The organism is Camelimonas lactis, from assembly GCF_004342915.1.
Classification (GTDB): Bacteria; Pseudomonadota; Alphaproteobacteria; order Rhizobiales; family Beijerinckiaceae; genus Camelimonas; species Camelimonas lactis.
Genome location: NZ_SLWL01000002.1, coordinates 1 through 113,929, shown reverse-complemented (window position 1 = coordinate 113,929; position 113,929 = coordinate 1). Strand labels below are relative to the sequence as shown.

Genomic DNA, 113,929 nt, shown 5'->3' with positions numbered 1-113,929 from the left:
CCTCATAGAAGGTCGGGTAGTAGAGCAGGCCGTTGTTCTGCTCGAACACCGGCAGCACCGCCTTGCGCGAGGCCGAGGTCCAGCAGCCCATCACCGCCGGAACCTTGTCGTTGACCAGAAGCTTGCGCGCCTTCTCGGCGAAGGTTGGCCAGTCGGAGGCGCCGTCCTCCTGAATGAACCGGATCTGCCGGCCGAGCACGCCGCCCTGGGCGTTGATCTGCTCGATGGCCAGCTTCTCGGCCTGCACCGAGCCGATCTCGGAAATGGCCATGGTGCCGGTCACCGAGTGCAGGATGCCGACGGTGACGTCCTTGTCGGTGACGTTGAGGCCCGTGGTGTTGACCTTTGCCGTCGGAAAGTCCTGGGCCCGCAGGTTCTTCGGCATGAACAGGGCGGCGCCAAGCGCGGCGCCGCCGAACATCATGGCGCGACGCGAAGGGCGGAAGGTTTCGTCGGTCATGGAGGCTCTCGCTGGCTCTGGCCCCGGTGGCGGCGTTGGCTGGCGCGGCGCGGGGGCGATTGTTGCGATCCGGAACGGTTGCTCTGGATTGACCTCATGCTGCCGGAGCTGATGGTGGCCGCGCATACGTGAAATTGCGTATCCGGCCGGCCGTAAGCTGCTGGAATCCATGAACCACGCAGCTTCATGCCCAAATGGCGGGCGCCGCCTTCAGCCGTTCGCGGGCATTTTCAGCGCCGGGCGGACAGGCGGTGAAACAGGCGCCACATTGCTGGCGCGGCTGCACAAATGTTCAGCACAGGCGGCGGCGGGGCGCGCCGGCGGGCCGGCTATGGTCACAGGCGCAAGCGGTCGCGCGCCCGCGCCCGTGAAATCTGCCGTGAGGCCCCATGCCGTGAGGCCCGTGAACCCCGCCGTGAGGCCCCTGGAAAAGCCGTACGCCATCGGAGCCTCCCGGCATGTGGCCGCGACGCGGGAGCGCCGGCGCTACAACCGCTGGGTCGCCGACGAGACCATGGAGGATTTCGCGCTTCGCTTCACCGCGCGGCGAGCCCGCCGCTGGCCGGCGGCCCGGGTCGCCGCCACGGCGCTCGGCTCCATCAGCTTTCTGGCGCTGGAGGCGATCGGCGCGGCGCTCACCCTCGCCTGGGGCGCCGGCGTCGCCGTCAGCGCCATCCTCACCGTCAGTTTCATCCTGTTCGTTCTCGGCCTGCCGATCTGCCGGGCGGCGGCCCGCGCTGGCGTTGACGTCGATCTGCTGACCCGCGGCGCCGGCTTTGGCTATCTTGGCTCAACCATGACCTCGCTGATCTATGCGGGGTTCACCTTCATTTTCTTCATGCTGGAATCGGCCATCCTGGCCGAGGCGCTGCGGCTGTTTCTCGGCGTGCCGGTCTGGGCCGGATTTCTCGCCGGCGCCCTGGTGGTGTTTCCGCTGGTGGCCGGCGGCATCAAACGCATTTCGGCTTTACAATCCGCCACGTGCTGGCCGTGGCTGATCCTGCACGTTATCCCTTTCGCCGCGTTGCTTTACGCTGGCGTGGCGCCGGACGCGCAAACCTGGCTGACTTGGCGACCGGAGGGCGCGCCCGTTTCGCCGGCCGTCGCCTTCGGCTCCGCCTGCGGCGTGCTGTTCGCGCTGGTCGGTCAGATCGGCGAACAGGTGGATTACCTGCGCTTTCTCCCCGAGGCGCGTGACGCCGCCGGGCGCCGGCGCTGGTGGGCGGCCCTGCTGCTCGGCGGGCCCGGCTGGATCATTCCAGGCGCCGTCAAGCTGCTGCTCGGCTCGTTCCTCGCCGTCATGGCGCTGAAGCTCACCGGCGTCGCCACGTCTGACCCTTCGGCGCTGTACCACACCGCCTTCGCCACGCTGAACCTGCCGGCCGGCGTCATCGTGCTGCTCACGGTGAGCTTCGTCGTGCTGTCGCAGATCAAGATCAACGTCACCAACGCCTGGGCCGGCTCCATCACCTGGTCGAACTTCTTCGCCCGCCTGACGCGCAGCCACCCTGGCCGCGTGGTCTGGCTGGCGTTCAACGTCGCCATCGCCTTCGTGCTGATGTGGGGCGGGGTGGTGGAAACCCTGGAGCGGGCCCTGCTGGTCTACGCCCATTTCGCCCTGGCCTGGATAGGCGCGGTGTTCGCCGATCTGGCCATTTCGCGGCCGCTGGGGCTGGCGCCGCCGGGCGTCGAATTCCGGCGCGGCTATCTCTACGACGTCAATCCGGTCGGCGTCGGCGCCATGGCCCTGGCCGGCGTCGCGGGGCTGGCCGCCGGCAGCGGCCTCGCCGGTGAAATCGCCCAGGCGTTCTCGTCATTCATCACCCTGGGGGTCGCCATCGCCGCCGCGCCGGCCATCGCCTGGGCGACGCGCGGCCGCTATTATCTCGCCCGTCAACCAGACGCGCTGGCCATTGGCGAATCGCGCTGCTGCATCTGCGACTATGGCTTCGATCAGGAAGACCTGTTGCGTTGCCCGTTCTACAGCGGCCCGGTCTGTAGCCTGTGTTGCTCGCTGGACGCCGCCTGCCATGACGCTTGCCGGCGTAGCGCCCGCATCGGCGCCCAGACCTACCGGGCCCTGCGCGCCGTGCTGCCGGCGGCGGCCCTCAATGGCGTGCGCTCGCTGGTGGGCCGTTTCATTATCTTCACGGCGTTGGCGGCGGCGGTGCTGGGCGGCATGATGATGGCGCTGGTCCGCGCCGGCGGCTCCGCCGATTTCGGTCGCGTCGTCGTGCTGGTCTATTGCCTGGCGCTGGTTTTCGCCGGCGTCGGCGTCTGGTTGCTGCTGCTCACCAACGACAATCGCATCAAGGCTTTTCGCGAGGTTCGCGATCGCACGGCGCGGCTGCTGCGCGAAATCCGCGCCCACCGCCGCACCGACGCCGCCCTGCGTGAGGCCACCGGGCGCGCCGAGGCCGCCAGCAACGCCAAATCCCGCTACATGGCCGGGCTGTCGCACGAACTGCGCACGCCGCTGAACGCCATCTACGGCTTTGCCCAGGTGCTGGAAAAGGCTGGCGACCTGCCATCCGAGCGGCGCGCCGCCGCCGGCGCCATCCGCGCCTCGTCGGAACATCTGGCCGGGCTGATCGAGGGCCTGCTCGATATTTCCAAGATCGAGGCCGGCCGGCTCGCCCTCAATGTCGATCTGGTCGACATCAACGCCTTTCTGGATCAGATTCGCCGCATCTTCGTCTCCAGCGCCGCCGAAAAAGGCCTGGTCTTCACCCTGCGGCTGGAAACCCCGCTGCCGGCCCTGGTGCGCATCGACGAAAAGCGCCTGCGCCAGATTCTCATCAACCTGTGCTCCAACGCCGTTTCCTACACGGCTACCGGCGAGGTGACCCTGGCGGTGCGTTACCGCAACGAGGTGGCGCGCTTCGAGGTCGCTGACACCGGCCCGGGCATTCCCCCGGAGGAGCAGGAGCGCATCTGGAGCCCGTTCCAGCGAGGCGCCGCTGCCCGCGCCGCCCATCACGCCGGCTCGGGCCTTGGCCTCACCATCACCCGCCTGCTGGTGGACGTGATGGGCGGCGAGATCGCCCTCGACAGCGCCCCCGGCAAGGGCTCCCGCTTCACCGTGCGCCTGATGTTGCCGGCCGAGCACGTTGCCCCACGCGAGGGAGCCCATGGGCCGGTGGTGCTGCATGAGCCGCCGGTGCTTCAGGCGCCGCCAGACGCCCGCGACATCATGGTGATCGACGACGACGCCGCGCAGCTACGCCTGGCGCAGATCCATCTGGAGCCGCTCGGCTTCATCGTCCACGCCGCCGCCAGCGCCGAGGCGGGGCTCGCCCTGCTGCGGAACGGGCAGGGCCTGCGCCCCCGGATGTTTCTGCTCGATGTCGATCTGCCGGGGATGAACGGCGTGGAAATGGCGCGCCAGCTCCGGCAGGACGGCTACGGTTCGGCGCCGGTGCTGTTCATCACCGGCCATGCCCGCGAGGCCGACGCCCTGGTGGGCGACGAGCACACCCCGGACAGCGTGCTGGTGAAGCCCTACCGGCTCGATGACCTGTCGGCGCGCATCGCCAGGCTGCTCGGCGACAGCGGCGGCGGCGCGGGGCAGTCCCGCCTGGACCGGCCGGCGATCGCCGCCGTGGACGCCGGCCCTTCCTCCGCCGCCGAATTGATCCGCCTGGCGGAGGAAGGGCGCGCCACCGCGCTGCGCAAGACCCTGGCCCACCCGCCGCCATGGCTCGATCGCAGCGCCCTCGACAGGATCCACGCCGCGCTCGACGTTTTCGATCTGCCCGCCATCGCCCGCACGCTAAGGGAACGCAACCATGAATCCCCAGGATCTGATCGTGCTGGTCGTCGATGACGATCCCACCGCGCTGAATGCGATTTGCATGGCGCTGGAGGAGGCAGGCTGCGTCGCCATTGTCGCCCGCGACGGGGCAGGCGCCCTCGACCTGGCGGCGCGCATGGCGCCGGATCTGGTGCTGCTCGACGCGGTGATGCCGGTTATGGACGGTTTCGAGACGTGCCGGCGGCTGAAGTCTGGCCCCCAGGCCGTGGACGCGCCGGTGATCTTCATGACCGGCCTTGGCGATCCCGCCGACGTGCTGCGGGGGCTGGAGGCGGGCGGCGTCGATTATGTGGTCAAGCCGATCAATCACGAGGTGCTGCTGGCGCGCATCACCGTTCACGCCCTCAACGCCCGGCGCATGCGCCTTGCCTCCGGCGCGCTCGACCAGGCGGGCCGCCCGGTGCTGGCGGTGGAGGCGGACGGGCGGGTGGTGTGGGCGACGCCCGGCGCCGTGCGCCTCCTGGCGAGGGACGGCGGCGCGGCCGGCGCGCTTTTGCCGGCGCCGGCCGGGCCGTGGATCAGCGCCGCGGCGACCCGGCCGGTTTCCGAGGTCCAGCCGCTGAATTGCGACGGCATGCGCCTGACCTGCCTGGGGCGCGGCCGGCGCGGCGAGATCATCATCCAGGCCCACGCCGGAGACGAGGGCGACGACATCGCCAGGTTACAGCAGCGCTTCGGGCTGACCGGCCGTGAGGCCGAGGCGCTGCTGTGGCTGACCGCCGGCAAGACCAACCAGGAAATCGCCGAGAATCTCGGCCTGTCGCGCCGCACCGTCGACAAGCATCTGGAACAGGTGCTGGAAAAGCTCGGCGTCGACAACCGCACCGCGGCGGCCATTGTCGCCGACCGGTTTCTGGAGCACGCCCGCCCTCCGGCCTGATCGCCGCCGCCCGTGCAATTGACACCGGCCGCGCCGCGTCCTAATCCGGCCGGCGACGGTTCCATTGAATGGATCAAAAGGGAACGCAGTGCGGCTGGTTTTTCAGTCAATTCTGCGGCTGCCCCCGCAACTGTAAGCGGCGAATCTTCCGCCATGACGCCACTGGAAACCTCGGTTCCGGGAAGGCGGCGGCAGGTAACGACCCGCGAGCCAGGAGACCTGCCGTCAGCCGTGGTCACACGCGAGCCCATGGAGCGGGGTGCTTCCGTGGCGGGTCGTTTCTGAAACCCGCGCTGGCGGGTGACGGGGAGCCCTGTTCGCGGTGACGCGCCACAGGCGTCCCGCCGGGGTTTCAGATGTTGCTTTTTTCTTCCACCAGTTTCCATCGCCATGCGCGCCGCCAGGTTCTGGCCGGCTGCTCCGTCGCCGCGCTGCTGGCCCTCGCGCCAGCTGTCGCCCAGGCCCAGAGCGATCAGGCCCGGAATGAGGCCGCCGCGCCCGCGCAGGCTGGCGCGGCGGGCGCCGCCAGCGCCCTGCCGGCGGACGTGATCCAGCTCGACACCATCAGCGTCACCGCCAACACCACCCCCACGGACCTGAGCAAGGTGGGCAGCGCCGTCACCGTGATCTCCGGCGAGGAGTTGCAGCGCCAGCAGATCCGCTTCGTGCCTGACGCCCTGCGTCAGGTTCCGGGTCTTGCGGTCAGTCGCTCCGGCCCGGTTGGCAAGCAGACCCAGGTGCGCATGCGCGGCTCGGAGGCCAACCAGACCCTGGTCATCATCGACGGCGTCGTGGTCAATGATCCGGCGGCAGGCTCGGAATACGACCTGACCAATCTCCTCACGGACGATGTGGACCGCATCGAGGTGCTGCGCGGCCCGCAGAGCGCCCTGTATGGCTCGGACGCCGTCGGCGGCGTCATCAATATCGTCACCAAAAAGGGCTCGGGCAAGCCGCGTTTCAGCACGCGCATCGAGGGCGGCTCGCGCCAGACCATCAACGGCGCCTCCAGCGTCAGCTATGGCGATGAGCGGTTCAATTTCGTCATTGGCGCCAATGGCTTCAGCACGGACGGCTTCTCGTCCGCCGATCGCCGCTACGGCAATTTCGAGAACGACGGCTACCGCAACGCCGGCGGCTATACGAAGTTCGGCTTCAGCCCCAGTGAATATCTCGAATTCAACGTCATGGGCCGCTACACGAAGTTCTTCAACAAGACTGACGGCTACGCCGGCGGCGTTGGCGCCTATGACGACAATTCCGATACGAAGGGCGAACAGGTTTTCGGTCGCGCCGAAGCGAAGCTGAAGCTGCTGGACGGCCGCTGGAACCACACCTTCGCCGCCACCCGCAGCGACCAGAACAACGAATATCGCCTGGACAGGCTGCCCCAGAGCGATTCACGCGGCACGGTTTCGCGCTACGAATACAAGACGGACCTGCGCTTCGACACGCCGTCGTTCCTCGACGCCACGCACATTGTCACCTTCGCCGCCCAGCACAAGGACGAGCGCTACCGCACCAACAGCGCCTGGTCGAACCTTGACCAGTCCATGGCGTCGACCGGCCTCGTCGGCCAGTATCAGGGCACCTTCCGCAATCTGACGCTGACCGCCAGCGTTCGCCACGACAACAACGACATCTTCAAGGATTCGACGACCTACCGTTTCACCGGCGCTTACCGCATCGACGAAACCGGGACCAAGCTGCGCGCCTCTTACGGCACGGGCGTCAAAAACCCGACGATGATGGAGCTGTATGGCTACACCAACACCTATCGCGGCAACCCCAACCTGACGCCCGAGAAGGCGCGGGGCTGGGATGTGGGCGTCGATCAGGAGCTCTGGGGCCAGCGCGTGGTGCTGAACGCCACCTACTTCAACCAGCGCATCACCGATCTGATCACCGGCGCCGGCTACACCTCGGTCAACATGCCGGGAACTTCGGCCATCCAGGGCGCGGAACTGGGGCTGACCGTGCGGCCCATCGACGGCCTGACCATCGCCGGCTCTTACACCTATAGCGATGGCAAGGATGCGACCGGGATAGAGCTGGTGCGGCGTCCGCGCAATATCGCCAGTCTTAATGTCAATTACGCCTTCCTGGAGGGCAAGGCCAATGTCAACCTGGGCGTGATCTACAACGGCAAACAGACCGACTGGGCCTATGACGTCTTTTACAACCGCGAGATCGTGACCCTGGGCGCGTATACGCTGGTCAATCTTGGCGGTTCTTACCGCATCAACGAAAACGCCGAACTGTACGTCAAGGTCGATAACCTTTTCGACAAGCGATACCAGGAGGTCTACACCTATGGCGTCGCGGGCCGCACGGCGACGCTCGGCGCGCGCATCACCTTCTGAGGGCGACATGCGCGGCGGACTGGCCAGGACCTGTATCCGGGGCGTCGGTCCGGGGCTGGCGGCTGTCGCCGCCGGCGTCGGCCTTGCGTCCGTCGCCGTTGCGGCGGCGGCGCCGCCGCAACGGCCGCAGCGCATCGTCTCGGTCAATCTCTGCACGGATGAACTGGCCCTGCGGCTGGCGCGGCCGGGAACGGTGGCCTCGGTGTCTTACCTGTCGCGCCGGCCCGACACGTCAAATGTCGTCGCCGAGGCGGCGGCGATCCCGGTCAACTATGGCCTGGTGGAGGATGTTGTCTCCTTCCGTCCCGATCTGGTGCTGGCCGGGCTTTATACAACCCGCAACACCGTGACGTTGCTGCGAGCGCTCGCCGTTCCGGTCGTGGAGATCGATACGCCGCCCAGCATCGACGGCGTGCGCCAGCAGATCCGCGATGTCGGCGCGCTGCTCGATGGGGCGGAGCGCGCCGAAGCCCAGATCAAGGCCTTCGACGCACGGCTGCCCAGGGTGGACCCGCATGCGCCGCGCCCCCGCGCCGTGGTGGTGCGGGCAAGCGGCTTCACCACCGGCCCCGGCACGCTGCTCAACGACATTCTGACCCGCGCCGGCATCGACAATCTCGCCGCCGCCGGCCCGCTGGCCGGGCAGGCCCAGCCGCCGCTGGAGGCGGTGATCCAGGCCAGGCCCGACATGCTGATTCTCACCGACGAAGAAGGCGAGGCGCCCGCCCTGGCCGGCGAAGTGCTGGTGCATCCCGCCCTGAAAGCGCTGGCGAAACATGCGCGCGTGGTGACCTTGCCGGCGCGTTTGTGGACCTGCTCCGGGCCCGGCGTCGCCGAGGCCGTGGCCAGGCTGGCCCTGGCTGCGGACGACTGGCGCGCAGCGCACAACGCTGGCGGCGCCAGCCAGGCGGGCCTCAGACCATGATCCGTCACCCATTGCCGATGCTGCCGTGGCCATGGCTGGTCGCCGTGCTGCTGGTCGCCACCGTCGCGCTCACCCTGGCCTCTGTCGCCATTGGCTATGCGCCGCTCAACCTGGGGGCGGCCATCGCCGGCGCCTGGAGCGGCCGCGACAGCATGGACGCGCTGGTGCTGGTGCAACTGCGCCTGCCGCGCGCCCTTCTGGGGGCGTTCATGGGCTTCAGCCTTGGCGTTTCGGGGGCGGCGTTGCAGGGGTTGCTGCGCAATCCGCTGGCCGAGCCCGGCGTTATTGGCGTTTCCGGCGCGGCGGCGTTCGGCGCCGTTTGCGTGTTTTATTTCGGCTTCGCCGGCGCCTTCGCCCTGGCGTTGCCGCTCGGCGGCATGGTGGGGGCGCTGGTCGCCACCTTGTTACTGTTTCGCATGGCCGGCGCCAGCCGCAGCCCCACCGGGCTGATCCTCGCCGGCGTCGCCATCAACGCGCTGGCCGGCGCCTTCACCGCGCTGGCGCTGAACCTGTCGCCCAATCCTTACGCCGCGCTGGAAATCGTCTTCTGGCTGATGGGCTCGCTGGCTGACCGCAGCATGGCCCAGTTCCTGCTGGCCGCGCCGCTGATGGTTCTGGGGTGGATCGCGCTGCTGGCTTCGGCCCGCAATCTGGAGGCGCTGGCCCTCGGCGAGGACACCGCCGCCAGCCTCGGCGTCAATCTGCAGCGGCTGCGGCTGCAACTGGTGCTGGGTTCGGCGCTGGCCGTGGGCAGCGCCGTTTCGGTCACCGGCGCCGTCGGCTTTGTCGGTCTGGTGGCGCCGCATCTGATGCGCCCGCTGGTCGGCCACCGTCCTGGCCGTCTGCTGCTGGTCAGCGGTTTTGCCGGCGCCATGATCGTGCTCTGCGCCGACATGGCGGTGCGGCTTTTACCGGTCCAGCCCGAACTGAAGCTCGGCGTGATGACCGCGCTGGTCGGCGCGCCGTTCCTGATCTCGATGTTGCAGGGCAGGAGGCGGTCATGACCGCGATTGACGCCATCGCCGCCAGCGGGCTGAAACTGGCGCATGGCGCGCAACTGGCCCTGGATGGCGTCGACTTCACCCTGCGCCCGGGCGAGATCGTCGGCCTGATCGGGCCGAACGGCGCCGGCAAGTCGACGCTGCTGCGCATTCTCGCGGGCGTCGCGCCGCCCGACGCCGGCCAGATTGCCTGGGGCGGACAGACGGCTGGCGAGATCGGCCGCCAGCAACTGGCGCGCTGCGTCGCCTGGTTGTCCCAGAGCGCCGATTCCCTCAGCGACGATAATGGCGCCATGCGCGCCAGCGATATCGTCGCCCTCGGCCGCCTGCCGCACCGGCGCGCCTTCGCCAGCCTCACCGCCGCCGATCACGCCGCCATCGACCGGGCCATGGACGAGGCCGATTGCCGCCAGTTCCGCGACCGGCCCCTCAATGGCCTTTCCGGCGGCGAGCGCGTGCGCGTGCTGCTGGCCCGGGCGCTGGCGGTGGAAGCGCCGTTCCTGCTGGCCGACGAGCCGGCGGCGGCGCTCGATCCGTTGCACCAGCTCCAGGTCATGCGCCTGTTGCGGGCTAAGGCGCGGGCTGGCTGCGGCGTGCTGGTCACCCTGCATGACCTGGCCCTTGCCTCGCGCTTCTGCGATCGCCTGGCCTTGCTGGTGGACGGGCGCAAGCTGGCGGACGGCCCGCCCCAGGCGGTGCTCGACGACGCCATCGTCGCCCGCGCTTTCCACGTCCGCCTGGCCCACGCCAGCCACCGGGGCGAGAACTACGTAACGCCCTGGGAGCCGGTCGATCCCTGGGCAAGCAACAGGACGGAGGATGGACATGACTGATGCGCAGGGCGTTTTTGACATGGTGCGGCGCCATGCGGAGGATTGCGCCAGCGCCTGGGCGCTGGGGACCTTCGGGGCCGTGGCCGAATTCCTGCGCGACGCCGATGAGCCTGCCCATGTGCGCCTCGACGCCGATGTGGTGGAGGCGGCGACCGGCCGCGGCGCCATGCGCCTCACGCCGCACCCGCAGCTGGCCGCCGTGGCTTTCGAGCGGCCGCTGTCGCAGGGGCGCAGCTGGAGCCAGAGCATCGCCCTGTGCCTGCCGCGCGACGCCTGCGCCATGAACCGGCGCGCGACGTTGACCGAACTGGGGCCGGATCGTGAGGCCGTGCGCCCGCAGGACCGCGAGGCCATCCTGTTCGACCTCGGGCTGGGCGCGCTGCAGGTTGACGCCTGCATAAGGACCAGCCATCCGGAACTGATCACCGTGCTGCGCGCGGCGGAAGGCGCTTCGGTGTTCGATCCGGAACGCTCGCCCATGGGCGCCATCCTGCGCCATGGTCCCAACCGGGTGTTCTGCGGCCAGATCGGCCGCATCGAGGTGTTCCAGCCGATTCCGCCGCCGGATGGCGTCAGCCCGGAAGGGCCGCACACCCATCTGCTGCCGAAAATGCTGCGCACCGGCCGCACCCACGCCGCCACCGAGCCGATCCCGGCGGGCCTGGTTCCTGTCGTTCACCTTGGCCCATCGCACCCAATGAAAACCACGCTGGGCAAACCGCGTCCGTTCGATCAGCAGGCCCATGCGGCGTTCCAGTCCCTGCTGGCCGCATACGGCGATCCGGCTCATCGGGCGGTGAAGCATGAAATCCTGGCCGCCATCGCCGACGGCGCCGGCCCTGACGGCTGGCGGGAGCCTGAAACCCGTCCGGCCCGCGCCGCCGCCCGCGTCGCCCTGGCCCAGGCCATGGCGCTGTACGGCGAAGCGCCTGTACTCAACGCATGGCGCGCTATTCTGGGCCACGAGGATGCGCCTGAAGAACCCGATGAACAGAGCCAGCACCGGTGACGCCGTTTCCTGATATGTCAGGTGATCCTCATTTAACATCCATATGATTTTTATGTGTTTTTTTTGTATAGATGTTTCCCGGCGCGACGTCTTCCCGGCGCGCCGGCTTGCCAGCTTGGCTGATCCCTGGTTTCGCGCGCGCCGCGCCCGCGCTCGCGCCAGTTGCGGGCGGTAACGCCTGTGGGTTCGCGATCCAGCCGTGACGCCTTGCGAGCCCGCCGCTTTCGTGGATGGCCGGGCCATGACAACCGGGAGGCATGAAGAAAAGGGGTCAGGCGCGCGGGGCTACCTGCGCGCGCGCCGCCGCTGCCCAGATGCGACGACAGCGCCCGCATGCTCCAGGCCGATAGCGTGATCGCAGGAAACCGATCGCTCCTGTGATCGATTCCTTCCGTAACCGGCCACTTCTGCGATTGATCGCGCCTTATTTGCCTGGTCGCGCCAGCCGGTCCAGGTTCATCCCTGCGATACGGGGGTCGGCGGCGAAATCCGCGTGCGAGAACTCCACCGCCTGGCGGGGAAACTCGCACAGGGCCTGCACGCCGCTGGCGCCGATGCGCATGCGCCAGCTCTGCCGCTCCACCGGCGCGGGCTGGGTGAAGATGCGGCAGGAGAACAGCGCCAGATTGGCGCCGCCGCGTGGATCGCGCACGGCGCTGTAGCGGATGATCTCCGCATCGGCGGCGCGGGCGGCGTCGGCAAAGGCCTGGCAGCCTTCATAAGCGACGGGATCGCGCCAGATGTCCGCATCCTGCGCCAGCGGCGCCTCTGTCAAATCGAGCATCCGCCCGCTGGCCACGGTGGCGGCGAAGGCGGTGTATTCGGAGGCGTCGGCGGGCCAGGGCGTGGCTGGCGACTCGGCGAAGAACAGCAGCCGGTAGAAGGCCATTTCCGCCACTGCCGTCGCTGGACGGTCGGCGGCGTAATAGACGCCCGGGGTCCGGCCCGCCCGGCGGAAGCGCGAGCCGGTGGGGTAAAGCGCCCCATAGCGAAACGGCGTCGCCAGCAGAAAGTCCAGATGGCGGCATTCGGGCGGGATCGCCGGCTTCGTCTCCTCGATCAGCTCTTCCAGCAGCGCCTGTTCCGCCAGATTGTCGCTCAGCTTCAGGGTGGAGACGTGGTGCTGTGCCTCCACCAGCCGCCAGCAGGTTCCGGCGTAGGGCCGGAACTCAGATGAGAGCGCGACGCGCGTCCAGATAGGCGATGACATCGACAAGTCCGCTGATGCTCTGCAATTTTTCGACGGGGCGCGCCGCCAGCATGGTGTTGGGCGCGTTCAGCCAGGCGGCCGCGACGCCATCGTCGCCGCCAACCAGCGCATCGAGCGAGCGGAACAGGCGGATGAACAGCACGGCCAGTTCGAATGGCTTGGATGCGGGCTCCAGGTTGAACGCGCCGCGCTTCATGCGCGACGCCGTCGCTTCGCTGACGCCAATGCAGGCGGCCAGCGTCCGGGCGTTGACGCCCAGTCGCCCGGCGGCGCGGACCACCGCTTTGGTGACGACCGGCCCCGCCGCCACCTGGGGCGTCTGCCGGGATTCATCGGTCAACATGGCGACATCCTTTCCATGGAAAAAATATATAGTATAATTTCCTCGGAAAATAAAGCTCTTCCCCCAGCGCCTTCATCAGACGGTTTTCAGGAAAGCCAGCAACCGGGCCTCGTCGGCGCGCAGGTCCGTCACGTCATGCGGGGTCGGGCGCGCAAGCCTGCTTGCGCGCTCCGCCGGCGTCATGTCCGCCAATGCCATGACACCCGGGTGGATATAGGATTTGCGGCAGATGGCCGGGGTATTGTTCAGCCGCCCGGCGGCAGCGGCGGTCAGCGCCTTCACGGTCGCCTTCTGGTCGGCCGGGGTCTGCCGCGCCGCCTCGAAGGCGGCCAGCGTGCCGCCCCAGGTGCGAAACGTCTTGGCGGTAATGCCGGGGCCGGCGACGCCGGCCAGCCAGGCGTTGACGTCCTGGGAGGCGAGGGCGCGCGTTTCGCCAGCCTCGTCGATATAGGTGAACAGGTTACGGCCCGGCAGGTCGCCAATCTCGTGCAATACTCGCGCCAGCCGGCGGTTCCGCAACGTATGTTGCACGCGCCTGCCGCCCTTGGCCCGAAAGCGCAGCCGCACCACGCCGTCCCCCAGGGTGAGATGCCGGGTCAGCAGCGTGCTCGCCCCGAACGTGCGGTTTTGCGCCGTGTAGCAGGCATTGCCGACGCGCAGGCTGGTCTGGTCGATCAGCATCACCAGCGCCGCCAGGCTGAAGGCCATGTCGCCGGCGTCGCCTTGCAGGTCGCGTCGCAACCGGCGCCGGATCATCGGCAAACTTTCTCCAAAACCAACGAGCTGGGCGAAGCGGGTTTCGGCCTGGGCGGCCTGCCACGCGGCGTGATAGCGATATTGCTTGCGCCCGCGCGCATCGCGGCCGGTAGCCTGCAGATGGCCGTTGGCCAGCGGGCAGATCCAGACGTCGCGGTAGGCCGGCGGCACGCCAAGGGTGCGCACCCGCGCCAGTTCGGCCGCATCGAGCGGCGAACCGTCGGGATGACGATAGCTGAATCCCCGGCCGTGGCGGCGACGCGCGATGCCCGGTTCGCTGTCCGATACATAAACGAGACCAGGCGGCGTCGGCGTCGCTTCGGCCGCGTCATAGTCATGGCGGATAAGGTTCATGCTCTGGTCTCCGTCCCTGTCAGGGCGGAACCCCCTGCTGGCGGCCGGGGTTCCGGCAGGGCGGCGTCCTCCGGCCGGAATGTCGTCGAGACGACGGTTTGCAGCGTATGACTGGTGCATGATCCGGAAAGCATGGCGAGGGAGACGGGGCGACAATGACGGCGATGGTCGATGAACTGCTGGCGGCATGGCGAAGCGGCGTTCCGCTGGATCTGGGCGGGAAGGCTGTCGCCGGGCCCACGACCCTTGATGAAGGCTATGTTATGCAGGCCGAGCATGCGGCCCGCCGCCTCGCCATTTCAGGCGGCGCGCAGACCGGATACAAGCTCGGCGCCACCAGCACGGCCACCATGCAGGCCCTGGGTTTCTCAGAACCGTTTCACGGCCCCGTCCTCTCCGCCTGGACCCACGCCAGCCCCGCGACCCTGCCGCGCGCGGATTTTTTCGTCTGCGCCATCGAACTGGAGGTCGGTTTCCGTCTCGGCGCCGATATTGCCGATCCACGGATCGACATGGCGACCCTGCGCGACGCCATCGCTGACGTTTTTCCCACCCTGGAGGTGGCGGACAGCCGTTTTCTCCAGAAGCCGCGCCCGGGACCGGCGGCCATCGTCGCTGACCTCGGCAACGCCGGGGCGCTGGTCGTGGGCCCGCCGGTCGCCAACTGGCGCGCGCTGGATCTGGAAGCCATGCCGGTGACGCTCAGGGCCAATGGCGAAACCGTCGCCAGCGGCTCTGGCTCCCTGGTCGTCGATGGTCCGCTGGGGCAATTGCTGCGCTTCGCCCGCAACCGCGCCGCCACGGGCGCGCCGCTGAAAGCCGGCGAGATTGTCAGCAGCGGCTCGTGCATTCCGCCCTGGCCTGCGCCCGCCGGCGCGACGCTCGTTGGCCGCCTTGAAGGGCTGGGCGAGGTTTCGCTCACCCTGACCTGACGTTCACCATCATGGGACTGTCGCCATGCGTATCGCTGTCTGCTCACCGGTGGCCCTCGACGAAATGCTGACCCTGCTGGCCGGCGTGCGAGGGATCGAGGCCTGGCCGTGCGCGGTCGCTGATCTGGCGGCGGCGACGCGCGAGGCGGACGCCATCGTTCTCGGCAGCTTTCACTACGGGCCACAGCTGGCGGCGGCGCTGGCGGCGCCTGAAGCGCGGACCCGCTGGCTGCAGTTGCTGACGGCGGGCTACGAAACCCTCGACCAGCACGGCCTGCCGGGCCGCTGCAAGGTCAGTAACGCCGGAGACGTCTGGTCCCCCAGCGTCGCCGAGCACGTATTCACCCTGATTCTCGGGCTGGCGCGCCGCGCCCGCCAGTGCGCCGCCGACCAGCAGGCCGGCCGCTGGAAAGCAACCGTGCGTCAGCAGGTGCGCTCGCTGGCAGGCGCCCGCATGCTGATCGTCGGCATGGGCAGCATCGGCCGCGAAACCGCCATGCGCGCCAGAGCTTTTGGCATGAGCGTCGCCGGGGTCAACCGCACCGGCCGCCCCGTGGCGGAGGCGGACGTCATCTATCCGGCGGGGCGTCTGGGCGAGGCGCTGGCGGAGGCCGACGTTATTGTCGTCGCCGCTCCGTCCACGCCCGGAACCAGGGGCATGATTGGCCGCGAACAGCTGGCCCTCTGCAAGCCGGAGGCCCTGCTCATCAATGTGGCGCGCGGCGACCTGGTGGACAGCGGGGCGTTGCTGGAGGCGTTGCGGGCAGGCCGGATCGGCGGCGCGGGCCTGGACGTCACCGACCCGGAGCCGCTGCCCCATGGTCACCCCTTGTGGGACGAACCGGACGTCATTATCACGCCGCACCTCGGCGGCGCCGCCTCACCGCGATACATGTCGCGGCTGGCGCGCCATGTGGCCGACAACGCGGCCAGGTTCGCAGCCGGCGAAACGCCGCGACATCTCGTGCAAATACAGGCCGGCGCATTTTCTGGTGAAGCGGAAGCCGCTTCGCGCCTGGCAGGCGCATGAAACCGCCTGACGTGACGCCGCTACGGTCCGTGCAGCGCTGATGCGCGGGCGGCCGGCGACAATGTCGCGCTTGTGACATTACTGCGCGTTGCTTGCGTGCACACTCATCAGGCGGCCGGCGCATCCGGGCAGGATCGCGCAAGAACGCCGGAAACCGCGTGGGCATGGCGCGTTCGCCATGGCTGCTATCGGGCAACAAAAATATCGGGAGGCGTCACAATGAAATGGGGTTTAACCGCCGTTGCGGCGATGTCCATGATCGCCAGCCTCGGTCCGGCCATGGCTGGAAAGAACTATGGTCCGGGCGTCACCGACTCGGAGATCAGAATCGGCCAGACATTCGCCTATAGCGGTCCGGCTTCCGCCTACAGCGTCATTCCGCGGGCGCAGATCGCCTATTTTAGAATGGTCAACGAGAAGGGCGGCATCAACGGCCGCAAGGTCAGCCTGATCTCGCTGGACGACGCCTACAGCCCGCCCAAGACCTTCGAGCAGACGCGCAAGCTGGTGGAGCAGGAGAATGTCTCCTTCATCTTCAGCCCGCTTGGCACCCCGACCGGCATGGTGGTGCGCAAATATCTGAACGACAGAAAAATTCCGCAACTGTTCGTCGGCGGCGGGGCCACCGCATGGGGCGATCCCAAGCATTTCCCCTGGAGCATGAGCTTCCAGCCGTCCTACCAGGCGGAAACGGCGGTCTACGCCGCTTATGTGCTGAAGCACAAGCCGGACGCGAAGATCGCGCTGCTCTACCAGAACGATGACGCCGGCAAGGACTACGCCTATGGCTTCAAGAAAGGCCTGGGACCGGACAACGTGAAGAAAATGGTTGTCTCCGAGGCGACCTACGAACCGACGGACCCGAGCATTGACAGCCAGATCCTGAAGCTGCGGGCCTCAGGCGCGGACGTGCTGTTCATGCACGCCATTCCCAAACAGGCGGCGCAGGGCATTCGCAAGATTCATGAAATTGGCTGGAAGCCGACCTTCTTCCTCGCCGCGACCTCGGCTTCCGTCTCGATGGTGCTGCAACCTGCCGGTCTTGAAGCGTCAAAGGACATCATCACGGCGCAATACGTGAAAGACCCGACGGACCCCCAGTGGAAGGATGATCCCGAGACAAAGGACTGGCTGGCCTTCATGGCCAAATACTATCCCGACGGCAATCTGCAGGATTCGGGCAATGTTTATGGTTATGTGGTCGCCGCCGCCACCGCCCGTCTGCTGGAGCAGGCCGGTGATGACCTGACGCGGGAAAACATCATGAAGCAGGCGGCGAATATGGATTTTCGCATCCCGATGCTGTTGCCCGGTATCAAACTGCACACCACGCCAACCGACTATTACCCGCTGAAAAGCCTGCAACTCCAACGCTTCAATGGCAAAACCTGGGTGCTGTTCGGCGAGATCATCACCCCATGATCCAGGCCCGTTCGCCAGCCGCGCCGCCAGTTCCGGCGGCGCTTCCCCAACAAACGTCCTGTGAAAAGCCCCCAGGTCAGGCGACCTGATGGTCCACCCGCCGGAAACCGGCGTCGCCATTGGCGGCGCTGGCCAGGGCTGCCCGGTCAACCACCGTCACCACGCCATAACCCAGCCGGATGATGTTGCGGGCCTGCCAGTCGCGCAACTGGCGGTTCACGGTCTGCCGGGAAGCGCCGACCATGCCAGCCAGCGTTTCCTGGGTCAGGCGCGGCGCCGCGGCTGCGCAGTCCGCCGCGACGGCCGACATGTCCAGCAATGTCGACGCCAGCCGGCTGCTGAGCGGACTGGTCAGGCTGTCGACCAGCATGGCGAGGATCAGCCGGACATCGCCGCACAGCAGCTGGGTGAAGTGCTGGTGCCAGGCCGGATTGTCGCGGAGCACGCGCCGGAAGGCGGAGGCGCTCAGACGCAGGGTTCTCGCGGGCCCGGCCGCCGCTGCGTCCTGGCAATGGGGCCTGGCGTCGAGCAGGGCCAGATAGCCGAACCATGCCCCCGGGCGATGCACCCCCTGGGTGATCTGGCGGCCGGCGCAGGTATTGCTCACCAGATTGATCTGGCCGGACAGCAGCGCGTACAGGCCATCCGGTTCATCGCCGGCGGCGAACAGCAACTCGCCGGCCTTGTGATCGCGCACGCAGCCGTGACGCACGATCACGTCCTTCAGCGCCGCGGGCAGGGCCGCGAACCAGCTGTCCTGGTCCAGGACCGCGAAAATCCTCTCCGGCGTCACCGGGTTCGTCGTTGCGCGCGTCATGGGTGGTCATCACTTCATGGCCAGATCTCGCCGGGGGGAGCTCACGCCCGCGCTGGCGTTGTTACGGCCCCGGTGGAAGCGGAGCTGACGTTGCGGGCGTATTTGTCGTAGACGCTGGTGCTCGCCGGCCGCCCGGGGGCGCGCCAGGCGGCCTGACGGCTGGCGAGCGTCTCGGGCGACACATTCAGATCGATGCGCCGGGCGTCGAGGTCCACCACGATCTCGTCGCCGTCGCGCACCAGGGCGATCGGCCCGCCGAACGCCGCCTCCGGGCTGACGTGACCAATGGCGAGGCCATGCGAAATGCCGGAGAAACGCCCGTCGGTGATCAGCGCCACGCTGTCCTTGAAGCCCTGGCCAACCAGGGCGGCGGTGACGCGCGCCGTCTCGCGCATGCCGGGCCCGCCGGCCGGGCCTTCGTTGCGGATCACCATCGTGTCGCCGGCGACGATTTGCCGGGCCATCACCGCCGCATAGGCCGCCGGCTCGTCCTCGAACACCCGGGCGCGGCCGACGTGACGGCGCAGCTCGGTTCCGGTCGCCTTCAACACCGCGCCTTCCGGCGCCAGGTCGCCGCGCAGGATCACCCATCCCCCATTGGGGTGCAGCGGCGCCTCGGGGGCGGCGATCACGTCCTGGCCGGTGGGGAAGCTTACCCCGGTGAGGCGCTCCGCCAACGTGCGCCCGTCGACGGTGAGGGCGTCGCCATCGAGCAGGCCCGTGCGATGCAGCGCCTGCATCACCACCGGCACGCCGCCAATCTGGTGCAGGTCCTGCATGTTGTATTTGCCGGAGGGCGTGAAATTGCCGAGGTGAGGGGTGCGGTCGCTGATCTGCTGGAATTCCTCCAGCTCCAGCCTGACGCCGGCCTCATGGGCGATGGCCAGCAGATGCAGCACGGCGTTGGTGGAGCCGCCCATCGCCGCCACCACGGCCATGGCGTTGTGCAGCGCCGCCCGGGTGATGATCTGGCGCGGCCGCACGTCGCGCGCGAGCACGTCGAGAATCAGCTGGCCGGTCTCGAAGGCAATGTCGCCGCGCCGCCCGCTCACCGCCGGGGCGCTTGTGCAATTGGCCGCCGTCAGCCCCATCACCTCGATGGCCGAGCCCATGGTGTTGGCGGTGAACATGCCGCCGCAGGCGCCAGGACCAGGCAGGGCGGTTTCCACCAGTTCGTCCATGTCGGCGCGGGTCACGGCGCCAGCGGCGAAGGCGCCGGACATTTCCGCCAGGGTCTGGATGGTGACGTCCTTGCCGCGATAGCGCCCCGGGGCGATGGCGCCGCCGTACAGATAGACTGCCGGAATGTTGAGCCGCGCCATGGCCATGATGCAGCCCGGGTTGGTCTTGTCGCAGCCGCCGATCGCCACCATGGCGTCGAAGGCGTAGGCGGTCGCCGCCAGTTCGATGGAATCGGCGATCATCTCGCGGCTGATCAGCGAAGCGCCGCCGACCGCCAGCACCGCGTCGCTCACCGCAACCGTGTTGATCTCCAGCGGCACGCCGCCGGCGGCGCGCACGCCGTCCGCCACCCGCGCCGCCAGATCGCGCAGATGGATGTTGCACGGCATGGCGCCGCTCCAGGTGTTGGCGATGCCGATAACCGGCTTGCCAAAGTCTTCCGCCTTCACGCCGGCGGCGCGCAGCATGGCGCGGGTGGCGAAGGCGTTGGGGCCGGTGAGGCCGGCGCTGCGCAATTTGCGGGCGGGGCGCTGGTCGGATGCGGTCATGTGGGTTCCCCGGATAATGCTGGCGGCGGCTTCAGGCGCAGCCGGCCTGGGCGGCCAGATCGGTGATGGATTCGGCGATGAAGTCCCGGTCGGCGGCAGGCTGGAGATCGGCGCGCTGCTCCGGCCCATATTCCGTGCCCCGGTAAATGAACGCCGTGCGCAGGCCGCAGGCGCGCGCCGCCTGCAGATCGTCGTTGTGCGCCGCCGTCATGCAGACTTCATGCGGTTGCAGCGACAGCAGTTCAGCGGTGCGCAGACAGCTGTGCGGCGTCGGCTTGCGATCAACCACCGTGCCAAAAACATCGAAGACGAACGCCCTGATTTGTCCCCGCATCGCGCGCCCTCCCGGATTCAGGCCGGGGCGCGCAGGCCATAAGGCTCCGCGCAGGCGAGGATTTGCGACCAGGTTGTGGGATCGATGGGGATGCCGTTGCGCCGCCGTTCGGCGCGCATCAGTGCTTCGGCTTCGCCGGGAACCTGCACCGGCGCCCCTGGATCAGCGGCTGGCGAGGCCTTCACGTAATCGACCAGCGTGGCCATGGCGGCGTCCAGCCATTGCGTCTCGATGAGACGGGCGGGATCGATGACAATCGACATGATGCCGTTGACCAGGCCGCGTTCGCCGGTGAACCCGTCGCCGGAGCGGGGGCCGCCGGTCATGACGCCGCCGAGCGCCTCCGCCATGAAGGCCAGCCCCCAGCCCTTGTGCAGGCCGAAGGCGGTCTGCGCCCCGCGCGGCTCCTCGAACATCACCGCCGGACTGGTCGTTGGCCGGCCCTGATGATCGATCAGGCTCCCCTCCGGCGCCGCGACGCCCTTGTTCCAGGCGACACGCACCTTGCCGAGGGCGATGGTCGCGGTGGCGAAATCCAGCAGCATCGGCGCCGCGCCGGGCAGGCCGATGCACACCGGGTTGGTCATGACCCGCGCGTCGCTGCCGCGATAGGGCGCGACGGTGGGCGTGTGATAGACGGCGTTGACGAAATGCAGCGACAGCAGGCCCTCTGCCTGCAACCGCTCGGCATAGGCGCCGACGCGGCCGATATGCTGAGCGTTGCACAGGGTCGTCACCGCGACGCCGTGGGCGCGGGCGATGGCGGCGGCTTCGTCCATCACCCGGTTGGCGGCCGGCTGGCCGTAGCCCATCTGGCCGTCGAAGCGGGCGAAGGCGCCGTCGCCGCCAATACGTTGCGGCGTCTGGTTGGGTTTGACGTGGCCGGCGCGCAAGTGAAGGAAATAGGCCGGGATCATGCCGACGCCGTGGCTGTCGTGCCCGGCCAGATTGGCCTCCACCAGATGATCGGCGATCTCCTGCGCTTCATGGCTGCTGGAGCCCGCGGCTTGAAAAAGCGCGGTGACAAAAGACTTCAGCCGTTCGCTGTCGGCGACCGTGGTCATGGGCGTTCCTCGCTAATTGCCGGCATCCGCAAGGCTTTTCACGCCGCAACGCGCGCGGGGACCCTGACGCGCTGCGGAGGCGTCGCTGTTGCGGTCCGTCTTTTCTGGAATGATGTTAGATAATGCCTGCTGTCTCCAAGTCGCTTTTGCGGACATTCGGGGACGGTTGGCGGACACGCCGCTGCGAAACCGGAACAAATCCGGGCGCGTGAACATGACGGGAGGAGCCATGCTGGACAGGCCGCAACCGGTTCCCGCCAGCCTGCCGATGTTGCGAACGCTGCCGGCGGCGCTTGATCCGGCCGTGCATCCCCTGCACAAGGCCCGCGCCCTGGTGACGCAGCTTGAGGCCGCAGGGGTGGAGCCGGCCCGCGCCCTGGCCGGCGTGGGGTTGCAGGCGCGGGACCTTGACAATGTGGCGGCGCGCATGTCGATCCGGCAGCTCATCGGCGTGTTCCGCAACGCCCACGCCCTGGTCGATGATCCCCTGTTCGCCCTGCGCGGCGGCCTGCAATGCCACCTGCCGATGCTCGGCTATTTTGGCCTGCTGCTTCTGACCTCTGCCAACTGGAAGCAGTTGATGACCTGTTTCGAGAAGCACCGTCAGCATTCGACGCCGGTGCTGGGCGTCAATGTTTCCGTGTCCGACGCCCATTGCGTCATGACCTATTTCGACGCTCACGATCTCGAACCGGAGCTGTTCAGTTTCATCCTGGATTTTCACCTGGGCATGGCGCTGACGTACCAGCGCGACCTTTATGGCGAGGGTTTCCAGCTCGCCGGCGTGCGCCTGTCGCGCGCCAGACCGCGCCATGCGGCGGAAATCGTGGAGCTTTACGGCGCTCCGGTCCGGTTCGGCGCGGCGCGGGATGAGATTCTCTGGGACCGGAGATGGGTTGGCGAACCCATGCGCATGGCCGATCCGCTGACGGCTCAGGCGCTGGAGGAAATTTGCGGCCAGCTTTGCGAGCAGATCGCCGCCGGCAGCGGCGTCGCCGGCGTCGTCACCCGCATGCTGGAAGAGGCGCGCCATGATTTTCCGGGCATCGATGAGGTGGCCGCCCGCATGCATGTAACTTCGCGCACCCTGCGGCGCTGGCTGCTGGCGGAGGGGGCGTCCTATGCCGGCATTCTCGATACGGTGCGCGCCCGCATGGCGATCCGCTATCTGCGCGCCACCCGCATGAAAACCGATGAAATTGCCCGTGTGCTTGGTTTTGGCGCAACAGCGAGCTTCCGCACGGCTTTTCGTCGCTGGACAGGCCGGCAGCCAAGCGACTTTCGCCCCCGCAGCCGGGGGCGGGGCGACGTGCCAAGGATCGGCCAGCCTGTCAGGGACGCGGCGGAGGCGATATCAGACCGGCTTCAGCTCGAAAACCAGCAGGGTTGAGGTGGCCGAGGCGCAGATCCGGCCGCGCGCGTCGGTGAGTTTCGCCTCGGCGAAGGCGACCCGGGCGCCCATCGACACCACCACGCCTTCAGCTTTCACCGGGCCGCTCGCCGGCGTCAGGGCGTGATGATACGCCACTTTCAACTCCAGCGTGGTGAAGCCCTGGTGGGCGCCCAACCGGGTGTGAACCGCCGCGCCGCAGGCGCTGTCGAGCAAGGTGGCGGCGTAGCCGCCGTGCACCGAACCGATCGGGTTCAGCGTTTCCGGTCCAGGTGAGCCTTCGAACACCACCTTGCCGGGTTCGACCGTCGTCGGGGCGAACGACAGCGTCCGCATCATCGGCGGCGGCTTTCCCGCCGCCATGAGCCCGCGCAACTGCTCCAGTCCGCCCAGTTGCGCCGGGTTGTTTCTCAGTACGTCCATGGCGTTGTTTCCTGTTGTTATCGGCGGGCGGCTATCCTTCCGCCGTGGCGATAGCGGGCGCCTTTCTGGCGGCGCGAGCCAGTTGCCCGAGCAGGGCGAGAGCGGCCAGCCCGCCGCAAAGCTGCATGGCGCCGAGCACAGTGGTTGTGGCGAACGGCAGGCTGGAGGCAAGCGCCGTGGTCGCGGCGGCGGCCGCCATCTGCAGGAAGCCGATCAGCGCCGAGGCCAGTCCAGCCCGCGCGCCAAAGGGCCGGAGCGCGATGGCGGTCCCCAGCGGATTGGCCATGCCCATGCCGAGCAGAAAGATGACGGTTGACGCGGTGTAGGCGACCAGGCTCGGCTGACGGTAGGTGAGCAGCAACAGCAGCCCGCCGGCGGCGGCGAGGAACGCTCCGGCGTGGGCCATGGTGAGCGCGCCAAACCGGGCGGCCAGTCGCGGCGCCGCCAGTCCGGCGCCAAACACCACGAACACCGTCGCCGCCGTGAACAATCCATACTGGATCGGCGTCATGCCGATCTCCGCCATCAGGATCACGGGCGCAGCGGCGAAGGTGGCGTACAGACCGCCGATAATCAGGCTGACGGCGAGCGCCGGGCAGATGAAGCGCACGTCCACGGCCAACGCCGCATAGGCGCCAATGACATTCGGCAGGGAAAGCGGCGCGCGGCGATCTGGCGGATGGGTTTCGCCAAGCCTGGACACATAGGCGACGAGCAGGATCACGGCGACGACGCTGACCAGCAGGAAAATCATGCGCCAGTCGAAGAAGGTGGCGATGAGGCCGCCGACCAGCGGCGAGAAGCCCGGCGCCGCCGCCATGGCCACCATGATCATCGACAGCGCCTTCGCCAGCATGTCCCCGTCGAAAAGATCGCGGGCGATGGCCCGCGCCAGCACCGAGGTGGCGCAGACGCCCATGGCCTGGATCACCCGACCGGCGACCAGAATCTCCAGGGAAGGGGCGAGGCCGCAAATGGCCGAGCCGAGCAGAAACAGCCCGAGTCCGCTGACAATCACCCTGCGGCGGCCAAACCGGTCCGAGATCGGACCAACGAAAACCTGGCCCAGGGCGAAGACGAGGAAAAAGCTGGAAAGCGTCACGCCAAGATCGCGCGGCGCCACATGCAGCGCCGTGGCGATGGCCGGAAAGGCCGGCAACATGATGTTGGTCGACAGCACGCCGACGGCGGCGAAGCCGGCCAGCAGCGCGATGAGGCCAGGGGAAAGGCTTCCTGCCTTCGAAGATGCGCCGGCAATCTGCGGGTGGTCAGGAGTGGGGCTGGCCATGGCGGTCACTCCGCTTCCGGATATGCAGCCCGGCTTTGGGCGGTCGGCGCCAGCGGGCCTGAGGGGGTAGGGCCGGCGCCCCGGCTGTTATGGAAAATGGGGCTCATGGCTTGTTTCGTCCCGCTGAGGCAGAGGCGATCTTCACATCGCCGCCCTGCCGTGATTAGATGCTACGCATCATCCAATCTCATTAGGATGATTATCGACATCCATATTGTCAACGGTCGAACAGGAGGCAGGCGTCATGCGACGGTCCCGGGCCGAAAAGGCCGAAACCCATGAACGGATTCTCGATGCGGCGGCGTGCCGTATCCGCGCCCACGGCCCGGAAGGCCTCAGCATCAGCGAGCTTATGAAAGCTGCCGACCTGACCCATGGGGGTTTTTACAAACATTTTGGTTCACGCGACGCCCTGATTCAGGCCGCCGTGGCGCGCGCCGCAGCGGCCAGAACCGGACTTTTCAGCGAGGAGACGCAGGCGGGCGGGCCGGAGGCGGTGCGGAAGGTTGTCGGGCGTTACCTGAGCGAGGGCCATCGCGACAACATTGCCGCGGGCTGCGCCATCGCGGCGCTCGCGGGCGATGTCAGCCGGCAGCCGGACCCGCAACTTTCCGGCCCGGTGCGTGAACTGGCCGAGCGTGGGTTCGCGCAAATGAACGCGGCTTTTGGCGGCGATGCGGCGACGGAGGAGGACGCAGTGTTCGCCTGGTGCGCCATGCTGGGCGCCCTGACCCTGTCGCGGGTGTTCAGGGGGGAGGCGCGGTCCGGCGAGATTCTCGACATCGCCCGGCGACGGATCGTGGCGATGGCTGAAGCGAAGGCGTCCGCCGATGACGCCAGTGAAGGCGCCGACGGAGCGGACCGGTAAATGCAGGTTGCGACGGCTGTTGCGGCGGCAGGTTGCAACTAGCCGACCTGGCGCGTGAGCGACCGGTCAGCGCGCCGTGGCGCAGGCGCCGTCGCAGCGCGCGGGCTTCTTCCCGTAACAGGCGCGTCTCACCGGCGCCCCTGCCGGCGGACCCATGGCTACAGGGGGCGGCAGGCCGGATGGCGGCGCGCACTCCCGGGCCAGATCGGCGCGCGCCGTGACGATCAGTCCGTCGCAAGTGTTCGCATGTGCTCCCGGACCGCCTTCAGGATTGCATCCGAGCGCTCCGCCGATGTCGCGACACGGGCCAGCGCCAGCGCCCCAACCATGGCGCTGACGGCGACCATGGCCTTCTCCCTGTCATCGCCCAGCATCTGCGAAATGGCGCCGATGAAGGCGTCCACATGCCCGCTCATGACGTCGCGACACTCCGGGGCGGCGCGCCCCGCCTCGGCGGCCAGCGCGGCGATGGCGCAGCCGCTTTCAGGCGCGTCCCTGTGGGTGCGGCTGAGGTAGCTGCGGGCGAATCCGGGCAGGTCTCCGGTCTGGTTCTCCTGTCCTGTTGTGTGTTCCTGACGTTTCGCATGCTTCTGGCCATCGTCCAGCGCCCGCGCCAGAGCCTCGGCCAGCAGCGCGGCGCGGCTGCTGAAATGGCCGTAAAATCCGCCATGCGTCAGGCCGACGCTCTTCATCAGCTCGCCGACGCTGACTGATTCAAGGCCATTCTTCCGCACCTGCCGCGACGCCTCCGCGAGGATGCGCTCGCGATTTTCTGTTTTCCCGGCTTGCGAATGACCCATGCCCAATACCCGCGCTTGACGATCAGCATGATGCCAATCATCGTGGTGAATGTCGATCATCATCCAGATCGCCAGAGGCCAGCGACAGGGAGAACGCCATGACCGCAGCAACCCCTTCGACCGCGCGCGTGCGCAGCGAACGTCACGATCACATTCTCAAAATTATCATCGATAACCCGACAAAGAAAAACGCCTTCATCCCCGAGATGATGACGCAGCTTTCCGACGCCCTCACCGAACTGGACCAGGACCCGGAGCTGTGGGTTGGGGTGCTCTGCGCCGAGGGAGACAATTTCACCGCCGGCCTCGACATGCCGAAATTCTTCGGGCCCGGCGCCACGGCGCGCGAGCTGCCGCCAGGCGCCATTGATCCGTTCGGCCTGCGCAACCAGTGTCGCAAGCCCATCGTCACGGCGGTTCAGGGTATCTGCTTCACGGTCGGCATCGAGATCGCGCTTGCCGGCGACATCGTTGTGGCGGCGGATGACGTGCGTTTTTGCCAGATGGAATCCCGCCGGGGCATCGCGCCGCTTGGCGGCGCGCATTTCCGCTTCATCACCCGCACCGGGTGGGGTAACGCCATGTATCATCTGATGCTGTGCGACGAGTTCGGAGCCCAGGAGGCCCTGCGCATTGGCCTGGTGCAGGAAGTGACGCCGGCGGGCGCGCAGACCGGGCGCGCCATGGAGCTGGCCCGGATCATCGCCGCCAATGCGCCCCTTGGCGTGCAGGTGACAAAGGAGGCCGGGCGCAAATTCATCGAAGCGGGGGAGCGGGCGGCGATCGACGTCATCCCCGCGATTCGCGGCCGCGTCATGCAGACCGAGGATGCCGCCGAGGGCATTCGCTCATTCGTCGAGCGGCGCGCCGCCGTCTTTCGGGGCCGCTGAGGCGCCCCCGGGGCCGCGCTTCTGGACCGGCCGCTTCAACCAGATGGCGGGCCTCGCCATGGTCTGGCGGCGTTTTGCGCCTGGACGGGTCGCGCTGGCAAAAAAGAAACCGCCGGGGTCCAGCGGACCCTGGCGGTTTGTCTTTGGCCCAGGCCGCCTGGTCAGGATCAGGGGGAGGGCGTTGACCTGTGGTGCGATTCCCACCGGGTGTTCAGCCGCAGGGCGACCAGGGTGCAGATGGCGCCCGACAGCAGATAGGCGCCGGAGGCCAGCAGTCCGAACTGGCTGGAGAGCACCAGGGCGACCAGCGGCGCGAAGCCGGCGCCGAACAGCCACGCAAGATCCGAGGTCACGGCGGAGCCGGTGTAGCGGTAGGCTGGCGAGAACGCCGAGGCCACGGCGCCCGAGGACTGGCCGAACGACAGGCCCAGAATGATGAAGCCCACGATCATGAAGGAAGCTTCGCCCACCGGGCCGGCGTCCAGCAGCTGGGGCGCGAAACCGGAGAACGCGGCGATCGCCACGGCGCTGGCGCCCAGCAGCACGCGCCGGCCAACCCGGTCAGCGATGATGCCCGAAGCGACGATGGCCGCCGCGCCGAACACGGCCGCCACCATCTCGATCACGAGGAAGCTGGCGGGGTTGTCGCGGGTGAACAGGTAGACCCACGACAGCGGGAACACGGTGACCATGTGGAACAGGGCGAAGCTGGCCAGCGGCGCGAAGGCGCCGATCGCCACGTTACCGCCCTCGGCGCGCAGGGTTTCGGAAATCTTCTTCGGATGCAGGTCCTGGTTGTTGAACAGCCGCTGGTAGTCAGGCGTCACCACCATGCGCAGGCGGGCGAACAGGGCCACCACATTGATGGCGAAGGCCACGAAGAACGGATAGCGCCAGCCCCAGCTGTAGAAATCTTCCTGCGACAGGTAATGGATGAAATAGGCGAACAGGCCGCTGGCGACGATCAGGCCGAGCGCGGCGCCGAGCTGCGGGATCATCGCGTACCAGCCGCGCTTTTCCGGCGGGGCGTTGAGGGCGAGCAGGGAGGCCAGACCGTCCCAGGTGCCGCCGAGCGCGATGCCCTGGCCGACGCGCGCCAGCGCCAGCAGCCAGATCGACAGCGCGCCGACGGTCTCATACCCGGGCAGGAAGCCAATGGCGCAGGTTGAGGTGCCGAGCAGCACCAGCGCGATGGTCAGCTTGGCGTTCTTGCCGGCCGCCCGGTCAATGGCCATGAAAATGGCCGTGCCAAAGGGGCGGGCGATAAAGGCCAGCGCGAAGATCGCGAAGGAATACAGTGTGCCCCGCAGGGGGTCGGCGAACGAAAACACCAGTTTCGGAAACACAACGACCGAGGCGATGGCGAAAACGAAGAAGTCAAAAAACTCCGACGTGCGGCCAATGATAACGCCAATCGCGATTTCCCCGGGGTTCACGTGACCATGGCGCTCCGGGAGGCCGCCGTCGACGGTAGTCAGGGTCTGCGCCATAGGATCCGTCCGTTGAAATATCGTTCAGTTTCGCGGCGTCACGCCATCACACCGGCGAAAGCGGACGCCGCCGCCGCGCGAAATGGCCCCAATGCAAGAAAGAGGCGTCGTCTGCCTCAGGGTTGAATTGGCTCTGGCCTCATGCAGCATAGCTCCCGAGGACGGCATTGGACAAATTGTCCAATGTCATGTTCGCTATGAGGGTGATTAGCAGCTCCCTGAACGAGCGTATTTCGGGAAGGATGGCGCCGTGAACCGTTTTCGCATTGTCGCGTTGCTGCCGGTGCTGGCCCTCCTGGGCGGCTGCAACTTTGTCGTGCTTCACCCCGCAGGCTTCGTCGCAGAGCAGCAACGGGACCTGGTCATTATCTCGACGCTGCTGATGCTTGTCATCATCATTCCGGTGATGGCGCTCACGGTGCTGTTCGCCTGGCGCTACCGGGCGGCGAACAAAAAGGCCGACTACCAGCCGGACTGGGACCACTCCACCGGGCTGGAGCTGGTGATCTGGGCGGCGCCGCTCCTGATCATCATCTGCCTCGGCGCCATCACCTGGATGGGAACCCACCTGCTGGACCCCTACAGGCGCCTGGAGAAGATCGCCCCCAATACGCCGGTGGCGCAGGACGTGAAACCGCTTGAGGTTCAGGTCGTCGCCCTCGACTGGAAGTGGCTGTTCATCTACCCGGAGCAGGGCGTCGCCACGGTCAATGAGCTGGCGGCGCCGGTCAACCGGCCGGTTCACTTCCGCATCACCGCCTCCTCGGTGATGAACTCCTTCTATATCCCGGCCCTGGCGGGCCAGATCTACGCCATGCCGGCCATGCAGACCCAGTTGCACGCGGTGATCAATCACCCGGGCAACTACAAGGGCTTTTCCGCCAATTACAGCGGCCACGGCTTCTCGGGCATGCACTTCCGCTTCCATGGCATGGACGAGGCCGGCTTCGAAACCTGGGTGAACGAGGCGAAAGCCTCCGGCGCCCGGCTTGACCGCGCCGCCTACATGCAGTTGGAGCGTCCCAGCGAGAATGTGCCGGTGCAGAAGTTCGGCCAGGTGGAAAAGGGGATCTTCGACCTGATCCGCAACCTGTGCGTCGAGCCTGGCCGCATGTGCATGAGCGAGATGATGGCGCTGGACGCGGGCGGCGGCCTCGGCCTCGCCGGCATCAACGCCACCCTGCCGCTGCCCCGCGACTACCGGGCGCGCGCCAGGAGCGGCGACCGCGTGATCGCCAGCATCTGCACGCCCGATGAGGCCGAGCAGATGGCGTCGCGCGCCCCGCCGGTGGCTCCGGTCCGGTCGTCGACGGCGATCACCGGCTTTGGCCTGCCGCAACCCGGCAGCATCTTCCGCCGTTCCGAACCCACGCCGCGCGGTATGCAGACGGCGCGTCCCACGAACTCCTGACGCGGGTGGCTTCAGTGTCTGTCGCTTCTACATCCCAGTCGATCCTGTTCGGCAAACTTTCGCTCAGCGCCCTGCCGCTGAACGAGGCGATCGTGGTCTGGACCTTCGTCGTGGTGGCCATTGGCGCCGTGGCGGTGCTGGCCGCGCTCACTTACTTCCGCCTCTGGGGCTACCTGTGGCGTGAGTGGTTCACCAGCGTCGATCACAAGAAGATCGGCATCATGTACATGGTGCTGGGCATCATCATGCTGCTGCGCGGCTTCGCCGACGCGGTGATGATGCGCCTGCAGCAGGCGTGGGCCTTCAACGGTTCGGAGGGCTATCTCAACGCCCACCACTACGACCAGATCTTCACGGCGCACGGCGTCATCATGATCTTCTTCGTGGCCATGCCGCTGGTCACGGGTCTGATGAACTATGTGGTGCCGCTGCAGATCGGCGCGCGCGACGTGTCGTTCCCGTTCCTGAACAATTTCAGCTTCTGGATGACCACGGCCGGCGCGGTGCTGGTGATGATGTCGCTGTTCATCGGCGAATTCGCCCAGACCGGCTGGCTGGCTTACCCGCCGCTGTCGGGCATTGACGGCAGTCCAGGCGTCGGCGTCGACTATTACATATGGGCGCTGCAGATAGCCGGCGTCGGCACGACGTTATCGGGCATCAACCTGATCTGCACCATCATCAAGATGCGCGCGCCGGGCATGGACATGATGAAGATGCCCGTGTTCACCTGGACGTCGCTGTGCACCAACGTGCTGATCGTCGCCACCTTCCCGGTGCTGACCGCCGTGCTGGTGCTGCTGTCGCTGGACCGCTACGTGGGGACCAACTTTTTCACCAGCGATCTCGGCGGCAACCCGATGATGTATGTGAACCTGATCTGGATCTGGGGTCACCCGGAGGTTTACATCCTCGTCCTTCCGGCGTTCGGCATCTTCTCCGAGGTCACCTCCACCTTCACCGGCAAGCGGCTGTTTGGTTACACCTCGATGGTCTACGCCACGGTGGTCATCACCATCCTGTCGTATCTTGTCTGGCTGCACCACTTCTTCACCATGGGCTCCGGCGCCAGCGTGAACTCGTTCTTCGGCATCACGACGATGATCATTTCGATCCCGACGGGCGCCAAGATGTTCAACTGGCTGTTCACGATGTATCGCGGCCGCATCCGCTTCGAGGCGCCGATGATGTGGACCATCGCCTTCATGCTGACCTTCGTCATCGGCGGCATGACCGGCGTGCTGCTGGCGGTGCCTCCGGCGGACTTCGTGCTTCACAACAGCCTGTTCCTCGTGGCCCACTTCCACAACGTCATCATCGGCGGCGTGCTCTATGGCCTGTTCGCCGGCATGATCTACTGGTGGCCCAAGGCGTTCGGCTTCCGGCTGCATCCGCTGCTCGGCAAGTTCTCGTTCTGGTTCTGGGTCATTGGCTTCTGGTTCGCCTTCATGCCGCTCTATGTGCTCGGCCTGATGGGCGTCACCCGCCGCCTGCGCGTGTTCGACGATCCCTCGCAGCAGATCTGGTTCATGATCGCCGGTTTCGGCGCCTTCCTGATCTTCCTTGGCATCGTCTGTTTCCTGCTGCAGATCGCCTACAGCATCTGGAAGCGCGACGAGCTGCGCGACGAGACCGGCGACCCGTGGGATGGCCGCACCCTGGAGTGGGCGACGTCGTCGCCGCCGCCGGCCTACAACTTCGCCTTCACTCCGGTCGTGCATGACAACGACGCCTGGTCGGACATGAAGAAGCGCGGCTACCAGCGGCCGCTCACCGGCTACCGCCCCATTCACATGCCCAGGAACACCGGGGCGGGCGTGATTCTCGCGGGCATCAGCCTGGTTCTGGGCTTCGCGTTGATCTGGCATATCTGGTGGCTCGTCGCCGTCAGCTTCGTCGGCCTGATCGCCACGGCCATCGCCCACACCTTCAACTACAACCGCGACTATTACATCCCGGCTGAGGAAGTGACGCGGACCGAGGAAGAGCGCACGCGCGCCCTCGCGGCGGCGGGAGTCTGACGATGGCGAACCAGGCAATCACCGCGGATATGGGCCACGCGCCGGCGTTCCATCTGGCTGAGGAGCCGCACCACCCCGAAGGGCACAGCACTCCCCTGGGGTTCTGGCTCTACCTGATGAGCGACTGTCTCATCTTCGCCATTCTCTTTGCGGTCTACGCGGTGCTCGGCGGCAATTTCGCCGCCGGCCCGTCGCCGAAGGACCTGTTCGATCTCAACCTGGTGGCGGTGAACACGGCGATGCTGCTGCTGTCATCGATCACCTTCGGCTTCGCCATGCTGTCGATGGCGCGACAGCGAAAAGGCGCGACGCTGGCCTGGCTGGCCGTGACCGGCCTGTTCGGCCTGGCGTTCCTTGGCATCGAACTCTACGAGTTCCACCACATGATCCATCTGGGGGCGACGCCGCAGCGCAGCGCCTTCCTGTCCGCCTTCTTCACGCTGGTCGGCACGCACGGGCTGCATGTGACCTTCGGCACGCTCTGGCTGGTGACGCTGATGGTCCAGATTGGACGTTTCGGCCTCATCCCCGCCAACCGCCGTCGCATGACCTGCCTGAGCATGTTCTGGCACTTCCTGGACGTCATCTGGATCGGCGTCTTCACCATTGTCTATCTGATGGGAATGCTGCGATGAGCGCTGAAACGCACGCGGACCATGGCCATCATCACGAGGCCCATGAGGAACCGCACGGAACCCTGCGGGACTATGTGATCGGCTTCGTGCTTTCGGTCATCCTGACGGCCATCCCGTTCTGGCTGGTCATGGCCGGGCCCATCGAGAGCAAAACGGTCACGGCTGTCATCGTGCTCGCCCTGGCGGCGGTGCAGATGGTGGTCCACATGATCTACTTCCTGCACATGAACGGCCGCTCCGAAGGGGGCTGGAACATGACGGCCCTGGTCTTCACGGTGATCATCGTGGTGATCGTGCTGGTCGGATCGCTCTGGGTGATGACCCACCTCGACGCCAACATGATGGCGACCCACGAGGAGATGATCCGGCGATGAACCTGAACCCGGTCTGGGCGCCGCCAGGCCGGGTTTTCATTATACGCCATGATTTCGATGCGATTTCTGATGCATAATGGCGACAGCGGCCGCGTGAACCGGCCATGGCGGGGAGCCGCGTCTGAACGATGAAGCGGAGCGGTTTCCGGTTGCTGGTCATCCTGACGCTCGCTCTGGCGGGCGCGCTGGGGTTCGGCGCGCTCGGCGTGTGGCAGATCCGGCGCATGACCTGGAAACACGAGCTGATCGCCAGGGTGGAAAGCCGGGTCAACGCCGCTCCCGTCGCGGCCCCCGGGCCGGGGGCCTGGGCCAACGTCGCGGGCGAGGAGTACCGGCGGGTGCGCGTCGCCGGCCAGTATCTCCATGATCGGGAAACCCTGACCCAGGCCGTCACCCGGCTGGGCGGCGGTTTCTGGGTGATGACGCCGCTGCGCGCCGACGCCGGCTTCATCGTGCTGGTCAATCGCGGCTTCGTGCCGCCGGAGCGCCGCGCCCAGGCCGCCCGTCAGGAATCGCTGCCAGGCGGACGGGTGGAGGTGACGGGCCTGCTGCGGCTCACCGAGCCGGGCGGTGGTTTCCTGCGCCATAATGACCCCGCTGCCGACCGCTGGTATTCCCGCGATGTGGCCGCCATCGCCCGCCGGCAGGGGCTGGACCGGATGGCGCCAGGAGCCGTCGCGCCCTATTTCATTGACGCTGGCTACGTGCCCAATCCGGGCGGTTACCCGGTTGGCGGCCTCACCGTGGTGCGGTTCAGCGATAACCATCTGGTCTACGCCGTGACCTGGTTTGCCCTGGCGCTGATGACGGTGGCGGCGGCCCTGTTCATGATCAGCCTTGAAGGGCGCGACGCCGGGGAATCCTCTTGAAGGTCGCCGCCCACCCCGAGGATCTGGCCAACCGGCAGAACCTGCTGCTCCTCATTCACCTGCGCTGGATCGCCGCCTGCGGCCAGGTCGCCACCATTCTCCTGGTGCATTTCTGGCTGGGCGTTCGCCTGCCGCTTGCGGACATGCTGGCGGTGGTCGGTTTTCTGGTTTGCGTCAATCTGGTGAGCGTCTGGCGCAGCCGCCGGCAGAAGGGCATCAGCTCCTCGGGGCTGTTTCTGGAGCTGCTGGTGGACGTCGCCGCGCTGACCCTGCAACTCTATCTGAGCGGCGGCGCCGCCAATCCGTTCATCTTCCTGTTCTTGCTGCAGCTGATGCTTGGCCTCGTGCTGCTCCAGGCGTGGGCCGTCTGGGCCCTGGTGGTGATCACCAGCCTGTGCTTCATCTGGCTGATGTTCAGCCACCGCGACATGATCATGCCGGCTGGCCAGGGCGAGGTCGCCTTTTTCCGGCTGCATCTGCAAGGCATGTTCCTGTGTTTCGTGCTGGCGGCGGCGCTGCTGGCGATTTTCGTCGGCCGCATCCAGCGCAACCTGCGGGCCCGCGACGCGGGCCTGGCGGAATTGCGCCAGCGTTCGGCGGAGGAGGAGCATATCGTCCGCATCGGATTGCTGGCGTCCGGCGCCGCCCACGAGCTGGGCACGCCCCTGTCGACCCAGACCGTCATTCTCGATGACTGGCGCCGCGCGCCGGCATTCAGGGACGACCCGGCGATGATGGAGGAGCTGGGGGAGATGCAGGAGCAACTCGACCGTTGCAAGGCCATCGTCTCCAGCATCCTGACCGCGTCGGGCGAGGTGCGCGGCGAAGGCGCGGCGCACACGCGCCTGTCGACCTTCATCAATGACACCGTCGGGGAATGGATTGCGTCGCGCAAGCCGGCGCATTTTTCGTTTGCCGGCCTGGAAGGCCCGGATTGCCCCATCGTCACCGACATGGCCTTGCGGCAGATGGCGTTCAATGTGCTGGACAATGCGCTGGAGGCTTCGCCCCAGCTGGTGCGGCTGCGCGTGCGCAATAGCGGCCAGCAACTGGAAATCGAGGTCAGCGACGCCGGGCCCGGCTTTTCCGGGCAGATGCTCCAGGCTCTCGGCCTGCCGTATCATTCCACCAAGGGACGGCCGGGCAGTGGCCTTGGCCTGTTTCTGGTCTCGAATGTGGTGCGCCAGCTCGGCGGCCATCTTGACGCGTACAACAGGGCGGAAGGCGGCGCCTGCGTGCGCATGACGTTGCCCCTGACGGCGTTGACCTTTGGTCCACCGGCGAGCAGGGACACGGAAAGGCGGTTTCATGGAAACTGACGCTGGCGATCTGCTCATCATCGAGGACGACGAGGCGTTTGCCCGCGCGCTGAAACGCTCCTTCGAGCGTCGCGGCTACATGGTGCGGCGCATCGACGGCCTTGATGGCCTGGGCGCGGTGCTTGAGGACGGCGCGCCGGAGTTTGCTGTTGTCGATCTCAAGCTGGCCAGCGGCTCGGGGCTGGAGTGCGTGCGCATTCTGCACGCCAACGACCCGGAAACCCGCATCGTCGTGCTCACCGGTTTCGCCAGCATCGCCACGGCGGTGGAGGCGATCAAGCTGGGCGCCTGCCATTATCTGCCCAAGCCGGCCAGCGCCAACGACATCATCGCCGCCTTCGAACGGGGCGAGGGCGACGCCTCCATCGGCGTCACCGCCCGGCCCACATCACTGAAAAACCTGGAATGGGAGCGGATTCACGAGGTGCTGATCGAAACCGATTTCAACATCTCCGAAACCGCCCGCCGTTTGGGAATGCACCGGCGCACCCTTGCCCGCAAACTGGAAAAGTCTCGGGTGAAGTAGCAGGCGCGCTCAGTCGCCCGCCGCCGCCCCGGGAGCCGTGCAATAAAGCTGGTACAGGGTGTTGAACAGCTGGCCGACCCGGGGATCGGCGATCCGGTACCAGATCGTCTGGCTTTCGCGACGGGTGGCGACGATGCCTTCGTCACGCATGCGGGCCAGGTGCTGCGACAGCGCCGACTGGGACAGGCCAACCGCATCGGCCAGGGTGGTGACGTTGGCTTCGCCCCATTCCACCAGCTTGCACAGGATCATGAGGCGCCGCTCGTTGGCGAGCGCGCGCAGGACATTGGCGACGTCGGTCGCCTGTCGCTCAAAGGCGTCGAGCGCCATATGCGGATGTGACATGTGCCGTTCGCTTTTCCCTGGCTGATTTGCCCCATTACCTAATGCAGCCCCGACGCTTGCGCCAGCATGTACAGGGCCACGGCGATGATGATGATCGCCAGCAGCCGGTTCAGGGCGCCGCGCGAACTGGCCAGCCGCCGCGCCGCCCAGGCCCCCGGCAGCCCGCCGATCACGCCGCCGCCAATGAACAGGCCGGCGAGCCGCCAGTCCACCAGGCCAGCGGCTGCATAGCTGATCGCCGTGGTCAGGCCAAAAGCGGTGACCGCGACCAGCGACGAACCAATGGCGAACACCAGCGGCATGCCGGTGGCCGCGACCAGGGCGGGAGCGATCAGGAAGCCGCCGCCAATGCCGAAAAAGCCGGATAGCGCCCCGGCGCCGGCGCCAGCGCTCGCCAGTTTCGGAAAATTGCTCCGGTTGAGGCGCACCGACGGCTCGCCGGCGGCGGCGCGACCGCGCAGCATCAGAGCGCCCACCGCCAGCATCAGTAGCGCGAACAGCGCCAGCAACCTGCCGCCGTCGATCGATTTGCCGAACGCCGCGGCCGCCGCGGCGCCGGCAACGCCGGCCAGGGAGAACACGGCCGCGCAGCGCCATTTCACGTTTCCCGCCCGGGCGTGGTTGAGCAGGTTGACGAAAGCATTGGCGGCGACAACGACCGCGCTTGTGCCGATGGCGACATGCGGATTGGCGACGCCAGCCAGGTACACAAGGAGCGGCGTCGCGAGGATCGAGCCGCCGCCGCCCACAAGGCCAAGCGTGAAGCCGACGAGGGCGCCGGCGCCCAGGCCCAGAAATGCTTCAGGCGCGATCATGGCGTGACATCCCGGCCTGGCGCGTCAGTTTTTTCCGGAAACGCCGCATGAAGCAGGCGCCGCCGGACGCAACGCCCGGTTCCATGGGGCGTGGGCCAGAAGCCGCGCCATGCCGCAGAAGCCGGTTACGCCGGCCATGATCAGGCCAGCGCCGACAAAGCCGGAAATGGCGAAGAACCACGGCGAGATCAGAAAGCCGAGCAGCACGCCGGCAAGGGCCATCGAGCCGGCGCCGATCTGCACCTGACGCTGCATCTCCAGCGGCTGGCTGCGATCCGTCGTCACCGGAAGACCGGCCTTCTTCCAGGCGTCGAGGCCGCCTTCCAGCACCCAGGCCTGACAGTCAGGCATGACGCCGGCGGCCAGCCGGTCGGCGGCGCTGGCCGTGCGCATGCCGCTGCGACAATGGAAAATAACCGCGGCGTCATTGGGCCCGGTCATGGACGATATGGACGACGACAGGGGGCGGGAGCGCGCGCCGGGAATGTGCTCGCGGGCGTGCTCATCCGCTTCACGAATGTCGATCAGAACCGCGCCTTCCTGAAGCATCTGGCGGGCGCGTTCGGGCGCGATGGCAGGCAGGGGAGCAGGCAAGGGGGCGGACAGGGGGGCTGGGAAAGACGACATGGCGGCCTCGTGACTCGATTAATTAAGATATTGCTTATTTAGTTATTTCTCATATATTGTCAATATCCGTTTCGGCGCAAACATTCAGGGGAGGCCCCATATGCCCGGACCGCTCATTCAGGCGTTTTTCGACGAGCCCACCAACACCGTCAGCTATCTGGCAGCGGACCCGGCGACGAAAATCGCCGCCGTCATCGACCCCGTGTTCGACTACGACCACCCCTCCGGCACGGTTGACACCCGTTCGGTGGAAGCCATTCTGAAAGCGGCGGACGCCGCCGGTTACCGGATCGAATGGGTCCTGGAGACGCATGCCCACGCGGACCATCTGTCCGGCGCGCCGTGGATCAGGGCGCGGACCGGCGCGAAAATCGGCATCGGCGAGCACATCAAAGAGGTGCAGCGGATTTTCCGGCCCGTGTTCAATGCGGAGGACCTGCATACGGACGGCCGCGACTTCGACCATCTGTTCAGGGATGGCGAGCGGTTCCGCATCGGCGAACTGGAGGTGGAAACCCTGCACACGCCAGGGCACACGCCGGCGGACGTATCCTGGCGCATCGGCGACGCGGTGTTCGTCGGCGACACCCTGTTCATGCCGGACTACGGCACGGCGCGGGCGGACTTTCCTGGCGGCGACGCCCGCCAGCTTTACCGGTCAATCCGGCGTCTGCTGGCCCTGCCGCCAGAAACGCGCCTGTTCATGTGCCACGATTACAAGGCGCCAGGCCGCGACGCCTATGCCTGGGAGACAACCGTCGCGGCGCAACGCGCCGGCAATGTGCATGTGAAGGACGGCGTCACGGAAGAGGAATTCGTCGCCATGCGCAACGCCCGCGACGCCACGCTGTCGGCCCCGCGCCTGCTGCTGCCGTCGATCCAGACCAACATCCGGGCTGGCCGTTTTCCGCCGGCCGAGGCGAATGGCGTGCGATACCTGAAGATTCCGGTGAAGATGAAGGGCGACGCCGACGCGCTGGCGTGAGCGGCTTGCGCGAACTGCCGCCGCACTGATCGGAGCGTGTTCCAGAAAAGTGGCCCGGGCCTTTTGGAAGACGCGTCCTGCCACGCGTTGAGGGCGTTGCCGGTGAAACCTGGTTCACCGGCAGCCGCGTCTGAAGCCGCGTATCCCGAAAAACGCACGCATTGCCCCACGGCAAACCGGCGCTGCTTTCCGGCGGGATGTTCTGGCGCTTCAGGCAGCGTTCTTCCGGCGCACCTGGGCGATGGCGGAAAGGTTCACCGTGCCGAGCACGCCCTCCACGTCATGCATCCAGCAACCGCCGATGCCCACGCCGTCCCGGGCGTTGTGGCTGACCAGCTCCAGGCCGATCCATTCGCCCACGGGTTCGCGGTGCAGGTACAGGGTGAAGTCGGTGTTGATGAAATCAATGCCGAATTCGCTGCTGTGGGTCATCGGGCTGGTCATGTCGCCCATCATCGCCGCGCGCATGAACGGCGTCAGCGGCACGCCGTCGATGGCGAGACGTTCAGGCCTGAACCATGCCTGGCGGCAGGCGACCGGCGCCATGGGGCCCAGCACCGGCGCATTGCCCCGGCCGCTGTCCGTGGCGTCAGGCGCCTCACGGACCATGCGCGCATATTCGGGCGCAACCGGTTTCACGGCGGCGAGACCATAACCTTTCCCGGGCGCCAGTTCGTCCGGCGACGGGGAGGGCCAGTCTGGCGTTTGCCAGGTCGGATTATCCGGGTTTTCGGTCCTGCGGATGAACTGGGCGCTGGCCCGGGCCAGCAACTGGCCGCCGACGCTGATTGACGCCTCGGCCAGTTGCAGCCGCTTGCCGCTGCGCAGCATCCGGGTTTCCACGCTGAACGGATCCGCCGGGATCATGCCGAGCAGATCAACGCAATACCGCGTCACGATGTAGTCTGCGCCACCGAACTCCCGTTCCAGGCAACAGGCCAGCAGGCTGGCGACGGCGGGACCAGTCAGCGTGTTGTCCAGCCAGTATCCGAGGCTCCGTTTCGTGGGAACGAACAGGTCGCCCTGCTGGATGAAATAGGCGTTGGAGATCGTTTCCGGAGACTGGTTTTCGTTTTCTGACATGGGGTGTGGAGCTTCTGAACCTGAAAAAGGCGCGGCGTTTCCGTCCAGCGAGGGGCATGGAAACGCTTGAACAGAACGGGACGCCACGTCCTTCCTCCCGGCGTCGCCAGGAGTCAAGTCAGTGAACTGGTCAAGTCAGTGAACTGGTCAAGCCAGTGAACCGGTGAGGCCAGTGAACCGGTCAGGCCAGCGGGCGGTGACCGGTCCTGAAACGTCGTCTCACAGCTGATCCATGAAATCCGCCCACGCCTTGCGGCCGAAGGCGTCGTAGGCGTCCATGCAGGCGACCAGCCGGTCGAGCGTCGCGGTTTCCGCGATTTCCGCCGGCAGCAACGGATCGCGCAGGATCCGGCGGATCGCCTCGCGCCCGGTCAGCAGGGTTTCCACCGCCACTGCCTCGCCAGAGCCCATGTGTCGCAGCGAATGCTCCAGCATGTGGATGGCGTCCTCATGCGAACGGGCGAGGCGGTCGCGATCCCACAGGGCGCTGAAGCGCCGCGCATGGGCGCCCGAGACATGATCCATGCGCGCCGTCAGCATGGCGTCGGCGGCGCCGAGGGCGACGAGATCGCTGGCCATCCGTCCGGCGCCGCCGCGCAAGTTGTTGGGCCGCACCCACAGGCCGGTTTCATCCTGACGGAAACCATTGAATTCCAGCGCCCACTGGGTGCGGCGCCAGCGGGTGCGCGGCAGGCTGGTCGGCTTGATGGCGGCGCAGACCCAGCTTCCGTCCCAGGCGATGCGTCGTCCGGGATGGCTGCGCCACACCGCCGCCCGTTCGCGCACCGGATCCTCCACGACGCCCGCCGCGTAAATCCCGCGCCCGGCCGTGCTCAGCTTGCCCTCCGCCCGCAGCCGCGTCAGCGCCGTGCGCAACGCCAGATCGCTGAGCCCGAAGGCGCGCCCGATCTTGCGAATGTCATTGGAGGACAGGGTGTCGCGCACGCCTGTGGTGAACAGGTCGAGCACCAGGGCGCGGGCCGAGATTTTCTCTTTGTTGCGATTGTTGACAGGATTGGACAAATTTAGCAACTTTCCTGAAACCACATCCAGCTGGCCCGCGGCGCCCTTGCAGAAAATCCGCTCATGCTGGAACGGATTTTTGATCTATCTGTCTGTTTTGTCGCGCTTTTCATATGTGAAACGGCGCCGGCCCGCCCGAAGGCGCTCATGCGCTCAAGGCTCCTGCGCCACAGGGAGGAACCCATGTCCGTCTACGCCCCCCGCACCCATCTCGCCACGCACGACGTCGCCAACCAGCCGCCGGAATTCGCTGACGTCAACCTTTATGCGATCGACACGTCGTTGCGCGAGGCGGTGGCGCGCGAGGCGGGGGCGTGGCTGGAGCAGCCGCTGCTGGCCCTGGGCGCCGATATGGGTTCGGAGCGGGTGCTGGAACTGGGCGCCCTCGCCAACCGGTTTCCGCCGGAGCTGGCGCAGTTCGACCGCTACGGCCGCCGCATCGACGAGGCGCGCTTCCATCCCGCCTACCATGAGCTGATGGCGCTGGCGATGAAGCATGGCGTGCACGATCTGGCCTGGCGGACCGAGGAGCGCGGCCGGCACGCGGCCCACGCCGCCATGCTGGCGATCTTCACCCAGGCGGAAGCCGGCGTCATGTGCCCGGTCAACATGACCTACGCCTCAGTGCCGGCCCTGCGCACGACGCCGGAAGTGACCCAGCCCTGGCTCGACAAACTGATCGGTGGAACCTACGACGCCAGGCTGCGGCCTCTCCAGCAGAAATCCGGCGTCACCATCGGCATGGCGATGACCGAAAAGCAGGGCGGCAGCGACGTGCGCGCCAATTCCACCCGCGCTTACCCGCTGGACGACGCCCGCCGGGCCTTCCGGCTGGTTGGCCACAAATGGTTCTGCTCGGCGCCCATGTGCGACGCCTTCCTCACCCTGGCCTACACCGATCGCGGTCTGTCATGCTTCCTCGTTCCGCGCGTCAGGCCGGACGGCGAGCGCAACACCATCCAGGTGATGCGCCTGAAGGACAAGCTCGGCAACAAGTCCAACGCCTCAAGCGAAATCGAGTATCATGACGCCTACGCCGAACTGCTCGGCGAAGAAGGGCGCGGCGTCAACGTCATCATCGACATGGTGCACCACACCCGCCTTGGCACCATCGCCGGAACCATCGGCATGATGCGCATGGCGCTGGCCCAGGCGCTGCATCACACCCGCAACCGCCGCGCCTTTCAGAAAACCCTCGCTGACCAGCCGGTGATGGAGGGCGTCCTGGCCGACCTGGCGCTGGAATATGAGGCCGCCGTGGCCCTGACCATGCGCGTCGCCCGCGCCTTCGACGCCACGGACGGGGAGGAAAAAGCCTTCGCCCGTCTCGCCGTGGCCGTCGGCAAATACTGGCTGACCAAGCGCAACGCCAATTTCGTCTACGAATGCATGGAGTGCCACGGCGGCGCCGGCTACGTGGAGGAAGGCATGATGCCGCGCCTGTACCGCGAGGCGCCGCTCAACGCCATCTGGGAAGGCTCTGGCAACGTCATCGCTCTCGACATCATGCGCACCCTGGCGCGCGAGCCGGCGGCGCTCGACGCCTTCGCCGCCGAGCTGGAGCGGGCGAGGGGCGCCAGCGCCGCGTTCGACAGCGCCAGCGCCGATATGGTCAACCGGCTGCGCGCCGGCTCGCATGAGCGCGACGCCCGCATGAACGCCGAGCGCATGGCCCTGCTGCTTCAGGGCGCCGTGCTGCTGCAACACGCCCCGCACGCGGTGTCGGACGCCTTCGTCGACACCCGCATCAACGGCGCCAGCGGCCGCACCTTTGGGGCGATCCCGGCCAGCGTCGACGTCCGCAGCATCCTGGCGCGCCACCCGTCGCTGTAAGCGGAGCCAGGCGTGACCAGGGCCATCGGCGCCCCCGCTGGGCGGCGCGTTTCCCGTCAGGGCTGACCACGCGCCTCACCGTCATGCCGGGCTCGCCCCGGGCGAACGCAAGCGACGCCCCGCCGTGTCGGCGGTTCACCCGGTCCTGACGGCGCAAGTCAGGGCGAAGTCAGCGCGGACGGGCGTCGCCGCGCTGAAACAAAGACGCATCCATAAAATAATACCCGGGAGGACAGTCAGATGCCCGAATTCTCGACCCTGCGCATAGATCACGATCCCCACAATCCACGCATCGCCCGGCTGCTGCTCAACCGTCCGGAGCGGATGAACGCCATCAGCGACGCCATGCCGGGCGAAATCCGCGCGGCGGTGGCCTGGGCGGAGGCCGACGAGCAGACCCATGTCATCATCGTCGAGGGCGCGGGCAAGGGCTTCTGTGGCGGCTATGACCTAGCCAGCTCCGCCGAGCAGGTGATCGAGCATCCATGCCAGCAGGAGAGTTACCCGTGGGATCCCATGGTGGACTACGCTTACATGAAGCGGAACACCGAGGATTTCATGAGCCTGTGGCGCTGCTCCAAGCCAACCATCGCCAGGGTGCATGGCGCGGCGGTGGCCGGCGGCACGGACATCGGCCTGTCGTGTGATCTGCTGGTCGTGGCCGATGACGCCCGCATCGGCTACATGCCGACCCGCGTCTGGGGCTGCCCGACCACGGCCATGTGGACCTATCGGCTCGGTCCCACCCGCGCCAAGCAGCTGATGTTCACCGGCGACATCATTTCCGGGGCCACCGCCGCCGAATGGGGCCTGGCCAACATGGCGGTTCCGGCGGCGGAGCTGGAGGCGGCGACCATCAGGCTGGCCGCGCGCATTGCCGGCGTGCCGAAAAGCCATCTGGCCATGCACAAGCTGGTGGTCAATCAGGTGATGCTGAACATGGGCCTGGAGCAGAGCCAGATGATGGCCACCCTGTTCGACGGCATAACGCGCCATAACCCGGAAGGTTTGTGGTTCCGCCGTTACGCCCAGCAACACGGCTTCAAGGACGCCATCGCCTGGCGCGACGGCGGCCAGCCCATCCCCGAGGGAGAAGAAGCCCGCGCCGCCATCCGCGAGCTTGACGCCCGGGCGGCCGCCAGCGCCGCCAGGACGCCGCCCCAAGCCCGCTGAACCTTCCGGTTCACGCCGCCGGTTCACGCCGCCGGCAACTTGCCCTTGCGCCGGGCGAACGCCTCCAGCTCTGCCCGCGCTTCCGGCGTGGCGAAGGCGTTGCAGAAATCCTCCACCGCCACGGCGATGCTGCGGCGGTAGTCGAGATCGTTCTGGCGCATGAAAGCCGCCCGCGCCATGGTGACGCCCCGCGCCGGCTTGCCCGCCAGCTCTTCGGCCAGCAACCCCGCCGCCGCGTCCAGCTCTCCGGCCGGAACAATGCGACTGACAAGGCCAAGCTCGCGGCCCTCCTGGGGCGTGAAGGAGCGGCCGGTGAACAGCAGCTCGAACGCCCGGTGCCGGCCGACGATGCGCGGCAGATGGGCGAAATGGATGGCCGGCGGCAGGCCCAGATCGATCTCGGGATAGCCCAGGGTGGCGTCATCGGCGGCGATGATGATGTCGCAGGAGATCGCCAGGGTCATGCCGCCGCCGCGCGCCGTGCCGTTGACGACGGCGACCGAGGGCTTCCCCAGATTGTGCTGGACGTCATAAAGATTGATGTAAAGGTCCTGCAGGGTCTGGCGCACCTCGTCCGGCGAGGCGGTGAGCATCAGCGGCAGATCAAGCCCGGCCGAGAACCGTCCCGGAACTTCGCTGGCCAGCAGCACGACCCGCACGGCGGGGTCCGCCGAGGCGCGCTGCAACGCGCCAATAAGGCCCCTGAGCAGCGGTATGGTCAGGGCGTTGACCGGAGGGCGGGCCAGGGCGATGCGCGCCACGCCGTTGCTGACGCTGTAATTGACGTTGTCGGATCCGTTGCTCACGTCGTTTCTTCCTGTTCCGTTATTCTTGTGCTGGTCCCGCCAGACTGTCGGGTCGCCGCCCCGTCACGACAAGGGCTGGCGGTGAAAAATGCGCGGCAGACGCCCGCTGGCAAACGCCCGCTGGCAACAGGCGCTTGCCCGGCAAGGTGGATGACGCTGCTGGCTGGCGCGCATGGCAGGGGCGGGCCGGTATGCGCTTGCTGATCAGGCCGGATTTCCGGCGTGCCTGAAAGCATTCAGCCAGCACACGGCGCCCCGAGCCTTGTCCGGTCCGTGTTGATCGAAAGACGCTCCGGGCGCGCATATGGTGGAAACGGCGCCCCTCAGGCGACCAGCAGCGACGCCGCCTGCGCCAGCGACACGGGCGCGTCGTCGAGCAGCAGACCGGTCGCTTCATCTTCCCAGCGCAGGGCGTCGAGAGACGCCGGATCGGCGCGGCCGAGGCGATGCTCAAGCACGAACCTGGCCAGCAACAGCCGCCGCGCGTCGCCGCCCGCAGCCGCGATGGCCAGGCCCTCGCTGGCCATCAGCGCGGCGGTGGTCGCGTGGTAGAGCTTGCCGGCGGCGACGCGGCAGAAGCGCTCGTTATCGGGATGACGGGCGACCTCTTCGGCGAAGCGGAAGGCTTCGCTTATGGCCCCCTCCAGCCGGGTGCGGAACTGGCCGGGCAGGCCAGGCGTCTGCGCCAGTCTGTCGTTCAGCTCATCGCGCAGCGCCCCGTGCGCCCCGACCTTGCCGACAGCCCGCTGGATCGCATCCAGGGCGTTGATATTGCTGGTGCCTTCCCAGATCAGGCCAAGGTGGGCGTCGCGCACCAGGCGGGCGTTGGGCCAGTCCTCGATATAGCCGTTGCCGCCGCGCGCCTCCATGGCGCCGGTGGCCACCGTGACATTGTCGCGGCAGGCGCGATATTTGGCGATGGGCGTCAGCAGTCGCAGCGCCTTTTCCGGCGCGGTGGCGGCGTAGAGCAGGGCGGACAGCGCCTGTTCCGTCGGAACCATCAGCTTGAGCATCTGGCGACGCATCAGCGGATGGTCGATCACCGCCCTGCCGAAGGCGTTGCGATGGCGCGCCGCCTGGAACGCCTCATTGAGGCAGCGCCGCATCATGCCGGCGGCGCGGGCCAGGTGGGAGACACGGCTCGAATTGACCATGACCAGCATCTGCTTCAGGCCCTGGTCCAGTTCGCCCAGCTGATAGGCGACGGCGCCCTCAAACACGATTTCGCCGCTGGCCATGGTGCGGCTGCCGAGCTTGTCCTTCAGCCGCACGATCCGGTAGTCATTGCGCGAACCGTCGGGCAGGGTTTTTGGCATCAGGAACAGGCCAAGCCCGCGCCCGCCGCTGCCGGCGCCCTCGGGCCGCGCCAGCAGAACCGCCAGTTCGGCGTCGACGTTGGAGCAGAACCATTTCTCGCCCCACAGCCGCCAGTGATCGCCATCGCGCACGGCGGTGAGGTCGCCGGCGCCGACATCGGAGCCGCCGGCTTTTTCCGTCATGAACTGGGCGCAGCGCAACAGCTCGCCCATGTCCTGGCTCCACATGCGGTCGAGGTAGCGCGCTTTCAGGTCGTCGCTGGCGAAACGGCGCACCAGTTCGGAGGAGCTGTCGGTGAGATTGACCGGACAGAGCAGGCCGAACTCGGCCTGGGCGAACAGATAATGGAACACATATTTGGCAACGGCCGGCATGCGCTCCGGCCAGCCCATGACGCCGCTGCGGTTGCACATGGCGTGCATGCCGAACTGTCCGAAAGCGATTTTCTCCATCTCGCGGTAGGCGGGATGGAACTCCAGCCATTCGTCGTCCCGCCCCCTGGCGTCGCGCGCATGCAGCACGGGCTGGTGGCGTTCGGCCGTTTCTGAAAGGTCGTGCAGCCGGTTGCCCGCCAGCTCGCCCAGCGCCGACAGGTGCGGCGTCAGGTGGGCCAGCAGCTTGTGGTCGATATACAGCGGCGCAAGCTGGCGCAGGCTGCCGTCGATATCGAAGAAATTGAGCCCGCGCGCGGTGGGAGCCAGCGCTTCGGAACGCCGGGCGCTCGCGGTTCGCGAGGCGAGGGCGCGCGGGGACGCGTGAGGTGACGAGGGGGGAGCAGGCGCGTTCATGAGGCCAGCTTAGGACCAATGCGCGGCGGCGGCCAAACGACTTGTTCGCCCCTGTCTTTGAGTTAAACTCAACTCATGTCGTGGCGACGGTTGCCTCCCCTGCACGCCATCCGCGCCTTTGAGGCCGTGGCGCGCCATCTTTCGATGACCCGCGCCGCCGGCGAACTTGGGGTGACGCCGGGCGCCGTCAGCCGTCACATCCGGGCGCTGGAAGAGCACATGGCGACGGCGCTGTTCGTGCGCCGCGCCTCCGGCCTTGTCCTCACGCCTGCTGGCGAAACCCTTGCGGAGGCCACCCGCGAGGGGCTGGACCGCATCGCCGACGCGGCCGGCGGCCTGAAGCTGCGGCGGTTCCGCCGTCTGGCCATTGGCGCCTACGGCTTCTTCGCCTCGCGCATGCTGCTGCCCCTGTGGCCGGCCCTGCGCGCCGCCCACCCGGATCTCGAAATTGATCTTCACACCAGCCTGAACCCGCTCGACCTGCTGCCTGGCCGCTTCGACGCGGTCATCGCCGTTTCCGACGCCGCCCCGCGCGCTGGTCTGGTCACCGTGCCGCTGGCCCCGATCCGCACGCTGCCGGTCTGCGCGCCTGAGTGGCTGAAGCAGGGGGAAGTGGACTTTCAGGCCACGCCGCTGCTCCACGCCCGGGCGCGGCCGGACGACTGGCGGCGCTGGCTGGATCACGCCGGCTTCGGCGCCGTGTCCGCCCAGACCGGCGGCAGCTTCGAGAGCATCGGCATGGCCATCGAGGCGGCGGCGGCCGGCCTTGGCTGCGCCATGGCCATCGAGGCGCTGCTGCCGGCCGACCTCGCCACGCGCCGGATCGTCGTCGCCCATCCCCTCGTGCGACCGACGACCCGCTATTTCGTTCTGCAATATGACGCCCGCTTCGAGGGCGACGCAGCCGTCAGCGCCTTCGTCAGCTTCCTGCGCGAACGCCTGCCATCGTCCGGCCGGACGCGGGAGGCCTGACAGGCCGTTCAGGCCCGTTTCGCATGGGGGGCGATGGCGCTGATCAGGCTGTTGGCGCCGCGCAGCAGTGCCGCCCGGTCGCCGTATACCCGCTCCATGACCGCAAGGCCCCGGGTGAAGGTGACCACAAGCTCCGCCGCCCGCGCGGGCTCCAGGCCCAGTTGCTCGCGAACGCCCGGCCGCGCCAGCGCTTCCGTCACAATGGCGGTGAGGTCGTCCAGCATCTGGCGAATGCGCGCCCGGATGGGCTGGCGCGCCAGGCTGCCATCGCCGGCGGTTCGCGTCGTCAGGCAACCGCGCGCCGTTTCCCCAGCGAACATGCTGGTGATCACCGCCTCGAAGAAACGGCGCAGCATCTGGCCAGCGTCGTCGCCCTCCAGGCTGGCCCTGGCGCTGGCCAGGAAACGCCCGGCGTAACGGTCGTAGGCGCGCAGAAAGATGGCCTCCCGGTCACCATAGGCGTTGTAGAGCGATCCGCGCTGCACCCCCGTCGCATTCGCCAGATCAACCATCGACGTCGCCGCGACGCCCTGGCTCCAGAACAACGCCAGCGCATCTTCCAGCATGGTGTCTTCGTCAAATTGCCTGACGCCAGCCAAACCGGCCTCCAGATGATTGTTGACATGGATGTCAATAATGACATGCTTGTCAAAGATAGCAAGGCGCGCCCGCGCGCCTCCAGCCCCCGGGCGAACCAGGCGCAGTCGCGGATGAAAAACGTCATTTCTGGTTCACCAGGTCCAGGCTGTATTGCGCGTGGCGCTTTTGACAGGCCGGCGTGGGGGGCGGGGCGCAGGTCCTTCCAGAACGGCGGGGCGTCGGTGGGGCCCGCCGCCATGAACGCAGGAGCGCGAGCGCCATCAACGGGAGAACGCCCATGAGCCTTGACGTTACCGCAGGCAGCGCGGGCGCAACCATCAGCTTTCGCCGCCAGGTCCTGACGGCGCTGGGCCTGTCCGCCGGCGCCGCCGTCGCCCTTGGCCTGTCGCGTTTCGCCTATGGCCTGCTGCTGCCGCCCATGCGGGCCGATCTGGGCTGGACTTATATGGAGGCGGGGGCGCTCAACACGGCCAATGGCGCCGGCTACATCGGCGGCGCCCTTGTCGCCGCCGTTGCGGCGCGCATGTGGGGGGCGGCGCGGACATTCATCGCCGGTTATGCGGTCAGCGCGCTGGTTCTGTTGCTGACCGCCGCCACCGGCGATTTTCTGACGCTGTTCGCCCTGCGCGCGCTGGGCGGCTTTTCCACGGCGTTCACATTCATCCTCGGCGCGGCGCTGACATCGGCCATCTGCCCGGCGGAAAGTCCCCGCCGGCGCGGTCTGCTGGTCGGGCTTTATGTGGCGGGCGTCAGCATCGCCGTCTTGCTATCCGGCGCGGTGGTTCCGTTCATTCTCCAGGAAGGGGCGCAGCGCTGGCCCCAGGCCTGGGCGGCGCTGGGCCTCATGGGGGTGATTGGCCTGCCTTTCGCCTGGGCCGCCGCGCGCCGCGTCCATGAGCCGCCAGGCGGCGCGGCGGCGACGCTGGACAGGCGCCAGTTGCGCCAGCTGGCGCCCACCTTCGCTGGCTATGGCCTCTTTGGCGCCGGTTACGTCGGTTACATGACATTCATCATGGTGCTGTTGCAGAGCCAGGGCGGCGGCGATGGCCAGATGATCTGGTTCTGGTTCGTGCTGGGCGCGGTTTCAGCGGTGTCGAACCTCGTCTGGGGCCGGGTGCTCGGCGCTTTCGATGATGGGCGCGGGCCGGCGCTGGTTTTCGCCATCGCCATGATCGGCGCCCTGCCGGTGCTGCTGCATCCCGGGCCGGCGGCGATGTTCCTGTCGGCCATCATATTCGGCGGCAGCTTCATGGCCGGCCCGTCGTCCATCACCATCGTGGTCCAGCGTCAGCTGCCGCCCGAATCCTGGACGGCGGCAATCTCGCTGCTCACGGTGGCCTTCGCTTTCGGCCAGGCCGTCGGGCCGCTCATGGGCGGCGCCATTTCAGACGCCGCCGGGGATGTGGCGGCCGGGTTCTGGGTCACGCCCATCCTGCTCGGGGTCGCCGCCTGCGCCAACCTGTTGCAGCGCCCGCCCGCCAGACCCTGAGGCCGATCGCCCCACTGTCCGCATCAGCCCGCTGGATCAGCCCGCCGGATGAGGCGCATGGGTCATCAGCCCATTGACCACAAGCTCCGACACCTCCCGGGCGTAGCGGCGCACGAGCGCATGGCTCAGGGCCCCGTCGCCAAGAACAGTGCGCCGGGACTGTTCGGAGGAGAATACGTGCCCGCAGGCGCCGTCGATGGCGAAGCCGATCAGGCCGGGATCGACAGGGCGGAACGCGCCTTGCGCCACGCCCTCGGCAATAATCGCCCGTCGCGCCGCGGCGACTGGCTGAACGAGGGTTTCCGCCACCCGGGCGGAAACTTCGGGCGAGCCCTCGCGCAGCAGCTTTTGCAGCAGGCGGTGCAGGTAAGGGCGGGCATAATAAGTCTCGATCAGGCCCCGGACATGGGCGGCGATCTTCGCGGCCGGCGTGATGTCCGCCGCCAGCAGGCGCGCCAGATGGGCCGTCGCCTGTTCGGCGTCGGCCTCGACAATGGCCAGCATCAGCCCCTCGCGGTTGCCAAAATAGTAGCTGACGAGCGCGACATTGGCGCCGGCCCGCTCCGAGATGTCGGCGAGGGACACTTCAAGCACGCCGCGTTCGGTCATCAATGCCCGCGCCGCCGCGACGATGCGTTGCGGCGTTTGCTGCAACTGGGTGGAAGCAGGCTTCATCTGTTACCCGTCGGTTCAGGCATGTCCTGCAGCAAGGCAGGCGCCGTCCTGTCTCATACCCCAGGCGGCGCCGGCGCGTCACCACGGCGGCGCGCGGCTGCCGTTCAGCCTTTCGGCGCAGGCGCGAAAAGCCGGCGTGGCCAGCCTGCCAGCGCGGGTTCCTGCCCGGAAACCCGCGCTGGGCGCGGGCCGGTCAGGTCGCGCTTCGCGCGCGCACGCTTTGGGTATGCTCGCCGAGCTGCGGAGCCGGGCGCCCTTCGGAAACCAGCGGTTCAGCGAAGCGCACCGGATGCTTCATGGCGAAATACGCTCCTTCCACCGGATGTTCCTGGCGGGAGAAGAACGCCGTCTGCGCCAGATGGGCGTCATGCATGATGTCGCCGATATCGCGCGCGGCCTGGGCGGGGATTTGCGCCGTGCGGCATATCTCCAGCAGCTCCCCGGTCGTGAACCCGGCGGTGAGTCGCGCCAGCTCGCGATACAGCAGCGCCAGGTTGGCGCCGCGCAGCTTGCGGGTGGCGAAGCGTTCGTCATCCAGGAAGCCTGGATTGCCCAGCGCGTTGAAAACCGTGAACCAGGCTTCGTCCGTATAGGGCACGATGCTGATGTAGCCGTCGCGGGTTGGAAACGGCTGCCGGTCGGGATCGATCTGCCGGAAGTAGCCGACAGGCCCGTTTGGCGGATCGAAGGCGAGGCCGCCGAGATGTTCGATGAGCATGAAATGGGAGAAGGACTCGAACATGGGAATTTCGACCTTCTGCCCTTCGCCGGTGCGCAGCCGGTGAATGATGGCGGCGAGCACCCCATAGACCGCGTGCAGGCCGGCGACCTTGTCGGCGATCAGCGACGGCAGGTAACGGGCGCGCGGGTTTCCGTCGACCCGCGGCAGCAGGCTGGCGGTTCCGGTCGCCGCCTGGATCACGTCGTCATAGGCCTGCAGGTCCGCATAGGGACCATCCTGGCCAAAGCCGACGCAATGGGCGTAGACGATGCCCGGGTTGGCCGCGCGGACCGTTTCGTAGTCCAGTCCCAGACGCTCCATGGCCCTGCCGCGCACATTGCAGACGAACACGTCCGCTTCCCTGACCAGGGCGTTCATACAGGCAAGATCATCCGGGTCCTTGAGGTTGAGCGTGACCGATTGCTTGCCGCGATTGATGGCGTGAAAGCCGGGGCTCATGCCGGGCGTCGTCTTCGCCTTGCCGGACCAGCGAAAGCTGTCGCCGCCCGCCGGGTTTTCGATCTTGATGACCTCGGCGCCCAGCTCCGCGAGAATATGCGTGCAGTAGGGGCCGAACACCACGCTTGTCAGGTCGACGACCTTGACGCCCGCCAGCATCGGCTGGCCGTCCGCCGGGCCGATCATGAGCCGCTCCATTGGGGTTTGCGCTTCTCGGCGAAAGCGGCGACGCCTTCACGGAAATCCCGGGTCCGCATCAGCCGGCCGAAGATACGGCCGTTCGCTTCCATCGCCTTTTCAAGCGATTCCAGTTCTTCAAACCGGTTCAACGCCTCCTTCGAGGCGCGGATCGCCGAAGGCGAATTCTCCAGAAGCCGGGCGGCGAGGGCGCGGGCCGCCGTCATGGCCTGGCCATCCTCCACCTGCTGGTTGATGATCCCCAGGGCTTCCGCTTCAGCGGCGTCGAAGTGGCGGCCGGTGAGGATCAGCTCCATCGCCGCCTTGCGGCCAATTTGCCGGGTCAGGCGCTGCACGCCGCCCGCGGCGGCGTAAAGGCCGACCTTCACCTCCGGCAGGGCGAACCGCGCCTTGCTGTCGGCCACCGCCAGATCACAGGCGAGAACGATTTCCAGGCCGCCGCCCATGGCGACGCCGTTGACCGCCGCGATCACCGGCTTGGTGCGGTCGAAGCGCGAACACAGGCCGGCGAAGCCTGTGGGGGGCATCGACATGTCGCCGCCCCTGGCCGTGACCTTCAGGTCGTTGCCGCTGCAGAACGCCCGGTCGCCGGCGCCGGTGATGAGGCCGACCCACAGGTCGGGATCGCGCTCGAATTCATCCCATATTTCATGCAGTTCAAAGTGAACCGCGCTGTGCAGGGCGTTCATCGCGTCGGGACGGTTCAGCGTCACCTCGAGCACATGGCCGTCGCGGCGAACGCGCACGTGTTCAAAGCGCCGCTCCGGCAGGCCGCCGGCCGGGGCGGGCTCGCACAGGCGGTGGGACGGCGCGATGAAATTGACGCCGTTCTCATGGACGACGCGCACCTTCTGGCCGACCGGATCGGCCGCGTGCAGGCTGTGCAGGGTCGGGCGATGCCCCGTGCGGACGCGGGCGAGGATGCGCCCCTCACTGTTGGCGGCGATGACATATCCATGGGACGGCTGGCCCTTTTGCCAGGTCACCGTGTAGGCCTCGACGGTTGCTTCCGTTGCCTCCGCCAGCAGGCGGGGCGCGGGCGCGGCGTCGATGCGGGCCTGCAAATCGCCGGCGACGTCGCCGCCCTGGCGCGGACGCCAGCCGTCCGGCGGGGTGGTGGAATAAACGCCCGCCGCTTCCTTGGAGAGGAAGCCGCCATTGGCCAGCACCAGCCCCCATGTACCGGGCGCCGCCCGCATCCGCTCCGCCATCGTGGCGATGGCGTGCATGGAATAGTTGTTGCCGGCGCCGCCGAAGAACGGCAGGCCGCCGGTGACCGTGCAGGGCGTGCTGCGCCAGTCGAGGCCGAGAATTTCAGCGGCGATCAGCACGGCGCAGGGAAAGCAGCTGTACAGGTCGAACTGGCTGATGTCGGCGGTGGTTTTTCCGGCCATGTCCAGCGCGCCGCGCAGCGCCGCTTCCATGGCGCGCGAGCGCGACAGGTCCGGCCGCTCCGTGATCAGCCGGTCCTTCGCGGCGGCGTAGCCGTGCAGGAACACCCATTTCGACGGATCTGTTCCCGCCGCGCGCGCGGCGCCGACCGAGGTCAGAATGAGGGCGGCGCCCTGGTTCACCGCATCCTGCGCCACATGCCATTTCAGGTATGGATCGGCGATGCGGTAATTGGCGGCGCTTTCCGTGGCGAGGAAGGCGCGGTCGCGGGCCTCGGGGAATTGCGCGTAAGGGTTCTGCGCCGCCACGGCGGAGAAGCCCTCCAGAAGCTCCGACATCAGATCGACATAAGCCGCCTGGTCGAGGCCAAGACGGTTGCGCAGGGCGTGCTCGAACACCGTGTAGCTCTGGGTCGGCATGCCAAGGCCGTTGGCGATCTCGTATTCGGACAACAGCGTCGGTCCAAAGCCGCGATCCTCCAGCGGCCCGTCGACGCCATGCGACCAGTCCAGCCGGGCTTTGGTCTTGAGCGCCAGCTTGAGGGCGGAGATCGCTTCCGATCCGGCGAGCAGAACGGCGCGGGTTTCGCCAGCGAAGATGGCCCCGGCGGCCTCGTTGACCAGCGCCTGCGGCTGGTCGCCCCCGACCACCGAATAGACGCAGCGGGCCGGCGCAAGCCCGAGTTCCGCCGCCAGCGTCGCCGGCGGGTTGGCGCAGCGGCCGAGCGGATGGCGCGCGCTGCGCATCGAATCATGATTGGCGCGCACCACGAAAACGCTGTCGATCAGGTCGGTAAGGGCTGCGGCCGCGCCGCTGTCAGCCAGGGCGGCCCTGGCGGCGTCCGCCTGCAGACCCAGCGGGCTGGGCGCGGCTGCGACGTCCTTGCCGTCCCAGTGGCGAACGATCTGGCCAACGCCGACCAGCACCGGAGTACGGGGATCTGTTTCCAACATGGCCGGCTCTGTCTCCTCACGCGATTTAAATATGTGTCCAAGCGCGATTAAATGACCGTTTAATTTCCGTCAATGCGCGGCGCCCCAGCGGCGGAGCCAGGGGAGACGCAGCCATGGGAGACGCAGAGTTGATGCAAAGGGCGACGCAACAGGGCGACGAAGCAGCAGGCTGGCGCACCGGACGAGGCCGCGGCGGCGCCCAGCGCGCGCCGGCGCCGGGCGCGCATCCGTCCGGTCAGGCTTCAGGGGGCGACCGTGGCGATGCGGGTCTGTTCGCCGAGGGCGTCAGCCGGCGGCGCCAGGGGAAGCGTGACCGTCACCGTGGTTCCGGCGCCGGCGGCGCTGTCGATATGCAGTCGCCCCTGGTGCGCCGCGATGATTCTGGAGACCAGGGACAGCCCGAGGCCCGAGCCTTCCGTGTTGACGGCGTTGGAGCCGCGCACGGCGCGGGCGGTGACGGCGCCGATTTCGCCGGCGGGGATGCCGACGCCCTGATCGCGTACGGCGATGATCGCATCCGTGTCTGTCGCGTCGCAGCCCAGGGTGACTGGCGGCGACCCGCTGGCGACGGAGTACTTCACGGCGTTTTCCAGCAGATTGATCAGCGCCAGCTCCAGCATTTCCGCGTCGGCGCGGATCTTCGCCCGCCGCGCCGCTGGCGTCATGTCCAGATTGATGCGCCCGGCCAGCATGTCCGCGGCCCGTGTGGCCGCGGTCGCGACCACCCCGGACAGCAGGTGATCGCGCAGCTGCGGTTCGAAAGCCGGGCCGTGCAGGCGGCTGCGCGCCACATTGACTTCCAGCGTCTCCACCAGGCGCACGACGCCGCGCCGCACCCGGTCCAGGCGCTCCCGGTTGGCCGCGTCCTCGGGCGGCAGGCTGAGGCCGATGCTGTCCACGTTGGACCGGATCACAGCCAGCGGCGTGCGGTATTGATGCGAGATCACCTCCATGAATCGCACCTGGCGCTCCTGGGATTCCAGCTCGGCCCGCAGGGCGTCCTCCGCCATCCGCTTGGCTTCCGCCAGCTCGGCCGTCCGGGTTTCTACCAGAAGGCCGGCGCGACGCTCCGCCGCCCGGGCGGCGTGCAGCGCCTGCTCGCGCATCAGTTTGTTCAGCGCCTCGGCGGCGCGCAGGCGCACCGCCAGCGAGCCCGTGAGCAGCAGCGTATGCACCAGGCAACTGACGGCGTAGGCGTGCGCCACCCAGTTTGGCAGGGACAGCATGCCGGTGCGCTGCACCATGGTGAGGATCAGGCCGCACCACAAGATGGTGTAGGCGGCGGCGCGCAGGCGGGTGCCGGAGGCGTTGCGGTCGATGCCGACGATGCCCATGATCATGGCCAGGGTCGACAGGGCGGTGATAACCAGATAGCCCGGCCCGGCGAACTCGGGATGAATGTCGGCGAGCGCGAAGCCGACGCCGGCCAGCCCCATGCAGGCGAGGGCCTGGAACACCCGGTTGATGAACGGATGGCGGCGCGGCAGCTCCAGGATGCTCGCCCCGGCGATGCCGCTGGCGAACAGGCCAAGCCAGACCGATCCACCCGTGAACCAGTCGTTGCCGCGCCCGCCGTCGGGAAACAGCCACAGGCGCGACACCCCCAGATTTCCCATGTAGACCATCATGGCCACGCAGGTGCTGAAGGCCAGCAGAATGTAGAACGGTTTGCGATCAAACAGGAAAAACACCACCTGGATCGCCGCCAGCACCGCCATGCCGCCAAACCAGAAACCGGACAGCAGGGCGCCGGTGGTGACGCGCCGGGTGTGGTCCGCGTGGGCATAGAGCGACGCTGTGATGGAGAGGGCGGAATGGCCGCTGGCGATGCGGACCAGCGCCAGGGTCTCCTGGCCAGGCGTCAGGGTGAGGGGAACCACGTTCTCGAGCCCCGAGACGGAGTCCGCCAGCAGGGGGCGACGGTCGCCCATGGCGTAGTGGGTAAAATCCGCCGGCGTCAGACCCGGCCTGTTCCGCGCGACATAGACGTCGATTTCATCGACAAAGTTCGGCGCCAGCGACAGCAGCGCCTCGCGGGCGCCAGGTTCGCCGGCTGGCGCGGTCATGACAATGCGCAGCCAGGCTGTCTTGCGCGTATAGCCAAGGTTAACGCTGGAGCCCCGCGCCGTCTGGAACCGTTGCGGGCTGGCGAGCGCCTGCGCCAGCGTCAACGTTCCCTGCGGATCAACGAGAACGCCAACGCGGCCCGCCAGCGACAGGCCGTCGCCTGGTGGGGGGACGGTTTGCCCATGGCGCGCGACGCCGGTCACCAGCGCCAGCAGCAGCGCCAGCAGGGCCAGGGCCAGGGCCATCAGCGCCGCCGCCCGCTTCCAGCCGGCGCGCAGCGCGCCAGGATGGCGTTCGGCCATTTCCGTTCGGCCCGTCATGAGGTTGGACGCCTTCCCGAAAGTTTTCTGGTATATCATGCAGCTTAACGGGAGTCGGGGGGCTCCGTTTATCCGGTCTGCCATCTCCGTTCCGGGATTGCACAGCTAATGCAAAATGCGTCGCCTGACGAACCGCCCGTTCGCACGCTTCTGGTTGAAGACGACGCTGACCTGCGCCAGGGCCTGGCCGACTATCTCAGACTCAGCGGCGTTCATGTCACGGAGGCGGGTTCGGGCGTCGGTTTTTACCGGGCCCTGCGCGGCGGCGATTTCGACGTCGCCATCCTGGACGTCAACCTTCCGGATGTGAGCGGCTTCGAACTGGCGCGGGATCTGGCGCCGGAGCGGGGCGTCGGCGTCATCATGCTCACGGCCCGGACCGGTCGCGATGACCGGATGCGCGGCTACGCGGAAGGGGCCGACATCTACCTGACAAAGCCGGTGGACAGCGAGGAGCTGCTGCACGTGACGCGCAACCTCGCGCGCCGCGTGCGCGACGCCCGGGCGTCGCAGCAGGAGGCCGCTGACGATGCCCGCCCGGACGGCTGGCGCATCGACGCCGGGCGCCAGCAACTGTTATCCCCGGACGGCGTCGCCATCCCGCTCTCCGGGCGGGAGTTGATGTTGCTCGAACGGATGGCCGAAGCCGGCGGAGACACTGTTCCACGGCTCGCCCTGGCCCAGCGCCTCGGATACGGCGACGTCAGCGCCGAGAGCCGGAGTCTGGACGCCGTACTGCGCCGTTTGCGCCAGAAATCCGCCGATTGCGGCGTCGAGTTGCCACTACGGGCAGTGCACGCGGTGGGCCTGCGTTTCATGGGCCGCCTGTATCTGGGCTGATCAGTGAGCCAGGCGATTGGACGCATGGTTTTCCCTTCGCCATGCGTGATGTGCATATCGCGATGAAAACCTGTTGATGAGCCTTGCCGCAGGGCGCGTTTACGTCACTAATTGTGGTTTGCAGCCAAGGCAACGCTGGCGCAGTTTGCGCAGGCCGGCCTTTGCCCCAATGCCTTCTGCTGCGCTGAACGGTGAACGACATGGCGAGGCGCACGATTGAGCATCTCCTGCGGGAGCTTGAGACGCTGACAGCCGACGCCCCCGATACGGACGGGATTGTCCTGAAGATCGTGGAGTCGCTGAAGCGCTTCAGAACCCTGCGTGAAATGGAGCAGCCGTTAACTGACCCCGAGTGGCACGGCATTCTTCTGAGCGCACGGGATCTGCTGAACGCGCGCATGCCTTACGCCGATATTGTGCGGGAGGTTATCGCGCGCGAAATTGGCATGGCCGACGCCGGTTGACCCTGGCTGGCGTGAATTGATCTGGTCAGCGTGAATATCCGCGCGTTTTGGCGGGCCCTGGCGCGCCATCGCATGGTCCGTCAGCCCGCCATTGCCGCCAGCCACGGCCGCTGCATGCGGGAACATCTTTCCGGGGCCCGGGTTTTTGTCTCATGACATGAAGGAGATGGGACCATGCCCGCCAAATCAGCCTCTCAACAGAAAGCCGCCGGCGCGGCGCTCGCCGCCAAACGCGGCGATATGAAGAAAAGCGAGCTTCGCGGCGCTTCGAAATCGATGGAAAAATCGATGAGCGAACGGGAGCTGGAAAAAATGGCCTCGACCAGCCGCAAGGGCAAGCCGGAGCACGTTTCAAAGCACTGAGAGCATCCGCGACCATCCATGCCCGCTCTTCGTGAGGGAAGCGCGACCAGCGGACAGGGCGCGCATGCCAGGGCGCCGGAGCATTTCAGCGGGACTGCGCCCGCGGCGTCCGGCGGCAAACGCCGCCTCGTGCAGTGGTCCGTTACCGGCGCAGGTGCGCGAAGCGTGGAAGGGGCCCACGCTCCGCTGATTTGCGATCAGTCATCAAAGCCGACGAATGTCGTGGCTTCATCCACTGACTTGCGCCGCGACACCACGCCGTTCGCCGGGAAGGTGTGATCCGGATAGCCCATGGCGATGCACATCATGATCACCTGATCGTCGGCAATCCCGGCGTGCTCGCGCACTACTGGCGACTGCATGATGCCCTGGCTGTTGATGACGCAGCCGAGCCCCCGCGCCCAGGCGGCGTTCACCAGGGCGTTGGCGACGGCGCCGCAGTCGAACGGAGCGATGTCGCTGCCGTGCACCGTCCGGTCGTAGGTAATGACGATCGACACCGGCGCGTCGAACTGGCGGAAGCCGCGCATCACCCAGTCCAGACGCTTTTCCTTGTCATGGCGTTCGATGCCCATGGCGCCGAAAAGCTGTTTGGCGATGTCGATCTGCCGCTCGCGGTGCACCGGATCCGCCTCGTCACGCATGCGGAACTCGCGCGAGTGAGGCACCCCCGCCAGATTGCGCTCGGTGTTGCCCGCGCGGATGCGGTCGAGCGGCGCGCCAGTCAGCACGTAGAAATTCCAGGACTGGGTATTGTGCGAGGAGGGCGCGCGCATGGCGATCTCGATGATCTCGCGGATCAGTTGTTTCGGAACCGGATCGGGCCTGTAGCCGCGAATGCTGCGGCGGCCGCGCACCACGTCCTCGTAGCTTGCCCCCTGCTGGACCGGCGATGTCATGGGCTCTCCCTCATCGTGCGTGCGGTCGCCCGGCCAGGTGAGCCCTGAGCGTGGCGACGTCTGAGCGTGGCCACGTCTGGGCGTGGCGACGTTCGGGCGACATTCAACTGTATGGAAACGGAAATCTCCAGCGCCTGGTTAATGAGCCCGGAGATCGCCGCATCTGGCGACGCGCCATGCTGGCAGCGTCTGGCTGACGCCGCATGGCGCGTCTGATGGCTTTCAGACCGCCGCGCCTGGCGTCTGGTCCTCAAAACTGGTGCGACCGCCCGCCACCATGCCGCCGTCGACAACGAGATCGTGACAGTTGACGAAAGCGCCTTCATCCGACGCCAGGAACAGCGCCGCCGTGGCGATGTCGTGCGGCGTCCCCGACCGGCCCAACGGCGTCGCCCGGGCGAGATTCTGCGTCAACTTGCGCATTTTCGCATCGGAATGGGCCGGATCAAGGCTGGTGGCCGCCTGCGACCCGCCAAAGAAAATCGGCGTGGCGATCGCGCCAGGCGAAATGCTGTTCACGGTGACGCCGAAGGGCCCAAGCTCCAGGCCTGCCATCTCCGTGGCGCGGCGCACCCCGGCCTTGGCGATGGAATACAGATAACCGCCCATGTGGCCGCGGAGAGCGGCGACGGAGGCGTTGTTGATGATGGCGCCGCGCCCCTGCGCCTTCATGATCGGCGCCGCATGGCGAATGCCAAACAGCACGCTGCCCAGCAGCAGATCCATGGCGTGATGATAATCATCGGCGGTGATGGTGTCGGCAGTGCCCCGGGTCGGGCCGCCCGCGTTGGAAAACAGGCAGTCCAGCCGGCCAAAACGCTCTGCCGTCGCCTCGATCGCCCGTTTCACGTCCGCCTCACGCATCACATCGGTGGCGATGAACGCGGCGTTGTCCCCAAGCTCGGCGGCAAGCGCCGCGCCCTTGTCGGCGTTGCGGCCGGCGATCATGACCTTTGCGCCTTCAGCGACGAACAGCCTGACAGTGGCCTCGCCAATGCCGCTGGTTCCTCCGGTGATCAGCGCCGCCCGGCCGGTGAGACGATCTCCCATACGCTTCCTCCCATTTTCATGTTTTGATTTTGTGTGAAAATCTTCAGACTGGCGCCGGCTTCCTGACGTGAGATGCAGGAGGGCCAGCGTTGCTTTGACTCAACTAGTGCATTTTCAGGAAAAGTGGCGCCCACTTTTCGCGCAGAAAAAGCGTCAAGCCAAAGAAACCGGGCATTTCGGGCGATTGGGTTGCGTCAGAAGGCTCCGGCATTGTCTGGTCTGCGCCCAGCCGAACCGCGAAGGGCAGGGCCGGCGCGCCGCGTCATGTGTCGCGGCGCACATACGAAACCCGGTGGAGGCCGTATGTTGCAACCATGAAGCGCAGGGGAGAGACCCGGCGCTTCGGGGACCGGAAGGTCCCACTCCAGCGAGACCTCCCTGAAATTGGCCGCCCCCAAAAAGGCGGCCTTCTTTTTTTGCCCGGCCCGTTTCTCAGAACAGGGTCGCCAGATCGGCGCGCTCGAAATTCTTCAGCTCGCTGGTGCGGCCGTCGCGAATTTTCAGCGCCCATTCCGGATCGGAGATCAGCGCCCGGCCGACGCCGACCAGGTCGAACTCTCCCGCTTCCAGGCGGCGCAGCAGGCCATCGAGCGAGGCGGGCTTCGAGCCCTCGCCGGCGAAGGCGGCGATGAATTCGCCGCTGAGGCCAACGGAGCCCACGGTGATCGTCACCTTGCCGGTGATTTTTTTGGCCCAGCCGGCGAAGTTCAGGTCGGAGCCCTCGAACTCCGGCTCCCAGAAGCGGCGCTGCGAACAATGAAAGACATCAACGCCGGCCTCGGCCAGCGGCTCCAGCCAGGCGCGCATTTCCTCGGGATTGTGGGCGATGCGCGCGTCATAGTCCTGCTGTTTCCACTGCGACAGGCGCAGGATCAGCGGGACGTCCGGGCCAATGGCCGCGCGCGTCTGCCGCACGATCTCCGCCGCGAAGCGGGCGCGCTCGGGAATGCCGGCGCCGCCCCAGACGTCCTCGCGCTCGTTGGTGCCGCGCCACAGGAACTGGTCGATCAGATATCCGTGCGCCCCGTGCAGCTCCACCGCGTCAAAGCCAATGTCCTTCGCGGCCCCGGCAGCGCGCCCGAAAGCGTGCAGCGTATCGGTGATCGCCTCTTCCGTCATCGGCTCGGTAAAGCGCTTGCCCGGCCGCGACAGGCCGGAAGGCGCGTCCACCGGTTGCGGGTTCCAGGCAGGGTCACGGCCGCGCGCCGCGCCCACGTGCCACAGCTGCGGCGCGATCAGGCCGCCAGCGGCGTGCACCTCGTCAACCACATGGCGCCACGCCGGCAGGGCGTCGCCAAAGAAATCCGGCACATTGGGATCGTTCTTCGCCGCCGGCCGCTCAACCACCGTGCCTTCGGTGACAATCAGGCCCACGTCAGCCGCCGCCCGCCGGCGATAATAGGCGGCCACGTCGGCGGTCGGCACGCCTTTGGGCGAGAATGACCGGGTCATGGGCGCCATGACGATGCGATTTTTCAGGTGAAGCCCCCCGAGATCGAAGGGCTGGAACAGGGCGTCTGCGGACAAGATCGTCTCCGTGTTGTGGGCGCGATGCGGACATGCGCCGGCACGTCAGACATAAGTCCCGGTCCCTGCGTTTATCAATCGGGTAAATTTATCTCCCGGAAACAGCCCCGCGCCCCCTGTCATGGGGGCGGAGCGGAACCGGCGCAGGACCAGCGAAAGCGATGGGATCGTGGCTCCGGTTCAGGCCTGGCCGCCGGCTTCGGCCTCATGCGGCATGGCGTCGAGCCATTGCACCATCGCTTCCGGCCGCTCCACGTCGAACACCTGACGTTGCGCCAGCGCGTTGGCGATCACGGCGCTGCGCCACGCCATCAGACTCAGCTGCGGCTCGGCGATGCCGTGGCTGAGCAGGCCGGCGTTGAGGGCGAAGATGCGGGCGCTGGCGGGGCCATCCCAGCGCACGGCGAAATCAGGCCCGGGTCGCGGCCGGCCGCTGCGATCGAGATCAATGCGGCCGGCCAGTGGCGCGAGGCATGGCGGCAATTCATAACGGTAGCCGGTGGCCAGAACCAGAATGTCGGCCTTGCGGATATCCACCTGGCCGTCCATGCCGTTGCGCATGATCAGCTGGCAACCGTTGTCCCTTGGCTCGGCGTTGATCACTTCCCGGTGCGGCAGCAGGTCGGCGGAAGGGCCGCCGCTTTCCAGGTGCCGCAGCACATACAGCCGACGATAGATCGCCGCGAGGGTTTCGGCCGAAACCCCGTCGCCGGCCAGCTTCTCGCGCTCCACCGTGGTGTGGCGGCGCGCCTCTGGCAGCGAATGGAAGCTGGCCACATAGGGCGGGGTGAACAGCTCATTGGTGAAGGGGGTTTCGTCCAGCGGCAGAAAGTTCGGCCGCATGCTGATCCAGTCCACATGGGCCGGCGCTCCGGCGCCGCGACCGAGCAGGTTGAGCACAATCTCCGCGCCGCTCTGGCCGCCGCCGATCACGGCGACCCGTTTGCCGGCGCAACGGTCGATCTCAAAGGCGGCGCGCGATGAGTGGAAAGCGGCGCCCGGCCGAAGCCGATCAATGAAATCAGGCGTCGCTGGCTTCAGCCCGACGCCGAGGGCGAGATTGCGGGCGCTGAACGTTTCATTGTCCAGACGGACGGCGAAGGCGTAGCCATCGAAATCCACCTCCCGCACCTGCGCGCCGAACTGAAGACCAGGAAGCCCGGCGGCCACCCAGGCCAGATAGCTGGCGAACTCCTGGCGCGGGATCGCCGGGAAGTCGGCGTTGAGGAAGGCGTAGAAGCGCCGGTTCGCCACCAGATACGACAGGAAGCTCCACGGGCTGACCGGATGCGTGGCGCTGACCAGATCCTTCAGGAACGAGGTTTGCAGGGTCACGTCCGGCAGCATCATCCCGGGATGCCAGGAAAAGCTGGCGCTCTGGTCGAAAAACCTGGCCTCAAGCTCGTCGACGGCGTCGAGATGGGCGGCGAGGCTCAGGTTGAACGGACCAATGCCGACGCCCGCCAGATCGAGGGGAGAGCGATGCGCCTGGTGTTGCTTCATCATGGATGTGCTCCAGCAAGGTCGGGGCGTCCCGGGGCATGGGCCCGGGCGGCGAGGTGGACCGGATTGTCGAGATCGCCGCCAAGGCCGGGGCTCGGCCGGCGGCTGGCGTCGCCATAGCCAACGGCCAGCCGGACGCGGTTGATGCAGATGCGCGGGACCTTCGGCGTGAACAGATCGAACAGCGTGAAACGGTCAGCCATTCCAGGCTGGCTGGCCTGGTAGCTGCGCAACCGTCCGGCGAGAACCGCGTAGAACGCCATTTCATCAATGACCCCGTCGCCGGCGAGGGCGTCGGAGAGAAAGCGCAGCACGCTGGCGAAATGGCCGGTTTGCAGGTGTTGCAGCAGATGCGGCGCCGGGCGGCGCAGCAGCGTTTCCCTGACCCCCTCCGGCATGTCGGCGGCTTCGGGAAAATCGGCGTCGATGAGATCGACGTCGCCCTGCAGATCCTTGATCGCCACGCCGCAGGGCGTGGAGTCTTGCAGGATGAGGGTAAGGTTCTGGCCGTGCGCGATGAAGCCGACGCCATAACGGCAGAGAAAATGGTAGAGCGGAACCGCCACCGCATCGAACAGGCGCGCCAGCCAGGTTTCGGCCGCGAGGCCGGAGCGGGCGATGAGGGCGGCGGCCAGCGACCGCCCGGCCGGCGTGGTTTTCAGCAGGGCCCCGAACATCATGGCGCCCTGGCCGTCCCGCAGGCGGCTTTCCACCGCCTCGCGCCAGATCACCCCGAGCATTTCGCGAAACTGGTAGGGCGCATCGGCGATGCGCTCGTAGACGGGGTGGGGATAGAACGCCCCGGCGGGCTCCCGCAGCACGGTGGTGTTGGCGAGCACGGGATCGGCGGCGGCCTTTTCCGCCAGCCAGGCGGAGAAAGCCGGGCCAATCGCCATGTATTTGCCAGGCACGCCGCGCCAGGCCGACGTGTTCAGAACGGTCAGCGCCAGTTTCAGGTGTGGGGCTGTCGGGCGGCTGGCGTTGGCGAGGGTGCGCAGGGATTGCAGCGCCAGATAGCCGTCGCCGAAAATGCCGAGCGGGATCAGCCGCCGCGCCGCGATTTCTCCGGCGAACTGGATGGCGATCATGTGCTCCCACTGCCAGGGATGCACTGGCAGCAGCAGGTATCGCGCCCGGTCAACCCCCAGCCGTCGCAACGCCGCTTCCAGCCGCGCCCGTTCCGCGCCATCGCATGAGGCGTCGAGCAGACTGTCCTCGTTCCAGCCGTCGCCGGCGCTGAAGCGGCAGGCGGCGCGGTCCGCCGCCACCCACATCAGCCGGATGTCCTGGCGAAACTCCGGGGCGAACGCCTCGGCGTCGGCGGCGCCCCAGCCAATGCGCCCCTTGCAGGCTGGAGCCTTCGGATGGCCGTCGAGATATTGCTGCAACGCCGCGTCGGGCAGCCGCAGCAGCGCCTCCTCGCTGATCGTAGCGTTGAGACGGGCCACCTGGGCGTCGGAATGGAGGGTGCCGTAGAGCTCGCGGCAATACATGGCGAGCGTGTCGGGGGCGACGTCGAGCGCCCGCCCCATATCGGCCATGAACAGCGCCACGTCTTCCGCCGGCGCCGGACGGCCGCCGTCGCAGCGGCGCAGGCTGCGCGGATCGATGGCAAGGTTGCCCCAGATCCGCCGAACGGCGGCGAAACGGTAGGAAACACCATTGCCAGCGTCGAGGCGCCAGTCGCCGCCGGGCGCCACTTGCGCCGGCGCCAGCGCTTCCTCGAACGCAAGTTCGCTGATCGCCCTGGCGATCAGGGTCCGGTTGAGCCCGGCCCAGGCGTCGGCGTCCGCAGGCGGCGCCCCGGCCTGGCTTTGCCATTCCGGCAGGCCCGGCGTCATGGTGACGACGCTCACAGCGCCACCTGACGGAAAAAGCGCTCGCGCTCGCAGCAGACAAGGGCGGCGCGCTTGTGTGGAAAGTCGAACTCCTTGACCTTCTCGTAGGCGAGATCGGCGCAATAGCTCAGCATCTTGTGGTGCGAGGCGCGGGGCTCGCCAACGATGCGTTGCGTGCGCGGATCGTCGAGGAACAGGTAGTGGGTGAGCGAGCGGAACCAGGCCAGGGTCCTGACGCGGCCCAGGTGGCGGGCGTTGCCGATCAGGCCGTGCCAGCCGCGGTCGTAGTCGTCCGCATCGTAGAACGGCCCGAGCCGGTCCTCCTTCGCCCAGTAGAACTCGAAATAGCCCACGGGCTCGTCATCGAAGCTGCCGATGACGCCGAAGATATGCGGGTCGGCCTCCTGTTCGGCCAGGTAACGGTCCAGCTCCTCACGGCTCTGCGCCAGCTCCCAGAAGAAGGCGACGCGCGGCTGGTTCATCCAGCCGTGAAACAGCTCCAGATCCTGGCGGCGGTCGATGGGGCGCAGCGACAGGGTCATCCCCAGATGCGGCAGCCAGCGCCGGTACATCTCGCCGCGCGGCGCCGGCGCGCGCAGCGGCGGCGGGCGGTCCTGCGGGCCAGGGCCGGAGCGGATCAGCGGCGGCGCCGCATGGGCCGCGGCGGCGCGCCACAGCAGGGGCAACTGGTAAAATTCGCTGCGCCGGACGATCGCCGCCGGCGCGCCGTCCGCCATCTGGCTGCATGACGAAAGCGGAGCCAGCGCCGGTTTTCCGGCCAGCCCCGGCAATTCAAGGGCAAGACACGATGGATCGCTCTGGAAAGCGGCCTCGATCAGGACGGCCAGCGCATCCACGTCATTGGGGGCCTCGCCGAAGGGCGGCCTGAGGCGCAGCCGGCCCTGGCCGCCATCGCGGCTGGCGAACTCCGCTTCGACGTCATCGCCGGCGAGGCGCAACGCCAGGCGATCATCATCCAGACGATGCGCCAGCACCGTGAGGTCGCCGGCGATGCGGGCGGGGAAGTGGCGGCTGTCGCGGACGTCTGGCCAGACCGGCGCCGGCGTCTCCTTGCGGGGCAGAATGATGTTCATGCCACGGCCTCCGCCAGCGGATTGGCCATGGCGACGTAGCCCGCCAGTGGGTCGGTCACGTCGGTGTTTTCGTTGAGATTGCGAAAGCAGATCATGAAGTTGCCTTTGCTCTCCAGGGTGGGGGATGTGAGCAGGTAATCGATGAGGGCCGGATCACGGGGGGAGGCGGCGCGCAGACGCAGCAGCAGGCCGCGCAGGGCGGCGAGCAGCGGGCGCTCGGCGGCGAGGCCGGCAAGCGCCAGCGCGCCGATGACGGCGAACACGCTGTTGACGATGAGGTAGTAGCCGGCGAGGCGGGCCGCTTCCGCGGAACTGAAGATGTGACCGGCCCGCACGTTCACATCCGGCGCCAGGCGCGCCAGTTCGGGCAGGAACTCGCTGACATAGCCGGTGCCCTGGCAGTCGCGGAAATACAGCGCATCCGGCCAGCCGTTGGCCAGACCAACCACGATGTTCTGCTGGTGCGCCCCAAACAGCAGCCCGTAATCGGCCTGGACGGTGATCAGCGGCGCAACGACGACGCTGAGAAAGCGGTCGAACCAGGCCAGGGCGATCCGGCGCGGGTCGGCGCCTCCCTCGCGGGCGATGCGGGCCACAAGCCGCGCCAGCCGGCTGTCGCGGCCATCGCCGCCGATCTCCGCCAGCGCGGCCAGAACCGTCGCAGGCGTCGTTGCGGCGCCGCGGAACGGGTTATCGCGGAACACCATGATCGCGGCGCGCAGGATGTTTCCCGCCGCGTCGCGCAACGCAAGAAACGCCGGTTCGCCCATCACGCGGAACTGCGGGAAGCGCGCGAAAATCTCCTGCCCGACAGGGCCCGCCAGCAGCCTGTCGATCTCGAGCCCCCGGATGCACTCATGCGGCTCGATCAGCCGGCGCGAATTGGTCAGTCGCAGGCTTAGCGAGGTTTTGAGCATCCAGGGCGCATGCGGCGCGTAGATACTGCGCAGGGACGACGTGGCGAACCATGGCGCGCCCGAGGCGCCCAGATCGGCCACGGCGCCGGCGCGCATGAGGCGCTCCACGTCCGCATCGAGCGCCAGGCGCGCCGCCTGCCAGGGATGCATGGGAAGGATCACGCGCCCGGCGCGCTCCGCCGCGATAACCGCGTCGCTGACGGCGCCGTCGCTGGCGAGCAGATCGCGCGCCATGGCCGGCGCCGGGACACCCCGCGATGCGGCGTGGGCGATATGTTCCGGGGCTACCGCCCACCAGCGCAGCTGGAAGCCCGCGCCGTATTCGGCGGCGAACCGCCGGGAATCCTCCATGGTGAATTCATCCCGGCTGCGCGGCGTCGGATGCACCGCGTGACCATGGCGCAGCGCCTGCTCGCCCTCGATGAAGTCCGGGTCGCGCGCGGTGAATGGCACGGTCCTGTCCGGCGCGTGGCGAATGACGTCATCGATATTGGCCATGCTGTCGAAGACCCGCGCCAGGAAGGTCGGCGCGCGGTCAGCGCCGGCCGCGCCGGTGATCGATGGCTCGGTTGCGATCAGCGTCGCCGCCAGCGTGAAGGGGATGGCGCGCTCCGCGCCGGAAGGCCGGATTTCACTGAACGGAGGCCTGAAGCCATGACAGCCGACATCAGACCTGTGCGGGGCTGCGACGGCGAGCGTCACGCCGTGGCTTGGGAGGGGGAGCAGGATGCGCGGCGCGCGCCCGGCTGAATCACCGGCGGCCGCCGCGCCATCCCCTTCAAATGTCCAGCCATCCCATTCCCGCAGCAGGCCCAGCAGGAAGGCGCGCGCCGAGATGCGCGCGGCGATATCTGTCGATGTTGGTCTGGTTTCCATCATTCTGGCTGCCTCCGGACAAACCATAGCGATGGACGTGAAATAAATATTGGACTATCGCGCAATATGTATAGTTTTGAATTATTCAAATAAGAAAATTTATTGATTTACATTTCGGCGATTGCAGACATCACAGGGATGTGTTCTGCAGTTTCCTCTGGGGAATTTAAGACTCTCGCCAGCACACCGATGCGCGTCCGGCGCCGCTCCACATGCCCGGGCACATTGCCGCGGGGCATTGTCATCAGAAAAAACAGGATCCGCCATTGATGCTGTCCGAAAGGGATATCCGCTGGCTCTCCGCCATGGCCGCGACAGTCGGCTTTGGTCAGTCGGCCTTGCTGGCGCTGGTTCCGGTGATCGCCGGGCGTACGGGGCTGGACGCGCCAGCCATCGGCGCGGTGGCTTTTGCCGGCGCGCTGACTTTCCTCGTCGGGGCGCCGCTCTGGGGACGGCGGCCGCAGGCGTTGCGGGCGCGCTTCCGCGTTCTGGCGGCGCTGATGGTCGTGGGGCAGTCGCTATTTCTCGCGGCGCTGGTTCTGCCTGCGTTGCCCGCGGCAGCCGCCCTTGGCCTGCTGGCGCTGTCACGGATCATCTACAGCGCCGGCGCCGCCGGGCTGATGCCGCACGCCCAGGCGACGGTGGCGCGCGCCACCGCGCCAGCCCGCCGCCCGGCTGCCCTGGCGCGGCTCAGCGCCGGCCTTGGCGGCGGGCGCATTCTGGGTTCGCTGGCGACGCTGCCAGGCGCGGCTGGCCTCTGGCCGTTGCTGGTCGCCATGGCGTTAAGCCCGTTGACCCTGCTGGCGGCTCCGGATGTGCGGAAGCCGGAGCCCGCCGACGCAACAGGCATGCGGCTGCCCCAACTGGCGCGGGCGGTGGGGCCGTTGCTGGCCATCGGCTTTGCGCTCACCCTGGGGTTTGGCCAGATCCAGATGACGCTCGGCCTGTTCCTGCAGGCGCAATTCGGCATAGACGCCCACGCGGCGGCGCGCTGGGCCGGCGTCAGCTATGCGCTGACCGCCATCGTGATGATCGCGGTGCAGTTGCAACTGACCCCACGGCTGGGCGGCGGCGCCATGGGCGTCATGCGGTTTGGGCTGGCGCTTTTTGCCTTTGGCAGCGGCGTCATGCTGGCGCCGCTATTGCCGCTGCTGGTGGCGGGGGCGTTGCTGGCCGGCGCCGGCGTGGCCCTGGCGACGCCGGCCTACACGGCGGCGCTGGTGGGGCGCGTGGCGCCGGGCCAGCAGGCTTCCGCCGCCGGCTGGCTGGCCAGCGTGCATGTGCTGGGGCAGGGCGCCGGCGCCCTCACGGGCGGCCTTATGTTCGCCATGTGGCCCGGCGCGCCGTTTCTGTTCTGCGCCTGCATTGGCCTCGCGTTCGCGCTGGCCCTGCCGTGGTTTTTCGCCGGAAAGCCTGGAGAACCCGCCGACGCCGGGCCATAACGGCGTCGCCTAACGGGAGCGTGCGCTGGCGGCGCGCGGGCCAGGCGCCAGCATCCGCATGGTGGCGAGCACGGCGATGGCCGACAGGCCGGCGGCCAGGGTGAACAGGGCGCCGTAACCGAACAGGTCCGCCAGCTTCCCGGAAACCAGCGACCCCACCAGATAGACGATGAGCTGGGCGCAGGCGAGAATGGTGAAGTCAGTGCCTGGCTGGTCCGGTGACGTCACCGACATGAACAGGCTGTAGAGCGCGACAATCTCCATGTAGCGGATCAGCGTCTGGAAGCCGGCGGCCCCAAACAGCGGCCAGGTTCCGGCCAGCAGGCCGAGCGCGTGCAGGGCGAACAGCGCGAAGCACAGCGTGCGCATCGCTCCCAGCAGGCCAAGGGCGAAACGCGCGCCGCGCCGCGTCACCAGCCATGCGGCGATCGCCGATCCCGCCAGCCCCGCCGTGGTGGCCGAGACGCCGGAGAGATAGCCGATCTGGTCCAGCGGCACGCCGGAATCCACCAGATACGGCCCTTCCATCGCCTTCACCAGGCCTTCGCTCACCCGGTAGATCAACGCCACCCACAGGATGTTGCGCACGTCCGCGCGTCGCAGGAAGCGCAGGATCGACGGCCTGGGCGCGCCAGCCGGAGCCGGGGCGTCGCTTTCGCGCATGGCGAGGGCCGCCAGCAGCGGCAGGGCCGAGAAAGCGACCACCCCGAGGATCATCCAGCGCCAGCCGACGTGATGATACAGGATGAGACTGAGCGTGCCGCCGATCAGCACGCCAAACGCCACCGCGCCGCCCTGGATGGCGTTGCCGATGGCCCGGTCGCGGGCCGGCAGGTATTTCGCGGCGTAGCCGTCGGTGGCGATGTCCTGGGTCGAGATCAGCAGGGACGCGACCATGCCGACCGCCATGATGGCCCTGACGTCGGTCGGCCCCAGCGGCAACAGGCAGAGCAGGCAGCCGATGACCACGACCTGGGTGATGATTACCCAGCCAGCGCGATGGGCCCGGGCGAACGGGCGGATGCGGTCGACATATGGCGCCCACAGGAACTTGAGGACCAGCGGCAGGAACAGGATGCTCATATAGCCGATGGCGGCGCGCGAAACGCCCGCCTCGCGCATGATCGGCGGCAGCGCCGCCGCGATCAGATATGAGGGAATGGACTGCGCCAGATACAGGCCCGCAAGGACGATGAACAGCCGGGAGCGGCCGGGACGCGGGGCGGGCGCTGCGTCAGCGGCGGCGTAATCCGGCGTGCTCATGGTCCCGCCACATGCTGCGCCAGGAAATCCCTGGCGGACTGTTCGTCTGTGAATGCGGCAAGCGGAACGTTCCAGAGCCTGCCGAATATCTCTGTCATCCGCCCGCTGGCGCCGGGCCGCACCATGGCGATGGCCCGGCAGTTGTCGTTGACATGGGCGCGGGTCGCCTTGAACCACAACGCCTGGGCCCGCTCCCCCTCCCGGGAGAGGCGGGCGCCGCCGCCCAGCACCGCCAGCAACGCGAATCCCGGCGGGCAATCGCCAATCCGGTCGAGCGCCGCCAGATAGCCGCGTTCATCGTCCGGCGCGTAGGGCGGTTCAAACCGGAGCGTGACCAGCGCGCCCCTTTGCTCAAAAAGGATCATGCTCAGAAGGTCTGTTTGTAGCCGACGGCGATCGTCCGCCCCCAGGAATAGACCGGGAGGTTGCGCACCGACGTGCCGGTGGGGTTCTGCAACGTGGCGTTGAACAGGTTGTCCACCGAGATGAAGGCCTCGCCGCCGCCGTTAACCGGCGCGGTGAGCACGGCGTTCATGGTCGCGCTAGGCTTGATGCGGTAATGCGCGCCGGAAAGGTCGATCCGCTGGTTCCGGCCGGACCAGGCCTGTCCCTCCACGCGCACGCTCACGCCGTTCCCGAAACGGTAACTGGCGTACAGCGTGCCCGTATAGGGCGTGGCGATGCGGTTGTTGGGCAGCCAGCTGTCCAGATGACCGTCATTGTTGGAATCATACCGACCTTCGCGGAAACCAAATATGCCGCCGAGCGCCAGCTGCTCCGTCACCTGATATTCGCCGGTGGCCTCCACGCCCCAGATGAACTCCTTCTGCTGGGAGATCTGGTTGGTGAGCGGGTTGAAGGTCACGCCCTCGCGCGAGGTGCTGATGAAACCGGCGAGGCTGCCCTTGAATTTGCCGACCGAGCCGCGAACGCCGGCTTCATAGTTGTTGACGATCTGGGCTTCCGGCGCGATCTCCGCATAGGAGATCACCGAGCGCGAGGCCGGCAGGCAGTTCGGCCGGGTCAGCGGGCAGGCGTAAGCGGTCGAAAGGCCGGCGCGGCGCGTGTAGGAGCCAATGTCCGGCAGGGCGAACCCTTGGGAGAAACCGCCGAACAGCTCCGCCTTGTCGGTCAGCTTGAAGGTGGCGCCCAGATTGAACGTGGGCGAGGAATAGTTGTAATCGCCCCCGGTGACGCGCAGGGCGGGCAGCACGAACGCCTGGTAGCCCAGGGGCGTGCGCGCCGCCACGGCGGCGAACGCGGCGGGGCGGGTGAAATCGTCCACCGCAAGGGCGAAGTTCTCGTAACGCACGCCGCCCCGCACGGTGAGGCGATCAGTCAGCGGAACCTGCAACAGGGCGAACGCCGCCGTGGTCGTCTGGTGCAGCGGCGTAAATACGTTCTGCCCGTCGGTCAGCGTCTGCCACGTCTTTTCGTGGATCAGATCGGCTCCCCAGGTCAGTTTCGCGCCCTGCCAGATTTGGTCGAGCGGCGTGTCGATCGTCAGGTTCATGCCGCCGCGATTGGAATACAGCGTCGTCTGGTTGGCGCGGCTGGTGGGATTGCGCGGATCGAACGAATAGTAAACCTGGGAATTATAGGGGTATGAGAATTCGGTGTAATTAAACCGCTTCCTGATGTCGTTGTAGAAACCAAGGATGCTCAGGCTGCCGAAGGCGAAATCCTTGTCCGTATAACGCAGGGAGATGGACTTTGTGTCCTCGGCGACATTCTCGCCGGTGTAGGGACGCAGGAAGTCCGGCTGGGCGAAGGCCCCCGCGTAATTGGTCAGATAGCGCGGGTTCTGGTCGAGATAATAATAGTTGCCGGAGAGTTCGAGGCGTTTGCCGCCGTCGAAATCATAGCCCAGCTTGGCCAGCACATTGACCTTGCCGAAGCGGTCGCCGCCGCCTTGGCCCAGCATGGCGTCGGACGGCAGTTCGCGCCCGGCGCCGTCATAGGTCCGCCGCGCCATGGTTCCCGTCGCCGACAGCACATAATCGAGGCCGTTCTGGCTCTTGCCGGAAACGCCGGCTGAGATCTCCGGCGCGATGGACTGGCCGATATCGGCGGTGAAGGCGGTGAGCTTGCTGCTGACCACGAAGCGCGGCGCGCCGGGCTGCGCGGTTTTGGTGATGAAGTTCACCGTGCCGCCGGTGGCGCCCGCCCCATACAGGCTGGAGGCGCCGGCGACCAGCTCGACCCGTTCCACCGCGTTGAGGTCGATCAGCGACAGCATGCGCGAAACGTCACGCAGCGGCGTGGTCATGGGCACGCCGTCAACGAGAACCAGCAGGCTGCGGCCGCGATAGGTTTCCGACGCGCCCGACACGGTCTGGTTGTTGATCGAGAATCCCGGCGCCACGCGCGAAAGCAGGCCGGCCGCGCCGCCACCCTGTTTGATCTGGGTGTCGATCTGGCCGCGGTCAATCACCTGGATCGATTGCGGGATATCCGACAGGGCGCGCTGCGCCCGCGATCCGGTCACCGTGATCTCGTCCAGTTGCACGGTGGTCTGGGCCGGTTGGGCCAGCGTGGGAGACGCAACGGCCGCACAGGCCGCCGTGGCCAGCAGGATTCTGCTCATGGTGTATGTGTTCGCCCTGGTTGCCAAGTCACCGCGATCGATGCGCTGCGATCACCCTGCGCAGGTGGGCAGACGCTGCGACGAAATACGTGTATTTTAATTATTCTAAACTAAAATACAGGTCGAATTCCTGGTCACTTGCTTATTTTGCCTTACAGTTTGCTTGTTTTGTTGTTATATGCCGCTGCGATCATGTTCTTGGACAGGTGCGAAGTGGAAAACGGACCAGGGCGTAACAGGGCGACAGGGACCCGTGACGCGCCAGGCCGCGCCGCGAAAACCATGCCGGTGTGGTATGTGGCGAAAGACACCCCCCAGGACATTGACCTGCGCATCGCCGGCAAGGCCGCGCGCCATTGCGAAATCGACGCCGCCCATCCGGCGCCGCTCCACGCCCGGGCGGTGCTGCGGCTGGAGCCGGATATTGGCCTGCAATCCCTGTTCGCGCCCTGGACGGGCGTTGAACTGGCGCTCAACGGCGTCTTTCTCGAAGGTGCGGCGGTGCTGCTGCGGCCGGCGGACGGCGTCATGGTCGCGCGCCGCGGATCAGCCCACGCCATCGTCCATGCGCGGGAGGCCCTGCTGGTGACCGATCTGGCCCATTCCGCCCTGCAGCTCACGCGGGTGTCGCGGGTGGACTGCTTTATCGCCCCGTGCGACAGGCTGGGCGAGGGCGCCATGGCCGCCGCCGGCGCCATGAGCGTCTTCAACGCCAGCGACGACGCCCTGCAGATGCTGGGAAACTACGGCGCCGCGCTGATGCGCGGCCTGATGCCCATGAAGACGCCGGAGCTGCGCGAGCACGTCATGGCGTTCATGGTCAATCTGGTGAACATCATGGCCCAGCACCCGGACCAGCCGGCCGGGGCGCCGCCATCGCATCGCCCCGACGACCGCATGATCGCCATCAAGTCGGATATCGAGGCGCGACTGACCGATCAGGGGCTGAACGCGCGCCAGGTGGCGGAGCAGCACGGCATCAGCCTGCGCTACCTGCAAAAACTGTTCAGCGACGAGATGCTCACGTTCTCGGACTTCGTCCTGCAACGCCGGCTGGAGCGGGCCATGCGCCTGTTACAGTCGCCACAGGGCGACCATATGTCGATCAGCGCCATCGCCTTCGCGGTGGGCTTCGGCGATCTGTCCTACTTCAACCGGACCTTCCGCCGCCGCTTTGGCTTCCCGCCCCGCCAGGCCCGATCCATGAGCCGCGCGATCCACAACATGTCCGCTTCTCCGCCGCCGGCCCGAAACTGATAGCCGGCTCCAGGTTCCGGCGACGCGACGTCACGGCGTCGCATAAGGCCTGCATATCGTGACAACAGAAAAGGCAGCTCGACTGAGCTGCCTTTTCTGTTTCGTCCCGATGGCGTGAGAACGCCATGCGTCCCCAGAAGCGTCAGCTGCATCCCGTGGTGCCGCCGCAGGTGTCGCATTTCAGGCAGGTGCCGTTGCGGACCAGGGTGAAGTTGCCGCATTCGCCACAGGCGTCGCCCTGGTAGCCCTTCATCAGCGCTTCCTTGCGCCGGTCCGAGGAAGACGGGGCCGCCGCTGCCGCGGAGCCGGCCGGGGCGAATTGCAGCTTCGCCGAAATCGCCTCCGCCTGGGCCTCGTCGTCGTCGTTGTCGTTCAGCTCCGGCAGGGCTTCCTTCAGGGCCGTCGCCGCCTGGGCGCCGCCAGCCAGGGCGGTTGGCGCGCCGTCATTGCCGCCGGCGATGGCCAGCAGGTTGGTCGGCTGGCGACCGCGCACGAAACCCTTGGAAACCAGCGGACGCGGCGCGGGCGTGGCGACAGGCTCGCCGTCCGGCTGCTGCCGGCCCTGGGCCGCGCCCTTGCCGATGACGTCGAAGCCGATCTCGGACGGGTCGACGTGGGCGAGGTCGTCGCGACCGAGATAGGAGATCGCCAGTTCGCGGAACACATAGTCGAGGATCGACGTGGCGTTCTTGATCGACTGGTTGCCCTGGACGAAGCCGGCCGGCTCGAAACGGGTGAAGGTGAAGGCCTCCACATATTCGTCGAGCGGCACGCCGTATTGCAGGCCGAGCGAAATGGCGATGGCGAAATTGTTCATCATGGCGCGGAAGGCGGCGCCTTCCTTGTGCATGTCGATGAAGATCTCGCCGAGGCGGCCATCCTCATACTCGCCCGTACGCACATAAACCTTGTGGCCGCCGACCATGGCCTTCTGGGTGTAACCCTTGCGGCGATCGGGCAGCTTTTCACGCTCGCGCACCCGCTGCACCCGCTCCACCACCTTCTCGACAATGCGCTCGGCCACCTGGGCGGTGCGGGCCGCGGTCGGCTGGGCCAGCAGGGTGTCGACGGCGTCCTCGACCTCGTCGTCCTCGTCCGAGATCAGCGCGGCGTTGAGCGGCTGCGACAGCTTGGAGCCGTCGCGATACAGGGCGTTGGCCTTCAGGCCGAGCCGCCAGGACAGCATGTAGGCGCTGGAGCAGTCCTCGACCGTCGCGTCGTTCGGCATGTTGATGGTTTTGGAGATGGCGCCGGAGATGAACGGCTGCGCCGCCGCCATCATCTGGATGTGGCTCTCCACCGACAGGTAGCGCCTGCCAATGCGACCGCACGGATTGGCGCAGTCGAACACCGCATAATGCTCTTTCTTCAGGTGCGGCGCGCCTTCCAGGGTCATGGCGCCGCAAACGTGGATGTTGGCGGCGTCGATGTCCTTGCGGCTGAAGCCGAGGAACGCCAGCAGCTCGAAAGCGGGGTCTTCAAGGCGTTCGGCCGGAACTTTCAGCCGGCCCGTCAGCAGTTCCTCGCCCAGCGTCCACTTGTTGAAGACGAACTTGATGTCGAAGGCGCTCGGCAGCGCCTTTTCAACGGCGGCGATGGCCGCGTCGTCAAACCCCTTCGCCCGCAGCGTCGTGTGGTTGACGCCCGGCGCCTGGCCCAGCGAACCGTGGCCGATGGCGTAAGCCTCGATCTCGGCGATCTGCGCTTCCGTGTAGCCAAGGCGGCGCAGGGCGTCCGGCACGGCGCGGTTGATGATCTTGAAGTAGCCGCCGCCGGCCAGCTTCTTGAACTTCACCAGGGCGAAGTCCGGCTCGATGCCGGTGGTGTCGCAATCCATCACCAGGCCAATGGTGCCGGTGGGCGCGATCACCGTGGCCTGGGCGTTGCGGAAGCCATGCTCCTGCCCGAGCTTCAGGGTCTCATCCCAGGCGGCGCGGGCGACCTCGATCAGCCGCTGGTCCGGGCACGAGGCGGCGTCGAGCGCCACCGGCGTCACCGACAGCCCCTCATAGCCGCTGGTCACGCCATGGGCGGCGCGGCGATGGTTGCGGATGACCCGCAGCATGTGGTCGGCGTTGCGGGCGTAGCCGGGGAACGGTCCCAGCTCCTTCGCCATCTCGGCCGAGGTGGCGTAGGACACGCCGGTCATGATGGCGGTGAGGGCGCCGGTGAGGGCGCGGCCCTCGCGGCTGTCATAGCCAAGGCCCATGGTCATCAGCAGGCCGCCGATGTTGGCGTAGCCAAGACCCAGGGTGCGGAACTCGTAGGACAGGCGGGCAATTTCCTTCGAGGGAAACTGCGCCATGGTCACCGAGATTTCCAGCACCACCGTCCACAGCCGGCAGGCGTGGGCGAAGCTCTCCACGTCCATGCGTTGGGCGTCGCGATCATAGAACTGCAGCAGGTTGGCCGAAGCCAGGTTGCAGGCGGTGTCGTCCAGGAACATGTACTCCGAGCACGGGTTGGAGGCGCGAATGCGGCCGTCCGCCGGGCAGGTGTGCCAGTCGTTCATGGTGGTGTTGTAGTGCAGGCCCGGATCAGCCGACGCCCAGGCGGCGTAGCTGATCTTCTCCCACAGGTCGCGGGCGGCCAGGGTCTTCTTCACCTTGCCGTCGCGGTAGTTCAGCGCCCACGAGCCGTCGTTCTCGACAGCGCGCAGGAAGTCGTCGGTCAGCGACACCGAATTGTTGGAGTTCTGGCCGGAAACCGTGAGATAGGCCTCCGAATCCCAGTCCGTGTCGTAGACGTCGAAATCGAGGTCGCGATAGCCCTGGCGGGCGTACTGGATGACGCGCTTCAGGTAGCTGTCCGGCACCTGGGCGCGGCGGGCGAGGCGCAGTTCGCGCTTCAGCACCGGGTTGCGCTCCGGGTCGAAGCAGGCGTCGCCTTCGCCCTCGCAGTTCACGCAGGCCTTCAGCACCGCCTTCATGTGGCGACGCACGGTCTTGGAGCCGGTGACGAGGGCGGCGACCTTCTGCTCCTCCTTCACCTTCCAGTCGATGTAGGCTTCGATGTCCGGATGGTCGACGTCGACCACCACCATCTTGGCGGCGCGGCGTGTGGTGCCGCCCGACTTGATGGCGCCGGCGGCGCGGTCGCCAATCTTCAGGAACGACATCAGGCCGGAGGAGCGACCGCCGCCAGACAGCTTCTCGCCGTCGCCGCGCAGGGCCGAGAAGTTGGAGCCGGTGCCGGAGCCGTATTTGAACAGGCGCGCCTCGCGCACCCACAGGTCCATGATGCCGCCTTCATTCACCAGGTCGTCGGCGACGGACTGGATGAAGCAGGCGTGCGGCTGCGGGTGCTCATAGGCCGATTCGGAGGCCTTCAGTTCGCCGGTCTGGAAATCGACATAATAGTGGCCCTGGCCAGGGCCATCGATGCCATAGGCCCAGTGCAGGCCGGTGTTGAACCACTGCGGCGAGTTGGGCGCCACCATCTGGTTGGCCAGCATATAGCGCAGTTCATCAAAGAAAGCGCTGGCGTCGTCCTCGGCGGTGAAATAGCCGCCCTTCCAGCCCCAGTAGGTCCAGCAGCCGGCGAGACGGTCGAACACTTCCCGGGCCGAGATCTCCGAGCGGGTGCGCGCGTCGACGGGCAGGGCGGCGAGGGCCGCCTCGTCGGCAACCGAGCGCCACAGCCAGGACGGAACGCCATTTTCCTCGACGCGCTTCAGCCGCGACGGCACGCCGGCCTTGCGAAAATACTTCTGGGCGAGCACGTCGGCCGCCACCTGGCTCCAGCCGGCCGGAACCTCCATGTCTTCCAGACGGAAGACCACGGAGCCGTCCGGATTGCGAATCTCGCTGGTGGCCTTGCGAAACGCAATGCTCTCCCAGATTGGCTTGTCCCCGGTGGTGTAGCGCCGCTCGATCCGCATGGAAGACTCCGTCACGCCCGCCCGCGATGCACACGGCGGTTCAGCTGTGTCGTGGCGATGGGCATTTTCCGCGAGACGCAAACCGCCTCGCATCAGGAAAATGCGGCAATTTCAAAAAAGAGACGAACCCTGGCGTCATCCGCCTGGCGTTGTCCGCAAGCACGCCGCGCCGCCGGTCGAAAGGGACCACGCGCCACGGATGATGATCGGTTGAGACGGTTTTGGCGCGGCGTGAAGTCTCCCTCCGCCGCCCGTCGCCCGAATGAACCGGACGCCAGCCTGGCCTGGCTGCGCCCGTTATCGGTTCGCCTCGCGTCAAAACACTATATATAGGCACCCAGCCCGACAGTCACCCCCACAGCTTGTGTCAAAACGGGATGAAACCGGCTGCTTGACGCGCCCAACCTGCGGCGAATACGGCGTTTTCACCTGGAGCGTCGCCGTTTCCACGACCGTTTTCAAATCGTAAAAATATATCCGCCATGTGGAAATCGGGGACTTTTGCGAGGCGACGGCGCGGGGATGTGGACGCCGCGCATTTGGCGCCGGGCTGTTGCCATCGGGGCGCCCGGGGCGTGGCGGCCCTGCGAGCGGCTGAAGCGCCGTGTTTCCGGGGGCTCCCGGGTCGCGTATTCGTGAAACGCCAGAAGGACCCGGGCCAGCGCCGGATATGCCCTCACGGCCGGGCTGGCGCAAGCCGGCTGCGTGGAGCGCCCGAATCAATATTCCGGCCGCATGTCTCCCAGGGCGCGCGCCGCAAAGCCGGGGGCGCGGGGCAGATTTCGCTGGGGCAGATTCGTTGGACAGAATTCGCGGAAAGGGATTCGCAGGGCCGGGGGGGCGCGGCGGAAGGGCCGGCAAGGGTCCCGTCGGGAGCACGGCCATTAACCTCCGCCGCGTCGCCGGAGGCTTCATCGCATCGTGCAGGGTGCCCTGGCCAAAGACCTGGACGCGCTTCCACGTCCAGGCCACGCGGGCGCCGGGCCACGGCGCAATCGCCCGGTGATTTTGATCGATGATTTTGATTGGCGATTTTAGCGGGCCGGGAACAATGTCCTGGCGCGGGGCAGGGCCCGGCCCCGGCGCTCAGACGGTCGGCGGCTTGACGTCCACAATGGTCAGCTGGTGGGCCACCCCGTCACGGGCTGTCCATTTGATGGACTGGCCAGGGCTGAGGCCGATCAGCGCCGCGCCAATCGGCGTGAGAATTGAGATGCGTCCCGCTTCGATATCCGCCTCGCCGGGATAGACCAGCCGCACGGTCCGTTCGCCACTGTCGGAGCGATAGGTGACTGTCGAGCCCATCCGCACCCGGTCGGCCGGCGCGGAGCCATCCTTCACCACCCGGGCGCGATCCAGCTCCTGAAGCAGAACCTCAGCGACATCCGGCATCCGGTCGCTGGCCGCTTCCGCAAGCATGGTGAGGCGGTGGTGGTCATCCGCGTTGATAACCAGCGCGGGCAAACGGGAGCGGGTGCTGCTGAGTTTGGTCATGGGGGTCAGGCCTTCCAATCCGGCGCGCGTCTCCGCTGGACCGGGTGCGATAAACAAAAATCTGCTGGGAAAGCGCGCCTGCTGGCGACAGACGGGTGGCCTGAAACACAGGCGGCGCGCCCCCGACGTCCGGGGCGCGCGGACGAACGTCGGGCTAGTGTCCCGCTATCGGGCAGTTGGCTTGCGGATGTCCCGCTGTGGCGAGCGCGTCGTTCATGAAGGAAAGATGTCGACGCGCCGCCGGAAAGTCAAGGATTCGACCGTGAGTCACATGGTTTAACCCCTGTTCATAAACGGCGGTCCGGGCCGTCGCCCAGGCCCTGGCGCCGATCCTCCGCGACAACGATCCGGCCCGCATCGAACGCAGGGGGAACCTGGGCGAAAAGCCTGGACGATCAGCAGATCTGCGCCGGCGGCAAGCGGGAAGGCGGCGGGGGAATGAGGAGGGAGGAAGAACTGGATACCAGTGCGGCGGGTAGCCCCGGCCAGGCCCGGGATCAAGCCCGGGATCAACCACCCTGGATCAACGGCCCCGTCGTCGCGTGGTTGACAGGAACGGTGGCGACCCCGGCAGGATTCGAACCTGCGACATTCGACTTAGAAGGTCGACGCTCTATCCAGCTGAGCTACGGGGCCCCATGACATGCTGGCGGGGCGGGCCAGAAAGGTGTGCGGCGTGAAGGGCGATGCGCCTGCCCGGCGGGCCGGGCGATTCCGCCCGAAAACCCTGGATCATATAGGCCGGAATTCCCCGCGCCTGCAGCATAAATCCTGCAAACGCCCGCTTTGGCTGTTCGTGGCGGGCGGCGGCGGGGGCAGCCCGGCGACCTGCCCGCCGGAGCCATGGCGGTTCAGTGCGTCCACTGGCCGATACGGTCGGACCTGAAATTGTCGGAGTAGGCGACGCTGCGCCGCGGGCGGGTCGGGCGAGGCTCCTCAACGCGCCAGGCAAGGCCGTTACGCTCCGCGTAGGCGATCGCTTCCTCCTTGCTGTCGAACCACAGGCGCAACTGCTGGCGCGTGTCCGACGAACTGGTCCAGCCCATCAATGGCTCGACGCTGCGCGGAGAGGCCGGATCGAAAGCAAGCAGCCAGCGGCCGGATTTGGCCTTGCCGGACTGCATGGCGTTGCGGGCAGGCTGCAGGATGCGCGCGGTCATGAAGTTTCCCAACCAGAGAAAAGGTTGCCCAGCCAGTGAAGGCGGAGCGCCGGCACGCCGGCCTCGCTGACCGGGTACCATATTCCACGGCCGGATGACAATTCTCGCCGGCGCCTCTCGCCGCTTGCCTCGCTCATCCAGTCCTGCATCGTTACGGTCGCGCGGGCATGCGGCCGGCAAACGCCGCGCCCGCATGAAATCCCGGGCGACAAAACGCCGGGGGCGCGTTTTCTATACTTCTACGGGGGCGTGAATTCCAATATACAATAGCAGAAATCATCCAGGCTGGATGTTGTCTCCGGCCTTTTTTGCCAATCCATTCGCATGAGAAAAGATCATATGATTCGTGCTGGTATTGTTGCGGCGGCGATTCTCGCGTCCACTCCGGTCTTCGCGCAAACGGGCGCGCCCTTGCCCGGCGGCGCTTCCTCCTTGCGGGAAACCCATGGCGACTGGGTGGTGAACTGCATCGTTCCCAAGGAGCGCAAGCTGTGCACCGTGTCGCAGCAGCTGGCGCAGCAATCCCGGGGCGGCGGCGCCCAGCGGGTGTTGTCCATCGAACTGACGCCAACGGCGAAAGGGGCGGAAGGCGCCCTGCTGCTGCCATTTGGCCTGCTGCTGGCCAAAGGCGTGGCGGTGCAGGTTGATGAGAACAAGGCCCAGGCGGCCGCGCCGATCCGCACCTGTGTTCCGGGCGGCTGCGTCGCGCCGCTGACGCTCGATCCGGCCCTCGTGAACAGCATGCGCAAGGGCAAACAGCTCAAGCTGAACCTCGTCGCCAGCGATACGGAAAAGCCCTTCGCGCTGAACGTGTCCCTCAAGGGATTCGGCGACGCGCTTGATCGCGCCAGCGCATTGCTGAAGTAATTTTTCTACGACAGCCGGCCAGTGATCTGATGACTGGCCGGCCGACGCCGCCGCGAAACGCCAGCCGCCTTGCGCCCTGGCCGGCGCCGGACCTGCCGCCCGGCCGATCATGCCAAGCTGGCGGGTCTGGAAACAGGCCGCGCGCGCCGGCTTTCTGTCGCCAACCGGTCTGCGCACATTTCACCGCGCCCTTCCGTTTGACGCTCCCGGTTCCGCTCGCGCCCGTCCGGCAATGGCTTCTGCGACCGGGATGGGGGCGAACACGTCTGCCCGCCGCCTTCGGCATGTCGCCGGCTGGCAGCCCGCCAGGATTGAACTGTGCTGCGCCGGCCCGTCACGCCATTGACGACCATGTGAATCGCCGCAAGCGCTGCATCAGGCGGATAGTGTGCAACGGACCCGGCGATCCCCTGGGCGTCCGGGCCGGCGGCCCCGCCAGCTGGATGGCAACGACGGCAGGGCGCGCGTCACGACAGGTCCACAAGGGCGCCATGTCGTCTGTCGCCAAAACTTTGCGCCAGCAGGGGCGCGGGCCCCGGGGCGCATTGCCCAGACCGGGAGGATGTTATGGGGCTGGTGCGGAATATGCTCGACGTCGCCCAGGATCGACTTGTCCTGCTGCCCATGGATGGCGTGCTTGGCGATGCGGCGACACGGCTTCATGCTGGAACCGACATGCTGGTGCTTACGGCTTCCGATGGCCAGTTTGCCGGCATTGTCACAAAAACCGACATCATCGCGCGGCTCACCAGGGGCGAAGCCCTGAACACCCACACGCCGCTGTGCATGGTCGCGCGCACCCAGGTCCAGACCTGCACGGCGGGATCGGCGCTACGCGACGTCTGGTCCATGATGCAGGTGAACGGGATCAAAAATGTGCCTGTGCTCAATGGCCAGCGTCCGGTTGGCCTTCTCAACGCCCGGGACCTCCTCCAGCGGCTATTGAGTGAAGTCGAGAACGAGGAGGAGCTGTTGCGCGACTACGTGATGGGCGTCAGGGCCTGAACTATGCCGGGATTAAGGGGCTGCGCACCCGCATTGGCGAGATGCTGGACAGCGGCATCTTGCCGGAAGGTATGTCTGGTGGCGAGCTGAAGCGCATTTACGGCGGGCTGACAGACGACCTGAAAACGGCAGCGGAGCGGGCAGGAGGCCCGCGCGGCAAGGCACTGTTTGAGCGCGCCAATAATTTGTATTCGGCCGTCTCTGGCAGGCGTGAGGCGCTCGCAAAGATTGTCGGATCCAAGGGCGATGCGCCTGCCGAAGCAGTGTTCGACATTCGAGTGGAGCCTGTCGCTCGTTGCCGATGGCGACCCGATCAGACGGGTTCGCCGCCGCAGGGGACGGCGGCGATGCGTTCTACCGTCGCGCTGCGTCTGAGCCGTCACATGCCGGCAAGCTGCAGACAGCGGATGGCGCATGGTGGGAGCTAGCGACCCCATCGGTCACACCGGAGATGTTCGGCGCAAAGGGAGATGGAGTGGCCGATGATGGCCCTGCCATCAACGCGGCGCTTGGCTATTGCCAATCGATGGCAGTTATCGGGATGCGCCTCGATTTGGCGCCGCGAGCCAGGTACGGGATAGGGACGGCAATCAACATCACGCCGTCAAGCACCAAGCAAATGGTCGTTGAAGGTAATGACGCGCAGCTTGTTGCTCTCTCTGGGCTCACCGGATTTATGATCACTGCTGCCCCTGCAACGGCCGAGTGGGGCTACAGGATTGAGCTTAGAAACCTGTCTGCTATTGGTCGGTACAACGATGCAACGGTCAGTTTTCTTCAAGCTTCCAAGGTAAATAATCTTCGTTTGTCCGGGGTTATGGCGCAATCGTTCAACAGAATCGTTAATATATCGGATTCATACAACCTCGAAATCAACACATCTTGGTTAAGATACGCGAAGCAGCATGCAGTTGTCGCGACAACTACGTCAATGCAGCTACATTTGGTTAACTCAGCGATTCACGACACCCTGGAAGGGGCGGCTATAAGGCTGGCGTCAACAAACCACAATGTCATAATCCGCGATTGCGATCTGGAGGGCGGCGGTGGGTCGGCAATCCACACTGACGCCATAGATAATATGAGCATCACCGGCAGCTATATCGAAGGATATAACGTATGCCCAGTGTACTTTGGGGGCGCGTGCTCTGCGTTGCATTTTGAAGGAAATTGGCTTGGGTACAATGATGCCTCACAGGAATGGGTGAATATCAAGAGCGGGTCCATTAAAAATAATGTGTTCGCCAGTCAGGCAACTGTCTCTCCTGCGCTGTCTAACGAAAACGTATCTTGCGCCAATAATGCTTTCATATTGGGGGCGAACAGATTTTATTTCCCCCGGACAGTAGCATCGATGGCGTCGGGAGCTACGGCCATCGACTCTCCTGGATGGTTCCTTGACGACGTTGGCGTAGTTCACCTCCAGGGTGCGGTTTCGCGCACAAGTGATGGAAATGTATTCCAGTTGCCAGTTGGCGCTCGACCTGGGCGAGACTCCGAGTTTGCAGTCCGGACAGGTGCATCCGGCGTTGGGCGCCTAAAGATTTGGGCTGACGGTTCAATTTCTATCTACCCTGGCGGGGCCGCGACAACCGTCTATCTCGATGGGGTTAGTTTCCGCGCTTACGCCTGACCCTCACCGAACAATCTGACGCATCCACCCCGCCTCTGGCGGGCTTTTTTATGGGTGATCCATGACAGCAACCAACTACCCACGGGCGCTGACCGAAGTCCTGCGACATGAGGGCGGCTACAGCAATCATTTAGCTGACCCTGGCGGCGCAACCATGAAGGGCGTCACCCAGCGGGTCTATGACGCCGAGCGGAAGCGCAAGGGCCAGTCGCCGCGATCCGTCCGCTACATCACCGATGACGAGCTCCAGTCCATCTACCGCCAGCAATACTGGGACAAGATCAAGGGCGATGACCTCCCGCCTGGCGTGGACTACGTGGTGTTCGACGGGGCCGTGAACAGCGGTGTCGCGCAATCAGCCAAATGGCTCCAGCGCGCGGTCGGCGTGAGGGTGGACGGCATCATCGGTAACGCCACGCTGGCGGCTGTCTGGGCGGTGCAGGACCATGACAGGCTAATTGCCAGCATCTGCGACCAGCGAATGTCATTTTTGAAGGCCCTGAAAACGTGGGGCACATTTGGCAACGGCTGGACAACGCGCGTCAACGGAGTGCGCAAAACCGGGCAGGCGTGGGCGCGCGGCTCTGTGGGGCCGGCCGTCGTCATTGACCCGGCCGGCGCGGCCAAAGCCAACATTGAGGACGCGAAAGCCCTGCCATCCAGCGGAGCGGCTGACGCGGCAATCGGCGGCGGATCGGCCATCGGGACGGTTGGCGTGGCGCTGGAGAGCGCCCGGGCGTCGCTTGCCCCCCTGGCTGGTAACTCGCAGTGGATCAGCGGGATTGTCGCCGTGCTGGTTGTGGCAGGCGCGGCTATCGCCATCGGCGGTATCATCTGGCGCGCCAGCCAAAGGCGCAAGGCAGCGGAGGCGGCTCAGGCTCTTGGCCTGCCGGCCGTGGCATGACGTGGCTGCTTGCCAACTGGCGTATCGGCGCGGCTGCTGGCGTCCTGGCAGCGCTGGCGCTCGCGGCTTGGCGCATCAATGACATGGCCTATGAGCGCGGCAAGGCGTCCGTGGTGGCCGACCAGATCACCAAAGAGCGGAGACTGACCGATGACGCGAACCGCGCTGATGCTGACGCTCGCCGTTGTGCTGCCGACCCTGCTTGCAGGATGCAATCGGACGGCTGGCGTCGGGATTGAGGCGACATGCGCCCAATGGCGGGCAATCAGCTGGAGCCAGCATGACACGCCGGAAACGATTGATGGAGTGAAGGGCAACAATGCCCGCCGGAAAGCGTGGTGCGAGTGATGGAGGCTGAAATGCAAAAGCCATCATGGTTCAAGCCGGAAATCAACCTGAACGTCCTGCTGACCGTCGCCGGGTTTGCCATTGCCATTGTCCTTGGATGGTCGCGGATGGAAGGACAGGCGACGGAGCAGGCCAAACAGATCATCAAGCTGGAGATGGAGGACGCGCGTATCCGGGCGGAAATCCGCGAGGTCCGGGAGAAGGCCGACGCAAAGCTTGAACTGCTGACCCGGGATATGAGCGAGGTGCGCAGCGCACTGAAGGGTATCAGCACGAATATCGACTGGATCGTCCGGCAGAGCGGCAAGGACGCCAGAGCGCCGCCTTAGGCGTCCTGATCTGGGTCTGGGAGCCGCCATTGCGGCGAGTGCGGTCCGGCGGCCATCCACTCTTTCTCAGGAATACGAACATAGCCTGCGGCCTCCAGCTCACGGGCAAAGCGCTCGCCCTGGCGTCGGGGCCATTCCAGACGCTGATGCATTATCCTCTGCTGCTCCCTGACAGCAGCCTCATAATCATCGTCTGTCATCACCTCCAGGCTTTTGAGCCACGATCCCTTGACCTGGAGCATGCAGCGTTCGCGCGTGTGATCCCAGCCTGAGGTTGGCGCGCCCCACGACCGGCGTAGCCAAAACCCAACGACCCATGCCCACTTGGGCATGCCATCCCTCAGGTGTGCGTGATAGTTGATGCAACCGATCTGGCTGTCGCGATGGTCAATAACCGTCCAGAAGTGATCCCGGGCCAGGTCATCTGGATATGTCCGCCGAAGGCGAAGAGTGTAGGGGCTGGTGGTCTTGCTCATGCCCGCGGCTCGGTTTTAGAACGAAACATGAACATACTAGCGGAATGGTGGGGAGTCGAATCTGGTTCGCTGTCAGGGGAGAACCGTGAACAAACTTCGGGATTTCTCCGGGACTTTGCGTCCCGAAGCCTGCGACTCGGTTTCAGAATGTTCCACTAATAATTATCAACAGCCCTTGCGACTCGGCTCTGGAAGCCTTACACAGCCCTCACTTCAGCACGTCGGGGCATAGCGCAGTCTGGTAGCGCATCTGCTTTGGGAGCAGAGGGTCGCAGGTTCAAATCCTGCTGCCCCGACCATAAGTCATCATCCTGCTGAAACGTTGCGCCGCCGCAGGCGCCGCCATGAAAGGCCCCCCTGCGTTTATTGGGCGCGCCAGTGTGGCCGAAATCCCCGCAATTTGTACTCTCCAGCGACAGGCCGGCTATTTTCCGCGCCCTTGCCGCCCTGTGTCAGGCGGCTTTGGGATTGCGCGTGTAGACCCAGGTCGTGGCAAGGCGTCGGCGCGCTAAAGCGCGGCCGTTTACGCATCATCCCTGGCGCCACCACGCCGGACTTGCGCTCACCAGGCTCAGCTTTGCCCGACTACCATGGACGCGCCGGCGCAAGGCGTGTGTTGCGCGCTGTCCTGAATGGGAGAATCCGCCGCCGGAGGCTTTCCTCGGGCCGTGGCATGAACGGCGCTCCCGCCAGTTCAGGTCGTTCTGGGGCGGCGTCTGACGTGAAGCTGCGCGCCGCGCTTCACCCATGACCAGCCCTCAAAGGCGCCTGAACAGGCTGGGCCGGTCATGGTTTCCGTCACAAGGCCAGGCGATCAGCTGCGACCGCCGCGTCCCTGGTGCTGGCGACGCTCCTGATCCATCACCGAGCGGACAACGGCGGCGTACTGCTCACGCGCCTGGGCTTCGGTGATTTCCCCGCGCTGGATTTTTTCAGCCAGGGCGATGTTCTGCGCCACCAGAATGCGGGAGATGCGCTGCTCCTCCGGCGGGGCGTATGGGGTGATGTAACGCTCGCGCACGGCCGCCTTGCATTTGGTGGACTCCACAATGTTGGCTGACGTCTGGTCGCAACGCGCATATCCGGCTTCCGCCGCCTTCGCGTCCTGGGCCTTGGCGGCCTGCAACTGGGCGGGCGTCATGTTTGCGACATTGCGGGCGCCAGTGGTCTGGCAGGCGGTGAGAAGCGTCAGCGCAGTCAGGGTGGCGAGCAATTTGTGCATCATGGGCCTCGCAGTTTGGGCGGCAGGGGCGGCCGTTCGCCGGCAGGCGATTCCGGCCAAACTGAAACCTCTTCCTGGCGGGCCGCCCCCAACATCAGGAAAACGCCTCAGTACAAAAGCTGGAGCAGGCTGGCGCCACAACTCCGTCCAACGGAAAAACCGGTTCCAACGGGAAGCCTGTTCGCATGGCCGCCCTGAAGCGCAGGGCGCTCCCCAAGCGTTTCATGGCCGGCCCCACCCCGGCTGGCGCCATTATGACCAGGGCGTCGGCAAATGGGATCGCTTTCGGCGCTCCGGCGGCTGCGATAACGAACTTATGTAGCCCGCTTGCATCAGCCAGGGGGCGGCGTCGGGTCTTTCCTGACGGATTCGACTGCCTCACGCAAGAGTCGTTCAGCCGCGGCCGCGTGGGCGCGGATGCGGCTTGCCTTGGGGCCTGGCTCCATTTTTTCGGCCTGCGCCAGAATGGGCGCGATATTCCGGCGCAACCGTCGTTCGAGAAACGAATCCAGCACGTCGGGCCCGTAGAGCTCCACCAGATGGCAGAGGCAGTCCTCAAGCCCGGCGCGCAACACCATGACCTCCGCGCCTGGCGGGGAAAGGGCGGGCCCTCCGGCCTGCGCGCCATAGGGCTCCGAAGCGCTCCCGCCCGCCGGGCCGATGCCCGCTGCATCGCCATCACCGGCGACGGGACGGATCGCCGTGGTCCGGCGCGGGGGAGCGGACGACGCATCGCCGCCAGATCTGGAACCGGCGCTCTTCCCGAATGCTTTGCGCCATCTGGCGTTCCTCACACACGCACTCCCGTTCAAAAAAATCCCTGACGTCACATTGACCATAGATTTCCGCTGGCCGAAATCAACGCCGCTTCCCGCAGCAGGATGCCTCCTTGACGGCCTGACGACGCCGCGACGGCGGCAAAAGGGCGGCGCGCCGGCGCATCATGATTGAGAGCGTCGACAAGACACGATAAAGCGATACGCCGGACCAGCCGGGCAGGGCGCTTCAGGGCGACCGGCCAGAAGTCCGCCGACTGGTCTGTGTTCAGGATACTGTTCTTTGTTCAGGATGACGCGCCCCTGGCGGGCCCCCGGGCGAACAGATCGCGAGCGCGCCGCCCGGCGGAGGGTCCTCCTGCAACGCGGATCTCCGGCGGGCGCCGCCGGATCGAACGACCGCCATGCGGAAGCAGCTTTTGGCTTCCTTCCGGAATTCGCGCGTTTCCTGGCAAGGCGCTCCAACGACCAGGCGTCGCCGCCAGCCCCCTGCAAGAGAGCCCGATGCCACAACCAGCTTCCCCCGCCAAGGTTGACCCCACATTCGCGCCGCCAGCGTCATCGCCCGGCGATCGTCGCGTGCTGCGCTTGCTGTCGTGGCTGGAAGCGTCGCACTGGCGGGCCGTCGCCGCGCTGCTGCTGCTGTCGCTGGCGCTGTTCCTGCCCGGTTTTTCCTCGCTCCAGCCCATGGACCGCGACGAGCCGCGCTTCGCCCAGGCGACGAAGCAGATGCTGGAGACGGGCGATTATATCGCCATCCGTTTTCAGGATGAGGCCCGCAACAAGAAGCCGGCCGGCATCTACTGGCTGCAGGTCGGCGCCGTGAAAATCGGCGAGGCGCTTGGTGTTCCGGAGGCGCGGACGACCATTGCCCTGTACCGGGCGCCGTCGCTGCTTGGGGCCGTGGCCGCCGTTCTGCTGACCTATTGGGCGCTGCTGGCCTTTGGCGGCCGCCGCCTCGCCATCACCGGCGCGGCCCTGTTCGCCGCCACCATCCTACTCGGCGTCGAGGCGCGCCTCGCCAAGACCGACGCGGTGCTCACCGCCTGTTGCGTTGTGCTGATGGGCGGCCTGGCGCGGGCATGGATGCCGTCCCGGCGTGATGTATTGCGCGACGGCGACGCGCCGGCGGCGCTGTCGCTGGGCGTGCGCCTGGCGTTCTGGGGCGCCCTGGCCGCATCCATTTTGGTGAAAGGCCCGGTTGGGTTGATGATCGTTGGCCTGCCGGCGATCGCCCTCAGCATCTGGCTGCGTTCGGCGCGCTGGCTGCTGGCGCTGCGCCCGCTGACGGGCGTGCTGCTCGTGCTGGTGCTTACGGCGCCGTGGTTCATCGCCATCGCCATCGAAACGAAGGGCGCTTTCTTTGCCGAAGCTGTTGGCAAGGACATGCTCGGCAAGGTGGGCGGCGGCCAGGAAAAACACTGGGGGCCGCCTGGCGCCTATTTCATCGCCTTCTTCGGCACAGCCTGGCCGCTCGCCCCGTTCGCCGCCATCGCCGCGCAAACCCTGTGGCGGGAGCGTCGCAACGACGCGGTGGCCTTCGCCCTGGCCTGGATCATTCCGGCGTGGCTGATCTTCGAGGCGGTGCCGACCAAGCTGCCGCATTACGTGCTGCCCCTGTATCCGGCCGTGGCGTTGCTCGTCGCCCGCGCCCTGTGCAACGGCTCGCTGGCCCCGTCGCAGCGCTGGGGCGCGCGGCCGGCCATGCTGCTGCTGCCGCTGATCCCGGTGGCTGCGCTATTCCTGCTGCCTGCCGCTGGCTGGGCGCTGGACGGCGCCATTGCCTGGATCGCCGTTCCGGGCCTGCTGGTCGCCGCCGCCATCGCCATCACCGGCTGGCTGGCCTATTGCGCCGGCCACATCTGGCGTTCGGCGCTGCTGGCGATTTTTGCCTCGGTGGTCTTTGTCGCTGCCGTGCTGGGCGTGACGCAACCGCATCTGGCTGGCCTGCGGACCTCGCCGCGCCTTGCCGAAGCCATGCGCGCCGCCGCCGCCTCGGCGGGATGCCCGGAAGTGAAGGCGTTGACCGCCGGCTACCGCGAGCCGAGCCTGGTGTTTCTGACCGGAACCGGCCTGGTGATGGCCGACGGCGCCGCCGCCGCCGACTGGATCCGCCAGGGGCCGTGCCGCGTCGCCTTCGTCACGGCGCAGGAAGAACCGGCCTTCCATCAGCGGCTGGCGGGCGACCCGCGCCAGCCGACCCTCTCCACGCGCATCAGGGGCTTTAACCTCAATGGCGGCAAGCGCCTCGACATCGGCGTCTGGATGTCGGCGCGGTAGAGCGCTTTCCGTTCGGCCAGGATCGGCTGATCAATCGGAATTCGCCCGAATGGAGCCAGCTGGAGCGGTTTCCGATCCAGTTTGATCGAAACCTGCTCCAGTTCACGGTGGCGGCTCCAGTCGCCGGCGCGCGGCATGTAATGGCGCCGGCGCGCGGCAGGTGATGGCGCCGGCGCGCGGCAGGTGACGGCGCCGGCGAGTGGAATGTAAAGGCGCCGGCGGGGCGGCCATGCGCGCCGCATGATTGCGGCGCAGGCCTCCGCTTGCTATGTGCGCGCCCTGCGCATCTGATCCATGTGCGCGCCCTGCGCAGATGATCGCGCCATGCGCGGGCGTGCTTATGGCGCGCAACATGCGTCGGGGCGTTCTGGTAAAAGGTCGGTCGTTCCGGTGGCGCAGGCCCTGGGCCCCGTGAATGACTGGTTGACCACCGCCAGACCCGTAAATGGAAAGCTGTACCCTTGAGCGAACCGACCGACTCTTCTCCCGCGGTGACCGTCATCGTTCCCGTCAGGAACGAGGCCGACAATGTCGCGCCGCTGATCGCGGAAATCGCCACCGCCTGCGCGGCGTTCGCGGCGTTCGAGGTCATTTATGTGGATGACGGCTCCACCGACGCCACCCCGGCGGTGCTGGAAGAGCAGGCCAGGACACGCCCGTGGCTGCGCCGCCTGCGCCATGACATATCCCGGGGGCAGAGCGCCGCCGTGCGCAGCGGCGCGCTTGCGGCGCGCGCGCCGGTTCTCGTCACCATCGATGGCGATGGCCAGAACGACCCCGCTTTCATCCCCTCGCTGGTGCGGGAGCTGACGGAGGGCGGCTCCCGCTTCGGCCTGGCGGCTGGCCAGCGCGTCGGGCGCAAGGACACCGGCTTCAAGAAATTCCAGTCGCGCGTCGCCAACGCCGTGCGCGGCGCCATCCTGCGCGACGGCACCCGCGACACCGGCTGCGGGCTGAAAGCCATCCGCCGGGAGGTTTACCTGCAATTGCCATATTTCGATGCGCTTCATCGCTTCATGCCAGCCCTTGTGCGACGGGACGGCCATGAGGTTGCGCTGGTGGATGTGATCGACCGGCCGCGCATGGCCGGCGTGTCGAAATATGGCTTCTTCGACCGGCTCTGGGTGGGAATACTCGATCTGGCCGGCGTCTGGTGGCTGATCCGCCGCCGCAAGGCCCCGCCGCATGTTCAGGAATTGCGCTGATGTTGATTCGCCTGTCGCACGATGTTGGCGGCTACCTCTACGACGTGTTCATCGCCCGCGCCGATGTGTGGCTGGTGCTGGGACTTGTCGGCCAGTTCCTGTTCGCCATGCGCTTCGTGGTGCAATGGCTGGCGAGTGAGAAGGCCGGCCGCAGCGTGGTGCCGGTGGCCTTCTGGTTCTTCTCCATCGGCGGCGGGCTCATCACCCTGGTTTACGGCCTGTACAAGCGCGAGCCGGTCATCATCCTTGGCCAGGCGTTCAGCGTATTCATTTACCTGCGCAATCTCGCGCTGATCCGCAGCAGCCGGCAGAAGCAGAGCGAGACGGTCTGACCGGCCGCACGCATCGCGGTTCGCTCACGGGTCCTGCGGCGCGGGCGCGGCGTCCGCGTCGTCCGGCGGCGGCGCGCCCTGGCTGGCCACCTTGCCGGGGCTGATGAACAGCACGTGCAGGTCTTCATCCAGCACGGCGTTCTCCCGCCGCATGCGCCACCGCCCGGGCCCGGCGCGCTCCAGCCCGCTGATGCAGGCGGCGACGATGACGTCGTCCGCCCCCGTATCGATGGTGAGCGTCACAACGCCCGCTGAGCCGGCGGAAGCGGGGCCGGTGCTGATGCGCAGACGCTGTTCCCGCTCCAGCAGCCAGTCATTGCCAGGACCGTTTTTCCGGGCCGCGTTGGCAGCGCTGTTGATGGCCTCTCCGGCGCAATGACGCGCGTAGCGCGCCGCGTGGGCCAGCTGGCTCCGCTCCGCCAGCGGCGTGGTTCCAACGGAAACCGAGGCGGCGTGGCGCCAGGTTATGACCGTTTCCTTGCCGGCGGGAAAAACCTGGGGCCAGTGCCAGGCGGTTTTCAGCAACCAGCGCGGGCGGGGCTCCAGCCGCTCGCCCAGCCGGTCCATGTCGATCAGCCCGGCGGCGCGCAGGTCCTGCAAGGCCTGGGGGCTCAACTTGCCCAGCGCCTCCCAGGTCGCCACGCCGGCGGGTTGCGGCGGCGCGCCGGCGTCTTCCAGCAGTTGCGTGCGCTCCAGCCCGGCGCCAAACACGTGGCGTTCGTCCATGAGCGCCACCGGAACGCCATCGACCGTGGCGGCGAAACCCATGAAGTTGATCTGCTCCGGCTGGGGAATGGCCGTATAGCCAAAACCCGGCGCCGCCGCATCCAGATCGGGCGCGGCGAACGACGCCCCCAGCGCGACGTCACGGTTCGCGCGGTTGAAAAACACGTAGCGGCCGCGCACCTCCTGGGGCGTGACGGTGATGTCGAGAGCGCGAAGCTCCAGTTCAGGCGGGCGCGGCAATTGCAGCGTACCGACCATCAGCGCCGTCCGCGCATCCCCGGCCATCGCCTGAACGGCGCCGGAAGACGGGCTGGAGGGCGGGCTGGGCGCCGCCCCGGCGCCGGGCGCCTGCGGGGCCGCTGAAAGGCCACTGGCGGCGAGGACAAGGCCGCTGGCCGCCATCAGCAGCGTGAAGGAAAGACGGCCGTTCATGGCTCCGCTCAACCAGCGGCGCCGGCCAGGCCGGCGACGTCGCGCAACCTGTCGAACCCGCGCGCCAGGTCGGCGGTGAGATCGTTGATGTCCTCAAGCCCCACCTGGAAGCGCAGCGCCGGTCCGCCCGGGCTCCAGGTGGTGGCGGAGCGATAGCCGGCGCAATTGAACGGAATCACAAGGCTCTCGTAGCCGCCCCAGGAGTAGCCAAGGCCGAACAGGGCCAGCGCGTCGAGGAAGGCGTCCACCGCCGCTTCCGGGACCGGATGCAGGACGACGCTGAACAGGCCGCTGGCGCCGAGGAAGTCGCGTTTCCAGATGGCGTGATCCGGGTGACTTTCCAGCGCCGGATGCAGCACGCTTTTCACCTCCGGTCGCGCCTCCAGCCAGCGGGCGAGGGCGAGGCCCTGTCGCTCGGCCTCGCGCAGGCGCAGCTCCATGGTGCGCAGGCCGCGCAGGGCGAGAAAGCAGTCCTCCGGCCCGGCGCACATGGCGAAGGCCTCCGCCGTGCGGCGCAGGCCGGGCAACGCCCGCTCATTGGCCGAAACGAGGCCGAGCAGAAGATCGGAATGGCCGCCCAGATATTTGGTGCCCGCCTCGATGGCGAGATCCACGCCGCGTTCATGCGGCGGGAAGAACAGGGGAGTCGCCCATGTGTTGTCCATCAGCACCAGCGCGCCGGCGGCGTGCGCCGCCGCGGCGATGGCCGGAATGTCCTGCACCTCGAAGCTCTGCGAGCCCGGCGCCTCGGTCAGGACGGCGCTGGTGTTGGGGCGCATCAGACTGGCGATATCACCGCCAACGTAAGGATCATAATAGGTGGTTTCGACGCCCATGCGCGCCAGCACCGTGTCGCAGAAACGCCGGGTGGGACGATAGGCCGAATCCGTCACGAGGATGTGGTCGCCGGCCCTGACGCAGGACATCAGCGCGAGGGTGATGGCGGCGAGGCCGGAGGGAACCAGCGCCGTGCCCGCCGCGCCGGAAAGCTCGGACCAGGCCTTCTCCAGCGCCTCCGTGGTCGGCGTGCCGTGGGTGCCGTAGGTGAAGCGGGCGTCCGCGCGTCGCAGGGCGGCGGCGTCCGGCGCCAGCACCGTGGAGCCGCGATAGATCGGCGTGTTGACAAAACCGAACTGCTCATCCGGGTTGCGGCCGCCCAGCACGAGGCGGGTGCGGCTGGACAGGCGGTTGCGTTCTGCGTCGCTCAGTTTGCGCATGCTCGATAAATTCCCCTCACGACCGGCCACTCAAACGGTTTGCGACCTTTGATCACCGGGCGTCAACCCCACGGGAGCCCGTATCAGCGCAAACCGTTCCAGGATGGCAATTGCCGTTTTGGGGTTGACCTTGAGGGGTCCGCGGCCATGTCATGCAGGCGCAGACAGCGGCGGGCCGGGTTGTTCTGGCGCCGGCCGGGGGCGGTTTGCGCGCGAAGCGGCCTGGCGCGGGACGCCGGTGTCGCGGTGCAGGAGTTGCGAGCCCAGCGCGTGCTGGCGCAAAGGAGGAGAGCAGATGAAACGGGCCCCTGTGTTGATGGCGATGGCCTGCGGCGTCGCCGCCGCCATGGCGAACGGCGCCCCGGCGGCGGCCGGCGTGCTCGACCAGGTCAGGCAGCGCGGGCAGGTGATCTGCGGCGCCAACCCGGGTCTGGCCGGCTTCGGCGTGCCCGATGACAAGGGCAAATGGACCGGCTTCGACGTGGACTACTGCCGGGCGATATCCGCCGCCGTTTTTGGCGACCCCGACAAGGTCAAATATGTGCCGCTGACCGCCAAGGACCGTTTCACCGCGTTGCAGACCGGCGAAATCGACGTGCTGGTGCGCAACACCACCTGGACCATGTCGCGCGACACCGCCCTGGGCGCCAGTTTCACCAACGTCAATTTCTATGACGGCCAGGCGTTTCTGGTGCGGGCGAAGCTCGGCCTCAAATCGGCCCTGGAGCTGAACGGCGCCACCATCTGCGTGCAGCAGGGCACCACCAACGAGCTCAACATGGCCGACTTCTTCCGCTCCCACAAAATGGAGTACAAGCCGGTTTCCTTCGGCAGCGCCGCCGAGACCGTGCGCGCTTACGACGCCGGGCGCTGCGACGCCTTCACCAGCGACAGCTCCGCCCTGCACGCCGAGCGGCTGCGCATGACCAACCCGTCCGAACACGTGGTGCTGCCGGAGCTGATCTCCCGCGAGCCGTTCGGCGCCGCCGTGCGCAAGGGCGACGACCAGTGGTTCGACGTGGTGCGCTGGGTGGGCTATGGCCTTGTCGCGGCGGAAGACGCCGGCGTCACGAAAGCCAATGTCGATGAGAAGCGCAGCAGCGACAATCCGGAGCTGCGCCGCATGCTCGGCGCCGAAGGCAAGCTCGGCCCGGCCATCGGCCTGCCGGACGAATGGCTGGTGAACGTGGTGCGCGCCGTCGGCAACTATGGCGAGATCTATGACCGCCACTTCGGCGAGACCTCGCGCCTGAAGATTCCGCGCGGCCTGAACAACCTCTGGAACAAGGGCGGCCTGATGTACGCGCCGCCGCTCCGCTGATCCGCGCAACCATCATCCAGGGCAGGAGGCGCGAGCGGCGTGAGAGCAGGACAAACAGTGACAACATCCGGGCGGGCGCCGCGCGCCGCATGGTGGGGCAATCCGGCGGTGCGCGCCTTCATCTGGCAGGCGCTGCTGGTGATCGCGGTGATCAGCCTGTTCGTCTGGGCCGGTCGCAACGTCGCCGCCAATCTGCGCGCCTCCAACATCACCTGGGGGTTCGGTTTTCTCACGGAGGCGGCCAATTTCGACATCACCGGCTCGCTGATCCCGTTCCGGGCCGGCGACACCTACGCGCGGGCGCTGCTGGCCGGCTTTGGCAACACCCTGGCGGCGGCGCTGGTCGCCATCCTCATCGCCACGGCGCTGGGCTTCGTCGTTGGCGTGGCGCGCCTGTCCCGCAACGTCCTGGTCGCCCGTTTCGCCGCGGCCTATGTGGAGGCGCTGCGCAATACGCCGCTGCTGCTGCAACTGCTGGTCTGGTACAACGTCGTTCTGAAGTCGCTGCCCGGCCCGCGCCAGTCCATTGCCCTGCCGGGCGGCCTGCTGCTCAACAATCGCGGGCTCTACGGCCCGTGGCCGGTTGCGGCGCCTGGCTGGAGCGCCCTGGGGCTTGGCCTGCTGGCGGCGCTGGCCGTCAGCATCGGCCTCGCCGTCTGGAGCGCCAGGCGGCGGCGCGCCGGCAGGGCGCCCCTGGCGCTATGGCTGCTCACGCCGCTGGTCTTTATCGGCCTGCCGCTGGCGGCGGTATGGCTGACGGCGGGGACCGTCGCCGGCGCCTTGCCGGTGACCTGGCCGGAACTCCGGGGCTTCAACGTCGGCGGCGGCGTCACCCTGCTGCCGGAATTCGTCGCGCTGGTGCTTGGCCTCTCCCTCTACACCTCGGCCTTCATCGCCGAGATCGTCCGCTCCGGCGTCCAGGCCGTGCCGAAGGGCCAGCGCGAGGCGGGGCGGGCGCTCGGCCTCCGGGAAGGCCAGATCCTGCGCCTGATCGTCATTCCCCAGGCGCTGCGGCTGATCATTCCGCCGCTTGCCGGCCAGTATCTCAACCTCACCAAAAATTCCTCCCTGGCGGTCGCCATCGGCTACCCGGACCTGGTGTCGATCGGCGCCGGACCCGTGTTGCAGAACACCGGCCAGGCCCTGGAAGTGATCTCGCTGATCATGCTCATTTACCTGGCCCTGTCGTTGCTGACGGCGCTGCTGATGAACTGGTGGAACGCGCGCATGGCGCTGGCGGAGCGCTGACATGACGATGACGCCAACCTCACCCGCCTGCGCCTCAACGCCCCGGAGCGCGCCAGCCCAAACAACGCCAGCCCGCCCGCCACAGCCCACGGCCGGCCTCCTGCGCGGTCTGCGCGGCCTCGTGTCGACGCCGGTCAACGCCCTGCTCACCGTGCTGGCGCTCGCCATCGCCTGGTTCCTGCTGCGGCCGGCCATCGAATTCCTGTTCATTAACGCGGTCTGGAGCGGTCATGACCGGGCCGCCTGCCTGGCGGGCGAGGCCAGCGGCGAAACCGGCGCCTGCTGGCCGTTCATCACCCGCCGCATCGGTTACTTCGTCTATGGCCAGTACCCGGAGGCGCAGCGTTGGCGACCCAATCTGGCGATGGCCCTGTGCGCGCTGAACATCGCGGCGGCGTTGTGGCCGCGCGCCCCTTACCGCGGCGCGGCGCTGTTCGCCTTCGTGGTTCCATTTCCCATCATCTCGTGGATCCTGCTTTACGGCCCCGGCTTCTCGGGCCTCGTCACCGTGCCGACCAATCTGTGGGGCGGCGTGCTGGTGACGCTTGTGATCTCCATCGTCGGCATCGTGGCGTCGCTGCCGCTCGGCGTGCTGCTCGCCCTGGGCCGGCGCTCGCGGATGCCGTTCGTGCGCGCCGCCTCCATCGTTTTCATCGAGGTGATGCGCGGCGTGCCGCTGCTGGCCGTGCTGTTCATGGCCAACCGCATGCTGCCGCTGTTCCTGCCGCCCGGCGTTCTGCCCGATCCGCTGGTGCGGGTGATGGTGGGCGTCAGCCTGTTCGCCGCGGCCGGCATGGCCGAGGTGATCCGCGGCGGCCTGCAGGCGCTGCCGAAGGGCCAGTACGAAGCCGCCGCCGCGCTTGGCCTTGGTTACTGGCAGATGATGTTCACGGTGATCCTGCCGCAGGCGCTGACCCTGGTCATCCCTGGCATCGTCAACACCTTCATCAGCCTGTTCAAGGACACCACCCTGGTGACCATTGTCGGCATCTTCGATCTGCTGACGACCATTGACGTCAGTTCCCGCGATCCAGCCTGGGCGACGCCGGTGACCGTATCAACGGGCTACGCCTTCGCCGCGATGTTCTACTTTATCTGCTGCTACGCCATGTCCCGCTATTCGGCGGCGATGGAACGGCGTCTGGCGGCCGCAGGGAGCCGGTCATGACGGCGAACGATTCTACGACCACCGGTCAGGCCGCGCCTGGCGAAAGCGACGCCGTGGTGATGCGCGGCGTCAGCAAATGGTACGGCGACTTTCAGGTGCTGACCGATATCGACCTCAACGTCCGGCGCGGCGAGCGCGTGGTGATCTGCGGCCCATCCGGCTCCGGCAAATCCACGCTGATCCGCTGCATCAACCGGCTGGAAGAGCACCAGCAGGGCGACATCATCGTCGATGGCGTCGCGCTGACCGACGACCTGCGCAGCGTCGACCGCGTGCGTCGCGAGGTCGGCATGGTGTTCCAGCAGTTCAATCTGTTTCCGCACCTCACCGTGCTGGAAAACTGCGTGCTGGCGCCCATGCGGGTGCGCGGCGCCAGCCGCCGCGCGGCGGAAGAGCAGGCGCTGGCGCTGCTGGCCCGCGTGCGCATTCCCGAGCAGGCGGGCAAATATCCCGGCCAGCTTTCCGGCGGTCAGCAACAACGCGTCGCCATCGCCCGGGCGCTCTGCATGAACCCGCGCATCATGCTGTTCGACGAGCCGACCTCCGCCCTCGACCCGGAGATGGTGAAGGAGGTGCTGGACGTGATGGTGGAGCTGGCCGGCGACGGCATGACCATGCTGTGCGTCACCCACGAAATGGGTTTCGCCCGCCGCATCGCCGACCGGGTGATCTTCATGGACGGCGGCCAGATCGTCGAGCAGGCTGACCCGGAAGCGTTCTTCACCGCGCCGAAGCACGCCCGCACCCAGGCCTTCCTGAGCCAGGTGCTGGGCGAACGATAGGGGCGGCTCAGGCCGGGCCGGTGGCGACCGGCGCGCCGGGCGTGGCGCCCCATTCGCTCCACGAACCGTCATAGACCGGTGGCAACGGCGCCCCCAGCTCCTGCAGGGCCAGCGCCACGATGACGGCGGACACGCCCGAGCCGCAGGTGGCCGTCACCGGCTTGCGGATGTCGACGCCCGCGGCGTCGAACACCGCCTGCAACTCCGCCGGCGATTTCAGCATGCCGTTGGCGACAAGGCTGGACGACGGCGTGTTGCGGGCGCCCGGCATGTGGCCCGCGACGAGGCCGGGACGCGGCTCCGGCGCCGAGCCGGCAAAACGTTCCGCCGGACGCGCGTCGACAATCTGGCGGTCGCCGCTGGCGAGCGTCGCCGCCACCTCGCGATAACCGACGACGGCGCCCGCCTGCGGGCTGACCCTGAACGCCGCCGGGCGCGGATGCGCCGGGCCTGTCTCCAGCGGCCGGCCTTCGGCCTTCCACTTCGGCAAGCCGCCCTGCAGGATGAACGCCTGGCGCGCGCCCATCACCTTCAGCATCCACCACACGCGGGGCGCGGAGAACAGGCCGGCGCCGTCATAAACCACGATCGGCCGGTCCGCGCTGAGCCCCAGCGCGCCGGCGCCGGTCGCGAAGGCCTCCGGCGACGGCATCATGTGCGGCAGCGGCGACGCCTTGTCCCGGATGTCCTCGATGTCAAACCGCACGGCGCCAGGAATATGCCCGGCCAGAAACTCGGCCTCCGGGTCACGGGCCATGGCGGGCAGATACCACGAGCCGTCGACAATGGCCGGCGCGGCTTCCGCCTTGCCTGCAGCCGCCCCGGGGGCGTCTGCAAGACCAAGCCGCCCGGCCAGCCAGTCCGTGGTGACGAAGGGGGATGTGGTCATGGGCGAAACTCCGGTCATGCGCTCTCAGGTCGGCAATCTGGCCTTTTCTGGATGGGCGCGCCAGTCAAATGCGACAGCCAGGCTTGTCCCTGGCGCGGAGCGCGCCGCCGGCCCGCGCCGGACGCGCCCGCCAGCGGCAAACCTTCCTCATACGCCTGCGCCAGATCATGACGCGGCGGTTCGCGACGAACCTCGCCCGGCCGCCCGTCAAACAAGTATCCGGCAGGCGGCGCCCCGTTCCTGGATGCCAAGGCGCGGCGCGAACCGGCCCGCCAGAGGTTCGGGAATCACGCTTGCCTGCGGTCGCAACGGAAATTTGCCCGGGCCGGGGGCGCGCGCCCGGTCGAGCAGATAGCGGGTGAGGGCGTCCTCCCGCGCTGGCGCCATGCACAGCTCGCCCGCGAGGCTGGCGGGATCTGTCCATATGGCGCGCAGCCGCCGCTGGATATCGGCGCGCCGCAGGTCGTCCATGAGGATGAAACGTCGCCCTGGATCTGGAAAAGGCGCATAGGACTCGCCGGTTCCCGAGAAATCGGCGTAAACTTCAATGATATGGCCAACATCAAGAATGATGAGGAACGGCGGCGATTCGGGCAGGGCGCGGGCGTAGTGTTCCGCCTGCATGCGCGCGGCGCTCATCGCCCGCCGCCATGCGGAAAGGCTTCGGCCCATGGGAATGGACGGCGGCCAGTCCGCCCTGCGGCGGGCCATCGCCGACTGTTTCGACTCAAGCACGAAGCAGCCGCGCTTGTAGAGATCGATGCGACCACCGCACGACCTGCCGTTCAGAAAACCGAAGCTGACAGATTTCTCGAAGATATAATGATTGTCGCAGTCGTGTTCACCGGCGAATTGCGGCAACGGCAACCCCAGGGCTTCGCAAAGCCTGCATATAAATAATTGTGCATTTGATAGTTCTGACGCACCAGATTGTTTTGATTCTTCGATAAGAACATCGATGGAATCCATATCCATGGCGCCCCTCCATAAATTTTGTTTTTATTTTCATTAAACTTGAAAAATATTCAAATTTTATTGAACTTCATCCTGCGAATATCATTAACAATACGTAAAACAACGAAAGGCAGATCACGTCCGCAACCCCTGCCAGAAGAAACGGCCGATGCGGAGAAGCGTCGGTCCGGGCTCCAACGCGGCCCGCGCCATGTGGCGGGCGCGGACAGCTGCCCGCCCATGCAGAGGATGCGTATAAGCTGGCGTGATGAACTGTATGCAGAATGTGATCGGGGAGACGCGCCAGCTCCAGGGCCGCCCCCGCAGCCGGCGTTTCGATGCAACGCCGGCCTTCCGGGGGTCGCTGGCATACGCGACGGAATCATCTGATGACGCGGGCCTGCGGGGCTCATGGCGCCGGGCTGAGGTGGGGAGGCCTGCGGCTGGGCCGGCTCCAGCCGCAGGCGCGCCCCGGAACGCTGGTCAGACCACCTCGAACCGGACGCCGCACATACGGAAGCCGGCGCCGTCTCGCGCATGGCCGCGCGCCGCCGCCCGCGCCATCACGCCAGCGGCGTCCGTCGTGGCGACGACAATGCCGCGCAGGGTTTCGCGCGCGCCGGCGGGCGCTGGCGCGAAGCGGATATTGATCATGTCGACCTCGATCAGGCCGCCGTCTCCCTCTTCACGGTAGGGTTTTTCGATAATCCGGGACCAGTGCTGGCCAAGCTCGTGCGGCGTGGGGCTTTCGACGATGATTTCCCGGATGCCCTGGGTCACGTCGGTGCAGATGGCCTGTTGCCAGCCATCGCCGCCGGCGGGGTAGTAGGGGCCCTCCGGGTTGGCCTCGCCGGGCGTGTGATCGAATTCGATCATCGCCGCGCGGCACTGGCGCGGGTGCAATTGCACGCCGACAAATCCGTCGTGGTCAAGGGAATGGGCGGTAGGAACGCCCATGGCGTTGGCATGCGTCCCGCGGCGCAGGGGATCGCTGCAATTGAAGATGGCCATATAGCCGCCAACGCCGCCGCTACGCGCGATGAAGCGTCCGGCGGCCGTGTTTTCCTCGAACGGCGCCACGACCTCCACGAAAGCCAGGCCGAACGGAAACAGGGCGTTGTGCAGGCCATATTTGGCGACGTGCGGGTCCTGATAAGCCAGCCTTACGCCGAAGATATGCTGGAAATCGGCGATGGCGCGATCAAGATCATCCGTGGCCAGCGCAATCTGGCGCAGGCGGAAATAGTCCTCCATGGGAATCCTCCAGGACAGGCCCCGGCTGTCCCGGAGCTTCTGAATTCTGTTGTGAACGCGGGCAAGTATGCACCAGCCAGTGTGCGGGCGACCACCCTGATGGCCGGTGAAACGCGGATTATGGAAATTTTGATTGCAAAATGTTCCGCAACCCGGCCTAGAGGAATCAGGAAAGCCGATCAGTCCCGAAAGCGTCATGTCGCCACAAGCCGAAGTTCGCCTGGACGCGCGCCAGCGCAAAACCCGACACGCGCTCTACGAAGCGCTCGACGCCCTGCTTGGCGAGCGCCGCTACGCAGACATCACCGTCACCGATCTGGTGCAGCGGGCCGGCGTTGGACGGCAGACGTTCTACCGTCATTTCGACAGCATCGACGCCATGCTCGAGCACCGGCTGAGCGACGACCTCGCCGGGCAACTGGAATTCGCTCGCGCCCACGCCGGCGCGACCACACACATCCGGTGGGTTGAGGATGTGACAGCCTTTGCCTTCGCCCGCGCCAGCCAGCAACGTCGGCTGTACCGGCTGATTCTGAGCGGGCAGGCGGGTAGTGGGGCCATGACGCTTTTCGCCGCCCAGATCGGTGAGATGATGAACATCGCCAGCGCGCAGCCCGGCCTTCTGCCCGAGGACCCCGAGGAAGCCCGCTTCGCGCAGAGCTATTACGCCGGCGCCGTCGGCGCGCTGATGCTCGAATGGCTGATCGCCGATAATGGGCTGACGCCAGAGCAGATGGGCGCGATGTTCGCCCGCCTGTCGACGCCGCTGGCCTGACCCGGCCGTAAATCAGTTGGAAAAACAAAACCGCCGCCGCCGGCAGTTGCCCGCGGTCCAGGGCGCCGTCCGCAGGTCAGGGCGGGCCGCCAGATTCTGCTCCAGGGGCGCCTGCGTCGACGCCGGGGGCAGGCGTTCGCGTGACTTTCACAGCCGAAAGCCTGGAGCGGATCACGAAGCGATGCAGAAAAGGAGATGGCTCCCCGGGCCGGATTCGAACCAGCGACCAACCGGTTAACAGCCGGTTGCTCTACCACTGAGCTACCGGGGAAAGCCTGTTGCGAAACAAAAAACGCCCTCGCGGGCGCCTCGCAACTCAATCAAGTCCCACCCTGTGAAAGGGTGGCTCCCCGGGCCGGATTCGAACCAGCGACCAACCGGTTAACAGCCGGTTGCTCTACCGCTGAGCTACCGGGGATCACTTGATGGCCGGGATGTAGCCCAAGCATCCGGGCTGCGCAAGTCCCGCCGCGCCGAAAAGGCCGGCGCAACCGCGTCGCTGTGGAAGTGTGGACAAGTGAAGCCCTGGGCCGCCCGTGAAAACCCGGCTTGTGAAAACCGCATGAAAGAGTGTTGCCCTTTCACCGCCCCCTGGGCTATTAGCGCCGTCAAGGCCTCGTGGCGGAGTGGTTACGCAGAGGACTGCAAATCCTTGCACGGGGGTTCGATTCCCTCCGAGGCCTCCATATACTTATGTCGCCCGTCCGGCGGTTCCGGGATCCCGCGGCGGGACACCCACGTGAGACCCCGCCTGAGGGAGTCATGCAGGACTACGCCGCCGCACGCCGCACCATGGTAGATTGCCAGGTGCGCACGTTTGACGTCACCGACCTTTCCGTCATCGCTGCTTTCGACGTAACGCCGCGCGAAATCTACGCGCCGGCCGGACGCGAGGCCATGGCCTATGCGGACGTCGCCATCCCGCTCGACGGCGCCCCCGGACGCGTTATGCTCCCGCCGCTGGTGCTGGCGCGCATGCTCCAGTCCTTTGGCCCGCTCGACGGGCTGAAGGTGCTCGAGATAGGGGCGGGAACCGGCTACGGCTCGGCGCTGCTGGCCCGCCTCGGCGCAAAGGTCACGGCCCTCGAATCCGACGACGGCCTTGCCGCCGCCGCGAAGATCAATCTTGAGCGTGACGGCGTCGCCGGCGTTCAGGTGGTCACCGGCGCGCTGGCCAATGGTTACGCCGCCAACGCCCCTTACGACGCCATCCTGCTGAACGGTGGCTATGAGGTGCTGCCGGACGCGCTGCTGCAGCAACTGGCCGATGGCGGCGCCCTGGTGGCCATTGAGGTCAGCGGCGCGGCCAGCCGGATCGTCATCCAGCGGCGCGCCTCGGGCGTGAACAGCCGTGCGGTGATCGTCAACGCCTGGGCGCCGGTGCTGGATGGCTTCGCCAGAAAGCCCGAGTTCACGTTCTGACGCAAGCTTCCAAATTCAGACCGAAAGGCCGGCGCACGCCGGCCTTTTTTGTTGGCGGCGTGACGCCGGCTGCGTATTCACCAACCCTCCTGACCTGATCCCGGAGCGTTAATGTAATTTCGCCGGTTACTGTGGCCTTTCTGCACGCGCGAGGGTCGCAATTCCTTTCAACGTGCGGAAATTGCAGGCGGATTGGCTGTAGTTCCTTGAAAAACCTAGGGCGCGGCGGGGTCCTCGCCAGGTCGTCGCCAGACGCGACGTCCCGCGCCCTCGCCGCGGCGGCGAATTGCGATGCCGTTTTCCGAATCACGGGCGCAAATCGCCATATGAATTTATGATAAACGGCAAGGGCTGCCACTGGACAGGAGGGGGGCGTTTCGGCGACTGTCCGGTCCAGAGCCCGCATGGATTCGACCATGCCTGACGCCGGGGCACGCCGCGGCGGCGCATCAACAGGTTTTCGGCTGATGCCGGAGCGGTCGGTCCCTGACGAAGCGCTGCCTTCCGGAGCGTCGCTCGAGGACTCGCCGGCATAGGATGGAGTGCTTTTCGCGCTCCGGTGAGGTAAGCAAGTGACGAAGAAGCGTGGTTTCCAGCGTTCCATCCTGTTCAGCACGGTGGCAGGCCTTGCGGTGACGTTCGCGGCGGCGGCGGCGGCGGAAACCATGAACGGCGCTCTTGCAAAAGCCTACATGGGCAATCCCACGCTCAACTCCCAGCGCGCCGCGCTGCGGGCGACCGACGAAGGCGTCGCCATCGCCAAATCCGGCATGCGTCCGCGCGTCAACGCCAGCGGCAGCGTCGGCTATACCGCGCGCAGCGCCCAGGGCATGGGCGCCAGCAGCGGCAACGCCGATCTTTTCCCTGGCGCCGTTGGCGTCGGCATCACCCAGCCGTTGTATGACGGCTTGCGCACGCTGAACTCTACCCGCGCCGCCGAGTCCCAGGTGTTTGGCGAGCGTGAAGGCCTGCGCAATCAGGAGCAGAACACGCTGCTGTCCGGCGCGACCGCCTATATGAACGTGCTGCGCGACACCGCGACCGTCAATCTGCAACGCAACAACCTGGAAGTCTTGCAGGAGCAGCTGCGCCAGACCCGTGACCGCTTCAATGTCGGCGAGGTGACCCGCACGGACGTCGCCCAGGCCGAGGCGGCGCTGGCTGGCGGGCACTCGCAGCTTTCCGCGGCCGAAGCCAACCTGAAAGCGAGCATCGCCCAGTATCGCCAGGTCATCGGCGAGCAGCCTACGAAACTCGCGCCAGGCCGCTCGCTTGAATCGCTGCTGCCGAAAAGCCAGACCGCTGCCGTGAACCTCGCCCTGCGCGAGCATCCGGCCATCGCCTCGGCCCTGCATAGCGCCGACGCCGCCGAATTGCAGATCAAGGTGGCGGAGGGCGCGCTGTTGCCGCAGGTCGGCCTGTCCGCCAACGTTTCGCGATCATTCGACAACAATGTGCGCGGCGACGCGCTCTCCTCAGCCAGCATCGTCGCCCAGCTCACCGTGCCGCTGTATGACGGCGGCCAGTATTACGCCCAGACCCGTCAGGCGAAGGAAAAGGCCAGCCAGGCCAATATCAGCGTCGACATTTTCCGCGACCAGGTGCGGGCCGCAGTGGTGTCGAGCTGGAGCATGCTTGAGGCGGCGCGATCGCAGATCGAGGCGTCGACCGCCCAGGTCAAGGCCAACGAAATTGCGCTCGCTGGCGTGCGTGAAGAGGCCAAGGTCGGCCAGCGCACCACCTACGATGTTCTGCGCGCCCAGCAGGACCTGCTCCAGTCCCGCGTGTTGCTGGTCACGGCGCAGCGCGATCGCGTCGTCGCCTCGTACAACGTGATGGCCGCGATTGGCCGCCTGACCGCCCGGGACCTCAACCTGCGCGTCGCCGGCTATGATCCCAAGGTTCACTACGATCAGGTCAAGGACAAGTGGATTGGTCTTGGCACGCCTGGCGGTCGCTAAACGGAAAGCGCGCCGAAGCTTCCCCATCATCCAGACAGGCGCGTGAGGCGCCAAAGCCTCGCCGACACGCCTGACCTTTCACGCGCCGTGTCGCCGAGGCGGCGGATGCGCCAGGAGGAGGGCCGACGCTTCGCGCAAACGCGCGAGGCCCTGAGCTGTCGGCGTGCCCTGGCTGCAACGCTTTTTTTCCGGTGGCCGACCATGGGGCGTTTCGGTGTGGAAGGGCCATGCACCCGCCCGGTCGCCCCCTACCGTCGCCGGGGACAATCCTTTATGTTTTCCGGGAGATGGCGTTTCCGCCCCCGGGCCATGGCGCGGCGTCGGTGACGGACGGCGCCCAGGGGCGCGGCCTCCGGCGTCTGCGACCGATGCATCAGCCGCTCGCGCCTGCAACGCCATCGACCCTGCGCCCACGGCGCGCGCATCACATCTGGCCAGGAGATTGCTGGCCATCAATCTGTGGAGGGGGGCCCATGGGATCGGGCGGGACTGAAGCCCATGCTGACGGTCTGACGACAAGACGCGTGGACCCGGACATGGAACAGATCCTTGCCTCCATTCGCAAGATCATTTCCGATGACCAGAAGGCGCTGGGTCTTGACCTGGATGACGCTGCTCCGTTGCGCGCGCCGCCGCGCCGCGTCAGGCCTGGCCATTCCGCCCAAGGCCATCCATCCCAGCTTCATCCTGTTGAGGAGCCCGCGACGTCATCGTCGCCAGCGCGCGCCGCGACCCGTCCTGTCGCCGGGACGGCGCCCGAACCCGGCGACGGGCCGGACGACGACATGGACCTCAGCCTGCATCGCATGACCGCAAGGGCCCGCGCGCCCGAAGTCGACACCGGTCTGCCGCCGCGTCCCAGGCCGCCCGTTCGCCTTTCCGCCGCCCCGCCGGTTGACTACCGCCCGCCCGAGGCGCGGGCCGAGCCGGGGCCCGCCGACCCGTCGCCGCTCGTCGACCAGCGCCTGGCCGGCATCATCCGCCGCGCTGTCGCCGGACAGGTCGCGGAGGTCATCGGGGCGCATGCGGGCGGACCATGGACGGCCACGCCGGCCGGCGCGACACAAGCCCCCTGGGATGGGGCCGGCCTTGACGCCAGCCATCCAGACCTGGCGGAGCCCGAGCCGGTTCCGACCTGGCCCGTTCCGCGGGGAGACGCGCGCGCCTCCGGCGCGCGTCTGGCGCCGGTTCCCGTTGATTCATCCGCCATGCCGCACGGTCGGGAATCCATTGGCGTCCTCGTCACGCCCGCAACGGCGGCGCGTATTTCCGGCGCCTTCGATGCCCTGACCCAGCGCGTGGCGGCCGAACGCGCCCGCACCATGGAAGAGACGGTGACCGACATGCTGCGGCCGATGCTGGCGAACTGGCTGGAAACGCATCTGCCGGAGATCGTCGAGCGGCTGGTGGCCGAGCAGGTGGCGCGCTTGAGCCGCGGCGAGCCTGACTGACCCCTCCAGGCATTTCCGGGCGTCCCCATGGGCCCAGCGACATGGCGTCAGGCAATGACGGCGGACCAACCCGGGAAAAGCACTGTTCCCATGGACCGGAACGGCGCCGGGGGGCAGGCGTTCCGGCGGGTTGCTCCGGTTCTGGCGCGGCCGCCTTCGTCAATGGAACGCGTCCGGTCAAAAAGATGAAGCGTTTCCGAAGCCTTGCGTTTATGGAAAACGCATCAGGTATCCGTAAAGCGTCATATCCGGCCCCGGCCGGATGGCGCGAGCATTGATGGTAAAGTCGCGACATGGACAAGACATTTGAGCCGGCCGCCGTCGAGGCGCGCATCGCCAGCCTGTGGGAGCAGGCGGAAGCTTTTCGCGCAGGACGGCCGGAGCGGGCGGACGCGGAGCCCTATTGCATCGTCATTCCGCCGCCGAATGTCACCGGCTCGCTGCACATGGGCCACGCTCTCAACAACACCCTGCAGGACATTCTCTGCCGCTTCGAGCGCATGCGCGGCAAGGACGTGCTGTGGCAGCCCGGCATGGACCACGCCGGCATCGCCACCCAGATGGTGGTTGAGCGCCAGCTGGCGGAACGTGGCGAACCTGGTCGCCGTGACCTTGGTCGTGAAGCGTTTTTGGGCAAGATCTGGGAATGGAAGGCCCAGTCAGGCTCCACCATCATCAACCAGCTCAAGCGCCTCGGCGCCTCCTGCGACTGGTCGCGCGAACGCTTCACCATGGACGAGGGCCTGTCCCGCGCCGTGGTGAAGGTGTTTGTCGAACTGCATCGCCAGGGCTTCATCTATCGCGACAAGCGCCTGGTGAACTGGGATCCGAAATTCCAGACCGCGATCTCCGATCTTGAGGTGATGCAGGTCGAAACCAAAGGCAATCTCTGGCGCTTCCGCTATCCGCTCGCCGCCGAGCCGGAGCGTTTCATCACCGTCGCCACCACCCGCCCGGAAACCATGCTCGGCGACGTCGCCGTCGCCGTGAACCCCGATGACGAGCGTTACGCCGACCTGATCGGCCGCATGGTTCAGTTGCCGCTGGTCGGCCGTCTGATCCCGATCGTCGCCGACAGCTATTCGGACCCGGAAAAGGGCACCGGCGCCGTCAAGATCACCCCGGCCCACGACTTCAACGACTTCGAAGTTGGCCGTCGCCACGATCTGCGCCTCATCAACGTGTTCGATTCCGAAGGCCGTCTGGACCTGAAGCACAACGCCGCCTTCCTTGAGGAAGCAGAGGGCGACGACCTCGACGCCGTGCTGGCGCTCCATGGCCAGGACCGTTTCGAGGCGCGCAAGGCCATCGTCGCCATGATGGATGAGCGCGGCCTGCTGGAAGGCATTGATCAGCACGTCCACATGGTCCCACATGGCGACCGGTCCGGCGTGGTCATCGAGCCGTTCCTGACTGACCAGTGGTATGTGAACGTCAAGCCGCTGGCCGAACGCGCCCTGGACGCTGTCCGCGAGGGTGAAACCCGCTTCATTCCAGGAAATTGGGAGAAGACCTTCTTCCAGTGGCTTGAGAATATTGAACCCTGGTGCATTTCCCGCCAGCTATGGTGGGGCCACCAGATTCCGGCCTGGTACACGCCGGACGGTGAAGTCTACGTCGGCGAAAGCTTCGAGGACGTGCTGCCGGCGGCGCTGGCTTCGGCGGTGGAGCGCGGCGTGCTTGAGCCGGCCCAGGCAGAGGCCTGGGCGGCGGACCCGGCCGCCGCCGCCGGCTTCCTGGTGCGTGACGAGGACGTGCTCGACACCTGGTTCTCGTCTGGCCTGTGGCCGTTCTCGACGCTCGGCTGGCCCGATGAAACGGCAGAGCTGAAACGCTTCTATCCGACGACCACCCTGGTCACCGGTTTCGACATCATCTTCTTCTGGGTCGCCCGGATGATGATGCTGGGCCTGTTCGTCACCGACGACGTGCCATTCCGTCATGTCTATCTGCACGCGCTCGTCCGGGACGAGAAGGGTGCGAAGATGTCGAAGTCCAAGGGCAATGTCATCGATCCGCTCGATCTGATGGACCGTTTTGGCGCGGACGCCCTGCGCTTCACCCTGGCGGCCATGGCCGCCCAGGGGCGCGACATCAAGCTCTCCACCCAGCGGGTGGAAGGCTACCGCAACTTCGCCAGCAAGCTGTGGAACGCCGCCCGCTTCGCCGAGATGAACGGCTGCGTCCGGGAGGCGGCGTTCCGGCCGGACAGCGCGCGCGAGCCGCTCAATCTCTGGGTGCTGGGCGAAACTGGCAAGGCCATCAATGAGGTGACGCTGGCGCTGGAGGCGTTCCGCTTCAACGACGCCGCCAACGCCGCCTACCGTTTTGTCTGGAACGTGTTCTGCGACTGGTATCTGGAGCTTGCCAAGCCGGTGCTGCAGGGCGCCGACGGCCCGGCGAAGCAGGAGGTGCGGGCGGTCGTCAGCTACGTCCTCGACCAGATCTGCAAGATCCTGCACCCGTTCATGCCGTTCCTGACCGAGGAACTGTGGGGCGTGACGGCGGACGCGGCGGGTGGCCGGGACGGCGTTCTGGCGCTGGCCCCGTGGCCGGTGGACCCGGCGGTGGACGCAGCAGCGGCGGAATCGGAACTTGGCTGGGTGGTTGAACTGATCTCCGGCATCCGTTCGGCCCGCTCGGAAACCAACGTTCCGGCGGGCGCGCAGATCCCGCTGGTACTGGTCGGCGCGTCGGACATCACCCGCAACGCTGTTGGCGTCTGGGGCGACACCATCCGCCGCCTGGCCCGCGTTTCGGAGATCAGCTTCGCGGACGCCGTATCCGGCCGCGCCATCCAGCTGCTGGTGCGGGGCGAAGCCGCTGCGTTGCCGCTGGAAGGCGTTATCGACTTCGACGCCGAACGCGCGCGCCTGACGAAGGAAATCGACAAGCTTGCCGGCGAGATCCGCAAGATCGAGGCCAAACTCTCCAACGCCGATTTTCTGGCGCGCGCGCCGGAAGAGGTGGTGGAGGAGCAGAAAGAGCGCCTCGCCGAAGCGGCCGGACGTCGGGTCAGCCTCTCGGAGGCGCTGGCGCGGCTTGCCTGAGGGCGCCGGCTATCTGAGGATCAGGCCCCCGGTGAACCCGGGGGCTTTTTTGTGCGCATCTGCGCCCAGCGCGGCGCCGCGCCATTCCCCACCGTCGTTCGGAATGTGCTCTTTATACAACTTGGATCTGGAACCTGCTTGTGCCCGCACTTCAGCAAACCGGCGCCCCCAAGCCGCCATAAATGAATTGGAAGAATACGCCAGCTGCAAGAACATGATTGTGCTTGGCTTTTTACAGGCAGATTCCGGCAGGGCCCAGCAGATGCGCGTTATGTCGGCGAATTGGCAAGCTGCATACGCTGTGTATTGTGATCCTGCCGCGTCAACCGCACAGGAGATGGCGGCGAAGGCAAAGGTGGAGGCGTGCTCCCGCGTGATGGCAAGGCGATTCCGTCGGGGTACAGGGCCGGACCTGACATGAAGAACGGGAGCGTTGCATCTGCGCGGCGCGCCCTGGCAGGCCGCAGGACAGGGCCTGTTTAATTTCGTGCGACGCGCACGCGTCGGGGTGTGGGAAATGGGCGTTTCTGACTACCGTCACATCATTTGTCTTGGAACGGCCCTCCTGCTCGGCAGCCAGGCGCTTGCCGCTGATCTCCAGCCTCCTGGCGCTTCCGCGCCGTTAGCCATCGCCAATCTCGGGGCCGCGCGCGAACACAACGGCCAGGACAGCGACGCCGACGCGGCGCCGGGCGCAGGGCCGTTTGGCTCTCCCCTGGCGTCATCGTTCGCCGCGGCCGCATCTGGCGCTTCTCCGGGCGCGCCGGTGGTCAGGTTCCGTTCGGAGCGGGACGCATTTCGCACCGGCATTCGCGACTATTATTCCGGTGACAAGGCAAGCGCGGTGCAGGCGCTGGAATATGCCGCGACGCGCGGGCATTCGCCGGCGCAATGGAAGCTGGGCCGCATGTACGCCGAAGGCGACGGCGTGCCTCACGATGATCTGAAAGCCTTCGAGTATTTCTCAAAAGTCGTGGAGGGCAGTGAGGACAACCCGCGCCGCGCCGTCACGCGCTTTATCTCCAATGCCTATGTCGCCCTTGGCGGCTATTATCTGGACGGCATTGCCGGCACTTACGTGCAGAAGGACGAGCGCCGGGCCCGCGAGATGTTTCATCACGCCGCCAGCTATTACGGCGACCCCGACGCCCAGTACAATCTCGCCCGCCTGTGTCTCGCCGGTCAGGGCGGCGCCCGCGACGCCCAGCTCGCCGCGCGCTGGCTGCATCTGGCGGCGGAAAAAAATCATGCGCCCTCGCAGGCCCTGCTCGGCCACCTGTTGCTGACCGGCCAGGGCAATGTCGCACGGCAGACCTCGCGCGGCCTGATGTGGCTGACAATCGCCCGCAACAGCGCCGATCCGCAGAAGGACGCCTGGATCATCGAGATGTATGACCAGGCCATTGCCCTTGCGCCCGAGCGTGACCGCAACGCCGCGCAGGCCACGGCGCAGGCGTATATGGCGCAACGCAGCGGCAGGAACTGACCGCCCGAGCCGGGCAACTTTCGGGTCCGGGGAGAGACGAACTGCCGGCGCATTCGCCAGAACCGGCATCAGCCCGGTCCGGGCCGCCGGAATACTGCCCCCCCAGACACACCAGATCACCCGACGCGACGGCGCCTCGCCGACGCACGCCTGGTCAGGCTCCCATGCGAATCCGGCAACCTCCAGCCGTGGCGACGGCGCCTTATGGGCTCCGGGGCGCGATATCGAGATCGACCGACAGCGGCGCGTGGTCCGATGGCTTCTGCCAGGCGCGGGTTTCCTTGTGGATGACCACGGAGCGAAGCCGGTCAGCGGCGCGGGCCGTCAGCAGGGCGTGATCGATCCGGATGCCGAAATCCCGCTGGAAGGCGCCCGCCTGATAATCCCAGAACGTATAGAGGCCAGGGCTGTCATCGCAGGCCCGCAGGGCGTCGGTCAGACCCAGATTCTGAAATCCCTGATAGCGGGCGCGGCTTTCTGGCTGAAACAGCGCGTCACCGACCCACGCGGCCGGGTCCCTCGCATCGCGAGGCTCCGGGATGACGTTATAATCACCGGCGAAAACAGCGATCTCCTCGGCGGCGACAGAGTCCGCCATATGGCGGCGCAGCCGGTCCATCCACGCCAGCTTGTAGGAAAATTTCTCTGTTCCCAGCGGATTGCCATTGGGCAGATAGATCGAGCCAACCCGCATGGCGCCGCCGTCCACCGATATGACCGCTTCGATATATCGCGACTGCGTATCGGCCTCATCGCCTGGCAGCCCCCGCCGCACGTCTTCCAGCGGATAACGCGAGAGCAGGGCGACCCCATTGAAGGTTTTCTGGCCATGGACAGCGACATTGTAGCCGAGCGCCTCAATGCGCGCCGCCGGAAACGCCTCGTCCATGCATTTGATTTCCTGGAGGCAAAGCACGTCAGGCGCCGCTGTTTGCAGAAACTGCTCCAGGTGCTCCAGGCGCTGGCGGACAGAATTCACGTTCCAGGTGGTGATGCGCATCGTCTTCTCCCCACACGGGGAACGGCGGCGGCCTGATTCCCGAGGTCACACCTTAAAGCAGCGGGCATGAAAAGGGACGGGGCGGAAATCCCGGGCTGGGGATAGTGTCCTTGCGCCAGCAATGAAGGTTTAAGCCTATAAAATAATAATAGTAAATAAAATCAATAATTCGCCGCATTTCCATACCTATATCTTCCGCAAATAATTAGGAATAATTTCTTTAAAGGAAGATGAAATGAATAATTTTGTCCGACATATCCCCGGATATGGCGGCGTCATGCGCGCCATGTCCGGGTTCCCTTTTGGCATGACCTCCATCGTTGCCGGCTTTACGCTGGCGGCGGTCATGACGCCTGCATCCACCGGAGCCGTCGCGCCGTTGCCGTTCCCGGTCATGCCCAGCGGTCACCTGGAACCCCTGGCGATCACCCGCGAGGCAACCGCGCCGGGAAGCATTAGCGCCGGTTCACTCAACCTTCCGGCCAATGTCGCCAGGAGTATCGTCCGGGCCAGCGCCGGCACGGGCGTGGACCTGAAACTGCTGATCGCCGTCGCCAACCGCGAGTCGGCGTTCAGGCCAGAAGCGAAAGCGTCCACGTCGAGCGCCACGGGCCTGTACCAGTTTATCGACAGCACGTGGCTGACGTGCGGATTCCACGGATGATGGGCATCGATTCCACGCGATCGTGGGCATGGATTCCACGGCATCGTGGGCATCGATTCCACGCCTCGGGCAGCCT

At 66.9% G+C, this 113,929-nt stretch carries 97 protein-coding genes, 5 tRNA genes and 1 riboswitch (1 of these 103 cut by a window edge); of the genes, 53 read left to right on the top strand and 49 right to left on the bottom strand.

The genetic code is table 11. The annotated features are described in order from the left end of the window. Positions 1–460, bottom strand: partial view of an urea ABC transporter substrate-binding protein gene (gene urtA, locus EV666_RS03455; RefSeq protein WP_132003152.1) — the 5' portion only. Its footprint begins 794 nt before the window's first position; the window shows 460 of its 1,254 coding nt (coding positions 1–460); it begins with the start codon at positions 458–460; its stop codon lies beyond the left edge, outside the window. Between the two features lie 415 nt (positions 461–875). Between urtA and EV666_RS03450 the strand changes: the two genes are divergently transcribed. The 7 genes from EV666_RS03450 (at position 876) to EV666_RS03420 (ending at position 11,285) form a co-directional block, all read left to right on the top strand. Next, complete coding sequence (locus EV666_RS03450; RefSeq protein ID WP_207906325.1) at positions 876–4,286, top strand: hybrid sensor histidine kinase/response regulator; 3,411 nt, start codon at positions 876–878, stop codon at positions 4,284–4,286. Next, positions 4,249–5,154 (top strand): response regulator transcription factor, encoded by a 906-nt coding sequence (locus tag EV666_RS03445; RefSeq protein WP_132003146.1) that lies wholly within the window; start codon positions 4,249–4,251, stop codon positions 5,152–5,154. Before EV666_RS03450 ends, EV666_RS03445 begins: the two co-directional genes overlap by 38 nt. Before the next feature lie 39 nt (positions 5,155–5,193). Continuing rightward, a riboswitch (cobalamin riboswitch) is annotated at positions 5,194–5,395 on the top strand. 115 nt (positions 5,396–5,510) lie between these two features. After that, positions 5,511–7,517 carry a TonB-dependent receptor plug domain-containing protein gene (locus tag EV666_RS03440; protein ID WP_132003143.1) on the top strand — a complete coding sequence of 669 codons (2,007 nt, stop codon included), beginning with the start codon at positions 5,511–5,513 and terminating at the stop codon, positions 7,515–7,517. Positions 7,518–7,524: 7 nt separating this feature from the next. Further along, entirely contained in the window at positions 7,525–8,442 is a 918-nt protein-coding gene (locus EV666_RS03435; protein ID WP_165909883.1) for an ABC transporter substrate-binding protein, read from the top strand. Beyond that, positions 8,439–9,446 carry a FecCD family ABC transporter permease gene (locus EV666_RS03430; RefSeq protein WP_245514191.1) on the top strand — a complete coding sequence of 336 codons (1,008 nt, stop codon included), beginning with the start codon at positions 8,439–8,441 and terminating at the stop codon, positions 9,444–9,446. The genes EV666_RS03435 and EV666_RS03430 overlap by 4 nt, the downstream gene beginning before the upstream one ends. Next, positions 9,443–10,276: an ABC transporter ATP-binding protein gene (locus tag EV666_RS03425; RefSeq protein ID WP_132003137.1), complete on the top strand. Its 834-nt coding sequence runs from the start codon at positions 9,443–9,445 to the stop codon at positions 10,274–10,276. Before EV666_RS03430 ends, EV666_RS03425 begins: the two co-directional genes overlap by 4 nt. After that, on the top strand, positions 10,269–11,285 hold the full coding sequence (locus EV666_RS03420; RefSeq protein WP_207906324.1) for a DUF6925 family protein: 1,017 nt from the start codon (positions 10,269–10,271) through the stop codon (positions 11,283–11,285). Before EV666_RS03425 ends, EV666_RS03420 begins: the two co-directional genes overlap by 8 nt. 424 nt (positions 11,286–11,709) lie before the next feature. On the opposite strand, the gene EV666_RS03415 is transcribed toward EV666_RS03420, so the two are convergent. The 3 genes from EV666_RS03415 to EV666_RS03405 all read right to left on the bottom strand — a co-directional run bounded on the left by EV666_RS03415 (position 11,710) and on the right by EV666_RS03405 (position 13,948). Next, positions 11,710–12,495 (bottom strand): RES family NAD+ phosphorylase, encoded by a 786-nt coding sequence (locus EV666_RS03415; protein WP_132003134.1) that lies wholly within the window; start codon positions 12,493–12,495, stop codon positions 11,710–11,712. Further along, positions 12,455–12,838, bottom strand: a complete 384-nt coding sequence (locus EV666_RS03410; protein WP_132003131.1) for an MbcA/ParS/Xre antitoxin family protein — start codon at positions 12,836–12,838, stop codon at positions 12,455–12,457. Before EV666_RS03410 ends, EV666_RS03415 begins: the two co-directional genes overlap by 41 nt. A 75-nt stretch (positions 12,839–12,913) precedes the next feature. Further along, a complete protein-coding gene (locus EV666_RS03405; RefSeq protein WP_132003128.1) occupies positions 12,914–13,948 on the bottom strand; it encodes a DNA topoisomerase IB in 1,035 nt (344 codons plus the stop codon). Between the two features lie 155 nt (positions 13,949–14,103). Between EV666_RS03405 and EV666_RS03400 the strand changes: the two genes are divergently transcribed. From EV666_RS03400 to EV666_RS03390, 3 genes are all read left to right on the top strand, one after another. After that, positions 14,104–14,880 (top strand): 2-keto-4-pentenoate hydratase, encoded by a 777-nt coding sequence (locus EV666_RS03400; RefSeq protein ID WP_132003126.1) that lies wholly within the window; start codon positions 14,104–14,106, stop codon positions 14,878–14,880. A gap of 25 nt (positions 14,881–14,905) precedes the next feature. Further along, positions 14,906–15,910: a D-2-hydroxyacid dehydrogenase gene (locus EV666_RS03395; RefSeq protein ID WP_132003123.1), complete on the top strand. Its 1,005-nt coding sequence runs from the start codon at positions 14,906–14,908 to the stop codon at positions 15,908–15,910. 219 nt (positions 15,911–16,129) lie between these two features. Then, a complete protein-coding gene (locus tag EV666_RS03390; RefSeq protein WP_132003120.1) occupies positions 16,130–17,332 on the top strand; it encodes an ABC transporter substrate-binding protein in 1,203 nt (400 codons plus the stop codon). Between the two features lie 76 nt (positions 17,333–17,408). On the opposite strand, the gene EV666_RS03385 is transcribed toward EV666_RS03390, so the two are convergent. Genes EV666_RS03385 through EV666_RS03370 form a run of 4 tightly spaced genes read right to left on the bottom strand, consistent with a single transcriptional unit; the run spans position 17,409 to position 21,277 of the window. After that, positions 17,409–18,149 carry a Crp/Fnr family transcriptional regulator gene (locus EV666_RS03385; protein WP_132003117.1) on the bottom strand — a complete coding sequence of 247 codons (741 nt, stop codon included), beginning with the start codon at positions 18,147–18,149 and terminating at the stop codon, positions 17,409–17,411. Between the two features lie 41 nt (positions 18,150–18,190). Next, entirely contained in the window at positions 18,191–19,879 is a 1,689-nt protein-coding gene (gene ilvD / locus EV666_RS03380) for a dihydroxy-acid dehydratase (RefSeq protein ID WP_132003114.1), read from the bottom strand. A gap of 31 nt (positions 19,880–19,910) precedes the next feature. Beyond that, complete coding sequence (locus EV666_RS03375; RefSeq protein ID WP_132003111.1) at positions 19,911–20,213, bottom strand: HAD hydrolase-like protein; 303 nt, start codon at positions 20,211–20,213, stop codon at positions 19,911–19,913. 17 nt (positions 20,214–20,230) lie between these two features. Then, positions 20,231–21,277, bottom strand: a complete 1,047-nt coding sequence (locus EV666_RS03370; RefSeq protein WP_132003108.1) for a malate/lactate/ureidoglycolate dehydrogenase — start codon at positions 21,275–21,277, stop codon at positions 20,231–20,233. Positions 21,278–21,506: 229 nt separating this feature from the next. On the opposite strand from EV666_RS03370, the gene EV666_RS03365 reads away from it, so the two are divergent. Beyond that, positions 21,507–22,667 (top strand): AraC family transcriptional regulator, encoded by a 1,161-nt coding sequence (locus EV666_RS03365; RefSeq protein ID WP_165909882.1) that lies wholly within the window; start codon positions 21,507–21,509, stop codon positions 22,665–22,667. Here EV666_RS03365 and EV666_RS03360 read toward each other — a convergent pair. Further along, on the bottom strand, positions 22,632–23,090 hold the full coding sequence (locus EV666_RS03360; RefSeq protein WP_132003102.1) for a PaaI family thioesterase: 459 nt from the start codon (positions 23,088–23,090) through the stop codon (positions 22,632–22,634). The genes EV666_RS03365 and EV666_RS03360 overlap by 36 nt on opposite strands. Before the next feature lie 31 nt (positions 23,091–23,121). Then, the gene (locus EV666_RS03355; protein WP_132003099.1) at positions 23,122–24,378 is read right to left on the bottom strand and encodes a multidrug effflux MFS transporter; all 1,257 of its coding nucleotides are present in this window, start codon (positions 24,376–24,378) and stop codon (positions 23,122–23,124) included. 244 nt (positions 24,379–24,622) lie between these two features. Here EV666_RS03355 and EV666_RS03350 point away from each other — a divergent pair, with 244 nt between their 5' ends. Next, entirely contained in the window at positions 24,623–25,246 is a 624-nt protein-coding gene (locus EV666_RS03350; RefSeq protein ID WP_132003096.1) for a TetR/AcrR family transcriptional regulator, read from the top strand. 224 nt (positions 25,247–25,470) lie between these two features. On the opposite strand, the gene EV666_RS03345 is transcribed toward EV666_RS03350, so the two are convergent. Further along, positions 25,471–26,046 carry a TetR/AcrR family transcriptional regulator gene (locus EV666_RS03345; protein ID WP_132003093.1) on the bottom strand — a complete coding sequence of 192 codons (576 nt, stop codon included), beginning with the start codon at positions 26,044–26,046 and terminating at the stop codon, positions 25,471–25,473. Between the two features lie 98 nt (positions 26,047–26,144). On the opposite strand from EV666_RS03345, the gene EV666_RS03340 reads away from it, so the two are divergent. Beyond that, positions 26,145–26,936, top strand: a complete 792-nt coding sequence (locus tag EV666_RS03340) for a crotonase/enoyl-CoA hydratase family protein (RefSeq protein WP_132003090.1) — start codon at positions 26,145–26,147, stop codon at positions 26,934–26,936. Between the two features lie 167 nt (positions 26,937–27,103). Here EV666_RS03340 and EV666_RS03335 read toward each other — a convergent pair whose 3' ends face one another. Then, positions 27,104–28,426 carry an MFS transporter gene (locus tag EV666_RS03335; RefSeq protein WP_132003087.1) on the bottom strand — a complete coding sequence of 441 codons (1,323 nt, stop codon included), beginning with the start codon at positions 28,424–28,426 and terminating at the stop codon, positions 27,104–27,106. Between the two features lie 250 nt (positions 28,427–28,676). Between EV666_RS03335 and cyoA the strand changes: the two genes are divergently transcribed. The 7 genes from cyoA (at position 28,677) to EV666_RS03300 (ending at position 35,581) form a co-directional block, all read left to right on the top strand. After that, positions 28,677–29,837, top strand: a complete 1,161-nt coding sequence (gene cyoA / locus EV666_RS03330) for a ubiquinol oxidase subunit II (protein WP_132003084.1) — start codon at positions 28,677–28,679, stop codon at positions 29,835–29,837. A 14-nt stretch (positions 29,838–29,851) separates the two neighbouring features. Further along, on the top strand, positions 29,852–31,858 hold the full coding sequence (gene cyoB / locus EV666_RS03325; RefSeq protein WP_132003081.1) for a cytochrome o ubiquinol oxidase subunit I: 2,007 nt from the start codon (positions 29,852–29,854) through the stop codon (positions 31,856–31,858). Positions 31,859–31,887: 29 nt separating this feature from the next. Continuing rightward, positions 31,888–32,493: a cytochrome o ubiquinol oxidase subunit III gene (gene cyoC / locus EV666_RS03320; protein WP_376886306.1), complete on the top strand. Its 606-nt coding sequence runs from the start codon at positions 31,888–31,890 to the stop codon at positions 32,491–32,493. Continuing rightward, on the top strand, positions 32,490–32,867 hold the full coding sequence (cyoD, locus tag EV666_RS03315; protein WP_132003075.1) for a cytochrome o ubiquinol oxidase subunit IV: 378 nt from the start codon (positions 32,490–32,492) through the stop codon (positions 32,865–32,867). The genes cyoC and cyoD overlap by 4 nt, the downstream gene beginning before the upstream one ends. A 128-nt stretch (positions 32,868–32,995) precedes the next feature. Continuing rightward, complete coding sequence (locus EV666_RS03310; protein WP_207906323.1) at positions 32,996–33,736, top strand: SURF1 family protein; 741 nt, start codon at positions 32,996–32,998, stop codon at positions 33,734–33,736. Further along, complete coding sequence (locus EV666_RS03305; protein WP_132003072.1) at positions 33,733–35,055, top strand: ATP-binding protein; 1,323 nt, start codon at positions 33,733–33,735, stop codon at positions 35,053–35,055. The genes EV666_RS03310 and EV666_RS03305 overlap by 4 nt, the downstream gene beginning before the upstream one ends. Further along, positions 35,045–35,581: a response regulator transcription factor gene (locus EV666_RS03300; protein WP_132003069.1), complete on the top strand. Its 537-nt coding sequence runs from the start codon at positions 35,045–35,047 to the stop codon at positions 35,579–35,581. Before EV666_RS03305 ends, EV666_RS03300 begins: the two co-directional genes overlap by 11 nt. Before the next feature lie 9 nt (positions 35,582–35,590). Here the strand turns inward: EV666_RS03300 and EV666_RS03295 are convergent, their stop codons facing one another. From EV666_RS03295 to EV666_RS03285, 3 genes are read right to left on the bottom strand one after another with little or no spacing between them, the layout of a single operon-like run. Next, a complete protein-coding gene (locus tag EV666_RS03295; RefSeq protein ID WP_132003066.1) occupies positions 35,591–35,926 on the bottom strand; it encodes an ArsR/SmtB family transcription factor in 336 nt (111 codons plus the stop codon). Between the two features lie 38 nt (positions 35,927–35,964). After that, positions 35,965–36,741, bottom strand: coding sequence for a sulfite exporter TauE/SafE family protein (locus EV666_RS03290; RefSeq protein ID WP_132003063.1), 777 nt, complete (start codon positions 36,739–36,741; stop codon positions 35,965–35,967). 24 nt (positions 36,742–36,765) lie between these two features. Continuing rightward, entirely contained in the window at positions 36,766–37,368 is a 603-nt protein-coding gene (locus tag EV666_RS03285; RefSeq protein WP_132003060.1) for a rhodanese family protein, read from the bottom strand. A gap of 100 nt (positions 37,369–37,468) precedes the next feature. Here EV666_RS03285 and EV666_RS03280 point away from each other — a divergent pair, with 100 nt between their 5' ends. Then, positions 37,469–38,353 carry an MBL fold metallo-hydrolase gene (locus EV666_RS03280; RefSeq protein WP_132003057.1) on the top strand — a complete coding sequence of 295 codons (885 nt, stop codon included), beginning with the start codon at positions 37,469–37,471 and terminating at the stop codon, positions 38,351–38,353. Between the two features lie 210 nt (positions 38,354–38,563). Here EV666_RS03280 and EV666_RS03275 read toward each other — a convergent pair whose 3' ends face one another. Both EV666_RS03275 and EV666_RS03270 read right to left on the bottom strand, forming a co-directional pair. Next, positions 38,564–39,436 carry a thioesterase family protein gene (locus EV666_RS03275; RefSeq protein WP_132003054.1) on the bottom strand — a complete coding sequence of 291 codons (873 nt, stop codon included), beginning with the start codon at positions 39,434–39,436 and terminating at the stop codon, positions 38,564–38,566. Between the two features lie 219 nt (positions 39,437–39,655). Further along, on the bottom strand, positions 39,656–40,459 hold the full coding sequence (locus EV666_RS03270) for a hypothetical protein (protein ID WP_132003051.1): 804 nt from the start codon (positions 40,457–40,459) through the stop codon (positions 39,656–39,658). A 183-nt stretch (positions 40,460–40,642) separates the two neighbouring features. Here EV666_RS03270 and EV666_RS03265 point away from each other — a divergent pair, with 183 nt between their 5' ends. Both EV666_RS03265 and EV666_RS03260 read left to right on the top strand, forming a co-directional pair. After that, a complete protein-coding gene (locus EV666_RS03265) occupies positions 40,643–42,292 on the top strand; it encodes an acyl-CoA dehydrogenase family protein (RefSeq protein WP_132003048.1) in 1,650 nt (549 codons plus the stop codon). 240 nt (positions 42,293–42,532) lie between these two features. Further along, the gene (locus tag EV666_RS03260) at positions 42,533–43,465 is read left to right on the top strand and encodes a crotonase/enoyl-CoA hydratase family protein (RefSeq protein ID WP_132003045.1); all 933 of its coding nucleotides are present in this window, start codon (positions 42,533–42,535) and stop codon (positions 43,463–43,465) included. 23 nt (positions 43,466–43,488) lie between these two features. Here EV666_RS03260 and EV666_RS03255 read toward each other — a convergent pair whose 3' ends face one another. Together EV666_RS03255 and EV666_RS03250 are read right to left on the bottom strand one after the other, a co-directional pair. Next, complete coding sequence (locus tag EV666_RS03255; protein ID WP_132003042.1) at positions 43,489–44,271, bottom strand: enoyl-CoA hydratase/isomerase family protein; 783 nt, start codon at positions 44,269–44,271, stop codon at positions 43,489–43,491. 323 nt (positions 44,272–44,594) lie between these two features. Continuing rightward, positions 44,595–46,376 carry an acyl-CoA dehydrogenase family protein gene (locus EV666_RS03250; RefSeq protein ID WP_132003039.1) on the bottom strand — a complete coding sequence of 594 codons (1,782 nt, stop codon included), beginning with the start codon at positions 46,374–46,376 and terminating at the stop codon, positions 44,595–44,597. Between the two features lie 75 nt (positions 46,377–46,451). Here EV666_RS03250 and EV666_RS03245 point away from each other — a divergent pair, with 75 nt between their 5' ends. Continuing rightward, a complete protein-coding gene (locus EV666_RS03245) occupies positions 46,452–47,348 on the top strand; it encodes a LysR substrate-binding domain-containing protein (protein ID WP_132003036.1) in 897 nt (298 codons plus the stop codon). A gap of 8 nt (positions 47,349–47,356) precedes the next feature. Here the strand turns inward: EV666_RS03245 and EV666_RS03240 are convergent, their stop codons facing one another. Continuing rightward, positions 47,357–47,947: a TetR/AcrR family transcriptional regulator gene (locus tag EV666_RS03240; RefSeq protein WP_132003033.1), complete on the bottom strand. Its 591-nt coding sequence runs from the start codon at positions 47,945–47,947 to the stop codon at positions 47,357–47,359. 278 nt (positions 47,948–48,225) lie between these two features. On the opposite strand from EV666_RS03240, the gene EV666_RS03235 reads away from it, so the two are divergent. Continuing rightward, positions 48,226–49,437 carry a YbfB/YjiJ family MFS transporter gene (locus EV666_RS03235; protein WP_132003030.1) on the top strand — a complete coding sequence of 404 codons (1,212 nt, stop codon included), beginning with the start codon at positions 48,226–48,228 and terminating at the stop codon, positions 49,435–49,437. 36 nt (positions 49,438–49,473) lie between these two features. Here EV666_RS03235 and EV666_RS03230 read toward each other — a convergent pair whose 3' ends face one another. From EV666_RS03230 to EV666_RS18760, 4 genes are all read right to left on the bottom strand, one after another. Then, positions 49,474–50,112: a TetR family transcriptional regulator gene (locus EV666_RS03230; protein ID WP_132003027.1), complete on the bottom strand. Its 639-nt coding sequence runs from the start codon at positions 50,110–50,112 to the stop codon at positions 49,474–49,476. Positions 50,113–50,305: 193 nt separating this feature from the next. Then, entirely contained in the window at positions 50,306–51,478 is a 1,173-nt protein-coding gene (locus EV666_RS03225) for a CaiB/BaiF CoA transferase family protein (RefSeq protein ID WP_132003024.1), read from the bottom strand. Next, entirely contained in the window at positions 51,475–53,835 is a 2,361-nt protein-coding gene (locus EV666_RS18815; protein ID WP_132003021.1) for an enoyl-CoA hydratase-related protein, read from the bottom strand. The genes EV666_RS03225 and EV666_RS18815 overlap by 4 nt, the downstream gene beginning before the upstream one ends. A 242-nt stretch (positions 53,836–54,077) precedes the next feature. Continuing rightward, on the bottom strand, positions 54,078–56,222 hold the full coding sequence (locus EV666_RS18760; RefSeq protein ID WP_165909881.1) for a sensor histidine kinase: 2,145 nt from the start codon (positions 56,220–56,222) through the stop codon (positions 54,078–54,080). 108 nt (positions 56,223–56,330) lie between these two features. Here EV666_RS18760 and EV666_RS03210 point away from each other — a divergent pair, with 108 nt between their 5' ends. From EV666_RS03210 to EV666_RS03200, 3 genes are all read left to right on the top strand, one after another. Then, the gene (locus EV666_RS03210) at positions 56,331–57,062 is read left to right on the top strand and encodes a response regulator transcription factor (protein ID WP_132003015.1); all 732 of its coding nucleotides are present in this window, start codon (positions 56,331–56,333) and stop codon (positions 57,060–57,062) included. 200 nt (positions 57,063–57,262) lie between these two features. Next, positions 57,263–57,526, top strand: coding sequence for a hypothetical protein (locus EV666_RS03205; RefSeq protein ID WP_132003012.1), 264 nt, complete (start codon positions 57,263–57,265; stop codon positions 57,524–57,526). A 174-nt stretch (positions 57,527–57,700) separates the two neighbouring features. After that, positions 57,701–57,889 carry a DUF3008 family protein gene (locus EV666_RS03200; protein WP_132003009.1) on the top strand — a complete coding sequence of 63 codons (189 nt, stop codon included), beginning with the start codon at positions 57,701–57,703 and terminating at the stop codon, positions 57,887–57,889. Positions 57,890–58,086: 197 nt separating this feature from the next. Here the strand turns inward: EV666_RS03200 and EV666_RS03195 are convergent, their stop codons facing one another. The 7 genes from EV666_RS03195 to EV666_RS03165 all read right to left on the bottom strand — a co-directional run bounded on the left by EV666_RS03195 (position 58,087) and on the right by EV666_RS03165 (position 67,596). Further along, positions 58,087–58,788 (bottom strand): nitroreductase, encoded by a 702-nt coding sequence (locus EV666_RS03195; protein ID WP_132003006.1) that lies wholly within the window; start codon positions 58,786–58,788, stop codon positions 58,087–58,089. Positions 58,789–59,010: 222 nt separating this feature from the next. Beyond that, positions 59,011–59,838 carry an SDR family NAD(P)-dependent oxidoreductase gene (locus EV666_RS03190; RefSeq protein ID WP_132003003.1) on the bottom strand — a complete coding sequence of 276 codons (828 nt, stop codon included), beginning with the start codon at positions 59,836–59,838 and terminating at the stop codon, positions 59,011–59,013. Between the two features lie 432 nt (positions 59,839–60,270). Next, positions 60,271–61,365, bottom strand: coding sequence for an NADH:flavin oxidoreductase (locus EV666_RS03185; RefSeq protein WP_132003000.1), 1,095 nt, complete (start codon positions 61,363–61,365; stop codon positions 60,271–60,273). Positions 61,366–61,545: 180 nt separating this feature from the next. Next, positions 61,546–62,871 (bottom strand): lysine N(6)-hydroxylase/L-ornithine N(5)-oxygenase family protein, encoded by a 1,326-nt coding sequence (locus EV666_RS03180; protein WP_245514190.1) that lies wholly within the window; start codon positions 62,869–62,871, stop codon positions 61,546–61,548. After that, positions 62,868–64,724 carry an IucA/IucC family protein gene (locus EV666_RS03175; protein WP_245514189.1) on the bottom strand — a complete coding sequence of 619 codons (1,857 nt, stop codon included), beginning with the start codon at positions 64,722–64,724 and terminating at the stop codon, positions 62,868–62,870. Before EV666_RS03175 ends, EV666_RS03180 begins: the two co-directional genes overlap by 4 nt. After that, on the bottom strand, positions 64,721–65,800 hold the full coding sequence (locus EV666_RS03170; protein WP_132002997.1) for a GNAT family N-acetyltransferase: 1,080 nt from the start codon (positions 65,798–65,800) through the stop codon (positions 64,721–64,723). Before EV666_RS03170 ends, EV666_RS03175 begins: the two co-directional genes overlap by 4 nt. Next, positions 65,797–67,596 carry an IucA/IucC family protein gene (locus tag EV666_RS03165; RefSeq protein ID WP_132002994.1) on the bottom strand — a complete coding sequence of 600 codons (1,800 nt, stop codon included), beginning with the start codon at positions 67,594–67,596 and terminating at the stop codon, positions 65,797–65,799. Before EV666_RS03165 ends, EV666_RS03170 begins: the two co-directional genes overlap by 4 nt. 266 nt (positions 67,597–67,862) lie before the next feature. Here EV666_RS03165 and EV666_RS03160 point away from each other — a divergent pair, with 266 nt between their 5' ends. Continuing rightward, positions 67,863–69,035, top strand: a complete 1,173-nt coding sequence (locus tag EV666_RS03160) for an MFS transporter (RefSeq protein ID WP_132002991.1) — start codon at positions 67,863–67,865, stop codon at positions 69,033–69,035. 9 nt (positions 69,036–69,044) lie between these two features. Here EV666_RS03160 and EV666_RS03155 read toward each other — a convergent pair whose 3' ends face one another. The 3 genes from EV666_RS03155 to EV666_RS03145 are packed head-to-tail and all read right to left on the bottom strand — an operon-like array spanning position 69,045 to position 72,885. After that, positions 69,045–70,298, bottom strand: coding sequence for an MFS transporter (locus EV666_RS03155; RefSeq protein ID WP_132002988.1), 1,254 nt, complete (start codon positions 70,296–70,298; stop codon positions 69,045–69,047). Further along, on the bottom strand, positions 70,295–70,663 hold the full coding sequence (locus tag EV666_RS03150) for a hypothetical protein (protein ID WP_132002985.1): 369 nt from the start codon (positions 70,661–70,663) through the stop codon (positions 70,295–70,297). The genes EV666_RS03155 and EV666_RS03150 overlap by 4 nt, the downstream gene beginning before the upstream one ends. 2 nt (positions 70,664–70,665) lie before the next feature. After that, positions 70,666–72,885 carry a TonB-dependent receptor gene (locus EV666_RS03145; RefSeq protein ID WP_132002982.1) on the bottom strand — a complete coding sequence of 740 codons (2,220 nt, stop codon included), beginning with the start codon at positions 72,883–72,885 and terminating at the stop codon, positions 70,666–70,668. Positions 72,886–73,167: 282 nt separating this feature from the next. Between EV666_RS03145 and EV666_RS03140 the strand changes: the two genes are divergently transcribed. Continuing rightward, positions 73,168–74,142 carry a helix-turn-helix transcriptional regulator gene (locus EV666_RS03140; protein WP_165909880.1) on the top strand — a complete coding sequence of 325 codons (975 nt, stop codon included), beginning with the start codon at positions 73,168–73,170 and terminating at the stop codon, positions 74,140–74,142. Between the two features lie 142 nt (positions 74,143–74,284). Here EV666_RS03140 and EV666_RS03135 read toward each other — a convergent pair whose 3' ends face one another. The 4 genes from EV666_RS03135 to EV666_RS03120 form a co-directional block, all read right to left on the bottom strand. After that, positions 74,285–78,022, bottom strand: a complete 3,738-nt coding sequence (locus tag EV666_RS03135) for a vitamin B12-dependent ribonucleotide reductase (RefSeq protein ID WP_132002976.1) — start codon at positions 78,020–78,022, stop codon at positions 74,285–74,287. A 1,086-nt stretch (positions 78,023–79,108) separates the two neighbouring features. After that, positions 79,109–79,516 (bottom strand): nucleoside diphosphate kinase regulator, encoded by a 408-nt coding sequence (gene rnk / locus EV666_RS03130; RefSeq protein WP_132002973.1) that lies wholly within the window; start codon positions 79,514–79,516, stop codon positions 79,109–79,111. Positions 79,517–80,075: 559 nt separating this feature from the next. Beyond that, positions 80,076–80,152, bottom strand: a tRNA-Arg gene (locus tag EV666_RS03125). A 215-nt stretch (positions 80,153–80,367) separates the two neighbouring features. Beyond that, the gene (locus EV666_RS03120; RefSeq protein WP_132002970.1) at positions 80,368–80,676 is read right to left on the bottom strand and encodes an ETC complex I subunit; all 309 of its coding nucleotides are present in this window, start codon (positions 80,674–80,676) and stop codon (positions 80,368–80,370) included. Between the two features lie 339 nt (positions 80,677–81,015). On the opposite strand from EV666_RS03120, the gene EV666_RS03115 reads away from it, so the two are divergent. The 7 genes from EV666_RS03115 (at position 81,016) to EV666_RS03085 (ending at position 85,762) form a co-directional block, all read left to right on the top strand. Next, the gene (locus EV666_RS03115; RefSeq protein ID WP_165909879.1) at positions 81,016–81,543 is read left to right on the top strand and encodes an invasion associated locus B family protein; all 528 of its coding nucleotides are present in this window, start codon (positions 81,016–81,018) and stop codon (positions 81,541–81,543) included. A 567-nt stretch (positions 81,544–82,110) separates the two neighbouring features. Beyond that, positions 82,111–82,548 (top strand): CBS domain-containing protein, encoded by a 438-nt coding sequence (locus tag EV666_RS03110; protein WP_132002964.1) that lies wholly within the window; start codon positions 82,111–82,113, stop codon positions 82,546–82,548. Positions 82,549–82,589: 41 nt separating this feature from the next. Continuing rightward, positions 82,590–82,976 carry a hypothetical protein gene (locus tag EV666_RS03105; protein ID WP_132002961.1) on the top strand — a complete coding sequence of 129 codons (387 nt, stop codon included), beginning with the start codon at positions 82,590–82,592 and terminating at the stop codon, positions 82,974–82,976. Positions 82,977–83,023: 47 nt separating this feature from the next. Further along, positions 83,024–84,181: a hypothetical protein gene (locus EV666_RS03100; RefSeq protein ID WP_132002958.1), complete on the top strand. Its 1,158-nt coding sequence runs from the start codon at positions 83,024–83,026 to the stop codon at positions 84,179–84,181. 61 nt (positions 84,182–84,242) lie between these two features. Continuing rightward, positions 84,243–85,085: a glycoside hydrolase family 108 protein gene (locus EV666_RS03095; protein WP_132002955.1), complete on the top strand. Its 843-nt coding sequence runs from the start codon at positions 84,243–84,245 to the stop codon at positions 85,083–85,085. Next, the gene (locus EV666_RS03090; protein WP_132002952.1) at positions 85,082–85,324 is read left to right on the top strand and encodes a hypothetical protein; all 243 of its coding nucleotides are present in this window, start codon (positions 85,082–85,084) and stop codon (positions 85,322–85,324) included. Before EV666_RS03095 ends, EV666_RS03090 begins: the two co-directional genes overlap by 4 nt. A gap of 120 nt (positions 85,325–85,444) precedes the next feature. Then, a complete protein-coding gene (locus EV666_RS03085; protein WP_132002949.1) occupies positions 85,445–85,762 on the top strand; it encodes a hypothetical protein in 318 nt (105 codons plus the stop codon). Here EV666_RS03085 and EV666_RS03080 read toward each other — a convergent pair. Beyond that, positions 85,759–86,238 carry a hypothetical protein gene (locus EV666_RS03080; RefSeq protein ID WP_132002946.1) on the bottom strand — a complete coding sequence of 160 codons (480 nt, stop codon included), beginning with the start codon at positions 86,236–86,238 and terminating at the stop codon, positions 85,759–85,761. The genes EV666_RS03085 and EV666_RS03080 overlap by 4 nt on opposite strands. Positions 86,239–86,460: 222 nt before the next feature. Between EV666_RS03080 and EV666_RS03075 the strand changes: the two genes are divergently transcribed. Next, positions 86,461–86,537: transfer RNA gene (locus EV666_RS03075), tRNA-Pro, on the top strand. A gap of 515 nt (positions 86,538–87,052) precedes the next feature. Here the strand turns inward: EV666_RS03075 and EV666_RS03070 are convergent. Continuing rightward, positions 87,053–87,463: a hypothetical protein gene (locus EV666_RS03070; RefSeq protein ID WP_132002943.1), complete on the bottom strand. Its 411-nt coding sequence runs from the start codon at positions 87,461–87,463 to the stop codon at positions 87,053–87,055. A gap of 329 nt (positions 87,464–87,792) precedes the next feature. Continuing rightward, positions 87,793–88,038, bottom strand: coding sequence for a hypothetical protein (locus tag EV666_RS03065; protein ID WP_132002940.1), 246 nt, complete (start codon positions 88,036–88,038; stop codon positions 87,793–87,795). A 702-nt stretch (positions 88,039–88,740) separates the two neighbouring features. On the opposite strand from EV666_RS03065, the gene EV666_RS03060 reads away from it, so the two are divergent. From EV666_RS03060 to EV666_RS03050, 3 genes are all read left to right on the top strand, one after another. Continuing rightward, positions 88,741–90,516 (top strand): ArnT family glycosyltransferase, encoded by a 1,776-nt coding sequence (locus EV666_RS03060; RefSeq protein ID WP_132002937.1) that lies wholly within the window; start codon positions 88,741–88,743, stop codon positions 90,514–90,516. A 461-nt stretch (positions 90,517–90,977) separates the two neighbouring features. Next, positions 90,978–91,721, top strand: coding sequence for a glycosyltransferase family 2 protein (locus EV666_RS03055; RefSeq protein ID WP_132002934.1), 744 nt, complete (start codon positions 90,978–90,980; stop codon positions 91,719–91,721). Further along, positions 91,721–92,053: a lipid-A-disaccharide synthase N-terminal domain-containing protein gene (locus EV666_RS03050; RefSeq protein WP_132002931.1), complete on the top strand. Its 333-nt coding sequence runs from the start codon at positions 91,721–91,723 to the stop codon at positions 92,051–92,053. Before EV666_RS03055 ends, EV666_RS03050 begins: the two co-directional genes overlap by 1 nt. A 24-nt stretch (positions 92,054–92,077) precedes the next feature. Here EV666_RS03050 and EV666_RS03045 read toward each other — a convergent pair whose 3' ends face one another. Both EV666_RS03045 and metC read right to left on the bottom strand, forming a co-directional pair. Beyond that, entirely contained in the window at positions 92,078–93,211 is a 1,134-nt protein-coding gene (locus EV666_RS03045) for a DUF4424 family protein (protein ID WP_132002928.1), read from the bottom strand. An 8-nt stretch (positions 93,212–93,219) separates the two neighbouring features. Next, positions 93,220–94,428, bottom strand: coding sequence for a cystathionine beta-lyase (gene metC / locus EV666_RS03040; protein ID WP_132002925.1), 1,209 nt, complete (start codon positions 94,426–94,428; stop codon positions 93,220–93,222). Between the two features lie 295 nt (positions 94,429–94,723). Between metC and EV666_RS03035 the strand changes: the two genes are divergently transcribed. The 4 genes from EV666_RS03035 to EV666_RS03020 are packed head-to-tail and all read left to right on the top strand — an operon-like array spanning position 94,724 to position 98,947. After that, positions 94,724–95,749, top strand: a complete 1,026-nt coding sequence (locus EV666_RS03035; RefSeq protein WP_132002922.1) for an amino acid ABC transporter substrate-binding protein — start codon at positions 94,724–94,726, stop codon at positions 95,747–95,749. A gap of 57 nt (positions 95,750–95,806) precedes the next feature. Further along, entirely contained in the window at positions 95,807–96,997 is a 1,191-nt protein-coding gene (locus EV666_RS03030) for an amino acid ABC transporter permease (RefSeq protein ID WP_132002919.1), read from the top strand. A gap of 1 nt (position 96,998) precedes the next feature. Next, positions 96,999–98,165 carry an amino acid ABC transporter permease gene (locus EV666_RS03025; protein ID WP_245514188.1) on the top strand — a complete coding sequence of 389 codons (1,167 nt, stop codon included), beginning with the start codon at positions 96,999–97,001 and terminating at the stop codon, positions 98,163–98,165. After that, positions 98,162–98,947: an amino acid ABC transporter ATP-binding protein gene (locus EV666_RS03020; RefSeq protein ID WP_132002916.1), complete on the top strand. Its 786-nt coding sequence runs from the start codon at positions 98,162–98,164 to the stop codon at positions 98,945–98,947. Before EV666_RS03025 ends, EV666_RS03020 begins: the two co-directional genes overlap by 4 nt. Positions 98,948–98,954: 7 nt before the next feature. Here EV666_RS03020 and sseA read toward each other — a convergent pair whose 3' ends face one another. The 3 genes from sseA to EV666_RS03005 form a co-directional block, all read right to left on the bottom strand. Next, positions 98,955–99,836, bottom strand: coding sequence for a 3-mercaptopyruvate sulfurtransferase (gene sseA, locus EV666_RS03015; RefSeq protein ID WP_132002913.1), 882 nt, complete (start codon positions 99,834–99,836; stop codon positions 98,955–98,957). A gap of 207 nt (positions 99,837–100,043) precedes the next feature. Beyond that, complete coding sequence (locus EV666_RS03010) at positions 100,044–100,805, bottom strand: type IIL restriction-modification enzyme MmeI (protein WP_342635644.1); 762 nt, start codon at positions 100,803–100,805, stop codon at positions 100,044–100,046. A gap of 468 nt (positions 100,806–101,273) precedes the next feature. Further along, entirely contained in the window at positions 101,274–102,044 is a 771-nt protein-coding gene (locus EV666_RS03005) for a VOC family protein (RefSeq protein WP_165909877.1), read from the bottom strand. A 196-nt stretch (positions 102,045–102,240) separates the two neighbouring features. Here EV666_RS03005 and EV666_RS03000 point away from each other — a divergent pair, with 196 nt between their 5' ends. Beyond that, positions 102,241–102,819 (top strand): TetR/AcrR family transcriptional regulator, encoded by a 579-nt coding sequence (locus tag EV666_RS03000; protein WP_132002904.1) that lies wholly within the window; start codon positions 102,241–102,243, stop codon positions 102,817–102,819. 196 nt (positions 102,820–103,015) lie between these two features. Here the strand turns inward: EV666_RS03000 and EV666_RS02995 are convergent. Together EV666_RS02995 and EV666_RS02990 are read right to left on the bottom strand one after the other, a co-directional pair. Beyond that, positions 103,016–103,090 (bottom strand) — tRNA-Asn (locus tag EV666_RS02995). 72 nt (positions 103,091–103,162) lie between these two features. Further along, positions 103,163–103,237: transfer RNA gene (locus EV666_RS02990), tRNA-Asn, on the bottom strand. 194 nt (positions 103,238–103,431) lie between these two features. On the opposite strand from EV666_RS02990, the gene EV666_RS02985 reads away from it, so the two are divergent. From EV666_RS02985 to EV666_RS02960, 6 genes are all read left to right on the top strand, one after another. After that, positions 103,432–103,505 (top strand) — tRNA-Cys (locus EV666_RS02985). Between the two features lie 76 nt (positions 103,506–103,581). Continuing rightward, positions 103,582–104,241, top strand: coding sequence for a protein-L-isoaspartate O-methyltransferase family protein (locus EV666_RS02980; RefSeq protein ID WP_165909876.1), 660 nt, complete (start codon positions 103,582–103,584; stop codon positions 104,239–104,241). A gap of 572 nt (positions 104,242–104,813) precedes the next feature. Next, positions 104,814–106,202, top strand: a complete 1,389-nt coding sequence (locus tag EV666_RS02975) for a TolC family outer membrane protein (protein ID WP_245514187.1) — start codon at positions 104,814–104,816, stop codon at positions 106,200–106,202. A gap of 536 nt (positions 106,203–106,738) precedes the next feature. After that, a complete protein-coding gene (locus EV666_RS02970) occupies positions 106,739–107,653 on the top strand; it encodes a DUF2497 domain-containing protein (protein WP_132002898.1) in 915 nt (304 codons plus the stop codon). A 293-nt stretch (positions 107,654–107,946) separates the two neighbouring features. Continuing rightward, entirely contained in the window at positions 107,947–110,703 is a 2,757-nt protein-coding gene (locus EV666_RS02965) for a valine--tRNA ligase (protein WP_132002895.1), read from the top strand. A 517-nt stretch (positions 110,704–111,220) separates the two neighbouring features. Continuing rightward, positions 111,221–112,189 carry a tetratricopeptide repeat protein gene (locus tag EV666_RS02960; RefSeq protein WP_132002892.1) on the top strand — a complete coding sequence of 323 codons (969 nt, stop codon included), beginning with the start codon at positions 111,221–111,223 and terminating at the stop codon, positions 112,187–112,189. Between the two features lie 202 nt (positions 112,190–112,391). Here EV666_RS02960 and xth read toward each other — a convergent pair whose 3' ends face one another. Then, a complete protein-coding gene (gene xth / locus EV666_RS02955; RefSeq protein ID WP_132002889.1) occupies positions 112,392–113,189 on the bottom strand; it encodes an exodeoxyribonuclease III in 798 nt (265 codons plus the stop codon). A 235-nt stretch (positions 113,190–113,424) separates the two neighbouring features. Here xth and EV666_RS18410 point away from each other — a divergent pair, with 235 nt between their 5' ends. Next, on the top strand, positions 113,425–113,853 hold the full coding sequence (locus tag EV666_RS18410; protein ID WP_207906322.1) for a transglycosylase SLT domain-containing protein: 429 nt from the start codon (positions 113,425–113,427) through the stop codon (positions 113,851–113,853). Positions 113,854–113,929: the final 76 nt, after the last annotated feature.

Bases quoted from the DNA above. Each gene is read 5' to 3' on its own strand.
- EV666_RS03080 (WP_132002946.1), bottom strand. From the start codon at position 86,238: ATGAGCAAGACCACCAGCCCCTACACTCTTCGCCTTCGGCGGACATAT.
- EV666_RS03150 (WP_132002985.1), bottom strand. From the start codon at position 70,663: ATGATCCTTTTTGAGCAAAGGGGCGCGCTGGTCACGCTCCGGTTTGAA.
- EV666_RS03170 (WP_132002997.1), bottom strand. From the start codon at position 65,800: ATGAACATCATTCTGCCCCGCAAGGAGACGCCGGCGCCGGTCTGGCCA.
- EV666_RS03010 (WP_342635644.1), bottom strand. From the start codon at position 100,805: ATGGATTCCATCGATGTTCTTATCGAAGAATCAAAACAATCTGGTGCG.
- EV666_RS03165 (WP_132002994.1), bottom strand. From the start codon at position 67,596: ATGATGGAAACCAGACCAACATCGACAGATATCGCCGCGCGCATCTCG.
- EV666_RS03310 (WP_207906323.1), top strand. From the start codon at position 32,996: ATGAAGCGGAGCGGTTTCCGGTTGCTGGTCATCCTGACGCTCGCTCTG.
- EV666_RS03035 (WP_132002922.1), top strand. From the start codon at position 94,724: ATGAAACGGGCCCCTGTGTTGATGGCGATGGCCTGCGGCGTCGCCGCC.
- EV666_RS03335 (WP_132003087.1), bottom strand. From the start codon at position 28,426: ATGGCGCAGACCCTGACTACCGTCGACGGCGGCCTCCCGGAGCGCCAT.
- EV666_RS03195 (WP_132003006.1), bottom strand. From the start codon at position 58,788: ATGACATCGCCGGTCCAGCAGGGGGCAAGCTACGAGGACGTGGTGCGC.
- EV666_RS03105 (WP_132002961.1), top strand. From the start codon at position 82,590: ATGCTGGACAGCGGCATCTTGCCGGAAGGTATGTCTGGTGGCGAGCTG.
- EV666_RS02970 (WP_132002898.1), top strand. From the start codon at position 106,739: ATGGAACAGATCCTTGCCTCCATTCGCAAGATCATTTCCGATGACCAG.
- EV666_RS03090 (WP_132002952.1), top strand. From the start codon at position 85,082: ATGACGTGGCTGCTTGCCAACTGGCGTATCGGCGCGGCTGCTGGCGTC.
- EV666_RS03120 (WP_132002970.1), bottom strand. From the start codon at position 80,676: ATGACCGCGCGCATCCTGCAGCCTGCCCGCAACGCCATGCAGTCCGGC.
- EV666_RS03025 (WP_245514188.1), top strand. From the start codon at position 96,999: ATGACGATGACGCCAACCTCACCCGCCTGCGCCTCAACGCCCCGGAGC.
- EV666_RS03400 (WP_132003126.1), top strand. From the start codon at position 14,104: ATGACGGCGATGGTCGATGAACTGCTGGCGGCATGGCGAAGCGGCGTT.
- EV666_RS03420 (WP_207906324.1), top strand. From the start codon at position 10,269: ATGACTGATGCGCAGGGCGTTTTTGACATGGTGCGGCGCCATGCGGAG.
- EV666_RS03005 (WP_165909877.1), bottom strand. From the start codon at position 102,044: ATGGAGGACTATTTCCGCCTGCGCCAGATTGCGCTGGCCACGGATGAT.
- EV666_RS03095 (WP_132002955.1), top strand. From the start codon at position 84,243: ATGACAGCAACCAACTACCCACGGGCGCTGACCGAAGTCCTGCGACAT.
- EV666_RS03065 (WP_132002940.1), bottom strand. From the start codon at position 88,038: ATGGTGTTGCGCGCCGGGCTTGAGGACTGCCTCTGCCATCTGGTGGAG.
- EV666_RS18815 (WP_132003021.1), bottom strand. From the start codon at position 53,835: ATGTTGGAAACAGATCCCCGTACTCCGGTGCTGGTCGGCGTTGGCCAG.
- EV666_RS03210 (WP_132003015.1), top strand. From the start codon at position 56,331: ATGCAAAATGCGTCGCCTGACGAACCGCCCGTTCGCACGCTTCTGGTT.
- EV666_RS03245 (WP_132003036.1), top strand. From the start codon at position 46,452: ATGTCGTGGCGACGGTTGCCTCCCCTGCACGCCATCCGCGCCTTTGAG.
- EV666_RS03445 (WP_132003146.1), top strand. From the start codon at position 4,249: ATGAATCCCCAGGATCTGATCGTGCTGGTCGTCGATGACGATCCCACC.
- EV666_RS03190 (WP_132003003.1), bottom strand. From the start codon at position 59,838: ATGGGAGATCGTCTCACCGGCCGGGCGGCGCTGATCACCGGAGGAACC.
- EV666_RS03280 (WP_132003057.1), top strand. From the start codon at position 37,469: ATGCCCGGACCGCTCATTCAGGCGTTTTTCGACGAGCCCACCAACACC.
- sseA (WP_132002913.1), bottom strand. From the start codon at position 99,836: ATGACCACATCCCCCTTCGTCACCACGGACTGGCTGGCCGGGCGGCTT.
- EV666_RS03205 (WP_132003012.1), top strand. From the start codon at position 57,263: ATGGCGAGGCGCACGATTGAGCATCTCCTGCGGGAGCTTGAGACGCTG.
- EV666_RS03405 (WP_132003128.1), bottom strand. From the start codon at position 13,948: ATGAACCTTATCCGCCATGACTATGACGCGGCCGAAGCGACGCCGACG.
- EV666_RS03355 (WP_132003099.1), bottom strand. From the start codon at position 24,378: ATGGCCAGCCCCACTCCTGACCACCCGCAGATTGCCGGCGCATCTTCG.
- EV666_RS03160 (WP_132002991.1), top strand. From the start codon at position 67,863: ATGCTGTCCGAAAGGGATATCCGCTGGCTCTCCGCCATGGCCGCGACA.
- EV666_RS02980 (WP_165909876.1), top strand. From the start codon at position 103,582: ATGCAGGACTACGCCGCCGCACGCCGCACCATGGTAGATTGCCAGGTG.
- EV666_RS03000 (WP_132002904.1), top strand. From the start codon at position 102,241: ATGTCGCCACAAGCCGAAGTTCGCCTGGACGCGCGCCAGCGCAAAACC.
- EV666_RS03375 (WP_132003111.1), bottom strand. From the start codon at position 20,213: ATGCGGGGACAAATCAGGGCGTTCGTCTTCGATGTTTTTGGCACGGTG.
- EV666_RS03230 (WP_132003027.1), bottom strand. From the start codon at position 50,112: ATGAAGCCTGCTTCCACCCAGTTGCAGCAAACGCCGCAACGCATCGTC.
- EV666_RS03410 (WP_132003131.1), bottom strand. From the start codon at position 12,838: ATGTTGACCGATGAATCCCGGCAGACGCCCCAGGTGGCGGCGGGGCCG.
- EV666_RS03430 (WP_245514191.1), top strand. From the start codon at position 8,439: ATGATCCGTCACCCATTGCCGATGCTGCCGTGGCCATGGCTGGTCGCC.
- EV666_RS03110 (WP_132002964.1), top strand. From the start codon at position 82,111: ATGGGGCTGGTGCGGAATATGCTCGACGTCGCCCAGGATCGACTTGTC.
- EV666_RS03225 (WP_132003024.1), bottom strand. From the start codon at position 51,478: ATGATCGGCCCGGCGGACGGCCAGCCGATGCTGGCGGGCGTCAAGGTC.
- EV666_RS03115 (WP_165909879.1), top strand. From the start codon at position 81,016: ATGATTCGTGCTGGTATTGTTGCGGCGGCGATTCTCGCGTCCACTCCG.
- EV666_RS03275 (WP_132003054.1), bottom strand. From the start codon at position 39,436: ATGTCAGAAAACGAAAACCAGTCTCCGGAAACGATCTCCAACGCCTAT.
- EV666_RS03350 (WP_132003096.1), top strand. From the start codon at position 24,623: ATGCGACGGTCCCGGGCCGAAAAGGCCGAAACCCATGAACGGATTCTC.
- EV666_RS18410 (WP_207906322.1), top strand. From the start codon at position 113,425: ATGAATAATTTTGTCCGACATATCCCCGGATATGGCGGCGTCATGCGC.
- ilvD (WP_132003114.1), bottom strand. From the start codon at position 19,879: ATGACCGCATCCGACCAGCGCCCCGCCCGCAAATTGCGCAGCGCCGGC.
- EV666_RS03390 (WP_132003120.1), top strand. From the start codon at position 16,130: ATGAAATGGGGTTTAACCGCCGTTGCGGCGATGTCCATGATCGCCAGC.
- EV666_RS03295 (WP_132003066.1), bottom strand. From the start codon at position 35,926: ATGTCACATCCGCATATGGCGCTCGACGCCTTTGAGCGACAGGCGACC.
- EV666_RS03345 (WP_132003093.1), bottom strand. From the start codon at position 26,046: ATGGGTCATTCGCAAGCCGGGAAAACAGAAAATCGCGAGCGCATCCTC.
- EV666_RS03440 (WP_132003143.1), top strand. From the start codon at position 5,511: ATGTTGCTTTTTTCTTCCACCAGTTTCCATCGCCATGCGCGCCGCCAG.
- EV666_RS03070 (WP_132002943.1), bottom strand. From the start codon at position 87,463: ATGATGCACAAATTGCTCGCCACCCTGACTGCGCTGACGCTTCTCACC.
- xth (WP_132002889.1), bottom strand. From the start codon at position 113,189: ATGCGCATCACCACCTGGAACGTGAATTCTGTCCGCCAGCGCCTGGAG.
- EV666_RS03235 (WP_132003030.1), top strand. From the start codon at position 48,226: ATGAGCCTTGACGTTACCGCAGGCAGCGCGGGCGCAACCATCAGCTTT.
- EV666_RS03155 (WP_132002988.1), bottom strand. From the start codon at position 70,298: ATGAGCACGCCGGATTACGCCGCCGCTGACGCAGCGCCCGCCCCGCGT.
- EV666_RS02960 (WP_132002892.1), top strand. From the start codon at position 111,221: ATGGGCGTTTCTGACTACCGTCACATCATTTGTCTTGGAACGGCCCTC.
- EV666_RS03145 (WP_132002982.1), bottom strand. From the start codon at position 72,885: ATGAGCAGAATCCTGCTGGCCACGGCGGCCTGTGCGGCCGTTGCGTCT.
- cyoC (WP_376886306.1), top strand. From the start codon at position 31,888: ATGGGCCACGCGCCGGCGTTCCATCTGGCTGAGGAGCCGCACCACCCC.
- EV666_RS03060 (WP_132002937.1), top strand. From the start codon at position 88,741: ATGCCACAACCAGCTTCCCCCGCCAAGGTTGACCCCACATTCGCGCCG.
- EV666_RS03395 (WP_132003123.1), top strand. From the start codon at position 14,906: ATGCGTATCGCTGTCTGCTCACCGGTGGCCCTCGACGAAATGCTGACC.
- EV666_RS03435 (WP_165909883.1), top strand. From the start codon at position 7,525: ATGCGCGGCGGACTGGCCAGGACCTGTATCCGGGGCGTCGGTCCGGGG.
- metC (WP_132002925.1), bottom strand. From the start codon at position 94,428: ATGCGCAAACTGAGCGACGCAGAACGCAACCGCCTGTCCAGCCGCACC.
- EV666_RS03050 (WP_132002931.1), top strand. From the start codon at position 91,721: ATGTTGATTCGCCTGTCGCACGATGTTGGCGGCTACCTCTACGACGTG.
- EV666_RS03370 (WP_132003108.1), bottom strand. From the start codon at position 21,277: ATGACCACGGTCGCCGACAGCGAACGGCTGAAGTCTTTTGTCACCGCG.
- EV666_RS02965 (WP_132002895.1), top strand. From the start codon at position 107,947: ATGGACAAGACATTTGAGCCGGCCGCCGTCGAGGCGCGCATCGCCAGC.
- EV666_RS03265 (WP_132003048.1), top strand. From the start codon at position 40,643: ATGTCCGTCTACGCCCCCCGCACCCATCTCGCCACGCACGACGTCGCC.
- EV666_RS03045 (WP_132002928.1), bottom strand. From the start codon at position 93,211: ATGAACGGCCGTCTTTCCTTCACGCTGCTGATGGCGGCCAGCGGCCTT.
- EV666_RS03180 (WP_245514190.1), bottom strand. From the start codon at position 62,871: ATGATGAAGCAACACCAGGCGCATCGCTCTCCCCTCGATCTGGCGGGC.
- EV666_RS03290 (WP_132003063.1), bottom strand. From the start codon at position 36,741: ATGATCGCGCCTGAAGCATTTCTGGGCCTGGGCGCCGGCGCCCTCGTC.
- EV666_RS03135 (WP_132002976.1), bottom strand. From the start codon at position 78,022: ATGCGGATCGAGCGGCGCTACACCACCGGGGACAAGCCAATCTGGGAG.
- EV666_RS03250 (WP_132003039.1), bottom strand. From the start codon at position 46,376: ATGAACGCGCCTGCTCCCCCCTCGTCACCTCACGCGTCCCCGCGCGCC.
- EV666_RS03140 (WP_165909880.1), top strand. From the start codon at position 73,168: ATGCCGGTGTGGTATGTGGCGAAAGACACCCCCCAGGACATTGACCTG.
- EV666_RS03340 (WP_132003090.1), top strand. From the start codon at position 26,145: ATGACCGCAGCAACCCCTTCGACCGCGCGCGTGCGCAGCGAACGTCAC.
- EV666_RS03260 (WP_132003045.1), top strand. From the start codon at position 42,533: ATGCCCGAATTCTCGACCCTGCGCATAGATCACGATCCCCACAATCCA.
- EV666_RS03300 (WP_132003069.1), top strand. From the start codon at position 35,045: ATGGAAACTGACGCTGGCGATCTGCTCATCATCGAGGACGACGAGGCG.
- EV666_RS03415 (WP_132003134.1), bottom strand. From the start codon at position 12,495: ATGTCATCGCCTATCTGGACGCGCGTCGCGCTCTCATCTGAGTTCCGG.
- EV666_RS03425 (WP_132003137.1), top strand. From the start codon at position 9,443: ATGACCGCGATTGACGCCATCGCCGCCAGCGGGCTGAAACTGGCGCAT.
- EV666_RS03285 (WP_132003060.1), bottom strand. From the start codon at position 37,368: ATGTCGTCTTTCCCAGCCCCCCTGTCCGCCCCCTTGCCTGCTCCCCTG.
- rnk (WP_132002973.1), bottom strand. From the start codon at position 79,516: ATGACCAAACTCAGCAGCACCCGCTCCCGTTTGCCCGCGCTGGTTATC.
- EV666_RS18760 (WP_165909881.1), bottom strand. From the start codon at position 56,222: ATGACGGGCCGAACGGAAATGGCCGAACGCCATCCTGGCGCGCTGCGC.
- EV666_RS03200 (WP_132003009.1), top strand. From the start codon at position 57,701: ATGCCCGCCAAATCAGCCTCTCAACAGAAAGCCGCCGGCGCGGCGCTC.
- EV666_RS03360 (WP_132003102.1), bottom strand. From the start codon at position 23,090: ATGGACGTACTGAGAAACAACCCGGCGCAACTGGGCGGACTGGAGCAG.
- cyoD (WP_132003075.1), top strand. From the start codon at position 32,490: ATGAGCGCTGAAACGCACGCGGACCATGGCCATCATCACGAGGCCCAT.
- EV666_RS03365 (WP_165909882.1), top strand. From the start codon at position 21,507: ATGCTGGACAGGCCGCAACCGGTTCCCGCCAGCCTGCCGATGTTGCGA.
- EV666_RS03085 (WP_132002949.1), top strand. From the start codon at position 85,445: ATGCAAAAGCCATCATGGTTCAAGCCGGAAATCAACCTGAACGTCCTG.
- EV666_RS03020 (WP_132002916.1), top strand. From the start codon at position 98,162: ATGACGGCGAACGATTCTACGACCACCGGTCAGGCCGCGCCTGGCGAA.
- EV666_RS03385 (WP_132003117.1), bottom strand. From the start codon at position 18,149: ATGACGCGCGCAACGACGAACCCGGTGACGCCGGAGAGGATTTTCGCG.